The sequence below is a fragment of the Paenibacillus sp. BK033 genome (assembly GCF_004345425.1).
Taxonomy (GTDB): domain Bacteria; phylum Bacillota; class Bacilli; order Paenibacillales; family Paenibacillaceae; genus Pristimantibacillus.
Genome location: NZ_SLVP01000001.1, coordinates 1,153,430 through 1,266,915, shown reverse-complemented (window position 1 = coordinate 1,266,915; position 113,486 = coordinate 1,153,430). Strand labels below are relative to the sequence as shown.

General features: G+C 51.4%; 126 protein-coding genes, 1 other RNA gene and 1 riboswitch (1 of these 128 cut by a window edge). Of the genes, 21 read left to right on the top strand and 106 right to left on the bottom strand.

What is annotated here, in order from left to right:
* Positions 1–65: 65 nt before the first annotated feature.
* From ytfJ to EV294_RS05605, 16 genes are all read right to left on the bottom strand, one after another.
* Entirely contained in the window at positions 66–539 is a 474-nt protein-coding gene (ytfJ, locus tag EV294_RS05680) for a GerW family sporulation protein (protein ID WP_132304614.1), read from the bottom strand.
* 130 nt (positions 540–669) lie between these two features.
* Positions 670–1,359 (bottom strand): DUF2953 domain-containing protein, encoded by a 690-nt coding sequence (locus EV294_RS05675; RefSeq protein ID WP_132304612.1) that lies wholly within the window; start codon positions 1,357–1,359, stop codon positions 670–672.
* Between the two features lie 181 nt (positions 1,360–1,540).
* Positions 1,541–2,389 (bottom strand): MetQ/NlpA family ABC transporter substrate-binding protein, encoded by an 849-nt coding sequence (locus EV294_RS05670; protein ID WP_132304610.1) that lies wholly within the window; start codon positions 2,387–2,389, stop codon positions 1,541–1,543.
* A gap of 45 nt (positions 2,390–2,434) precedes the next feature.
* Positions 2,435–3,112: a methionine ABC transporter permease gene (locus tag EV294_RS05665; protein WP_132304608.1), complete on the bottom strand. Its 678-nt coding sequence runs from the start codon at positions 3,110–3,112 to the stop codon at positions 2,435–2,437.
* On the bottom strand, positions 3,109–4,104 hold the full coding sequence (locus tag EV294_RS05660) for a methionine ABC transporter ATP-binding protein (RefSeq protein ID WP_132304606.1): 996 nt from the start codon (positions 4,102–4,104) through the stop codon (positions 3,109–3,111). Before EV294_RS05660 ends, EV294_RS05665 begins: the two co-directional genes overlap by 4 nt.
* A gap of 224 nt (positions 4,105–4,328) precedes the next feature.
* Complete coding sequence (gene scpB / locus EV294_RS05655) at positions 4,329–4,949, bottom strand: SMC-Scp complex subunit ScpB (RefSeq protein ID WP_132304604.1); 621 nt, start codon at positions 4,947–4,949, stop codon at positions 4,329–4,331.
* Positions 4,918–5,697 (bottom strand): segregation and condensation protein A, encoded by a 780-nt coding sequence (locus EV294_RS05650; RefSeq protein WP_132304602.1) that lies wholly within the window; start codon positions 5,695–5,697, stop codon positions 4,918–4,920. Before EV294_RS05650 ends, scpB begins: the two co-directional genes overlap by 32 nt.
* A gap of 76 nt (positions 5,698–5,773) precedes the next feature.
* Positions 5,774–6,244: a 6,7-dimethyl-8-ribityllumazine synthase gene (gene ribH / locus EV294_RS05645; protein ID WP_015843951.1), complete on the bottom strand. Its 471-nt coding sequence runs from the start codon at positions 6,242–6,244 to the stop codon at positions 5,774–5,776.
* A 45-nt stretch (positions 6,245–6,289) separates the two neighbouring features.
* Positions 6,290–7,447, bottom strand: a complete 1,158-nt coding sequence (gene ribB / locus EV294_RS05640; protein WP_132304600.1) for a 3,4-dihydroxy-2-butanone-4-phosphate synthase — start codon at positions 7,445–7,447, stop codon at positions 6,290–6,292.
* A 34-nt stretch (positions 7,448–7,481) separates the two neighbouring features.
* On the bottom strand, positions 7,482–8,153 hold the full coding sequence (gene ribE / locus EV294_RS05635; protein ID WP_132304598.1) for a riboflavin synthase: 672 nt from the start codon (positions 8,151–8,153) through the stop codon (positions 7,482–7,484).
* Between the two features lie 15 nt (positions 8,154–8,168).
* On the bottom strand, positions 8,169–9,275 hold the full coding sequence (gene ribD, locus EV294_RS05630; protein ID WP_132304596.1) for a bifunctional diaminohydroxyphosphoribosylaminopyrimidine deaminase/5-amino-6-(5-phosphoribosylamino)uracil reductase RibD: 1,107 nt from the start codon (positions 9,273–9,275) through the stop codon (positions 8,169–8,171).
* A gap of 266 nt (positions 9,276–9,541) precedes the next feature.
* A riboswitch (FMN riboswitch) is annotated at positions 9,542–9,749 on the bottom strand.
* 31 nt (positions 9,750–9,780) lie between these two features.
* A complete protein-coding gene (locus EV294_RS05625; RefSeq protein ID WP_127494281.1) occupies positions 9,781–10,212 on the bottom strand; it encodes a peptidylprolyl isomerase in 432 nt (143 codons plus the stop codon).
* A 54-nt stretch (positions 10,213–10,266) separates the two neighbouring features.
* The gene (gene lysA / locus EV294_RS05620) at positions 10,267–11,595 is read right to left on the bottom strand and encodes a diaminopimelate decarboxylase (RefSeq protein ID WP_132304594.1); all 1,329 of its coding nucleotides are present in this window, start codon (positions 11,593–11,595) and stop codon (positions 10,267–10,269) included.
* Between the two features lie 137 nt (positions 11,596–11,732).
* Complete coding sequence (locus EV294_RS05615) at positions 11,733–13,373, bottom strand: spore germination protein (RefSeq protein WP_132304592.1); 1,641 nt, start codon at positions 13,371–13,373, stop codon at positions 11,733–11,735.
* A 31-nt stretch (positions 13,374–13,404) separates the two neighbouring features.
* On the bottom strand, positions 13,405–13,839 hold the full coding sequence (locus tag EV294_RS05610) for a stage V sporulation protein AB (RefSeq protein WP_132304590.1): 435 nt from the start codon (positions 13,837–13,839) through the stop codon (positions 13,405–13,407).
* Positions 13,826–14,476, bottom strand: coding sequence for a stage V sporulation protein AA (locus EV294_RS05605; RefSeq protein WP_132304588.1), 651 nt, complete (start codon positions 14,474–14,476; stop codon positions 13,826–13,828). Before EV294_RS05605 ends, EV294_RS05610 begins: the two co-directional genes overlap by 14 nt.
* Before the next feature lie 166 nt (positions 14,477–14,642).
* Here EV294_RS05605 and EV294_RS05600 point away from each other — a divergent pair, with 166 nt between their 5' ends.
* Together EV294_RS05600 and EV294_RS05595 are read left to right on the top strand one after the other, a co-directional pair.
* Positions 14,643–15,161, top strand: coding sequence for a DNA topology modulation protein (locus EV294_RS05600; protein WP_132304586.1), 519 nt, complete (start codon positions 14,643–14,645; stop codon positions 15,159–15,161).
* Positions 15,158–15,661: a P-loop NTPase family protein gene (locus EV294_RS05595; protein WP_132304584.1), complete on the top strand. Its 504-nt coding sequence runs from the start codon at positions 15,158–15,160 to the stop codon at positions 15,659–15,661. Before EV294_RS05600 ends, EV294_RS05595 begins: the two co-directional genes overlap by 4 nt.
* Before the next feature lie 96 nt (positions 15,662–15,757).
* Here the strand turns inward: EV294_RS05595 and sigF are convergent, their stop codons facing one another.
* The 11 genes from sigF to ald all read right to left on the bottom strand — a co-directional run bounded on the left by sigF (position 15,758) and on the right by ald (position 25,244).
* Positions 15,758–16,513, bottom strand: a complete 756-nt coding sequence (sigF, locus tag EV294_RS05590) for an RNA polymerase sporulation sigma factor SigF (protein WP_132304582.1) — start codon at positions 16,511–16,513, stop codon at positions 15,758–15,760.
* 19 nt (positions 16,514–16,532) lie between these two features.
* A complete protein-coding gene (spoIIAB, locus tag EV294_RS05585; RefSeq protein ID WP_132304580.1) occupies positions 16,533–16,976 on the bottom strand; it encodes an anti-sigma F factor in 444 nt (147 codons plus the stop codon).
* The gene (gene spoIIAA, locus EV294_RS05580; RefSeq protein ID WP_132304578.1) at positions 16,976–17,329 is read right to left on the bottom strand and encodes an anti-sigma F factor antagonist; all 354 of its coding nucleotides are present in this window, start codon (positions 17,327–17,329) and stop codon (positions 16,976–16,978) included. Before spoIIAA ends, spoIIAB begins: the two co-directional genes overlap by 1 nt.
* Before the next feature lie 121 nt (positions 17,330–17,450).
* Positions 17,451–18,665, bottom strand: coding sequence for a D-alanyl-D-alanine carboxypeptidase family protein (locus EV294_RS05575; protein WP_132304576.1), 1,215 nt, complete (start codon positions 18,663–18,665; stop codon positions 17,451–17,453).
* 245 nt (positions 18,666–18,910) lie between these two features.
* A complete protein-coding gene (locus EV294_RS05570) occupies positions 18,911–20,239 on the bottom strand; it encodes a pyrimidine-nucleoside phosphorylase (RefSeq protein ID WP_132304574.1) in 1,329 nt (442 codons plus the stop codon).
* A 27-nt stretch (positions 20,240–20,266) separates the two neighbouring features.
* Positions 20,267–20,431 carry an aspartyl-phosphate phosphatase Spo0E family protein gene (locus EV294_RS05565; RefSeq protein ID WP_015843935.1) on the bottom strand — a complete coding sequence of 55 codons (165 nt, stop codon included), beginning with the start codon at positions 20,429–20,431 and terminating at the stop codon, positions 20,267–20,269.
* 109 nt (positions 20,432–20,540) lie between these two features.
* A complete protein-coding gene (locus tag EV294_RS05560; RefSeq protein ID WP_207918102.1) occupies positions 20,541–21,371 on the bottom strand; it encodes a purine-nucleoside phosphorylase in 831 nt (276 codons plus the stop codon).
* 25 nt (positions 21,372–21,396) lie between these two features.
* Positions 21,397–22,581: a phosphopentomutase gene (gene deoB / locus EV294_RS05555; RefSeq protein ID WP_132304572.1), complete on the bottom strand. Its 1,185-nt coding sequence runs from the start codon at positions 22,579–22,581 to the stop codon at positions 21,397–21,399.
* 166 nt (positions 22,582–22,747) lie between these two features.
* Entirely contained in the window at positions 22,748–23,638 is an 891-nt protein-coding gene (gene xerD / locus EV294_RS05550) for a site-specific tyrosine recombinase XerD (RefSeq protein WP_132304570.1), read from the bottom strand.
* 141 nt (positions 23,639–23,779) lie between these two features.
* A complete protein-coding gene (locus EV294_RS05545) occupies positions 23,780–24,004 on the bottom strand; it encodes a YqzK family protein (RefSeq protein ID WP_132304568.1) in 225 nt (74 codons plus the stop codon).
* A 97-nt stretch (positions 24,005–24,101) separates the two neighbouring features.
* Positions 24,102–25,244: an alanine dehydrogenase gene (gene ald, locus EV294_RS05540; RefSeq protein WP_132304566.1), complete on the bottom strand. Its 1,143-nt coding sequence runs from the start codon at positions 25,242–25,244 to the stop codon at positions 24,102–24,104.
* A 344-nt stretch (positions 25,245–25,588) separates the two neighbouring features.
* Between ald and EV294_RS05535 the strand changes: the two genes are divergently transcribed.
* Positions 25,589–26,608: a S8 family peptidase gene (locus EV294_RS05535; RefSeq protein ID WP_165930581.1), complete on the top strand. Its 1,020-nt coding sequence runs from the start codon at positions 25,589–25,591 to the stop codon at positions 26,606–26,608.
* Positions 26,609–26,679: 71 nt separating this feature from the next.
* Here the strand turns inward: EV294_RS05535 and fur are convergent, their stop codons facing one another.
* The 3 genes from fur to EV294_RS05520 form a co-directional block, all read right to left on the bottom strand.
* Positions 26,680–27,138, bottom strand: a complete 459-nt coding sequence (gene fur, locus EV294_RS05530; protein WP_132304562.1) for a ferric iron uptake transcriptional regulator — start codon at positions 27,136–27,138, stop codon at positions 26,680–26,682.
* A gap of 92 nt (positions 27,139–27,230) precedes the next feature.
* Positions 27,231–27,875 (bottom strand): stage II sporulation protein M, encoded by a 645-nt coding sequence (gene spoIIM, locus EV294_RS05525; RefSeq protein ID WP_132304560.1) that lies wholly within the window; start codon positions 27,873–27,875, stop codon positions 27,231–27,233.
* 87 nt (positions 27,876–27,962) lie between these two features.
* Positions 27,963–28,520, bottom strand: a complete 558-nt coding sequence (locus tag EV294_RS05520; protein ID WP_132304558.1) for an NUDIX domain-containing protein — start codon at positions 28,518–28,520, stop codon at positions 27,963–27,965.
* A gap of 101 nt (positions 28,521–28,621) precedes the next feature.
* On the opposite strand from EV294_RS05520, the gene mciZ reads away from it, so the two are divergent.
* Complete coding sequence (gene mciZ / locus EV294_RS05515; protein WP_132304556.1) at positions 28,622–28,753, top strand: Z-ring formation inhibitor MciZ; 132 nt, start codon at positions 28,622–28,624, stop codon at positions 28,751–28,753.
* A gap of 43 nt (positions 28,754–28,796) precedes the next feature.
* Here the strand turns inward: mciZ and EV294_RS05510 are convergent, their stop codons facing one another.
* The 6 genes from EV294_RS05510 to lpdA form a co-directional block, all read right to left on the bottom strand.
* Positions 28,797–29,924, bottom strand: coding sequence for a M20/M25/M40 family metallo-hydrolase (locus EV294_RS05510; protein ID WP_132304554.1), 1,128 nt, complete (start codon positions 29,922–29,924; stop codon positions 28,797–28,799).
* A gap of 150 nt (positions 29,925–30,074) precedes the next feature.
* The gene (gene lipB, locus EV294_RS05505) at positions 30,075–30,794 is read right to left on the bottom strand and encodes a lipoyl(octanoyl) transferase LipB (RefSeq protein ID WP_132304552.1); all 720 of its coding nucleotides are present in this window, start codon (positions 30,792–30,794) and stop codon (positions 30,075–30,077) included.
* A 21-nt stretch (positions 30,795–30,815) separates the two neighbouring features.
* Positions 30,816–32,120 (bottom strand): dihydrolipoamide acetyltransferase family protein, encoded by a 1,305-nt coding sequence (locus EV294_RS05500; RefSeq protein ID WP_132304550.1) that lies wholly within the window; start codon positions 32,118–32,120, stop codon positions 30,816–30,818.
* 37 nt (positions 32,121–32,157) lie between these two features.
* Positions 32,158–33,141, bottom strand: a complete 984-nt coding sequence (locus EV294_RS05495; RefSeq protein ID WP_132304548.1) for an alpha-ketoacid dehydrogenase subunit beta — start codon at positions 33,139–33,141, stop codon at positions 32,158–32,160.
* 1 nt (position 33,142) lies between these two features.
* Positions 33,143–34,156, bottom strand: a complete 1,014-nt coding sequence (locus EV294_RS05490) for a thiamine pyrophosphate-dependent dehydrogenase E1 component subunit alpha (protein WP_132304546.1) — start codon at positions 34,154–34,156, stop codon at positions 33,143–33,145.
* Positions 34,157–34,252: 96 nt separating this feature from the next.
* Positions 34,253–35,680 carry a dihydrolipoyl dehydrogenase gene (gene lpdA / locus EV294_RS05485; protein WP_132304544.1) on the bottom strand — a complete coding sequence of 476 codons (1,428 nt, stop codon included), beginning with the start codon at positions 35,678–35,680 and terminating at the stop codon, positions 34,253–34,255.
* A gap of 219 nt (positions 35,681–35,899) precedes the next feature.
* Between lpdA and EV294_RS05480 the strand changes: the two genes are divergently transcribed.
* Positions 35,900–36,193 carry a DUF2627 domain-containing protein gene (locus tag EV294_RS05480; RefSeq protein WP_132304542.1) on the top strand — a complete coding sequence of 98 codons (294 nt, stop codon included), beginning with the start codon at positions 35,900–35,902 and terminating at the stop codon, positions 36,191–36,193.
* A 119-nt stretch (positions 36,194–36,312) separates the two neighbouring features.
* Here the strand turns inward: EV294_RS05480 and spo0A are convergent, their stop codons facing one another.
* The 26 genes from spo0A to EV294_RS05350 all read right to left on the bottom strand — a co-directional run bounded on the left by spo0A (position 36,313) and on the right by EV294_RS05350 (position 58,193).
* Positions 36,313–37,131, bottom strand: a complete 819-nt coding sequence (spo0A, locus tag EV294_RS05475) for a sporulation transcription factor Spo0A (protein ID WP_132304540.1) — start codon at positions 37,129–37,131, stop codon at positions 36,313–36,315.
* A gap of 264 nt (positions 37,132–37,395) precedes the next feature.
* The gene (spoIVB, locus tag EV294_RS05470) at positions 37,396–38,721 is read right to left on the bottom strand and encodes a SpoIVB peptidase (RefSeq protein ID WP_207918101.1); all 1,326 of its coding nucleotides are present in this window, start codon (positions 38,719–38,721) and stop codon (positions 37,396–37,398) included.
* Positions 38,722–38,844: 123 nt separating this feature from the next.
* Positions 38,845–40,554, bottom strand: coding sequence for a DNA repair protein RecN (gene recN / locus EV294_RS05465; protein WP_132304536.1), 1,710 nt, complete (start codon positions 40,552–40,554; stop codon positions 38,845–38,847).
* Between the two features lie 22 nt (positions 40,555–40,576).
* Positions 40,577–41,029: a transcriptional regulator AhrC/ArgR gene (gene ahrC, locus EV294_RS05460; RefSeq protein ID WP_015843915.1), complete on the bottom strand. Its 453-nt coding sequence runs from the start codon at positions 41,027–41,029 to the stop codon at positions 40,577–40,579.
* Between the two features lie 20 nt (positions 41,030–41,049).
* The gene (locus tag EV294_RS05455; RefSeq protein WP_132304534.1) at positions 41,050–41,508 is read right to left on the bottom strand and encodes a hypothetical protein; all 459 of its coding nucleotides are present in this window, start codon (positions 41,506–41,508) and stop codon (positions 41,050–41,052) included.
* Between the two features lie 242 nt (positions 41,509–41,750).
* A complete protein-coding gene (locus EV294_RS05450; RefSeq protein ID WP_132304532.1) occupies positions 41,751–42,590 on the bottom strand; it encodes a TlyA family RNA methyltransferase in 840 nt (279 codons plus the stop codon).
* Between the two features lie 12 nt (positions 42,591–42,602).
* A complete protein-coding gene (dxs, locus tag EV294_RS05445) occupies positions 42,603–44,498 on the bottom strand; it encodes a 1-deoxy-D-xylulose-5-phosphate synthase (RefSeq protein WP_132304530.1) in 1,896 nt (631 codons plus the stop codon).
* Positions 44,499–44,627: 129 nt separating this feature from the next.
* Positions 44,628–45,536, bottom strand: coding sequence for a polyprenyl synthetase family protein (locus EV294_RS05440; RefSeq protein ID WP_132304528.1), 909 nt, complete (start codon positions 45,534–45,536; stop codon positions 44,628–44,630).
* Between the two features lie 2 nt (positions 45,537–45,538).
* Positions 45,539–45,799: an exodeoxyribonuclease VII small subunit gene (gene xseB / locus EV294_RS05435; protein WP_132304526.1), complete on the bottom strand. Its 261-nt coding sequence runs from the start codon at positions 45,797–45,799 to the stop codon at positions 45,539–45,541.
* Positions 45,774–47,147, bottom strand: a complete 1,374-nt coding sequence (gene xseA, locus EV294_RS05430) for an exodeoxyribonuclease VII large subunit (RefSeq protein WP_132304524.1) — start codon at positions 47,145–47,147, stop codon at positions 45,774–45,776. The genes xseB and xseA overlap by 26 nt, the downstream gene beginning before the upstream one ends.
* Before the next feature lie 10 nt (positions 47,148–47,157).
* Entirely contained in the window at positions 47,158–48,018 is an 861-nt protein-coding gene (folD, locus tag EV294_RS05425) for a bifunctional methylenetetrahydrofolate dehydrogenase/methenyltetrahydrofolate cyclohydrolase FolD (RefSeq protein ID WP_132304522.1), read from the bottom strand.
* Positions 48,019–48,058: 40 nt separating this feature from the next.
* Positions 48,059–48,520 carry a transcription antitermination factor NusB gene (gene nusB, locus EV294_RS05420; protein WP_132304520.1) on the bottom strand — a complete coding sequence of 154 codons (462 nt, stop codon included), beginning with the start codon at positions 48,518–48,520 and terminating at the stop codon, positions 48,059–48,061.
* 121 nt (positions 48,521–48,641) lie between these two features.
* Positions 48,642–48,872, bottom strand: coding sequence for a DUF2273 domain-containing protein (locus EV294_RS05415; protein ID WP_015843906.1), 231 nt, complete (start codon positions 48,870–48,872; stop codon positions 48,642–48,644).
* Positions 48,873–48,886: 14 nt separating this feature from the next.
* Entirely contained in the window at positions 48,887–49,444 is a 558-nt protein-coding gene (gene amaP, locus EV294_RS05410; protein ID WP_132304518.1) for an alkaline shock response membrane anchor protein AmaP, read from the bottom strand.
* 102 nt (positions 49,445–49,546) lie between these two features.
* Complete coding sequence (locus EV294_RS05405) at positions 49,547–49,954, bottom strand: Asp23/Gls24 family envelope stress response protein (RefSeq protein WP_132304516.1); 408 nt, start codon at positions 49,952–49,954, stop codon at positions 49,547–49,549.
* A gap of 134 nt (positions 49,955–50,088) precedes the next feature.
* Positions 50,089–51,453, bottom strand: a complete 1,365-nt coding sequence (accC, locus tag EV294_RS05400) for an acetyl-CoA carboxylase biotin carboxylase subunit (RefSeq protein ID WP_132304514.1) — start codon at positions 51,451–51,453, stop codon at positions 50,089–50,091.
* Between the two features lie 48 nt (positions 51,454–51,501).
* Positions 51,502–51,999, bottom strand: a complete 498-nt coding sequence (gene accB / locus EV294_RS05395; RefSeq protein WP_127494363.1) for an acetyl-CoA carboxylase biotin carboxyl carrier protein — start codon at positions 51,997–51,999, stop codon at positions 51,502–51,504.
* Positions 52,000–52,295: 296 nt separating this feature from the next.
* Positions 52,296–52,922 (bottom strand): SpoIIIAH-like family protein, encoded by a 627-nt coding sequence (locus tag EV294_RS05390; protein ID WP_132304512.1) that lies wholly within the window; start codon positions 52,920–52,922, stop codon positions 52,296–52,298.
* A 29-nt stretch (positions 52,923–52,951) separates the two neighbouring features.
* Positions 52,952–53,584 (bottom strand): stage III sporulation protein AG, encoded by a 633-nt coding sequence (gene spoIIIAG, locus EV294_RS05385; RefSeq protein WP_132304510.1) that lies wholly within the window; start codon positions 53,582–53,584, stop codon positions 52,952–52,954.
* Positions 53,585–53,606: 22 nt separating this feature from the next.
* A complete protein-coding gene (gene spoIIIAF / locus EV294_RS05380; protein WP_132304508.1) occupies positions 53,607–54,335 on the bottom strand; it encodes a stage III sporulation protein AF in 729 nt (242 codons plus the stop codon).
* A gap of 34 nt (positions 54,336–54,369) precedes the next feature.
* On the bottom strand, positions 54,370–55,608 hold the full coding sequence (gene spoIIIAE / locus EV294_RS05375) for a stage III sporulation protein AE (RefSeq protein WP_132304506.1): 1,239 nt from the start codon (positions 55,606–55,608) through the stop codon (positions 54,370–54,372).
* 4 nt (positions 55,609–55,612) lie between these two features.
* Positions 55,613–56,008 (bottom strand): stage III sporulation protein AD, encoded by a 396-nt coding sequence (gene spoIIIAD / locus EV294_RS05370; protein WP_015843897.1) that lies wholly within the window; start codon positions 56,006–56,008, stop codon positions 55,613–55,615.
* Between the two features lie 34 nt (positions 56,009–56,042).
* The gene (gene spoIIIAC / locus EV294_RS05365; protein ID WP_015843896.1) at positions 56,043–56,246 is read right to left on the bottom strand and encodes a stage III sporulation protein AC; all 204 of its coding nucleotides are present in this window, start codon (positions 56,244–56,246) and stop codon (positions 56,043–56,045) included.
* Between the two features lie 15 nt (positions 56,247–56,261).
* On the bottom strand, positions 56,262–56,780 hold the full coding sequence (spoIIIAB, locus tag EV294_RS05360) for a stage III sporulation protein SpoIIIAB (protein ID WP_132304504.1): 519 nt from the start codon (positions 56,778–56,780) through the stop codon (positions 56,262–56,264).
* The gene (gene spoIIIAA, locus EV294_RS05355; RefSeq protein ID WP_132304502.1) at positions 56,777–57,829 is read right to left on the bottom strand and encodes a stage III sporulation protein AA; all 1,053 of its coding nucleotides are present in this window, start codon (positions 57,827–57,829) and stop codon (positions 56,777–56,779) included. The genes spoIIIAB and spoIIIAA overlap by 4 nt, the downstream gene beginning before the upstream one ends.
* A gap of 97 nt (positions 57,830–57,926) precedes the next feature.
* Positions 57,927–58,193 carry a YqhV family protein gene (locus tag EV294_RS05350; protein WP_132304500.1) on the bottom strand — a complete coding sequence of 89 codons (267 nt, stop codon included), beginning with the start codon at positions 58,191–58,193 and terminating at the stop codon, positions 57,927–57,929.
* Between the two features lie 197 nt (positions 58,194–58,390).
* On the opposite strand from EV294_RS05350, the gene comA reads away from it, so the two are divergent.
* The 3 genes from comA to EV294_RS05335 all read left to right on the top strand — a co-directional run bounded on the left by comA (position 58,391) and on the right by EV294_RS05335 (position 60,491).
* Positions 58,391–59,212, top strand: a complete 822-nt coding sequence (gene comA, locus EV294_RS05345) for a phosphosulfolactate synthase (protein ID WP_132304498.1) — start codon at positions 58,391–58,393, stop codon at positions 59,210–59,212.
* Between the two features lie 28 nt (positions 59,213–59,240).
* Complete coding sequence (locus tag EV294_RS05340; protein ID WP_132304496.1) at positions 59,241–59,957, top strand: 2-phosphosulfolactate phosphatase; 717 nt, start codon at positions 59,241–59,243, stop codon at positions 59,955–59,957.
* A 75-nt stretch (positions 59,958–60,032) separates the two neighbouring features.
* Complete coding sequence (locus EV294_RS05335) at positions 60,033–60,491, top strand: DUF441 domain-containing protein (RefSeq protein ID WP_132305300.1); 459 nt, start codon at positions 60,033–60,035, stop codon at positions 60,489–60,491.
* A 230-nt stretch (positions 60,492–60,721) separates the two neighbouring features.
* Here EV294_RS05335 and EV294_RS05330 read toward each other — a convergent pair whose 3' ends face one another.
* The 5 genes from EV294_RS05330 to EV294_RS05310 all read right to left on the bottom strand — a co-directional run bounded on the left by EV294_RS05330 (position 60,722) and on the right by EV294_RS05310 (position 64,883).
* Positions 60,722–61,975 (bottom strand): aspartate kinase, encoded by a 1,254-nt coding sequence (locus EV294_RS05330; RefSeq protein WP_132304494.1) that lies wholly within the window; start codon positions 61,973–61,975, stop codon positions 60,722–60,724.
* A gap of 146 nt (positions 61,976–62,121) precedes the next feature.
* Entirely contained in the window at positions 62,122–62,682 is a 561-nt protein-coding gene (efp, locus tag EV294_RS05325; protein ID WP_132304492.1) for an elongation factor P, read from the bottom strand.
* 37 nt (positions 62,683–62,719) lie between these two features.
* Complete coding sequence (locus EV294_RS05320; RefSeq protein WP_132304490.1) at positions 62,720–63,793, bottom strand: M24 family metallopeptidase; 1,074 nt, start codon at positions 63,791–63,793, stop codon at positions 62,720–62,722.
* A gap of 14 nt (positions 63,794–63,807) precedes the next feature.
* Entirely contained in the window at positions 63,808–64,254 is a 447-nt protein-coding gene (aroQ, locus tag EV294_RS05315) for a type II 3-dehydroquinate dehydratase (protein WP_127494392.1), read from the bottom strand.
* Positions 64,255–64,349: 95 nt separating this feature from the next.
* A complete protein-coding gene (locus EV294_RS05310) occupies positions 64,350–64,883 on the bottom strand; it encodes a YqhR family membrane protein (protein ID WP_132304488.1) in 534 nt (177 codons plus the stop codon).
* Positions 64,884–65,109: 226 nt separating this feature from the next.
* Between EV294_RS05310 and EV294_RS05305 the strand changes: the two genes are divergently transcribed.
* Both EV294_RS05305 and EV294_RS05300 read left to right on the top strand, forming a co-directional pair.
* Complete coding sequence (locus EV294_RS05305) at positions 65,110–66,015, top strand: DUF1385 domain-containing protein (protein ID WP_132305298.1); 906 nt, start codon at positions 65,110–65,112, stop codon at positions 66,013–66,015.
* Between the two features lie 31 nt (positions 66,016–66,046).
* Positions 66,047–66,343: a hypothetical protein gene (locus tag EV294_RS05300; protein WP_132304486.1), complete on the top strand. Its 297-nt coding sequence runs from the start codon at positions 66,047–66,049 to the stop codon at positions 66,341–66,343.
* Here the strand turns inward: EV294_RS05300 and EV294_RS05295 are convergent.
* Positions 66,337–67,266: a patatin-like phospholipase family protein gene (locus EV294_RS05295; protein ID WP_132304484.1), complete on the bottom strand. Its 930-nt coding sequence runs from the start codon at positions 67,264–67,266 to the stop codon at positions 66,337–66,339. The two genes, EV294_RS05300 and EV294_RS05295, sit on opposite strands and share 7 nt — an antisense overlap.
* A 146-nt stretch (positions 67,267–67,412) precedes the next feature.
* On the opposite strand from EV294_RS05295, the gene EV294_RS05290 reads away from it, so the two are divergent.
* Both EV294_RS05290 and EV294_RS05285 read left to right on the top strand, forming a co-directional pair.
* Entirely contained in the window at positions 67,413–68,039 is a 627-nt protein-coding gene (locus EV294_RS05290) for a hypothetical protein (protein ID WP_132304482.1), read from the top strand.
* A gap of 18 nt (positions 68,040–68,057) precedes the next feature.
* Positions 68,058–68,642, top strand: a complete 585-nt coding sequence (locus EV294_RS05285) for a uracil-DNA glycosylase family protein (protein ID WP_132304480.1) — start codon at positions 68,058–68,060, stop codon at positions 68,640–68,642.
* A 243-nt stretch (positions 68,643–68,885) separates the two neighbouring features.
* Here the strand turns inward: EV294_RS05285 and mntR are convergent, their stop codons facing one another.
* The 10 genes from mntR to EV294_RS05230 form a co-directional block, all read right to left on the bottom strand.
* Entirely contained in the window at positions 68,886–69,308 is a 423-nt protein-coding gene (gene mntR / locus EV294_RS05280) for a transcriptional regulator MntR (protein WP_132304478.1), read from the bottom strand.
* A gap of 108 nt (positions 69,309–69,416) precedes the next feature.
* Positions 69,417–70,133 (bottom strand): cytochrome c biogenesis CcdA family protein, encoded by a 717-nt coding sequence (locus EV294_RS05275; RefSeq protein WP_132304476.1) that lies wholly within the window; start codon positions 70,131–70,133, stop codon positions 69,417–69,419.
* A gap of 21 nt (positions 70,134–70,154) precedes the next feature.
* On the bottom strand, positions 70,155–70,964 hold the full coding sequence (locus tag EV294_RS05270; protein ID WP_132304474.1) for a metal ABC transporter permease: 810 nt from the start codon (positions 70,962–70,964) through the stop codon (positions 70,155–70,157).
* Complete coding sequence (locus tag EV294_RS05265) at positions 70,948–71,748, bottom strand: metal ABC transporter ATP-binding protein (protein WP_132304472.1); 801 nt, start codon at positions 71,746–71,748, stop codon at positions 70,948–70,950. The genes EV294_RS05270 and EV294_RS05265 overlap by 17 nt, the downstream gene beginning before the upstream one ends.
* A gap of 30 nt (positions 71,749–71,778) precedes the next feature.
* Positions 71,779–72,735 carry a metal ABC transporter solute-binding protein, Zn/Mn family gene (locus EV294_RS05260; protein WP_132304470.1) on the bottom strand — a complete coding sequence of 319 codons (957 nt, stop codon included), beginning with the start codon at positions 72,733–72,735 and terminating at the stop codon, positions 71,779–71,781.
* Positions 72,736–72,923: 188 nt separating this feature from the next.
* On the bottom strand, positions 72,924–74,915 hold the full coding sequence (metG, locus tag EV294_RS05255) for a methionine--tRNA ligase (RefSeq protein WP_132304468.1): 1,992 nt from the start codon (positions 74,913–74,915) through the stop codon (positions 72,924–72,926).
* A gap of 378 nt (positions 74,916–75,293) precedes the next feature.
* Entirely contained in the window at positions 75,294–75,569 is a 276-nt protein-coding gene (gene yidD / locus EV294_RS05250; protein ID WP_132304466.1) for a membrane protein insertion efficiency factor YidD, read from the bottom strand.
* Positions 75,569–76,006, bottom strand: a complete 438-nt coding sequence (locus EV294_RS05245) for a Fur family transcriptional regulator (RefSeq protein ID WP_132304464.1) — start codon at positions 76,004–76,006, stop codon at positions 75,569–75,571. Before EV294_RS05245 ends, yidD begins: the two co-directional genes overlap by 1 nt.
* Before the next feature lie 94 nt (positions 76,007–76,100).
* Positions 76,101–76,325 (bottom strand): hypothetical protein, encoded by a 225-nt coding sequence (locus EV294_RS05240; RefSeq protein WP_132304462.1) that lies wholly within the window; start codon positions 76,323–76,325, stop codon positions 76,101–76,103.
* Between the two features lie 409 nt (positions 76,326–76,734).
* Complete coding sequence (locus tag EV294_RS05230) at positions 76,735–77,196, bottom strand: Hsp20/alpha crystallin family protein (RefSeq protein WP_243711585.1); 462 nt, start codon at positions 77,194–77,196, stop codon at positions 76,735–76,737.
* 155 nt (positions 77,197–77,351) lie between these two features.
* Between EV294_RS05230 and EV294_RS05225 the strand changes: the two genes are divergently transcribed.
* The 6 genes from EV294_RS05225 (at position 77,352) to EV294_RS05200 (ending at position 79,392) form a co-directional block, all read left to right on the top strand.
* Positions 77,352–77,582: a spore germination protein gene (locus EV294_RS05225; protein WP_132304458.1), complete on the top strand. Its 231-nt coding sequence runs from the start codon at positions 77,352–77,354 to the stop codon at positions 77,580–77,582.
* Positions 77,583–77,585: 3 nt separating this feature from the next.
* Positions 77,586–77,789, top strand: coding sequence for a spore germination protein GerPB (locus EV294_RS05220; RefSeq protein ID WP_132304456.1), 204 nt, complete (start codon positions 77,586–77,588; stop codon positions 77,787–77,789).
* 20 nt (positions 77,790–77,809) lie between these two features.
* Positions 77,810–78,484: a spore germination protein GerPC gene (locus tag EV294_RS05215; RefSeq protein WP_132304454.1), complete on the top strand. Its 675-nt coding sequence runs from the start codon at positions 77,810–77,812 to the stop codon at positions 78,482–78,484.
* Between the two features lie 15 nt (positions 78,485–78,499).
* Positions 78,500–78,721, top strand: a complete 222-nt coding sequence (locus EV294_RS05210; protein WP_132304452.1) for a hypothetical protein — start codon at positions 78,500–78,502, stop codon at positions 78,719–78,721.
* A 14-nt stretch (positions 78,722–78,735) separates the two neighbouring features.
* Entirely contained in the window at positions 78,736–79,146 is a 411-nt protein-coding gene (locus tag EV294_RS05205; RefSeq protein WP_132304450.1) for a spore germination protein GerPE, read from the top strand.
* A gap of 114 nt (positions 79,147–79,260) precedes the next feature.
* A complete protein-coding gene (locus tag EV294_RS05200; protein WP_132304448.1) occupies positions 79,261–79,392 on the top strand; it encodes a sporulation protein YjcZ in 132 nt (43 codons plus the stop codon).
* Positions 79,393–79,455: 63 nt separating this feature from the next.
* Here EV294_RS05200 and EV294_RS05195 read toward each other — a convergent pair whose 3' ends face one another.
* Genes EV294_RS05195 through glgB form a run of 5 tightly spaced genes read right to left on the bottom strand, consistent with a single transcriptional unit; the run spans position 79,456 to position 87,112 of the window.
* On the bottom strand, positions 79,456–81,426 hold the full coding sequence (locus EV294_RS05195) for a glycoside hydrolase family 15 protein (RefSeq protein ID WP_132304446.1): 1,971 nt from the start codon (positions 81,424–81,426) through the stop codon (positions 79,456–79,458).
* Positions 81,408–82,871 (bottom strand): glycogen synthase GlgA, encoded by a 1,464-nt coding sequence (gene glgA / locus EV294_RS05190; protein ID WP_132304444.1) that lies wholly within the window; start codon positions 82,869–82,871, stop codon positions 81,408–81,410. Before glgA ends, EV294_RS05195 begins: the two co-directional genes overlap by 19 nt.
* A gap of 40 nt (positions 82,872–82,911) precedes the next feature.
* Positions 82,912–84,024: a glucose-1-phosphate adenylyltransferase subunit GlgD gene (glgD, locus tag EV294_RS05185; RefSeq protein ID WP_132304442.1), complete on the bottom strand. Its 1,113-nt coding sequence runs from the start codon at positions 84,022–84,024 to the stop codon at positions 82,912–82,914.
* Positions 84,021–85,190, bottom strand: coding sequence for a glucose-1-phosphate adenylyltransferase (locus EV294_RS05180; RefSeq protein ID WP_132304440.1), 1,170 nt, complete (start codon positions 85,188–85,190; stop codon positions 84,021–84,023). The genes glgD and EV294_RS05180 overlap by 4 nt, the downstream gene beginning before the upstream one ends.
* Positions 85,169–87,112, bottom strand: a complete 1,944-nt coding sequence (gene glgB, locus EV294_RS05175; RefSeq protein WP_132304438.1) for a 1,4-alpha-glucan branching protein GlgB — start codon at positions 87,110–87,112, stop codon at positions 85,169–85,171. The genes EV294_RS05180 and glgB overlap by 22 nt, the downstream gene beginning before the upstream one ends.
* A gap of 665 nt (positions 87,113–87,777) precedes the next feature.
* On the opposite strand from glgB, the gene EV294_RS05165 reads away from it, so the two are divergent.
* Positions 87,778–88,356, top strand: coding sequence for a helix-turn-helix domain-containing protein (locus EV294_RS05165; protein ID WP_132304434.1), 579 nt, complete (start codon positions 87,778–87,780; stop codon positions 88,354–88,356).
* Positions 88,357–88,364: 8 nt separating this feature from the next.
* On the opposite strand, the gene helD is transcribed toward EV294_RS05165, so the two are convergent.
* On the bottom strand, positions 88,365–90,689 hold the full coding sequence (gene helD / locus EV294_RS05160) for an RNA polymerase recycling motor HelD (RefSeq protein WP_132304432.1): 2,325 nt from the start codon (positions 90,687–90,689) through the stop codon (positions 88,365–88,367).
* 338 nt (positions 90,690–91,027) lie between these two features.
* On the opposite strand from helD, the gene EV294_RS05155 reads away from it, so the two are divergent.
* Entirely contained in the window at positions 91,028–91,720 is a 693-nt protein-coding gene (locus tag EV294_RS05155) for a queuosine precursor transporter (RefSeq protein ID WP_132304430.1), read from the top strand.
* A 42-nt stretch (positions 91,721–91,762) separates the two neighbouring features.
* On the opposite strand, the gene EV294_RS05150 is transcribed toward EV294_RS05155, so the two are convergent.
* The 5 genes from EV294_RS05150 to EV294_RS05130 all read right to left on the bottom strand — a co-directional run bounded on the left by EV294_RS05150 (position 91,763) and on the right by EV294_RS05130 (position 96,174).
* Positions 91,763–94,030 carry an alpha/beta hydrolase family protein gene (locus tag EV294_RS05150; RefSeq protein WP_132304428.1) on the bottom strand — a complete coding sequence of 756 codons (2,268 nt, stop codon included), beginning with the start codon at positions 94,028–94,030 and terminating at the stop codon, positions 91,763–91,765.
* On the bottom strand, positions 94,015–94,809 hold the full coding sequence (locus EV294_RS05145; RefSeq protein WP_132304426.1) for an ABC transporter ATP-binding protein: 795 nt from the start codon (positions 94,807–94,809) through the stop codon (positions 94,015–94,017). Before EV294_RS05145 ends, EV294_RS05150 begins: the two co-directional genes overlap by 16 nt.
* A gap of 150 nt (positions 94,810–94,959) precedes the next feature.
* Positions 94,960–95,406 (bottom strand): DUF4190 domain-containing protein, encoded by a 447-nt coding sequence (locus tag EV294_RS05140; RefSeq protein ID WP_132304424.1) that lies wholly within the window; start codon positions 95,404–95,406, stop codon positions 94,960–94,962.
* Positions 95,407–95,412: 6 nt separating this feature from the next.
* Positions 95,413–95,619: a DUF1540 domain-containing protein gene (locus EV294_RS05135; RefSeq protein ID WP_132304422.1), complete on the bottom strand. Its 207-nt coding sequence runs from the start codon at positions 95,617–95,619 to the stop codon at positions 95,413–95,415.
* 54 nt (positions 95,620–95,673) lie between these two features.
* A complete protein-coding gene (locus EV294_RS05130; RefSeq protein WP_132304420.1) occupies positions 95,674–96,174 on the bottom strand; it encodes a YpuI family protein in 501 nt (166 codons plus the stop codon).
* 189 nt (positions 96,175–96,363) lie between these two features.
* Between EV294_RS05130 and EV294_RS05125 the strand changes: the two genes are divergently transcribed.
* The gene (locus EV294_RS05125) at positions 96,364–98,226 is read left to right on the top strand and encodes a S8 family peptidase (RefSeq protein WP_132304418.1); all 1,863 of its coding nucleotides are present in this window, start codon (positions 96,364–96,366) and stop codon (positions 98,224–98,226) included.
* A 549-nt stretch (positions 98,227–98,775) separates the two neighbouring features.
* On the opposite strand, the gene rnpB is transcribed toward EV294_RS05125, so the two are convergent.
* From rnpB to EV294_RS05040, 17 genes are all read right to left on the bottom strand, one after another.
* Positions 98,776–99,180: RNase P RNA component class A (gene rnpB, locus EV294_RS05120), an RNA gene on the bottom strand.
* A gap of 64 nt (positions 99,181–99,244) precedes the next feature.
* Positions 99,245–100,366: a Nif3-like dinuclear metal center hexameric protein gene (locus tag EV294_RS05115; protein ID WP_132304416.1), complete on the bottom strand. Its 1,122-nt coding sequence runs from the start codon at positions 100,364–100,366 to the stop codon at positions 99,245–99,247.
* Entirely contained in the window at positions 100,333–101,121 is a 789-nt protein-coding gene (locus EV294_RS05110) for a tRNA (adenine(22)-N(1))-methyltransferase (RefSeq protein ID WP_132304414.1), read from the bottom strand. Before EV294_RS05110 ends, EV294_RS05115 begins: the two co-directional genes overlap by 34 nt.
* Positions 101,121–101,960, bottom strand: a complete 840-nt coding sequence (locus EV294_RS05105) for a hypothetical protein (protein ID WP_132304412.1) — start codon at positions 101,958–101,960, stop codon at positions 101,121–101,123. The genes EV294_RS05110 and EV294_RS05105 overlap by 1 nt, the downstream gene beginning before the upstream one ends.
* A gap of 99 nt (positions 101,961–102,059) precedes the next feature.
* Positions 102,060–103,190 carry an RNA polymerase sigma factor RpoD gene (gene rpoD, locus EV294_RS05100; RefSeq protein WP_132304410.1) on the bottom strand — a complete coding sequence of 377 codons (1,131 nt, stop codon included), beginning with the start codon at positions 103,188–103,190 and terminating at the stop codon, positions 102,060–102,062.
* A 31-nt stretch (positions 103,191–103,221) separates the two neighbouring features.
* Positions 103,222–105,060, bottom strand: coding sequence for a DNA primase (dnaG, locus tag EV294_RS05095; protein WP_132304408.1), 1,839 nt, complete (start codon positions 105,058–105,060; stop codon positions 103,222–103,224).
* Between the two features lie 41 nt (positions 105,061–105,101).
* Positions 105,102–105,572 carry a YaiI/YqxD family protein gene (locus EV294_RS05090; RefSeq protein ID WP_132304406.1) on the bottom strand — a complete coding sequence of 157 codons (471 nt, stop codon included), beginning with the start codon at positions 105,570–105,572 and terminating at the stop codon, positions 105,102–105,104.
* An 84-nt stretch (positions 105,573–105,656) separates the two neighbouring features.
* On the bottom strand, positions 105,657–106,475 hold the full coding sequence (locus tag EV294_RS05085) for a pyruvate, water dikinase regulatory protein (RefSeq protein WP_132305294.1): 819 nt from the start codon (positions 106,473–106,475) through the stop codon (positions 105,657–105,659).
* Between the two features lie 55 nt (positions 106,476–106,530).
* Positions 106,531–108,612 (bottom strand): glycine--tRNA ligase subunit beta, encoded by a 2,082-nt coding sequence (glyS, locus tag EV294_RS05080; protein ID WP_132304404.1) that lies wholly within the window; start codon positions 108,610–108,612, stop codon positions 106,531–106,533.
* Positions 108,605–109,492: a glycine--tRNA ligase subunit alpha gene (gene glyQ / locus EV294_RS05075; protein WP_127496388.1), complete on the bottom strand. Its 888-nt coding sequence runs from the start codon at positions 109,490–109,492 to the stop codon at positions 108,605–108,607. Before glyQ ends, glyS begins: the two co-directional genes overlap by 8 nt.
* A 408-nt stretch (positions 109,493–109,900) precedes the next feature.
* Positions 109,901–110,650, bottom strand: a complete 750-nt coding sequence (gene recO / locus EV294_RS05070; protein WP_132304402.1) for a DNA repair protein RecO — start codon at positions 110,648–110,650, stop codon at positions 109,901–109,903.
* A 49-nt stretch (positions 110,651–110,699) separates the two neighbouring features.
* Entirely contained in the window at positions 110,700–110,861 is a 162-nt protein-coding gene (locus EV294_RS05065) for a YqzL family protein (RefSeq protein WP_132304400.1), read from the bottom strand.
* Between the two features lie 100 nt (positions 110,862–110,961).
* Positions 110,962–111,861 (bottom strand): GTPase Era, encoded by a 900-nt coding sequence (gene era, locus EV294_RS05060; protein ID WP_132304398.1) that lies wholly within the window; start codon positions 111,859–111,861, stop codon positions 110,962–110,964.
* An 8-nt stretch (positions 111,862–111,869) separates the two neighbouring features.
* A complete protein-coding gene (gene cdd / locus EV294_RS05055) occupies positions 111,870–112,301 on the bottom strand; it encodes a cytidine deaminase (RefSeq protein WP_132304396.1) in 432 nt (143 codons plus the stop codon).
* A gap of 24 nt (positions 112,302–112,325) precedes the next feature.
* Complete coding sequence (locus tag EV294_RS05050) at positions 112,326–112,688, bottom strand: diacylglycerol kinase family protein (protein WP_132304394.1); 363 nt, start codon at positions 112,686–112,688, stop codon at positions 112,326–112,328.
* Positions 112,688–113,185: an rRNA maturation RNase YbeY gene (ybeY, locus tag EV294_RS05045; RefSeq protein WP_132304392.1), complete on the bottom strand. Its 498-nt coding sequence runs from the start codon at positions 113,183–113,185 to the stop codon at positions 112,688–112,690. The genes EV294_RS05050 and ybeY overlap by 1 nt, the downstream gene beginning before the upstream one ends.
* Positions 113,186–113,191: 6 nt before the next feature.
* Positions 113,192–113,486 carry the end of an HD family phosphohydrolase gene (locus EV294_RS05040; protein WP_132304390.1) on the bottom strand. The gene runs 1,946 nt beyond the window's last position, so the window shows 295 of its 2,241 coding nt (coding positions 1,947–2,241); its start codon lies beyond the right edge, outside the window — the gene reads right to left on this strand; its stop codon occupies positions 113,192–113,194.

Below are 113,486 nucleotides of genomic sequence, written 5' to 3'. Positions count from 1 at the left end.
TATGCTCGGAATGGGCAAATTAAGACATGCCCCAAAACGAAAAACTGCCCTTGCGGGCAGTTTCCCTAGATGAGGGTGTCGTTACCGTCTGTGATATAGTCATGGTCATGCTTGGCGGCTGATGTCCTGAACATATGCTGCACTTTATCGAATACGACAGGAGCCGAATCGATGATGCGCTCCATCAGATGCGTTTGGTTGTCAAGCGGCACAATCTTCACGCCATGCGTACCAACGACCAGAAATGCGATTGGAGTAATCGAAACGCCGCCGCCGCTGCCGCCGCCAAACGGCCCCGCAGCTCCGGCATTATGATGGTTATGGCCGTCCGACGACGAAGTGTGATCATGCGTGGCAGAACCGTCGTAGCGTATATCGCTGCCGCCCGCCACGAAGCCGAAGCCGACTTTGGAGATCGGCATAATGATGCTGCCGTCCGGCGTTTGAACGGGATCTCCGACGATCGTGTTGACATCGACCATCTCTTTGATATTTTCCATTGCGGTCTGCATAAGGCCTTGAATCGGATGTTCTGGCATTGTGACTCCTCCTGAAGTTAAATTGTGTTTGTGCGTTAAGGATGAGGACTCGCCTACACTTTTGGTATTGTGCTCATCCCAGGTACGGACTATGTACGAAACGAACCGCAGCCTCAAATTACACAAGCGTTTATGCCTTAAAAAGCAAGTTTCTCCAAGCCTGTACGCCCTCTTTTGCATTTCTCAGGCGCACAAGCAGGTGCAAGCCGGCCATGACGGCATTGCCTAGTCCAATCTTGGCGATACAGGTCCATTCCGTTCGGAAGCAAGCTTGCGCGTATACAGGCTGCACATCCACTCTCGGCTCGGCCCTCAGCTTCACGAATTGGGACAGCACGCCTAAGGTCGTTGTTTTTACCGACCACAGCGCGCCCGTAGCCATTGCCGTCCACATCGCATCACCCGTGCCTACGGCACTGGTCCATTTCCACTCCTCCAGCCTGACCTTCGCCAGCGTTTGTTTTGCCCAATGAGAGAGGTTGTACGTCAATGCCGCGGCGCGCTTATATTTCTCGATTCCAGCCATTACGCGGTGAGTGTCGATTTCATCCTTCTTCTCGTCCTTGCTGCTCATGCCAATGCTTGTACCCATTAAATGCTCTTGCAGACGGATCGCTTTGCCGCTGAAATCAATTGAGCGAATCTTGAACTTATAGCGCAGTAATCCGAAGAGCGCTTTGAAATTGATCTCGATGTCGTCATTTTCCCCATCGCGTCTCATCTCTCCTTGGATCACGACAGGCGATACCAAGGCAATGAGAAGGAAAAGCACAATAATGAGACCGGCCGCGAGTACCCAAATATACGGATAACCGATCATTCCATGCTTCCTCCAGCTTTATGAAAAATAGGTTACTTGTAGTATGGCTTGGCTAGCGAAATTCATGCAAAAAAACGGGATGCAAGGATCCTTAGGGACAGTCGGGGAAGTCGGTAATCTACTAGATTGATAGACAAAAAAACCGTACAGATTAATCTGCACGGTTTTTTGGCGGTCTGGATTATTTAAACGCAGGAACAATTGCGCCTTCGTATTTGTCTTCGATAAATTTCTTCACATCCGGCGATTGCAGGGCCGCAGCCAGCTTCTTGATCGCGTCGGAATCCTTGTTGTCCGGACGGGCAACCAGAATATTCACGTAAGGCGAGTCGCTGCCTTCGATAAAGATTGCGTCCTTCGTAGGTACAAGATCCGCCTCAAGCGCGAAGTTGGAGTTGATCAAAGCAAGATCGACTTCACCCAAAACGCGCGGAAGAGTTGCTGCTTCTACTTCCGTAATTTTCAGGTTTTTCGGATTTTCGGTAATATCGTGTACGGTTGCGGATACGCCTACACCGTCTTTCAGCTTGATCACATTGTTAGCGGCAAGCAGTTGGAGAGCGCGGCCTCCGTTTGTCGGGTCGTTTGGAATAACCACTTTTGCGCCGTCTTTCAGTTCATCCGCGCTTTTGATTTTTTTGGAATAGGCGCCCATTGGCTCAATGTGAACGCCCGCAACGCTTACAAGGTCGTAACCCTTGTCTTTGTTGAATTGATCAAGGTACGGCGTATGCTGGAAGAAGTTTGCGTCCAGTTCTTTCTCGTACAATTGCGTATTCGGCTGAACATAGTCGTTGAATTCCATGACTTCAAGGTTAATGCCTTGTTCCTTCAAGGCAGGCTTGATGAAATTAAGAATTTCCGCGTGCGGCACCGGCGTTGCGCCAACCTTCAAGGTGACTTCTTTTACTTCGTTGCCGCCGCTCCCTGCCGAAGTATTGTTCGCGTTGTTCTCTTCCTTCTTAGCGCCGCATGCGGATAACGCAATGACAAGCGTAAGGGCAAGCAGGATAAAACCAAATTTCTTCATTTCCCTTTCCTCCATCTTCTGTATGTTGCTTCTATGATGTCCACCTTACTTCCGGCTAAACCGGCGAACCAAATGGTCGCCTGCCATCTGCAGGAGTTGAACCAAAATAATAAGCATTAAAACCGTAACGATCATAACGCTCAGCTGGAATCTTTGATAACCATAACGCAAGGCCAGGTCACCTAGACCGCCGCCGCCAATCACGCCTGCCATCGCCGTATAAGATACAAGCGTAACCGCCGTAATCGTAATTCCGGCCAGCAAGCCCGGTCTTGCTTCAAGCAGCAGGACGCGTCTGACGATATCCCATCTGGAAGCGCCCATAGCCTGCGCGGCCTCGATAACGCCCTTATCCACCTCGCGGAGAGATGTTTCCACCAATCTGGCGAAAAACGGCGCTGCCGCAACGACAAGCGGCGGAATCGTGCCCTGTACGCCTAGCGTCGTACCGGTCAGCACCTTCGTAAACGGCATGATCAGAATCATCAGGATAACAAACGGTACCGACCGCAGGATATTAACAACAAGCGATAGCAAGCCGTACACGACAGGCTGTTCAAGCAGCTGCTTTCGGGAGGTCAGGAAAAGGATAATCCCGATTAACAAACCGAGAATGACGGTGAATAACAGCGAAGCGCCAATCATCGTCAAAGTATCCTTGGTTGCGGGCCAAATATCCTCCCAGCGCACTTGGCTCCAGTCTATGTTCTGCTTCAGCATCATTTCAAATCACCTACTTCCAGCCCTTTCGCCCGCAGCTCGTCAAGCACCCTGTCAATCTCTCCGTTATCGCCGATAAACTCGATAACCAGCTGTCCGTAAGGCGTATTCTTCATGCGGGAGACGGTTCCTTGCAGGATCGTAAATTCAACGGAGGTAGATTTGACCGCGTTAAACAGCAGCGGCTCGTACGTAATCTGGCCAACGTAATTGATTTTGATAAGACGCCCGCTTCTCGTGTTGATAAGCTCCCGCGGATCGAAGGAATCCGCGATTTGGCTGACAAAATCCTTCGTAATCGGATGCTGCGGCTTCAGGAAGACATCCAAGACATCCCCCATCTCGACGATCTCGCCGCCGTCGATAACGGCAACGCGGTCGCAAATCGCGCGGATAACGTGCATCTCGTGCGTAATCAGCAGAATCGTAATGCCCAGCTTTTGATTAATGTCCATCAGAAGCGACAGAATCGCGTTTGTCGTCTGCGGATCAAGCGCCGAGGTAGCCTCGTCGCATAGCAGCACATCCGGATTGTTCGCCAGCGCTCTGGCGATCCCCACGCGCTGCTTCTGACCGCCGGAAAGCTGCGCCGGATATTTATCCGCGTGCTGCTCCAGCCCGACCAGCTTCAGCAGCTCGTCGACCCGTTCCTTGACTGCCGCCCTCGGCATCTTCGCAAGCTCTAGCGGGAACGCGACATTATCGCGTACCGTCGCCATCGTCAAGAGATTAAAATGCTGAAAAATCATTCCGATTCTACGGCGTTCCTTCTGCAGCTGCGTGGACGACAGCCGGGTCAGCTCCACGTCGCCTACCTTCACCGTCCCCGAAGTCGGGCGCTCCAGCAAATTCACGCAGCGGAGCAAGGTGCTTTTACCTGCCCCGGAATGTCCGATAATGCCGAATATTTCACCTTTATGAATGGTCAGGCTTATATTTTTAACTGCTTCAATGCTATTCCCGTAAGTTTTTCTTATGTCCAGAAGCTCAATCAGTGGTATTACCTCCTGCTATCCATCGTATGACGTTACAGCTAGAATCCCCTGAACAAACAGGTTCATCCTATTCATAAAAAAAGAACAACCGTCATTATAACCAACTTTCAACGGAATTGTCACTAGATAAAAAAGTAAAAAGGTCCGTTATCCCGCTTCTGCGGGAAATAACGGACCAATTGTTCAACACTTAGACCATTCTTTAGAAAAATCGGAATGTCGAGTTATTCCTGATCGTCATGAACCGGAATAAACTCGTCAATCGTCGTCTGGCGTTCGCCCAAACGCTCGAACAGCATTTGCGTCTGTTCCTCGAGCGCCTCTTCGATATCGACTTGTTTAGGCTCAGGCAAAGCTTTGATATTCGGCAAACCAAAATAATCGAGGAATGATTTCGTTGTTCCGTACAAAATCGGTCTGCCGATCGCTTCGGCCCGTCCGACCTCTTCAATTAAGTCCTTTGACACAAGCGATTGAATCGCCCGGTCGCTCTTGACGCCCCGAATCTCCTCAATGTCGATGCGGGTAATCGGTTGGCGGTATGCCACAATGGACAAGGTCTCGAGGGCAGCCTGCGACAGCTGGGAACGCGTCGGCGTATACGCCATCCGTTCAAAGTAAGCGGCGTGATCCGGATTGGTGGTCATCCGGTAAGCTCCGGCTACCTCCGTTACCTGCACCCCGCGCTGCTCGCGAGCCAAATCCCTGTGAAGGTCATACACAAGATCGGCCGCCAGATCGGCGTCAAGCTGCAAAATATCGGCCAGCTGCCGTTTGTTTAGTCCTTCGTCGCCTGCCATAAACAACAGGCCTTCAATAATCGATTTCAACTTCGGATAATCCATGGTCCGCCGCTTCTCCTCTCCAATGAATGACGATGTCATCAAACAGCTGATGCTGGAAGCAGCGAATATGTTTCATCTTCATCAGCTCCAGAATGGCAAGGAACGTCACAACAACCTCATGCTTGTTCATATTCTCGCGGATCAGACGGGAAAACCGTACGGTCTCGAACTGCTTCAGAACCTCAACAATGTCCCGAATCCGGTCCTTAACCGAGATTTCGTCCCTCTGCACGGTTGCCACAATGTTGCGTCGCGCGGCTCGGCGCAGCGCCCGCTGGAATGCGGCAATCAGATCGGAGATATGCAGCCCCTCGAGCGGATTGACGATCTCTTCTTTCATATACGGCGTCATATCGTCCGGCTCGCGGGAATAGATAAGGCTGCGCTCCAGCTCCTTCTCCCGAAGCTGCTCTGCAATTTGCTTGAATTTACGATATTCGACCAGCTTCTGAATAAGCTCGTCCCTCGGATCAAGGCCGTCATCCGGCCATTCTTCATAGAAGTCCTCGAATACGGGAGGTTTGGGCAGCAGCTGATTGCTCTTGATGGCCAGCAGCGTTGCCGCCATAACAAGGAACTCGCTTGTCAGCTCCAGCTCCAATTCCTTCATCGCATTCAAGTAATCCATGTATTGATCCGTTATTTCACTAATCGAAACCTCATGGATGTCGATTTCTGACTTATCGATAAGATGAAGCAGCAAATCGAGCGGTCCCTCAAAGGATTCCAACTTGTAGTGCATCGTCACTTCTTACGATCCCCCTGCCATGCGCAAATGGCTGACGTCCTATAACAAGTAACGCAGCATAATTTGAGCGATTACTCTAATTATGCAGTAATTTCGACAAATTTGCCATCTCTATTGCAGAAACAGCCGCTTCATAGCCTTTATTTCCCGCTTTTGTGCCCGCGCGCTCAATGGCTTGCTCGATCGAATCCACCGTCAGAACGCCAAAAATCGTTGGCACGCCTGTTTTCAGAGCGATTGCGGCTACGCCTTTTGCCGCTTCGTTGCACACGTAGTCAAAGTGCGGAGTTGATCCCCGGATAACGGCGCCAAGCGTAATAACGGCGTCGTACTTTCCGCTTTCCGCCATTTTTTGCGCGATAAGCGGAATTTCAAAGGCGCCTGGCACCCAAGCGATATCCACATCGTTGTCTTGCGCGCCGTGGCGTTTGAAGCCGTCAAGCGCACCGCTCAGCAGCTTCCCCGAAATAAACTCGTTAAAACGTCCTACAACTACTCCAAATCGAAGTCCTTCCGATACTACGCTTGCTTCAAATACGTTTGGCATGTTAAGCCCTCCTGGTTTGTAAGGTCAAATTTTTATTTGGCTTGATTACTTCTTGCCGCCTTCGCGAATTTCAATCGGTACCCGTTCCACGATTTCGATTCCATGGCCCTCGAGGCCTCTGATCTTGCGGGGGTTATTCGTAAGCAATCGCATCTGGCGGACGCCAAGGTCTCGCAAAATTTGCGCTCCTACGCCGTAATCGCGAAGATCCATCTTTGGCTTGGCCTCTTCCTTGTCCGCCCCTTGATCGAGCTGGGCGTAAGTCTTCAGCTTGTTAACAAGCCCTTGACTGTCCTGACGCATATAGAGAAGAATGCCGCTGCCTTCCTCATTGATTCGCTCAAGCGCCGATTGCAGCTGCGGACCGCATTGACAGCGATGCGAATGGAAAACATCCCCGGTCAGGCATTCCGAATGCACGCGAACCAGAACCGGCTTCTCCCCGTCTATCTTACCTTTAACGAACGCGATATGCTCTTTGCCGTCAGCCTGGTTCGAGAAGGCAATCGCCCGGAAGTGACCGAAGTCCGTCGGCATGTCGACCTCCACGATGCGGTCAACAAGCTTCTCCATGGCGTTGCGGTAAGCAATCATTCCTTGGATCGTGATCAGCTTCAGGTTATGCTTTTCCTTGAAAGCGATCAGATCGGGAAGGCGGGCCATCGTCCCGTCCTCTTTAATAATCTCGCAAATGACTGCCGCAGGCTCCGATCCGCACATGCGGGCAAGGTCGATGCCGGCTTCCGTATGACCGGCGCGGCGAATGACGCCGCCATCCTTCGCAACCAGCGGGAAAATATGCCCCGGCTTGCGGAAATCCGTTGCCTTGGTCGCCGGATCAATCAATGCCTTGACTGTCTGCGAGCGTTCATAGGCCGAGATCCCCGTCGTCGTGGACACGTGATCCACCGATACCGTAAAAGCCGTTCCGTGATAGTCCGTGTTGTGCTGAACCATCGGCGGCAGATCAAGCTGCTCGGCGCGCTCCCGCGTGATCGGGACGCACACCAGGCCGCGGGCTTCGGTTATCATGAAATTGATAACTTCGGGTGACGCGGTCTCCGCCAGGGCGATCAAGTCCCCCTCGTTCTCGCGGTCCTCGTCATCCACCACGATAATCGGCTTGCCGGCCTTCAAATCCTCCAGCGCGGCCGCCATCGAGTCAAACACATTTTCTTGCAGTTCCAGCTCTTGTCTATTCATCAATTTCCCTCCCTGCTATCCGGTTACCCTTGTATTATAAAAAACCGTTCTCGCTCAAAAAGGCTGCGCTAAGCTTAGACTCTGTATGCCCGGCAGAGCCTGATCTGCCCGCAGGCTTGTAATGCAGCAGATGATCGACGTATTTGCCGATGACGTCGCATTCGATATTGACAGAATCGCCGGCTTTCTTGTTCATCAGCGCGGTTTCCCCCAACGTATGCGGGATGACCGATACCGAAAAGCCAGCGGCATGGGTGCCAACCACCGTTAAGCTGATCCCGTCAATCGTTATAGAGCCCTTCGGAATGACATAACGCATCATTTCGTCGTCAGACAGCCGAATGGCGAAAACAACCGCATTCGCATCCGTCTCGCGTCCGGTGATGATGCCAACTCCGTCGACATGCCCCTGCACGATGTGTCCGCCGAACCGGCCGCCGGCCATCATCGCGCGCTCCAGATTCACGTCCTGACCCGGCCGGAGCTGATGCAGATTGGACTTCCGGTAGGTCTCCGGCATGACATCCGCATCAAACGACGTGCGGTCGAAGGCGATCACGGTTAAGCATACGCCGTTAACGGAAATGCTGTCGCCGAGGGCAACCCCTTCCGTAATCTTTGATGCTTCCACCGTCAGAACCATCGCCTCGCCTTGTTTCTTAACCCGTCTTAAAGTGCCAACTTCCTCAATCAGGCCGGTAAACACGGGCACTCCCCCAATCTATTCATTACCGTATACCGGATATCCCGATATGCAAATATCTTCTCCCGCCATCTCTACCTTAACATGGTCAAGTTCAATGGCTTGCGACATTTTCTCGAACCCGGCGAACGTAAAGGTGCCGGGGGAGTCAAAGCCGCCGATAATCTTGGTTGCCATGTAGATCATTATCTTATCGATTAATCCGGCCTCCAGCATGGCACCGTTCAGCTTGCCGCCGCCTTCCAGGAGAATCGAACCAATCTCCAGCTCGCCAAGCTTGCGCATCGCTTCAGCCAGGTCAACCTGCTTCCCGTCGCCGCAGCGGATGACTTCAACGCCGGCTTCGGTCAGCACCTTCTCGCGAGCCGGATCGGCCTTCGCGGAAGCGAGTACGATCGTGCGGGACAAGCCGTCCGTCACGACTCTAGCGTCCAGCGGCAGGCGAAGCTGACTGTCCACGATAATCCGAACCGGATGAATCGCGGGAACGGCCGCTCGGGTCGTCAGCTGAGGATCATCCGCCAGCAACGTACCGATGCCCACCATGATCGCCTCATGCTGATGGCGCAGCGTATGCACTTGTTCGCGGGCGGCCGACCCGGTAATCCAGCGGCTGTCTCCGGTATGGGAGGCGATTTTTCCATCCAGCGTGCTAGCCGTCTTCAGCGTGACGAAAGGCAGCCGGGTCGTAATGTACTTGTTGAATTTCTCGTTCATGCTCCGGGATTGCTCTTCAAGCAAACCAACCTCGACCTCGATGCCTTCCTCCCGGAGACGAGCAATCCCTCTGCCCGCAACCTGCGGATTCGGATCCGTGGTTGCCACCACGACGCGGGCGGCCTTCGCATTGATAATGCGTTCGCAGCATGGCGGCGTTTTGCCGTAATGGCTGCACGGCTCAAGCGTGACGTACACCGTCGCCCCTTCCGCATCGTCGCCGGCCATCTGAAGCGCGTGCACCTCTGCGTGACCCGTTCCCCGTTTAAGATGGGTGCCAACGCCAATAATTCGTCCATCCTTCACGACTACGCAGCCCACAACCGGATTAATGCCGGTCTGCCCGGAGGCTTTAGCCGCGAGCTCAAGAGCAAGACTCATATAATACGAATCGTTTAAAATTTCCATAAATGCAAAAACACCCCCATTAGCCAGCTTAGCCAACGGGGGTGGGAAAAATAACCATTCCATGCCTGCAAAAAGAAACTGTTCACACGCAAACGGCATTGCGGCCCCCATAGAGAACCGCAAGCGTTTCGCGGATGAAATACAAGTCCAGTATAAAAAATATAAACAACCTATACTTTTCTTATATTTCAAACAAACCCATTCAACTTGTGAAAATAAGCACAAGAAAAATAAGCATGAACGCTTATGCGCAAACGCATCGAATGTGTCCCCTTCTCCCATCCAGACTATACTGTCGGTCCCGGAATTGCACCAGGTCCACCGTTCCTTCCCTCGCAATGCGATGAATCGCTCTTGCGCGGGACGGCCCGGGTCACGGACTGACGAGTAAGCGCCGCACGCAGGTGATTCCTGTTGTGCTAGCGCCGCTCGATCACCGCCGGTTGGGATTTTCACCCTGCCCCGAAGGTAAGCCACAAACTATAAATTTGTTAGTATCTTAACATTAAACTTCGTAAACTTCAACCTTTTGCATTTTATCGCGTCCTTTGAACGCGTCAACATGCTCCATGCCTTTAGCAACTTTGCCAAATACGGTATGTTGGCCGTCAAGATGCGGCTGTGGTTGATAGCAGATGTAGAACTGGCTTCCGCCTGTGTTGCGGCCTGCGTGTGCCATTGCGAGCGTACCGCGTTCATGCTTGTTCGGGTTGATCTCGCAATTGATGGTGTAGCCGGGACCGCCAGTGCCTGTGCCGTTAGGGCAGCCGCCTTGCGCAACGAAACCTGGAATAACGCGGTGGAATACCACGCCGTTATAGAAGCCTTCGTTTGCAAGCTTTTCGAAGTTTGCTACCGTATTTGGAGCATCTTGGTCGAACAGATCGAGAATAACCTCTGCGCCGTTCTCAAGTGTGATTTTTGCTTGTTTAGCCATGTCTAACATCTACCTTTCTATGTCCGAATAAGACTACGTTACCAAAAATCTCCCTCACTTAGCAAGCGATTTGAGAAGTCTAGCCGGAATTACGTCGTTGCCGACGATATTTTCGAGCGATTCGCGCTGCACAACGAGGTCGGATTGGCCGTCTTTCACGAAGACAACGGCAGGACGGCGGAAACGGTTGTAGTTGCTCGCCATCGAGTAGTTATAAGCGCCCGTGCAGGAGACGGCGAGCAAGTCGCCCGTTTCCGCTTTCGGCAGCTCAAGGTCGATAATAAGCTTGTCGCCGCTTTCGCATGCTTTGCCTGCGATCGTAACGGTTTCCGTAGCCGCTTCGTTCGCGCGGTTCGCCAAAATCGCTTCGTAACGCGATTGATACAGCGCCGGACGAGGGTTATCCATCATGCCGCCGTCCACCGCGATATATTTGCGTACGCCCGGAATATCTTTCATTGTGCCAACGGTGTACAGCGTTGTGCCTGCGTCGCCGACGATGCTGCGGCCCGGCTCAACCCAAATTTCGGGCAGCGGGAAGTTAGCGGCCGAGAAATTCGAAATCACCGCGTCGGTAATGGCAGCCACGTATTGGGCTACCGGAAGCGGAGTGTCGCCTTCCACATAACGGATGCCGAAGCCGCCGCCAAGGTTAATGACCTTGAAGGTAAGCCCAAGCTCGTCGCGGATTTGAACGGCGAAAGCCACAACTTTATCCACTGCCATGCGGAAGCCGTCAACTTCGAAAATTTGGGAGCCAATATGGGAATGCACGCCCAAAATTTCGAGATTCGAGAGCTCGAGCGCTTCACGGATGGCCTGCTTCGCGGCACCGTTGCCAAGGTCAAAGCCAAACTTCGAGTCTTCCTGGCCGGTCGAAATATATTCATGCGTATGAGCTTCCACGCCCGGCGTAATCCGGAACAGAATTTTAACTTTTTTGCCCTTGTTTGCGGCTAGCGCATTTAACAGGTGCAGCTCGACAAAGTTGTCTACGACGAAGCATCCGATATTGGCATCAAGCGCCATGTTGATTTCGTCCGGCGTTTTGTTGTTGCCGTGGAAATGGATGCGGGCTGCCGGAAATCCTGCCTGCAAAGCCGTATACAGCTCCCCGTCGGACACAACGTCGAGCGACAAGCCCTCTTGATCGGCAATCGCGCACATGGCCATAACCGAGAATGCTTTGCTTGCGTAGGCAACCTGGAATTTCAGGCCGGATTCCTTAAATGCGTTTACGTATTCATTTGCCCGTTGACGAATAAGCGTCTCGTCGACGATGTAGAGCGGCGTGCCGTATTCCTTCGCCAGATCCGTTACATCAACTCCGCCAATCTCCAAATGTCCTCGGGCATTAATTTTGCTTGTGCCATGTAAGTACACGAATGATGTTCCCCCTCAGATATCTACTACAGGACGTAATAGAAGTTGATTGCGATTTGTACCAATAGCCACAGTATATCGCAATCTAACCTTGAGAGAAATGGATAAATTCACATTTGATTTGTATTTCTTGGCCTCTAATCGGTACGCGGCATTTTGTCGCTTTGCTGCGGGCGGAGAAGGTTGGGACGAGTCCGGTTTTTGAGCACCGGCTTCCTTACGATGATGTTCCACATCGCTCTGTAATCAAACGGAATAAACGGCCACATATACGGACGGTTGAACGAACGCTGCATGCACAGCATCATCAGAATCGCGGTTGTTGCGATAATAAACCCCGGAGCGTTAAACAGGGTGACAGCAATGATCAGCACAAGCCTGACAATCCGGTTGGCAAGCCCAAGCTCATAGCTTGGCGTAGCGAACATCCCCACGGCGGCAATAGCCATGTAGAGAATAACTTCATTGATGAACAGCCCGGTTTTGACCGCTATATCGCCAACCATGATGGCCGCAACGAGGGAGACGGCGGTTGCCAGCGTTGACGGCGTATGCACCGAAGCGAGCCTCATGAGATCAACGCCGACCTCCACGATCAGAAACTGCACGATCAGCGGCAGCTTGCCGACTTTTTCCGGCCCCAGGAAGGTTAGAGCCTGAGGCTTCAGCTCGGGATGAACCACGAACAGGAGCCATAAAGGCAGCAGGAACAACGAGGAGAAAATCCCGAGAAAACGAACCCACCGCAGGTAGGTTCCGATAAACGGAGTCTGCCGGTTCTCCTCCGCGTGCTGGATTAGATCAAAAAAGGTAGTCGGCAATATCATGGCGCTTGGCGAAGTGTCCACAAACACGACCACGGAGCCTTCCAGCAGATGGGCGGCGACTACATCGGGACGTTCCGAGTATCTCACAAGCGGAAAGGGATTCCAACCCCTTTGCACGGTCGCTTCTTCCAACTGCTTATCCGCTAGCGGCAGCCCGTCTATATGCACGAGTTCGATTTTGTCCTTGATCGATTTGACCAGCTCCGGATCGGCCAGATCATTGATATAGGCAATGCAAATATCGGATTGCGTGCGTTCCCCGACCCTGACAAGCTCATAACGGAGCTGCGGATCGCGGAGGCGTCTGCGGACAAGCGAGACGTTCATCATCATGGTTTCCACAAAGCCGTCGCGGCTGCCGCGCACAACGCGTTCAAGCGTCGGTTCCTCCGGATTGCGCGCCGGGAAAGCCTTCGCATCGATAATGATCGCATGCGGTTCTTTGTCAATAAACATCGCTGTGGCGCCGGATAAGACGAAGGTCAGCATCTCATTCCATTTATCCTTCTTTTCCACCTGCGCGGCAGGCACATACAAATGAAGGAAATTATGAAAGGCGTCGCCCGAAACGTCGTCTGGCTGCAAATATGTGAGCCGTTTGAGAACTTCGGTCAGGATTGTATCCTTGGCGAGGCCATTCATGTAGAAAAAAGCGGCGCGCCTTTCCCCAAACGTCATTTCGCGCACCACGATATCGAAGCTTACCTTATACCCCACTTCGTTCTCCAGCCGCTCGAAAACCTCGTCCAGACTTGCAGGAATCGCATCATCCTTGCCGTCGGCTTTCTCATGTCCCGCGAGAGTCTGGCCATGCTTGACCGTGCGACCCGTTAATTCAAAAGGAGGAGTCGGGATTGCCATTCCCTGCTCCTCTTTTTTTTGCGCTTCCGGTATGTACATAAACGGGGGCTTCCCGTTATTTTGTTCCCGGTCCTTCTCCCGATCCGTCATCGTCATCGTCCTTTCGTGTCTGTTTTACTTGCTACCACTGGAAATACAGCCAATCGAACAAAGAGCCCAGTGTTTTGCCAAGCACCATTGCCATTACAAGACCCACCAGATAATCGGACAGATTCATTCGCTTCGCAAGAATCGGCAGCACGTTCATAACCTCCGTCAATGCTCCTGCCAGCATGCCGACGAACATACCGGTCATCAGACCGGAAACGGTCAGAATAAAAGCCTTCGGCAGCGTCAATCGCCAATCCATGAAATCGGCAAAGGTCCAGTACATTGAACCGCAAATGACAGCCGTCTCGAACCATATGGACACGCGATAGGCGTAAGCGATCTGGGCAAGCCTAGGGATCAGATCGAGAATGATCAGAAACGCGACAAGTCCGCTGCCGACGGCAAGACCTCCTGAGAGTCCGAGCAGCATCACGAACAAGTGCATCAGCCAATCACGCATCGTCATCGCCCCGCTCTCCGTGCTGCCGGTTTTTTTTGCGCATTTCGTCCGCAATAACGTAGGCATTTACATTTTCCTGATACGTATACAGCTCCACCTCGAGAGGGTTGGGCTCTTCGTTGAACCGCTTCTTGAAGAGATGGTTAAAGAACAGAATCATGCCTAGGCCGATTCCGATCGAATACGGGATCTGGAACCATAAAGGATGATCGGTCCGCTTGCCGGTCAGGAGCTCGACAATCCGGATATGAACCTCCTTCATGCTGACATCCGTGTGGAAATTCATAATCGCAAGTCCCGCTCCGAAAAAGAGCAAAAGCCATGCGAACACAAGCACAACAATACGCGGCTTCTGGGGTTTGGGGGATATCATGATAAGTACCTGCGGATCGCCGTAGGCTTCCACGGACAGTCCCGGCGCCGCTTCCCTCACAACCCGCACGATCTGAAGCAGGTCAATGACAACCCGGTTCCCGTCCCCTTTATGATGGCGGTACAGCACAAGCTCGTTAAGCTCTTGCTCCAGCTTCTCGTTGGGCGCCAGCAGCCTGGACACCTGTCCCAGCGTTACGCTGCGCTCCGGCCGTATACTTACTTTCTTCTTAAGTCGCAGATAGAGGGCGGATGGCTCAGTTGCGTCCATCTGTCATCATTCCTTTGTTCCCGTTAAGGGTTTACTTCCCTGTTAGTATGAGAAAAGGAGATAGCGGATAGTCATGCTTATAAAGGTAATAAATTGAAACTGCCGCAAGGAATAACCTTCGCCGGATGGAATTAGTAAAGAGCATAAACAACTTCGGGAGGACGCAATGAAACGGATTGCCATCATAGGATCGGGCGGAGCGGGCAAGTCCACCATGGCCCGAAAGCTTGGCCAAGCGCTTAACCGGGAGGTAACTCACCTGGATGCGTTATTCTGGAAGCCCAATTGGGTAGGCGTACCGCGGCAGGAGCAAATGATCGTCCAAAACGAGCTGGTCAAACGTGAGGATTGGATCATCGACGGAAATTACGGAGGAACGCTCGATATCCGGCTAAATGCCGCCGATACGATCATTTTTCTCGATTTCCCGAGACTGTTATGCCTATACCGCGCAATCAAAAGATCCATTCGATACCGGAACAAAACCAGGCCGGATATGGGACCCGGATGCAAGGAAAAAATCGATTTGCCATTTTTGAAGTGGATATGGGAATACCCGAATACAAGGAGACCTGAAATCATGAGCAAACTTCAGCAATTGTCCGGGGAAAAGAAAGTCGTGATCCTCAAATCGCCGGGCGAGGCTAAACGTTTTCTGAACAGCTTGGGGAAAAACAAGGAATGAACAAAATATTTATTGTCGGCATCGTAGCCAGCGGCAAAACGACGCTTGCCAAGCAATTGTCCGAGCAGCTTCATATTCCCTGGTATGAGCTTGATGCTATTGTTCATCAACATACTGAAACGGGAAGAGCAAAGCGGACGGCAGAAGAGCAGCTTGAGGTGATTATGGACATCGACCGTAACGGAGCATGGATATTGGAGGGAACGGACCGGGATTCCTACCAATACCTGTACAGGTTGGCAGAGACGATTATTTTTGTGGATACACCGATTTTGGTGCGCCTATGGAGGATATTTTCCCGCTTCGCTAAACAAAAGCTTGGCCTGGAGACTAGTCATTACAAGCCTGATTTTTATATGCTCCGAATGATGCTCAAGTGGACGAGCGATTTTGAACGGAATAAAACCGCGTTTGAAGGCAAGCTTCAGAAGCATGGAGACAAAGTTGTCCGCTTGAGCGATACAAAAAAGAAAAAACCAAATGGCTTCGCGGCACCTTGAAAAGGCGGCGGCCATTTGGTCTTTATGCGCTCCTCAGCAAAATGAGGAGCGCATTGGGCAATTTGTTCGCGTATTTACGACGAACAAATTTCCATTTCATTGGGCAATTTGTTCGCGTATGGACTGCAAAATTTTCTTCTCCAACCTCGACACCTGAACCTGCGATATCCCCAAGCGGCTGGCGACTTCGGATTGGGTTTTATCCCTATAGTAACGTAAGTATACGATCAGGCGCTCGCGTTCGCTTAAGCCCTCAATCGCCTCGATCAAGGCAAGCTTGTCGAACCAGCGCTCCTGAGAGTCGTCCGCAATTTGATCCATGAGAGTAATGGGATCGCCGTCGTTCTCGAATACGGTTTCGTGAATGGAAGTCGGCGGCTTGTTCGCTTCCTGCGCGAAGACCACATCCTCCGGCGTAATGCCAAGCCGATCCGCCACTTCGCTGACCGTCGGCAGACGGCCAAGCGTCTTGGACAGCTCATCCTTCATTTTCCGAACTTTATTCGCCGTCTCCTTGAGTGAACGACTGACCTTCAGCGTACCGTCATCACGCAAAAAGCGCTGAATCTCGCCGATAATCATCGGCACCGCATAGGTAGAGAACTTCACGTCATAGGACAGGTCGAATTTATCGACGGACTTCAGCAGCCCGATACACCCGATTTGGAACAAATCCTCCGGCTCGTATCCGCGGTTGATAAACCGCTGTACGACTGACCAAACCAATCTTATGTTACATTGAACAAGCGTATCCCGGGCGAGCGTATCGCCGGATTGACTTAACGCTATCAAGCGCTTGACTTCCGCATCATCCAAATACGGCTGAGCCGTTTGCTTCAAATCGACATCCATGAGGTTCAACCCCTATACGCTAGTTATACAGCGCTTTTTTCGATTCAATACGCTTAAGCATCGATACCCGCGTACCTTGGCCCAATTCACTCGTCACATCAAAACGGTCCATGAAATTTTCCATAATCGTAAAGCCCATGCCCGAACGTTCCATTTCCGGCTTGGAGGTAAAAAGCGGCTGACGCGCCAGTTCCAAATCCTCGATCCCCTTGCCATTATCCCAAATCGCAATCGATACTACGTCCCCGTCGATAGACGCTTCGATGTTTACCTTGCCGGCAGGGTCGCTGTCGTATCCGTGAATAATCGAATTCGTAACCGCTTCAGATACAGCCGTCTTCAAATCGTTCAGCTCTTCAAGCGTCGGGTCCAGCTGCGATACGAAAGATGCCACCGCAATACGGGCAAAAGCCTCATTTTCCGACCGGGCGCTAAAGGATAAGGTCATTTCGTTGCGTCCCATTACGAGACCACCTCCAGACTAGAAATCGCCATTCTTTCATTGTCGTAAATGCTCATTATCTTAAACAAGCCCGACATTTCAAACAGGCGGTAGACACTCGGGTTCACGTCGCATACGACCATCTTGCCGCCTTTGCTGCGAATCTGCTTGTATCTGCCCAAAATGACGCCTAATCCGGAGCTGTCCATAAACTGCAGATCCTTCAGGCTTAGAATAATGTGGTGGCTTTCCCCTCTTATGATCTCCGCCTCCATCTTATTGCGGACAATATCCGCCGTATGATGGTCAAGTTCTCCGCGGAGACGCACGATCAATACATTACGGTAATGCTCCAGTTCTGCTTGCAGACTCATTGTCGCCGTTCAACTCCTTTGGGCTTCGCTATTGGATCGCACTACGATTTCTCCGCGAATCCCCAGGTTTCCTGCACGGCGACAAAACTAGAAGAGAAGCGCTAGAAGCTGACAAAATGCGCTAAGAGAAAAGCCCGCCGAAGGAACGTTTAAGCAGCTTGAACCAACCCGCTTTATCAATCGACTGCGGCGCGTCTACCGGGAACTCCTTCACAACCTGGTCGCCCTGGTATACGACTAGCTTGCCGATGGATTGTCCGATCGCAACCGGCGCTTTAAGCGGTTGATCGATCTGCAGCTCGTAACGGATATCCTGAGTAGCCGCTCCTTTTTTGAGCAGAATGCTGTAAGGATGCTTCGCAACGAGCGGCATTTCCCGTACTGCGCCCTTCTCGACCTTGATCGTTCCCATCGTATCCCCTTCTTTGAAGATCGGATGGGTCGTGTATTGCGCGAACGTGAAGTCCAGCATCTGCGATACTTCGGCATTTCTCGTTTTGGTGTTTGGCTCGCCCATCACGACCGCGATCACTCGCAGGTTGTCGCGTTTGGCCGTTGCCGTTAAGCAGAACTTCGCTTCATTCGTGAAGCCTGTCTTAAGACCGTCGGCTCCGCTGTAGAACCGTACAAGCTTGTTCGTGTTCACGAGCCAGAACGGTTTCTCCGATGACTTGCGCAAATAATCCTGGTAGGACCCGGTATATTTCGTAATCTCGGAATGCTTCAGCAGCTCGCGCGACATCACGGCGATATCATGAGCGGAAGTATAGTGATCAGCCGCAGGCAGCCCGTTGCAGTTGGCAAAATGCGTGTTTTTCAAGCCAAGCTGCTGCGCTTTCTCGTTCATCATCACTACAAATTGCTGCTCGGTTCCCGCAAGCTTTTCCGCCATGGCGACAGAGGCATCGTTGCCCGAAGCCATCGCGATTCCTTTCAGCATCTCGTCAACCGTCATTTCTTCACCGGGTTCTAGGAATATTTGGGAACCGCCCATGGATGCCGCGTACTCGCTAGTTGGCACCTTGTCGGTCAGTTTGATTTTCCCGTCGTCCAATGCTTCCATGATCAGCAGCATCGTCATGACCTTCGTAATGCTCGCCGGAGGAAGCTTGACGTTGCTGTCCTTCTCGTAAATGACGGTTCCGCTGTCAGCGTCCATCAGGACCGCGGAACGCGCGAAAGGTGCTAGATCGAGCGATGCGGTTTGCTGCTGGCCTTGAGCGCCGGGAACGGGCTCTTTCGCGCTGGATACGGCATTGGCGTTAGCAGCAGCTGGCATTGCGGTTAGGGCAAATGCAGCGAATAGGATGAACAGCTTCGTACAAACTTTTTTCATGTGCAGGTCTCCTTCAAAGATGATGCGGTTCTTGTCGAAACGTTTTAACACCGCAATTGGGCTATATTGTCTTCTCCAGTCTTGACCTCTTTCATGAAAATTATTCCACGCAAAAACAAGGAGCCAAAACGACAAAAAAGCGATGCAGGGATAAGCCGCTGCACCGCTTTTTTCATCAATTTTACCTAACCAGCCGTTCTTCATTCAGCTAACTCTCTTTTGAGACGGCCCCTTTAAGAACGGAACTAATAACGCTGCGTTCCTTCCGCCGTAACAACGGACAAAAGAAGCGGTCGCTCATCGGGCTTCCCTGCCGCTACCGCGTAAGCTTCGCGGACTTTAGCTATGACTTCTTCCACGGCAGAATCCTGGGCGCGCACGTGAAGCACGGCGAGCGTGTCGCCTTCGCTTACCGCATCTCCAACCTTCTTGCGGATGGTAATCCCAACAGAATAATCGATGGTCGCTTCCTTCGTTGCCCGTCCGGCTCCCAGCAGCATCGCGGCGATTCCAAGCTCTTCCGCATCAATCGCGGCGATAAACCCTGCGGAAGCGGCTTTTACCTCTACTTGCACCGCAGCTTGCGGCAACCGATTAACATCATCCACGACCGAAACGTCTCCGCCCTGCGCTTCAACAAACTGCTTGAACTTGGCTAAGGCTTCGCCATTATCCAGCTGCTTTTGCAGCAGGTCTTTCGCTTCGGCAACCGTCGAAGCTTTTCCGCCAAGGACAACCATATGCGCGCCCAAAGTTAGACATAATTCGGTAAGGTCCGCCGGTCCATTGCCCCGCAGCGTTTCAATAGCTTCCCGGACTTCCAGCGCATTGCCGATAGCGAAGCCAAGCGGCTGATCCATGTCGCTGATGACTGCCGCCGTCTGACGGCCGACCTGGGTGCCGATCTCCACCATGGCTTGGGCCAGCTTCTCGGAATCCTCAACGGTCTTCATAAAAGCGCCGCTTCCCGTCTTCACGTCCAGCACGATGGCATCCGCGCCGGCCGCGATCTTCTTGCTCATGACAGAGCTCGCGATTAACGGAATGGATTCGACGGTAGCCGTCACATCCCGCAGCGCATACAGCTTTTTGTCTGCTGGTGCCAGATTTCCGCTTTGTCCGATCACCGACAAGCCAAGCTCATTCACTTGTTCGAGGAATTTCTCCCTCGTCAGCTCCGTCTGGAAGCCTGCAATCGATTCCAATTTGTCGATCGTTCCTCCCGTATGGCCAAGTCCCCTGCCGGACATTTTGGCAACCGGGACGCCAACGGAGGCAACTAGCGGGGCAATAATCAGCGTTGTCTTGTCGCCTACTCCGCCCGTGCTGTGCTTGTCCACCTTCACTCCCGCGATCGGAGCCAGGTCTACCTGGTCTCCCGAATTCGCCATGGCAAGCGTAAGTGCCGCTGTCTCGGCCGGCGTCATTCCCCGAAAGAGTACCGCCATCGCCCAAGCCGACATCTGATAATCCGGAATGTCTCCATCGCAATAGCCGTCCACCAGAAACGTCAATTCTTTTGCAGTCAGCTCTCCGCCGTCCCGCTTCTTTTGTATTAGATCTACTGCTCGCATGTTATTCACTCCGTTTCTGCCGCGCAGTCATTTATGAGAATGCGCTCGCAGCATTTGTTGCCGAACGATCAGTTCGTCCAGCATTTGACTCAGCTGGAGCACCTCACGATGTACAAATGTTTTCTTTTTCATTGCTTTTTCAACCATTTTCCCTCTAAGCTGCTCAATTTCGACGAGTAATAGCTTGTCCACGTTTCTCCACTCCATCATCCCATAATCATGGACATTATACGACGACCCCGCCATCAGATACTGTCATATTCCGTCGAGCCAATTGTTACATTTTTATTACAAAGATCTACTAAAAAAGTCGGATAACTTCTTTTACCAGCGCCAAAAATTCAGCTTTTACGCGCTCCGTCGTTTCCATGACTTCGTCATGCGACAATGGCTGATCCAGCACCCCTGCCGCCATATTGCTGATACAGGAAATACCGAGCACTTCAATGCCGGAATGGCGGGCGGCAATGACTTCGGCAACAGTCGACATGCCGACGGCATCTGCACCCAATACGCGCAGCATGCGAATCTCGGCAGGCGTCTCGTATGTTGGACCAAGCAAACCGGCATAGACGCCTTCCTGCAGCTTGAGGCCTTGCTTGGCCGCCGTTTCGCGGGCAATGGCGCGCAGACGCTTGCTGTATGCCTCGGACATATCCGGGAATCTTACGCCAAGCTCATTGTCGTTTGGACCGATCAACGGGTTTTTGCCCGTCATGTTCAGATGATCGGAAATCAGCATCAGGTTGCCGGCCTCGTAATCGAGATTCACGCCGCCTGCGGCATTTGTGACGAGCAGGGCCGTAACGCCAAGCGCCTTCATGACACGTACAGGGAATGCCGTCAGCTCCGGTCCGTAACCTTCGTACATATGGAATCTGCCGCGCATAAGCACTACCGCTCTGCCGGATAAGGTGCCTACTACAAGCTCTCCCGCATGGCCTTCAACCGTAGATACCGGGAAATGCGGAATGTCGCTGTAATCGATCGTAACCGGGTTTTCGATATGGTCGCCAAGCACGCCAAGGCCGGATCCCATAATAAGGCCAATCTCCGGTTGAACCTGTACTTTGCCGGCGATATAGGAAGCGGCCTCTTTAATCTGTGCTGCTGTCATTGTAGTTGAACTCATCGTTTGTTCCTCCTCTGTATCCTTGTTACTCTTTTGTCTTCAGCAAGCTTAAGAAGCTTGCGCCGTTTGGCGGTGTCGGCACGCCGAAATTGTCGGCGATTGTCGCGCCAAGATCCGAGAAGGTGGCTCTTGTGTCAAGCCGCTCCGGAGTTGCAAATGCCGGGCTGTACAGCAGAATCGGTACGTATTCGCGCGTATGGTCGGTTCCCGGATGGACCGGGTCATTGCCGTGATCGGCCGTTACGATGAGAAGATCGCGTTCCCCAAGCGTGCTCTCGAGCTCCGGAACCACCAGGTCAAACTCCTCCAGCGCTTTCGCGTAACCCTCCGGATCGCGCCGGTGTCCATAGAGGGAATCAAAATCAACAAGATTGGTGAAGAGCAGGCCTTTGAACGGTTGTTTCAACGCTTCAATCGTACGCGCAATCCCGTCGGCGTTGCTTTTCGTCGACGTAGTCGCCGTAATGCCTTCGCCGTCAAAAATATCGTTAATCTTGCCGATGGCGATAGTATCTAGTCCGTTATCCTTCAACAGGTTCAGAACGGTTGCCTCGGGCGGTTTTACCGCATAATCGTGACGGTTCGGCGTACGCTTGAAAGCGCCGGGGGATCCGACATAAGGCCGCGCTATAACGCGTCCCACGGCAAACCGCTCGTCCATTGTCAGTTCTCGGGCGATTTCGCAGCCGCGGTACAGCTCCTCTAACGGAATAATTTCCTCGTGAGCCGCAATCTGGAACACGCTGTCGGCGGACGTATAAACGATCCATGCCCCAGTCTCCATCTGCTCCGCGCCCAGCTCATCCAAGATCTCGGTGCCGCTTGCCGGCTTGTTGCCGATCACCTTGCGGCCGGTGCGTTCCTCGAACGCCTGGATCAGTTCGGCCGGAAAGCCTTCAGGGAATGTCTGGAACGGAACGGTAATCTTAAGCCCCATCAGCTCCCAATGGCCGGTCATGGTGTCCTTGCCAACCGAGACCTCGGCCATTTTGCCGTAATAAGCTGCCGCTTCCCCTTCCGGCTTCCAATCCGCCAGATCCGCGATCCGGTCAAGTCCCCAGCGACGCAGGTTCGGAAGCTCGATCGACGGCACGCGTTCAATGATGTGGCCAAGCGTATGGGACCCGCTGTCCCCAAAGGACGGCGCATCCGGCAATTCGCCGATGCCGACGCTGTCTAATACAATTACTGCAATACGATCAAATTTCATTGGGATCCTCCTAAAAGAATTGCAACATGCTTTTGGTTGCAATTCTTACTTCGTAAGCGTAAGCCTAAGAATTGCAACATGCTTTTGGTTGCAATTCTTACTTCGTAAGCGTAAGCCTAAGAATTGCAACGCGCTTTTTGGTTGCAATTCTTACTCTTGGTTGCAGCTATGCCCGGGGATGGGCATTCGAATATACATCCTTCATTTTTACCTTGGAGACCTTCGTATACCGCTGGGTGGTCGAAATATCCGCATGACCGAGCAGCTCCTGGACGGCCCGGAGATCAGCCCCGTTCTCCAGCAGATGCGCCGCAAACGAATGCCGCAGCGTATGCGGTGTAATCTCTTCGGAGATTCCCGCTTCCTTCGCGTACTTTTTGACCATCTTCCAGAAGCCCTGGCGAGTCATCCGCGTGCCAAGCTGATTGAGGAACAAAGCAGGCTCGTCCTCCGACTGCCTAAGCAGCTCCGCTCTGCCATTCTGCAAATAATCGTCAAGGGCGGATGCGGCCATTCTTCCAAACGGGATGATCCGCTCCTTCATCCCGCTGCCCACGCAACGAATGATGTTTAACTGCGAATTCACGCTGTCCACGTTTAACGAAATCAGCTCGGACACCCGAATCCCTGTGGCATACAGAAGCTCCAGCATCGCTTTGTCCCGCTTCCCGGCAGCCGTAACCGGCTGAGGAGTCTCAAGAAGCTGGCCTGCGTTCTCGATCGACAGCACGCTAGGTTCTTTCTTTTCCTGCTTGGGGGACTCTATGTAGATGGCGGGATTAAGCTGTATATAACCGTTTACCGCCAAATAATGAAAAAAAGCGCGAATGGACGCAATATGCCGGGATACCGTCGAAGTCTTGCGTCCGCTCTCTTTCAGACGCAGTAAATAATGCGACAAATGGTGACGGTGAACGTCGGCCACATTCGCGATCGATTGCTGTTCCAGATAGTCGAGCAAGCCTTGCAAGTCGCGTCCGTAAGACTCCAGCGTACTGCTGGATAAGGCGCGCTCGTTCATTAAATATTGAATAAAGGATTCTACTTGAGCTTTCATGCCGGTTCCTTTCGTCCAGAAGGATGATCAGGGCCATAGGGCTATGGACCTTGTCTGCGGGCAAGTTATCCTGCTATTCCACTATTCCACAACCGGCCGTTCAAATCCTGCTTTACCACTTTTATTTTATACCAGGTTATATCATTCCCCATACCAATAAAACCACCTCAGCCGATCCGCGATGCTTCCCTTTTCCGCATCGGCCTGGAAAACTTTCAACGCAGCGCCTTTAGGCTCTCTATAAGGGTGGACGGGCGCAATCACGTCAACCAGCCAGCGATAGCTGCCCGTCACGATCAGAAGCAACAAGGTGAATATCACAACAAACAAGATTCGGCTTATCCATCTGCGCAGGGAGAGGACCATCTGCCTTCCTCCTTTATTTTTACGGTTGTCCATCCGTAACAATCTATGAGAGAGGCCTAATGGTTATACCTTGAATAACGCCCAGATTCGCCTAAAGTTAAGGCTCAAGATTGTCGAAAGCGATACTGTCCAGCCATCGTTGAAGCGGAGTGTAAGGAAGTCCTGATGCCGCTGCGACCGGTTCATAAGTGACAGTTCCCCGGTAGGTGTTAACCCCTTTCTGCAGAGGCACGCTGGCTCTAATGGCCTCCCACCCTCGACTTGCAAGATCAAGGGCATACGGCATCGTAACATTCGTTAAAGCAAAAGTAGACGTACGCGGAACGGCACCCGGTATATTGGCGACCGCGTAATGGACCACGCCATGCTTCATATAAATGGGATCCTTGTGCGTGGTTGGACGGTCAACGGTTGCAATCGACCCGCCCTGGTCAACAGCCACATCCACAATTACCGAGCCTTTTTTCATGGATTGCACCATCGTTTCCGTAACCAGATGCGGCGCTTTTGCTCCCGGTATCAGTACCGCTCCAATGAGTAAATCCGCTTTTCCGACGGCATCCGCAATATTATAGGGACTCGACATAAGCGTACGAAGCCGGCCTCCAAACACATCATCCAGGTATCTCATGCGGTCGGTGCTTTTCTCCAAGACAACAACGTTCGCGCCCATGCCGAGTGCTATCTTCGCTGCGTTTGTACCTACGATTCCGCCGCCGATAATAACAACCTCGGCTGGCGGCACCCCGGGTACGCCTCCCAACAACACACCTCTGCCGCCATTAAACGCTTCAAGAAACTGCGAGCCCACCTGTACGGCCATGCGTCCCGCCACTTCGCTCATTGGCGTCAACAGGGGCAGGCTTCCGTTTGCGAGTTGGATCGTCTCGTATGCAATCCCCGTTACCCCGCTGTCCATCAATGCACGGGTAAGCTCGGGAGCCGCGGCAAGATGCAAATACGTAAATAAGATCAGTCCTTCGCGGAAGTAGGAAAACTCCTCCTTAAGCGGCTCTTTGACCTTCATGATCATATCCGCTTCTTTCCATACCTCCGATGCCTCTCCTCGAATCTCCGCGCCTTCCAACTCGTAATCCCGATCCTCGAATCCGCTTCCTTCGCCGGCTCTCGTCTCCACAATCACCTTATGGCCTGCCGCCTTCAGCATGGTTACGCCCGCCGGAGTAAGCGCAACACGGTACTCGCTCGATTTGATTTCCTTCGGAACGCCGATAATCATTAGCTTCCCCTCCTGGAATATGGCGCACTATCTACTATGTTGTATGAAACTTTAGGGACAAATGTTAGCCCATAAGCGTACCTTTTCCAGCCCGATCGAAAAATATGTGCTGTTATTCCGTACAGGTGACCATAACGAACTTGGCTGGCGCTCCATACAATGAACAAGCACGTTTTCATTGGCTTTGACGGTCTATATATAGAACGAATAGGAGAATGTATATGCCAAAGCTGGAAAAGCTGCTGTTTACAAGCTCAAAGCGTGTCCCATCCAGAAATACCGTTCGCAAACTAATTACCTTCAAAACGGGTCGCTCCTATAAAAAATGTCTCAGAAGATTACAAATGAAAGGGATAAAGCCTTACAAACGGATGCCGGCCCTCCGAACGATCGGCTGCCATTTCGACAAGCGCCGCCCTTGGAAGCCCATTGCGAGACACCCGGAAGTAAAAAGGGTCGAGAGCGATGTCCGAATCCGGGTACATCTATTCAAGAAGCATAAGGCAGCGGGGAGAAGCAAAACAACGGTCCATGCGATGGCGGCCTGCCCGCCCGAGCTGACATGGAATATATGCCGCGTCAAAGCCCATGAAGCTTGGCCGCGGACAACCGGCGGAAAGATAAAGGTCGCCATTATTGATACGGGAATTGCAGCGCATCCCAATTTGCAAATTGCCGGGGGAGTCAATACGATTCGGGGCGGAAGCTACGCGGATGATAACGGCCACGGCACCCATGTTGCCGGAATAACCGCGGCCAGAGGCCTGGACGGGATCAAAGGAGTGGCCCCCGATGTCGAGCTCTATGCCGTTAAAGCCTTGGACAGCCGGGGCGGCGGATTCGTATCCAGCATCATAGCCGGCGTTGACTGGTGCATCCGCAATAAGATGGATGTGATCAACATGAGCTTTGGCCTGGTTGGTTCAACCGTCAGCCGCGCGCTCAGGGATGTTATTGCAAAAGCCTATAAGCAAGGTATTGTTATTGTCGCCTCTGCCGGCAACTCCGGAACGGAGGATAACGGCATGATTGACGCCCCCGCCTCTTTTCCCGAGACGATGGCTATCGCCGCTACCGATATGTCGGATAAAGTAACGGGCTTTAGCAGCCGCGGTTCGGGCATCGATCTGGCTGCGCCAGGCGAGCAGATCAAATCCACATGGTTGAATGGCGGATACATGACCCTGTCCGGAACCAGCATGTCCGCCCCGCATGCTGCCGGCGGCGTTGCTCTCCTGTTATCCAAGCAGGCGGGACTTAGCCCAGCCCAGGTGTCGGAGAAGCTTAAGAGCCGGGCGATGCCGCTGCCTTCCGAGTCCGAGAACGAGCAGGGCGCGGGACTCCTGCAGCTGGATCGAATTTGACGGTAATAAGATCGCCCCAATAAAACGCCAAAACGGCTTTGCCGTCCAGATACGCTGGGCAGCAAAGCCGTTTATTCATTTGTTTTGTCATTATTCGCATTGCAACGGTGACATACGCCCTGGAAGTCAAGACGATGGTCGATAACGGTAAAGCCGTATTCCTGCTCTAACCGTTCCTCCAGCGGAAGAAGCCAGTCTTCCTTAATCTCGTCCATTGCGCCGCACTGTACGCAAATCAGATGATGATGGTGGTGCTTGCTGCTGTCCGTACGAAGGTCGTAACGGGCAACGCCGTCACCAAAATTAAGTTTCTCGACTACATGCATTTCGCTCAGCAATTCGAGCGTACGGTATACCGTAGCGAGTCCGATTTCCGGGGCCTTGTCCTTTACGAGCATGAATACATCCTCGGCGCTTAAGTGATCGTCTTCGTTCTCAAGCAATACACGAACGGTTGCTTCACGCTGCGGGGTTAATTTGTAGCCCTGCGACTGCAACTGTTGTTTTATCTTTTCAATCCGGGCTTCCATGATTTCCCCCCTACCACATGTCTGCGCCAACATCAGGAAACGTTTGCTTTCATTATAGGGGTTAACCATTCATAAAGTCAAACATTTTGCCGTTAGACGGCTGTTTCAGCCCCTGTCAGATAAGGAGCCGCCCATTGCATGAAGTAAGGCGAAAGATACGCTTCCAGCAGGGATGCTCCGGCCAAAAGCAGCAGCATAAGCAAGGCGGTAGACGTAAACGACGCAACTTGCGGGGCTAAAGTCCCTTTTTGCTGGAGCAGGCGATTCTTGATGACATAGGTTGAAAAGGTAATGGCCGCAACGCTGGTGATCATTATGGCCGGCACTACGATCAGATTCGGCGGAGCAACGGAGGCGAGCGAGAACAATACGCCTTTCCAGGCATGCTGGGAGATTAAGGAGCCTACCGCAAAGCCGACCAGCGCTCCTTTCAAGAAATCCAGCGCCAGCACAAAAGGAATCCCCACCACCGATATGCCTAGAAACCATAACAAAAACAGCCATTTGCCATGAAATATAAAGCTGTCCCAGAACGACTGCGACGCATCGGGCGACACGCCGTCATTCACCAGCCTGATATATTGATTCACATCCGCCGCCAAATCCTGCTGCTGCTCCAATGTCAAAGCGCTGACCATCAGCCCGCCGAATATGGCTCCTACCACAAACAATACGGCGACAAATACATACAAGGTCAGCTGGTTTTTAACCGCGTCTTGAAAAGCTGGCGAACGCATGGAACACTCTCCCTTCTTGTCCAGTTGATAAAGTGTATGTTCCCTTTATTCACCGTATGACGTCCAAGAGAGCGGTCCGGACAAGTTTTAGATCGTACCCGTCAGCTGATAAAGCTTCCACGCGTACACGGCCAGAATCGTCTTAGCGTCGCTGATTCGGCCTTCCGCAATATAAGCCTCCGCCTGCTCCAGCGTAATCGCCTCAACCTGCAAATATTCATCTTCATCCGTGTGCTGCGTGCCTGACGTCACATTTTCCGCGAAATACAGATACAGCTTCTCGTCGGCAAAGCCGGGCGAAGTGAAAAAGGCGCTTACAAGCTTCAGGCTGTCGGACTTGTAGCCGGTTTCCTCCTCCAGCTCGCGTGCCGCGGCTTCCATCGGATCTTCTCCGGCATCCAGCTTCCCGGCGGGAATTTCGATCTGGAATTTCTCGAGCGGCTTGCGGAACTGTTCGACAACGAGCAGCTTTCCGTCAAGAAGCGCCATAACGGCAGCCGCGCCCGGATGCTTAACAATTTCGCGCGTAGCCGTGCGGCCATCCGGCATCGCGACGGTATCCACCTGGAGCGTGATCATTTTCCCTTCGAAAATAGGCTGCGTGCTGATTGTTTCTTCCCGCCAAAGCTCGTTGTTCTGACTCATCCTGAATCTCCCCTGTTCTTCGAATGATGAATTATGGAATAACCTGTCCCCTTTTTGCATATCCATTGCCTATAAGAGATACGCAAAGGAGCGTGTGAAGGATGAAACAATATCTAACGCATAATGAATTGAGACTCGTAGGCAAAGCTTGGGAAATTCAAAGCCAGCTGCGGAAGCTATCCCGAATGGATATCCCGCTTCAAAAGCTGCTCTCCCCGCAAAAATCGAAATAAACGGCTTATCCTTGCTTGGACAAGCCGTTTTTTTCTCCGAAGTTTAAGCTTTTGCCGCTTGTTTGATAATCTCGATGACGAGCTCCGTGATTTTCACGAGGTCAGCGACCTTGATTTGTTCCTTGGTTGTATGAATATGCTCGTAACCGACAGCCAGATTGACCGTAGGCACGCCAAGTCCATTGAAAATATTCGCGTCGCTGCCGCCTCCGGAATGGAAAGTGCGCGGCGTAAGCCCAATTGCCGTCGCTGCCGATTTGGCCAGCTGGACGACCGGCGAATGATCGTCGTGGACATAAGCCGGGTAGATCAATTGGCTTTCGAATTCCGCTTTCGCCCCAAACTCCTCCGCCGCGCTCTCCAGCGCCTCGCGCATCGCGTCCACCTGACGGTCCAGCTTCTCCTGCACGATACTGCGGGCTTCCGCTACCAGCTTGACGAAATCGCAGACGACATTGGTTGCGCCGCCGCCTTCGAAGCTGCCGATATTAGCCGTTGTCTCTTTGTCGATACGTCCAAGCGGCATACGGGAGATCGCTTTTGCGGCAACTTGAATCGCGCTGATGCCATCTTCCGGGTTGACGCCGGCATGCGCCGATTTGCCATGCAGCTTCATGATGATCTTTGCTTGGGTAGGAGCAGCTACGGCCATATCCCCAATCGAACCATTGGAATCAATCGCATAGCCAAACGATGCTTTCAGCTTGGAGGCATCCATGTTCCGCGCGCCAAGAAGTCCGGATTCTTCGCCGACCGTAATGACAAATTGGATCGGACCATGGGGGATATTGTTTTCCTTAAGCACGCGGATCGCTTCCAGCATCGCGGCAAGTCCTGCTTTATCGTCGCTGCCCAGTATCGTTGTGCCATCGCTTCTTATGTAGCCGTCACTGTCAATTTGCGGCTTGATGCCGTTGCCCGGCGCTACGGTGTCCATATGGGAAGTAAACAAAATCGTAGGCGCTCCCGCATCTCCCGTGCCTTCCAGCAAAGCGAACAAATTGTTTGCGCCATGCCCCGTTTTTTCCATCGCATCGTCTTCCTCGACGGAAAGACCCAGCTCCGAAAACTTCGCCTTCAGCACTTTGCTTATTTCCTGCTCGAATCTTGTCTCGCTGTCTATCTTGACAAGTTCAATAAATTCGCTGACGATCCGTTCCTGATTAACCATAACTATTTCCTCCGCTCTCTGTTTTCGATTACAATAGACGGGAGCTTGTTTTAAAAAAGAAAGGAGTTTTTACCCTTGAAGATGCAAAAACTTATACGTCTAGTTGCTATTCTTGTTGTTACTGCCCTTGTCGTTACGACGCTTGTTGCTTCAATCAGCTCGCTGCTCTAGCAGCTCGGGATTGGCAAACCCGAATACGCGGCAGAAATGCGGCAGCAGCTGCCGCGCTGCCTCTTCCACGGTCAGCGCAACGCCGGACAGGTCGTTAAAGGATGTGACCCCGTACTCCTGAATGCCGCATGGAATAATGCCGCTGAAGCCTTCGCTACCTATCCCCGCCTCGATATTCAAGGCAAAGCCATGGCTTGTTACAAAACCGCCGCGATCACGGGCCCGATTGAATTTCACGCCGATTGCGGCGATTTTCTCATTGCCGACCCATACTCCAGTATATTCCGGCTTTCTTCCCGCTTCTATACCATATTCGGCCAGCCAATTGATTATTGCCTGTTCTACATTGCGAAGATACGCATGCAGATCCAATCCTTCCATCGGCAGGAACAGCATCGGATAGCCCACCAGTTGTCCCGGCCCATGATAAGTAATATCCCCTCCGCGGTCGATTTCGAAGACCGATATTCCGCGCTCGATCAGTTCATCCTCGCTAAGCAGCAGATGCTCGTGATGACGGTCTGTGCCAAGCGTATAAGTAGGCGGATGCTGAAGAAGGAGAAGCGTCTCCTGACGCTCCTCCTGGCTGATCTGCCGCACGATCGATTTCTGCATTTCCCATGCTTCCGCATAACCGATCATCGGTATATATCGGGCTTCCAAATGCCGCTCCACGTGTTTAAATGCCGTGTCAGTCATGCTCGGATTACCCCGTTTCTTCTAGTACAATTTCGTATCTACGTTGAAGCCTTCCAAATTGTCTTTCACGCGCTGCAGGAAACGGCCGCAGATAACGCCATCCAGTACGCGGTGATCAAGCGACAAGCACATATTCGCCATCGAACGGATCGCGATCATGTCGTTAATGACGACAGGCCTCTTCACAATCGATTCAAAGGTCAGAATGGCGGCCTGCGGATAGTTAATAATCGGGTTCGTAATAATCGAACCGAAGGAACCCGTGTTATTGACGGTAAAGGTACCGCCCTGCATATCGCTGAGCGTCAGTTTTCCTTCGCGTCCGCGGCGTGCCAGATCATCGATTTCCCGCGCAAGGCCGGCAATCGTTTTATGATCGGCATTTTTGATAACCGGCGTCGCAACGGACTCTTCCGTACCGACTGCCAGAGAGATATTAATATCCCGCTTCACGATAATTTTATCGACGGCCCACATCGAGTTCATGATCGGGAAGTCTTTCAAAGCATTAACGACAGCCTTCAGAACAAAAGCAAGATAAGTCAGGTTAATGCCTTCGCGCTTCATGAATTCATCCTTCACTTTATTGCGGAGCTGTACCAGATTGGTAACGTCGACTTCAATCATCATCCAGCCATGCGGAATTTCATTCACGCTTAGCATGGTATTGCGGGCAATTGCGCTTCGAATCGGCGATACGTCGATGAAGTCTTCCCCCCGGCCCGTTATCGAGGCGCTTTGGCTAGGGACGGTTGGCGTACGAGGCGTCTCCGTTAAATGCAAGCCGGACGAACGCACTTCCGATACGTTTGTGCTCGGCGGAGGCGTAACCAGTCTCGCTGCTGCAGGCGCTTGTCCCGCTCCCGAAGCTACGTAAGCCAGAATATCCTTCCTGGTGATCCTTCCGCCAAGTCCCGTTCCCTGTACATCGGCCAGACGGACGCCATGCTCAGCCGCAAGCTGCTGAACAGCCGGCGAGAAGCGGTTGCGCATCGATTTGTCGCCTTCATCCGTCGATTCCGCGTTTACGTCAGATTTTGTGGATTCCACAACTGTTACAGCTTCCGATGAGGACGAAACAGCTTCCGTCTCAACGCGGCATACCGGCGTCCCGACCGGTACCGTCTCGCCATTGCCAACCAGAATCTCGACCAGCGTGCCTGCAATCGTGGATGGCAGCTCCGCGCTTACTTTGTCCGTGATAAGCTCGCAGATCGGTTCATACATCTCAATCCGGTCACCCGGCTGCTTCAGCCATTTATCAATAGTCGCCGAGACCAGTGATTCCGCCAACTGAGGAATGACGATCTCCTTCACTGATTTCATTAATTATCCATCTCCCTACCTGACACGTACTTGTCGCTTAGTATAGCGCCAAATTGCGCATTGCTTCTTTTACTTTGTCTTTGTTGAGCAAGAAGAACTTCTCGCCCGGCGGGTTAATCGGCATTGCCGGTACATCCGGACCACAAAGTCTTTGGATAGGAGCATCCAGCTCATACAGCAGTTCTTCCGCTATAATGGCCGATACCTCCGCACCTACGCCGCCAGTCTTATTGTCTTCATGAATAATCAATACTTTTCCCGTCTTGCGGACTGCCGCAAGAATCGCATCCTTGTCGAGCGGCTGCAGCGTTCTTAGGTCAAGTATATGAGTGCTGATTCCTTCTTGCGCAAGCTCTGCAGCTGCCTGCTCAACGAATATGAGCGGCATGCTGTAACCGATAACGGTAATGTCGTCGCCTTCGCGAAGCACATTGGCTTTTCCGATCTCGACAACGTAATCATCCTCAGGCACATCGCCGTTTATAAGCTTATAGCATTTTTTATTCTCGAAGAAGATAACCGGATCCGGATCGCGCACTGCCGCTTTTAATAACCCTTTTGCATCGTAAGCCGTGTAAGGAGCTACAATCTTGAGACCCGGCGTTCCGAAAAACACCGACTCCGGACATTGCGAGTGGTACAAGCCGCCAAAAATACCGCCGCCGATTGGCGCACGGATAACAATCGGACAACTCCAGTCGTTATTGGAGCGGTAACGGATTTTTGCCGCTTCGCTAATAATTTGGTTAGTCGCCGGGAACATGAAGTCCGAATATTGCATTTCCGCAATCGGCTTCATGCCGTACATAGCCGCGCCAATAGCAACCCCTGCAATAGCCGACTCGGCAAGCGGCGTATCAAGCGCGCGCATTTCGCCAAATTGCTCAAGAAGTCCTTTGGTCGTCGTAAATACGCCGCCCTTTAAGCCAACGTCCTCGCCAAGCACGAATACGTCGTCGTCGCGCTCCATCTCTTCTTTCATTGCCAGACGTATCGCATCGATATAATCCATTTTTGCCATCTTAGCGTCCCTCCTCCGCATACACGTGCAACAGTACGGATTCCGGCGCCGGGAATGGCGCGTTGTCGCCGTATTCCGTTGCTTCATCGACCGTCTTGCGGATGCGCGCGTGAAGCTCGGCCTCAAGCTCTTCATTCCAGAGGCCGCATTCTTCTAAGTACGTTTTAAATTTCGGGATGCCGTCCTTCGCCCGGTTTTCGTCTACTTCTTCCTTCGTGCGGTACGCAAGATCGTTATCGGAAGTAGAATGCGGGGACAGGCGGTACATCATCGCTTCGATGAGCGTCGGGCCTTCGCCGGCGATCGCGCGTTCGCGCGCTTCCTTGACCACCCGGAAGACTTCAAGAGCGTCATTGCCGTCAACCTGGTAACCCGGGAAGCCGTAACCAAGGGCACGGTCAGCTACTCGTCCGCCAAGCTGCTTGCGCACCGGCACCGAGATCGCGTATTGGTTGTTTTCGCACATCAAAATAACGGGGAGCTTATGAACTCCGGCAAAGTTGCAGCCTTCATGGAAATCGCCCTGGTTGCTCGAGCCTTCTCCGAAGGTAACAAAGCTGACGATCGGTTTATTTTTCATTTTCGCGGCCAAAGCAATGCCAACCGCATGCGGTACCTGCGTGGTAACCGGGCTGGAGCCCGTTACGATCCGGAGACGCTTGCTTCCGAAGTGGCCTGGCATCTGGCGGCCTCCGCTGTTCGGGTCTTCAGCCTTGGCAAAGACAGACAGCATTAATTCTTTTACCGTCATGCCGACGGCGAGGACAAATCCGTAATCGCGATAATAAGGCAGGAAATAATCATTCTCCCGGTCGAGCGCAAAGGCAGCGGCAACTTGCGCAACCTCCTGTCCGATGCCGGAAACGTGGAAATTAATTTTACCCGCTCTTTGCAGCAGCAAATTGCGCTCGTCGAATTTACGGGCGAGCACCATCATTGCGTACATTTCAAGAGCCTGTTCGTTCGTTAAGCCTAATTCGTTATGACGAAAGGTTTGTTCGGTTGATTGACTCATGAGGTTGTGCCTCCTTTAACCTGATTTTAAAACCAGGTACTAAGACTTGATATTACCTATTATAACCGCATTTGCCCGAAAAAGAAAATCCAACGCTTAGAGAGCGAGCGATTTGCCGTCAATGGCAAGCATAGCTTCCCCAAGAGCTTCGGATAAGGTTGGATGCGGATGAATAAGCTGACCGACTTCCCAAGGCGTTGCGTTTAGCAATCCGGCTAGCGAAGCCTCGGAGATCAAATCTGTCGCATGCGGACCAATCATGTGGACACCTATGATGTCATTGGTCTTCCGGTCGGCAATCACCTTCACGAATCCGTCTGCTTCTCCAAGTACAAGAGCTTTGCCAATTGCGGCAAACGGTATTTTACCTGTCTTGATATCATGCCCTTTCGTCCGGGCCCCATCTTCCGTCAGACCGTAAGACGCCACTTCCGGGCGGGAATAGATGCACCGCGGGATAAGATTCGGATCAACCGCTTCTTTCTTGTAACCCGCAATATGCTCGGCTGCAGCCACGCCTTCGTGGGATGCAGCATGCGCAAGCTGTACGCCCCCGATAACATCGCCAATCGCATAAATATGCGGCTCGGTTGTTTGACCGAATTCGTTGACGTAAATAACGCCGTTTTTGGTCTGAATATCCGTATTCTCAAGACCGATGTTTTCGATGTTCGCCTGACGACCGACGGACAGCAGAAGCTTGCTTGCCGTAAGCAGAATATTCCCTTCGGAAGTATCGGCTGTAATGGACACCTCGTCTCCGTTAATCGATAGCTCTTCGGTTTTGAGCTGGACATTGGTGAGTACCCGCACGCCGCGGCGACGGAGCAGTCTCGTCAGCTCAGCCGACACTTCAGAATCTTCCCCCGGAAGAAGTCTAGCGCCAACCTCAACCAAGGTTACCTGTACGCCAAAATCCTGCAGCATCGAGGCCCATTCCACCCCGATGACGCCGCCGCCAACGATCAGCATCGATTCCGGAAGCTTCTCGAGCCGTAGAGCATCGTCGCTGGACAAGATATGCACGCCGTCCGGTTTTAGCCCCGGCAGATGACGAGGGCGAGAGCCCGTTGCGATAATCAGATTCGTCGATACGACCGACTCCATCTCCCCGTCGGCCAGTTCAACGGCTAATGAACCGCTGCGAGGCGAAAAGATGGAAGGGCCTATGATACGGCCTTTGCCATTTATAATTTGGATATCATATTTTTTCATCAAGCCTTTCAGGCCTCTATGCAATTGCTCGACTGTCTTTTCTTTACGGTCCTGAACCTTATTGAAATCCAGTGACAGAGCACCCTCCGTAACCGAAACTCCGTATTTGTCCGCTTCAAGCAAAGTCGCATACACTTCTGCGCTGCGAAGCAGCGATTTGCTTGGTATACATCCTCTATGTAAGCAAGTGCCGCCCAGCTTATCGAGCTCCACGATAGCTACGCTTTTGCCCAGCTGAGCAGCTCTGATCGCTGCTGTATATCCGCCCGGGCCACCGCCAAGCACAGCTACATCCACTTGGATTGTCATTATGTATTATACCTCCTAAAAAAATGGTTCCCTAGTGAGCCTATTTGCGTATGCATTCGTGATAATTACTTCTTAGTAAACATCCGATTACCACTCGTCCTATTGTACCTTTTTTCAAATCGATTTACATCGTTAAATTTCCGAAATAGACACTGCCTGCAGAAAAAGGTATCATAGGAAGGAATGTTTAATTACGGATACAAGGAGAACATCATACATATGAGATTAGTTGCTGCCCGTCTAATTGCCGTTCTGCTGCTCGTCATACCCGGTATTGCGGCCTGTATCGGTTTTCTCAAGATGAAAAATGCCTTATTCAATTACTTTTCCGATTTCGGAAACGATGCCATTCATCCGGATTTTGCATGGCTAAGCTTCTTATTTGGACTTGTTCTCTTTGCAATCGGCGTTGGTTTTATTGGCGGTTGGATTTTTTTCCGCGATCGCAAACGCAATTACGTCGCCCCAAGATTCCGTCCGAAACGTCCCAGACCGCCAAAACCGCAAGCTTAAGCAAAAAGACATAGAACACCCCGCTGCTACTCCTCGAGTATGGCGGGGTGTTTTTTGCCTTGAAAAGAAAAACCGCCTTCATATTGGGTGGAACCAATAATAAATAGCGGTTTTATTCTTTAGCTTACTTTGTGCTCGATGCGGAGCTTATCAGCTACCATTGCAATAAACTCGGAGTTTGTTGGCTTGGATTTACTGATGTTGATCGTATAGCCGAACAGGTGTGAGATGCTGTCGATATTGCCGCGTGTCCAAGCTACTTCAATAGCGTGGCGAATAGCGCGTTCAACGCGGGATGGCGTTGTTTTGAATTTTTCTGCAATCGCAGGATAGAGCGTTTTCGTAATGGCTCCCAGAATTTCGATGTTGTTGTATACCATCGTAATCGCTTCGCGCAAGTACTGATAGCCTTTGATATGGGCAGGAACTCCAATTTCGTGAATGATGCTTGTAATGTTGGCGTCTAGATTCTTGCCTTTGGCAAGCGGCACGACATTTGATTTGATCGTCGTTGTTGCTGCAGAGCTGCTAAACGATGCCGAGGAAGTAAACGTGGAATTGCCCACCAATTGACGAATCCGATTTGCAAGTATCTCCATATCGAACGGTTTCAAGATATAATAAGATGCCCCAAGCTGAACGGCTTTTTGTGTGATATTCTCTTGACCAAATGCGGTCAGCATGATGATTTTAGGCATTGGCGTGATATTTAATTCCTTAATGCGTTCCAGTACGCCCAGGCCGTCCAGGTGAGGCATTATAATATCAAGGATTAGAACATCTGGTACTTTTCTGCCTTCTTCGAAATAAGACAATACTTCTTCACCGTTATAAGCCACTCCGCTTACGTTCATATCATTTTGTTCCGATATGTATTCGGATAATAAATTGGTGAATTCACGATTGTCATCTGCCAGCAATACTTCGATCTTGTGCAAGGTCTGGTCCTCCCTTAAATGGTATTCACTGCGCGATTACCTTTCCCTAGTTGTCTTGGAATAAAGTTTTCGACATGCCGGTTTAAATTCCTTCTGTCGAAAATTTTTTTCCTTTGATTTTTTAATCTTTTTCGTTATAATTAATAATTTATTACATTTTATGATGCTGTTCGTAAATTTTCGACAAATCCAACCATTATAGCCGTCTTCATGAAGAAACCGCTGAAGGGTTTAATCAAGCCCAATCAGCGGTTATTTTATTGGTTATGCAGCTGTACCTTGCGTCGATTTCTCTCTCATCAAGATGCCTGCATCCTGCAGCATCCATTCAATAAAGCAGCCATAGCCCGAAGCTGGATCGTTAACAAATACATGGGTAACGGCTCCAACCAGCTTCCCATCCTGGATAATCGGCGAACCAGACATTCCTTGAACGATACCTCCTGTTTTATCAAGAAGTCGTTTGTCGGTAATCTTGATTACCATACCTTTGGTCGCTGGGGCAGGCTGTTTCGTAACATGAGCGATTTCGATATCAAACCGCTCGACTTTTTGCCCGTTAACAACAGTCAAAATTTGAGCCGGACCTTCTTTAACTTCTTCGGCGAACGTTACGGGAATCGCTTTGTCGTTAAAGCTGTGATTCGGGTTTTCGCTCATTTTGCCAAAAATACCGAATGGCGTGTTGCGTTCGATATTGCCTAAGATCTTGCCTTCCTTGACAAAATGGGCACGTTTCTCTCCCGGCTCTCCCGTTTGGCTCTTGTTAATGGACGTCACGCTGGACTGCAGGATCTGCCCTTCGCCAACTTCTATAGGTGTTTGGGTATCCATGTCGGTAATGACATGCCCAAGCGCGCCGTAGACACCTTGATCAGGAGCATAAAACGTTAATGTGCCCACACCGGCTGCTGAATCGCGAATATAAAGACCAAGCTTCCAATTACGCTCTTCCGCATCGCGGACTGGATACAGCTTTGTTTCTCCGATGGTACCGTTGCGCTTGTAAGTAATCGCGAGTGGACGCTGCTGCCTGCCCGCTTGCTCCACCAGATTTGCTACCTTGCTGACCTCATTAATATTGTGCCCATCGATCCTGATAATAAGATCGCCTAAGCGGAGACCTGCTTTTTCCCCAGGAGACTCCTTCGTTCCGTTATTTGCACGGACCTGATGGTGGCCAACGACAAGAATACCGGCGGATTTCACTTTCACGCCAATTGTTTGACCTCCCGGGATAACCCTTAAATCAGGCATGACATTTACTTTGACGGTCTTGAACGGAATTTTACCAAATAATTTCACTTTCATGCTCGTCTGACCGCTCTGATGCGGCTGTAACGAAATGGGGTCATTCAAATTGACTGATAATGACTGACGGGTTGAGCCATTAATCTGAAGCATTCGTGGATCCACGGTAACTTCTGCATGTACGGGAACTCCATATTGTAATCGTTTCAGTTGGCCGGAGAATAAACGAAGTTCATTCGGGAATGCGGCAAAATGTTGAAACGGCGCGGAGAGTCCGATCATGCAGACGCAGATAACGAGAACTAGGCCAAACCATTTCTTCCTTGGGCTGGAGTTCAATGATTTCACGCTCCCTGTTAATCCATCGCATGACGAGAAAGGACATTTCGCCATTGGCGTACCTTTAAGTTACCCCGCACTGTTTGTTTTATGACCACAAAAACATTCCCTGAATACCTTCCTTTAGGCTCCCTTCTGGCGATCCGCCAAAACAAGCATTTCTTGAGCATGATGACGGGTTTTTTCCGTTACTTCAACACCGCCCAGCATGCGGGCGAGTTCTTCAATACGCGAGTGCTCCACCAGCTTCGTGACGTTTGTGGAAGTACGTTGTTCAATAATATGCTTCTTAATTTCGTAATGGTGATCCGCCATGCAAGCAACCTGAGGCAAATGCGTAATAGAGAAAATCTGGCATTTCGCCGAGAGCTGTGACATTTTCTCCGCAATGGCTTGTGCCGCTCTGCCGCTCACGCCAGTATCCACCTCATCAAAGACCAGAACAGGCACTTGGTCAATTTCGGCGAAAATCGCCTTCAGCGCAAGCATGATTCGGGACATTTCACCGCCGGAGGCAATTTTATTGAGCGGTTTAAGCGGCTCGCCCGGATTCGTTGACAGCATAAAGATGGCTTCATCGATGCCGTTAGCGTTAAGAGCCGCCATTTCGGATGTTTCTGCCGCAGTTGGATGGTCGAGCTGCACGCGGAAAATCGTATTGCCCATTTGAAGCTGCTTAAGCTCCAGCTCGATGGCGGCTGCGAGACGTTCGGATGCATGGGAACGAAGCTCGGACAACTCCTGCGCTAATTCATGTGCCTGCAAATAAAGGCGCAGCTCATCTTTGCGCAGCTTATCCAAATACTCGTCACGATTCTCAATCTTGTCGCGCTCTTCCGTAATGCGCTCCAAATATTGAAGAATATCCGGAATACTCTCTCCGTATTTGCGCTTCAGTCCGTTGATCAAGTCCAGCCTGTCTTCAATCATGGACAGCTGCTCCGGATCGGAATCAATGCCGTCCCGATAATCGCGAAGCTGGAATACAGCATCCTCGGCTTGATAAAAAGCAGACTGAAGCTGTTCGAGCATAGGTGTCAGCACTGCGGGATCGTAAGACTGGATATCGGTCAGCTTGCCGATCGCTTTACTAATGGCGTCAAGCCCTTTACCGCTGTAGAGCAAAGCGTAGGCTTCTGATACGGAGTCCATCCGCTTGCCTGCATATTGCAGCTTGCGGCGTTCCTCCAATAATTGCTCATCCTCGCCGGCCTTCAGCTTGGCATTCGTGATCTCTTCGATCTGGTAGCGGTACAAATCAAGCATCTGTACATTATGACGGGTTGTCTCTTCCAGCTCTCGAACGGATGCACGCGCTTGCTGAAGCTGCTGATACACTGCCCGGTAAGCAGTCTTCCGCTCAATGAGCAAATCGCCGGCAAACAAGTCCAGCCATTCCAGATGCTGTTCGGTACGCAGGAGTGATTGATGCTCATGCTGCCCGTGAATATTGACAAGGCATTCGCCGACCTCCCTCAGCATCGTCATCGTGACAAGCTGCCCGTTAACCCGGCTGCTGCTCTTGCCGTGGGAAGTGAGCTCCCGCCGTATAACCAGCATCTCTTCTCTTGAAGCCTGTACGCCAAGCCGCTCCATTACCGCCCATACCGGATGATGGGAAGGCAGGTCGAACATGGCCTCCATCTCGGCTTTGTCGCAGCCATACCTGACCATATCTGCGGAGCCCCGTCCACCAACAATTAAGCTAAGTGCGTCGATAAGTATGGATTTCCCCGCACCTGTCTCACCTGTCAATACATGAAATCCATGATGAAACGAAACGTTTACTTCTTCAATAACGGCTAAATTCCGAATGGATAGCTCGCGCAGCATGGCCAATGACCTCCAACAATGTTTAATTCAGAAGGTCGAGCAGCTTCTCAACAAGCTCACCGCTCTTCTCCTTCGTTCTGCAAATGATAAGAATCGTATCATCGCCGCATATCGTCCCCATAACCTCGGGCCATTCCATATTGTCAATCAGCGCGCCAATCGCATTGGCCGTGCCCGGCAAGCATTTCATGACCACCAGATTTTCGGTAAAGTCGATATGGGTGAAATGATCGATAAGCGCCCGCTTCAGCTTATTAATCGGATTCTGACGCTGCTGGTCCTGCGGCAGCGAATATTTGTAACGTCCATCGCCAGCGGGTACTTTAATGAGCATAAGCTCTTTCATATCTCTGGATACGGTAGCTTGAGTCACCTGGAGCCCGGCATCCCTCAGGGCATCCACCAGTTCCTCTTGCGTCTCGATCGTATTCTTCGTAATTAATTCCTTGATTTTGTATTGTCTGATGCCTTTCATAACTTTCCTCCCCAAACATGCTAGTCGCTTATGTCAAAAATAATTCGCCGAATAATCTGCTCCTTCACGTCCACGAACAATACCCCCGCGCATTCAGGCAACAGGAGGGAATAGACAAGAAGACGGTCTCGAACACCGCTGCCTGTCCAATCCATGGGCATACGTTCCCGGGCAGCTTTTACAATATACATTTTGCCATCTTGTTCGGCAATATAATCAATGTACAATCGGCTGTTAAGTGATTGTCCGTCCAATTCGATTCCGATCGGAACCCTGTGCTTACCGGAAATAACTTCGTATCCTGATCGTTCCAGAAACTGAATATTCTCGTCATCTTCTGCAAGCTCGCCACCTTTGCCAAGCGTCAATCGATTGACGTTCGCAGGCTGGTGAAGCCAGCGGTAGAAGCCCCGATACGCCCAGAATAACAAAAACGCGCCAGCGACCAGCATTATAAACCAGTCACCGTACATTCCCATACGCAGCCCTCCATTCCTTAAGAACCTCTCTTAATTGGTTCGTGATGAAGGGAGCATTTTCCTCTTGCAAACAAATGGACGAACGCATGTTTGGTTGCTTTCAGTTTAGCAAAACGAACACATGTTTGTAAAGAGGAAAAACAAAAGGGAACGCTGGCCGCTATTCAATACGGTCGAAGCATTCCCTTGTTTACTTGTGCCTCCAAAACGAGCGATAACGCCAATTGCGCAATTCACGGCTGCTACGGTTGTTTCTGTTTTACGGTAAAGGTCTCGCCAGCCTGACGGACAACGTCCTTGATGGCCTCTTCGTCAGGGATCGCGGCGTTTGGCTCATTTTCCCACGTCCAGTAGGCAAGGAACTCGATGTTGCCCTCTCCGCCCGTAATAGGTGAGAACGTCAGGTTTTGCAGTTTGTAGCCAAGCTCCGACGCAGCCTTCAGCACCGTATCAAGCACTTCCTTATGGACGCTTGGCTCCCGGACTACGCCCGATTTGCCAACCTTCTCCCGCCCTGCCTCGAATTGCGGCTTGATAAGGGCGACAATTCCGGAGCCTACGCTCAGCAGACCGCTGAGTGCCGGCAAAATCAGCTTGAGCGATATAAAGGATACGTCAATCGAGGCAAAGGTTGGCGGCGGACCGTCCAGATCGGCCGGCTGCGTATATCGGAAGTTGGTACGCTCCATCACTCGGACCCGTTCATCCTGTCTGAGCGACCAATCCAGCTGGTTATAGCCAACGTCAATGGCATATACGAACGAAGCGCCGTGCTGCAAGGCACAATCGGTAAAACCGCCGGTTGATGCGCCGATGTCAAGCATAACCCTCCCGGCCAAATCGATACCGAAGGATCGGATCGCTTTTTCCAGCTTAAGCCCGCCGCGGCTGACATAAGGATGGATGGCGCCTTTCACTTTGATCTCGGCTTCCCGCGGAACCTTCATGCCGCCTTTATCCACCGGCTCGTTATTGACCAGCACCAGACCGGCCATAACAGCCGCTTTCGCTTTTTCCCTGCTCTCGTAGAACCCGCGTTCCACTAGCAATACATCTATTCTTTCCTTGGGTGTCGTCGTCATGATTCTCCTTCGTTACTGTCCGGTTGCGCGTTTCTGGAGGCTTGGCAGCAGGTTCTTGATTTCCATCGCCGCTCTTTCTCCCGTCAAGCCGACTTCCACGCGCTGCTCCTTGATGGAACCATGCTCCACGAAAATGTCGGGGACGCCCATAATCCGAATCGGCATGCCGTAAATACCGCGAAGAGAGTAGAATTCCATTACCGCACTGCCAAATCCGCCAAGCTCGGAGCTTTCTTCGATGACAAGAATATGCTTGCCTTCCGATGCAAACGACAGCAGCATCTCTTCATCAAGCGGCTTAATGAATCTGGCATTGACGATTTGAACATTAAGGCCGTCTCTTTTCAGAAGATCAGCAGCTTCTTCGGCAACCTGAATCATAGGACCCATCGCCAGAATAACGGCGGAATCGCCTTCGCGAAGCGTCTCCCATTTCCCGATCGGAAGCGGATGCATTACTTCGTCCATCTTCACGCCGAGGCCGTTGATCCGCGGATAACGGACCGCAATCGGACCTTCATTGTAATCGATTGCCGTCTTCATCATACGGCGAAGCTCGTTTTCGTCTTTCGGCATCATAATGACAAGGTTTGGCACATGACGCAGGAACGCGATATCATATACGCCTTGATGCGTCTCGCCATCCGGTCCTACGAAGCCCGCACGGTCGATCGCAAATACCACGTTCGCATTTTGCCGGCAAATATCATGCACAACCTGGTCATAGGCACGCTGCAGGAAGGTTGAATATACCGCATAGACCGGCTTCATGCCTTCCATGGCGAGAGCCGCCGACATCGTTGCGGCATGCTGCTCGGCAATACCGACGTCAATCATGCGTTTAGGGAAACGTTCAGCGAACTGGAGCAAGCCGGACCCGCCCGGCATTGCCGGAGTTACGGCAACAATGCGCTCATCCTTCTCAGCCAGCTCGATAAGGGCGCTGCCGAACACTTCCGTGTACATTGGCGGACCAACCGCCTTTACCACTTGACCCGATTCAATCTTGTACGGTGATATGCCATGCCACTTGAAGGAATCTACTTCAGCTGGAGAATAGCCTTTACCCTTTACCGTAATGACGTGCACGAGAACCGGCCCCGGAATGGAATCGGCCTGCTTGAAAAGTTCAATCATCTGCTCCATGTCGTGGCCGTCTACCGGTCCAAGATACGTAAAGCCGAACTGTTCAAATAAAATGCCGCTGACAAGCAAATACTTCAAGCTGTCCTTGAATCTCTCGGCCGTCTTCGCCAGTTTGCCGCCGATGGCCGGAATTTTGTTCAGCAGATGCTGAAGCTCATCCTTAGCCTTCTGGTAATGGCGGTCGGTGCGGATTTTGCTCAAATAATGATGCATGGCGCCAACGTTTGGCGCAATCGACATTTCATTGTCATTCAGGACGACAATCAGCTTTCTCTTCTCGTCGCCGATATGATTCAAGGCTTCCAGTGCCATACCGCCCGTCAGGGCACCGTCGCCGATGACGGCTACAACACGGTTATTCTCGCCTTTCAGGTCGCGGGCCAATGCCATGCCCATCGCAGCCGACAGGGATGTACTGCTGTGGCCGGCTTCCCAAACGTCATGCTCGCTTTCGGAGCGCTTGACAAAGCCGCACAGCCCTTTATATTTACGCAATGTATCAAACCGGTCTTTGCGACCGGTCAAAACTTTGTGAACATACGATTGATGACCTACGTCAAAAAGAAACTTATCCTTCGGACTGTCAAACAGATAATGGAGGACGAGAGTCAACTCCACAACCCCAAGGTTAGGTGCGAGATGACCACCTGTAACGGAAAGCTTTTCAATAAGAAACTGGCGAATTTCATCAGCTAACCGCTCCAGCTCTCCCATTGATAAATCTTTCAGGTCTTGAGGTCCGTTAATTTGATCAAGCAGCACGTTACTTCCTCGCTTTCTGGAATACGACATTTAGAGCAAGGTCTTATTCCACAATAAACGTCAAAATATTTCAATCATTATAGCACAATTGCTGAACATTTCCCAATGTACCCAATTGCACGATCCTAATCAATAGTCCCGTTGTACGAGGTAATCGGCGATGAGCAGCAATTTATCCGGCGCATCCAGCCGCGCTTCGAGAATGGCAGCCTTCGCTTCGCGGGTTAACCGTTTGACTTGGGCTTTGCTCTCTTCGATCCCAATCAGATAAGGATACGTAACCTTTTGCTGTTCCACATCGCTGTTCGTTTTCTTGCCGAGCTTTTTCTCGTCGCCAATCAGATCGAGAATATCGTCTTGAATCTGGAAGGCAAGACCGATATTGCGGCCGTAATGGCGCAGCGCTTCAAGCTGCTCTGCGGATGCGCCGCCGATGCGTCCGCCCGCCGATACCGAGAAAACAATCAAATCGCTCGTTTTGTGAAGATGGATGTATTCAAGCTCCTCTATCGAGGTAATTCCCTGCTCTCCCTTCATATCGGCCGCTTGACCGCCAACCATGCCCCTTGCTCCGGCAAGCATAGCCAAATCTTCCACGATATCAAGAGCTACTTCGGCGCTGATTCCGCCAAGGCGCGCTGCTTTCGGAATAAGGTGAAACGCGTGCGTGAGCAGGGCGTCGCCCGCCAGAATCGCCATTGCTTCCCCGAACACCTTATGATTCGTCAGTTTCCCGCGGCGGTAATCATCATTGTCCATGGCCGGCAAGTCGTCATGGATCAACGAATAGGTATGGATATATTCAATTGCGCATGCAACCGGAAGCGCGTTGCGGGCAGCCGCAGCCTGACCGTGAACGGCTTCCGCGGCAGCCAGAACAAGTGCCGGACGCAAACGTTTCCCTCCTGCTTGAAGGGAATACAGCATGGATTCCCTGAGCTGGGGCGGGATATTCCATTCGGCAGGCAATGCTTCGGGAAGCGACTTTTCAACAAGCGCAGCACATTCATGCAAGTAGGTCTTGATATCAGTAATCAACGTTATTCCCCTTTTTCCTCATTCATTGGAGCGAATGCCTTCTTCTGAAAACCTTGCTCTGTTTCAATCAGCACTTCAATCTTGCGCTCAACCTGCTCCAGCTTGCCTCCGCAAAGCTGCGACAGCTTCATGCCCTCCTGGAACAGCTCAATCGCCGTTTCGAGCGGTACATCCCCGCTTTCCAACCGTTCGACGATTCTCTCCAACTGTTCCATTGCTTCCTCAAAACTCAATTCATTATTCGCCGCTGCTTTCAACGCCATCTTCTCCTTTCATTGACCAGACATGACAATCCAGCTGCCCGTCGGCTACCTTCACCCTAACAAGATCACCCGGCTGAACATCTGCAATGGATTTAATCAGTCGCTTCTCCTGTTCGTCGTAGACCAAGCTGTAGCCTCTTGCCATTACTTTGAGAGGACTAAGCGCATCCAGCTGCCTAATTGCGCCGTGGAGCTGCAAACGCCGCTCTTTCAGAGAGGACACCATCGCCTGCTCAAGCCGCTTTACATCCCCTTGCAGACGCTTAGCCGCAAATGCGGCCTGCTCTCCCGGATGATGTCCGGCTAATTGACTTTGAAGTCTTTCAAGTCTTGCTTTCCCGCGCTCGGTTAAACGCAGAGTCCGATGCTGCAGGCGTTCCTGCAGGCGGTCCAGCCGCTGTGCCTGATCCAGCAAATATTTGCGCGGATGCACGAAAAACGGCGACCGTCTAACGCGCTGCAGCTGCTCTTTCCGGCCTTGCACCATCATCCGGAGCGATTGCTCCAACCTCTGCCGTTGTCTTGCCAGCTGCTGCTGCAGCTCAGCCACATGCGGTACCGCAAGCTCCGCGGCCGCGGTTGGCGTTGCCGCGCGAAGATCGGCGACAAAATCCGCAATCGTAAAATCCGTCTCGTGCCCAACCGCGCTAATGACGGGAATTTGCGATGCGGCAATGCTTCTTGCGACAGGTTCTTCGTTAAATGCCCAAAGTTCTTCCAAAGAACCGCCGCCCCTGCCTACAATTAATACGTCGACTTCGCCAAAACGATTCATCGATTCAATCGCTTTTACAATGGAAGGTGCCGCCTGCGTCCCCTGGACCAGCACCGGAAACACGTATACAGGTATGGAAGGATGCCTGCGCTGCAACGTAATGATAATATCCCGGACCGCCGCGCCAGTAGGAGAAGTAATGATGCCTATAGCTCGGGGAAAACGCGGAATGGGCCGTTTGCGCGATTCGGCAAACAACCCTTCTGTCTCCAGCTTTGATTTCAGCTGCTCATAAGCAAGATACAAGCTGCCAATTCCGTCCGGCTGCATGGCCGTCACGTAAAACTGGTAGTTGCCGTCACGCTCGTAGACCGATACATTCCCGCGCGCCATGACTTTTGCGCCTTCGCGCGGAATAAACGGAAGCCGCTGATTATGCGAAGCAAACATAATGCATTTCAACCGGCTGTCCTTGTCCTTGAGCGTAAAATACATATGGCCGCTGGAGTGGTGAGTAAAATTGGAAATCTCGCCTCTCAACCAAACATCGCTGAGTAAGGCATCCGACTCTAGCTTCATCCGAATGTAGCGGTTAATATCTTTTATCGAATAAATCCGAGGTTGATCTGCCATAGGACATCAATCACTCCCCGATTTTGTGTGCTCGCTTCGCAGCCGTAATCGTGTTGTTCATAAGCATGGTAATCGTCATCGGGCCAACGCCGCCAGGCACGGGAGTAATAAAGCCTGCCGTTTCCAGACAATCATCATAATCCACGTCCCCGCAAAGCTTGCCGTCAGGCAGACGGTTAATGCCTACATCGATGACAACCGCACCGGGCTTAACATATTTGCTGTCGATCGCTTTTGCTTTGCCGATGGCCACAACGAGGATATCGGCTTGCTTGGCGATTTCCTCCATGTTGGCCGTACGGGAGTGACAGATGGTTACGGTCGCGTTTTCGCGGAGAAGCAGCATGGCAACCGGCTTGCCTACAATGTTGCTGCGGCCGATTACGACGGCATGTTTGCCCGAAATATCCACGCCGCTGCGTTTGATAAGCTCAATACAGCCGGCAGGCGTGCATGGCAGCAGGCTGTCATCGCCGATAACCAGATTGCCGACGCTTTCCGGATGGAAGCCGTCAACGTCCTTCTCGACGCGAATCGCATCGATAACGGCCTTTTCGTTGATATGTTTAGGCAGCGGAAGCTGTACGAGAATACCGTTGATTTTGTCATCGTTATTCAATTGATCAATAAGCGCAAGCAATTGCTCTTCCGAAGTAGACTCTTCCAAACGGTGAACCTCGGAATGGAAACCAAGCTGCTGACATGCTTTCTCTTTCGAGCCGACGTAAACCTTCGAAGCCGGGTCCTCGCCCACGAGTACAACCGCAAGGCCTGGTATAACGCCCTTTTCTCTCAGATCAGCCGTTTCCTTCTGAATTTCTTCCCGGATCATATCGGAAATCTTTTTCCCTGCAATAATTTGTGCGCTCATCATCATCTCTCCCTATGTACACGGCCGTAGGGCCGCTCCTCTAATTTGTCGATTCCGAATTTGCCGTCTCGCCTTCACGCTCTTTTAGCAATTTGCCCAGAACGCCGTTAACGAATTTGCCGGATTCCTCCGTGCCGAAATGCTTGGCCAGCTCAATCGCTTCGTTGATTGCGGCTTTAGGCGGAACATCGCTGCGGTATGCGATTTCATAGCAGGCAAGGCGCAAAATTTGACGGTCAACGCGGGACAACCGGTCAACCTGCCAACCGGTTAAATAGTGCTGAAGCATCTCGTCAATCGCCGCTTTGTTATCCGCTACGCCGTTAACCAGCTCTCGGACATATTTGTCCGTCTGGTCGTTTTCCACGAATTCCGCTTCGATCTCGTTCTCGGAACGGGCTTCCTCCATAAGCATGTCCACGGCTTCCATGGGGGTAACTTCGTTCATTTCCAATTGATACAAGCTTGATACTGCAATCTCGCGAGCTAATCTACGTTTCATGAATTCCTCCTCGGCAGCCTTTCTGCCGATCTACTCTTATTTTTATAAAAAAACCTATGATCTCCTCCCTGCCCGGAACTGGCGGCAATCCATCTTCCGGCGTACGGAGGAGACCACAGGATTATCTAAACGGCCGATACCTTTCCATGAGCCATGACCAAAGCCTCTGCCAAGGCAGGATAGAACCGTTTTGCAAGTCCTTTTGTTTGCCAATCCAATAACCAACCGAGACGAGCAGTATGAAAAACAGCATGTCCCAAAAACCGGCAAACAAGTACACGAATCCAAAAAACAGACCGGCGGCAGCCCCGACCGTCCGCTTCCCATAGACTGCCCAGTACTCCCTCCACATCGGCATTCTCCCCTTTACTCGACGCGACTTTTATTCGGTGCGGATTGAATGACGTTAGCAATATAAACGGCTACGTTCGAAACCGGAATTCCGGCGATTTCCTCAACGTGATCCTTTACGGCCTTCTGGATTTCCTCCGTAAGACTAGGAATGGAGTTTTCCCCGTCTACTACCGCGCGCAAAATAATGTTGAGCCCCGAATCGGATGCCTGTATCCGCGCCTTCAGATCCTTAACGCCGCGTTGCTTTCCGGCTGCCTTAAGAGCCAGATTCTCAATTGTCTCGATCGAAATACGAATATCGCCAAAATCGGTGCGTTGATCGATCGAAGGTGCCGAAGAGGAGGAACGCTTCAGCGATACAATGAAGAAGCGCAAGCTGAGCACGAGCAGAACCAGACCAACAACAATGGCGGTTATGAGGAATGAGTCATTACCATACAGCTCGCTGACCATATTATTTAAATCGTCTTCCCGTATCCACTCAAACCCGATACAGGCAATAAAGACGGATATAACGCCGATGACTATACTGTAAATAAACAAGAACAGCTTGTCTATAATTCTGATCAACGTGACGCCTCCTCGCATTTGAGCGAATGAAAACCCCCTGGCGCGAAGCGGCATAACCATCACGAGGGGGTTATATGAATTCAATTCATTTGCGTGTGTATGTTATTTCACGCGGAAATTCGTATCTTCTTCTTCCGGCTTGCTCTCCGTCTTAAAATGGACATCGTGAATATGTACGTTCACTTCAATAACGTTCAATCCCGTCATCATTTCAATGGAGCGCTTGACATTCAGTTGAATCTCCGAGGCGATCTCCGGAATCCGGTTGCCGTACTCCACGATAATCGACACATCGACCGCGGCTTCCCGCTGGCCAACTTCAACCTTTACACCCTTGGATAAATTTTTGCGGCCAAGCAGCTCGGCGATACCGCCTGCAAAACCTCCGCTCATACCCGCTACGCCCTTCACTTCGACAGCAGCTAGTCCGGCGATAACTTCAATGACTTCAGGGGCAATTTGAATCGTGCCAATGTCCGTTCTCTCATAATCTGCAGCAATCGTACTCATGATGGTTGTACACCTCCTTAAAGTTGCGCGCTCCGGGTATTTACCTGGAGGAAAATACCGGAGTGTTGCCTTCGCATCTTATTTCTATACTATAGCATTCGACGTGAAATATGACAAACCAGGAGCAGATTGTACTATTCGGCCAATTCCGGCTGGTTCACGTCGTATTCCTCGAGGAATTTAATATCAAAATTACCCTTCACAAAAACCGGGTGATTCAGAAGCTTCTGGTGGAACGGAATCGTCGTCTTGATTCCGTCGATGGCGAATTCGGAGAGGGCGCGCTTCATGCGCGCAATCGCCTCCTCCCTCGTTCTGCCCCAAACAATCAGCTTCGCGATCATCGAATCGTAATGCGGGGAGATGGTATAACCCGGATATACCGCGCTGTCCACCCGTACGCCGGTGCCGCCTGGCGGCAGGTAGAACGGAATCGGTCCCGGGGACGGCATAAAGTTGCGCTCCGAATCTTCCGCGTTAATGCGGCATTCAATGGCCCAGCCGTTAATCTGAAGATCTTCTTGCTTGAACGACAGCGGGTTGCCTTCGGCTACGGAGATCATCTCTTTGATCAGATCGACATTGGTAATCATCTCGGTTACCGGATGCTCAACCTGAATACGCGTGTTCATCTCCATAAAATAGAAGTTTCCGTCCGGACCAAGCAGGAATTCCAGCGTTCCGGCACCGGAATATTGCACGGCAAGCGCCGCACGCACCGCTGCGCGGCCCATACGCTCGCGCATGGCCGGCGTCAGAACCGGACATGGCGCTTCTTCAACAAGCTTCTGGCGGCGGCGCTGCACGGAGCAGTCGCGCTCGAACAGATGGACAGCGTTGCCGTGCTTGTCGGCCATAATTTGAATTTCGACGTGCTTCATGCCCGTCAGGTATTTCTCCAGGTACACGCCGGCATTGCCGAACGCCTTCTGCGCTTCCTGCTGGGCGGTTGTAATTTGCTGAACAAGCGACTCCTCGTCATCGGCAATACGGATCCCTTTACCGCCTCCGCCGGCCGTTGCCTTAATGATAACCGGATAACCGATGCCGCGGGCAACGCGGATGGCCTCCTCCATATTTTCAATCAGGCCGTCAGAGCCCGGAATAACCGGAACGTCCGCTTCCTTCATGGTCTGCTTGGCAACCGCCTTGTCGCCCATCTTGCTGATGGCTTCGGGGGAAGGACCGATAAACGTAATGTTGCAGGATTCGCAGATTTCGGCGAAATCCGCGTTCTCAGCCAGGAATCCGTAGCCCGGATGCACGGCGTCGCAGCCTGTGATCGTAGCCACGCTCATCAGATTGGTCAGGTTCAGGTAACTGTCCTTGGATGCGGTTGGCCCGATGCAGTACGCTTCGTCGGCAAGGCGTACATGCAGGGAATCGCGGTCAGCCTCGGAATAGACGGCGACAGTCGAAATACCGAGCTCGCGGCATGCGCGGATGATGCGTACCGCAATTTCTCCTCGGTTTGCGATTAATACTTTTTGGAATTTCACGTTTGTACTCCTCTCAGGCAACAATTTCTCCAAATTCGGAGCTTGTTATTATTCCGGCTTAACAAGGAAGAGCGGCTGGCCGTATTCAACCAGTTGACCGTTCGACACCAGAATCTCAACGATTTCACCGCGAACCTCCGCTTCGAGCTCGTTCATCAGCTTCATTGCTTCAAGGATGCATACAACGCTCTTCTCGTTTACGCGGTCGCCTTCTTTCACGAATGCCGCAGCGTCCGGAGACGGGGAGCTGTAGAAGGTGCCAACCATCGGCGATACAATCTGATGCAGGTTGTCCGTGTTGGGACGTGCTGCAGGCGTGCTGGTTTGTACGGCTGCTGCAGGAGCTTCTTGTACCGGCTGCGGTGCAAGTACAGGCGCCTGCGTATATGTATGCGTAATTGGGGCTGCAGCTTGTACATTCACCACTTCGGTTTTGCCAGGCTTGCGAATGAATAAGCGTGCTCCTTCGTTTTCGATCTCCAGCTCATGAACGGAAGTCTGATCAACCAGTTTGATCAATTCCTTAATCTCGCTCAATTTGAACATGAATAGTTTTCACTCCTTAAAAGTTTCCGAAGCCTTCTGCTTCGTATGCGTTTTCTCAGATGCAAATAGCATTATTCAGTTTCGATGGATAATCCTAGTTATCCTTTACATAACGTCTAACATTATATCATAAACGAGGCAGAACACGAATCAATTTTTTAACATGGCCTGCCGCAAACGGCTGCGGCATCCCTCGGAGAAGAAGAAATCCTGCGTTCCGAACCGAATAATAGGAGGCGGCGGCACAAATAAAAAAAGCCGGCCAGGGCTTGAAACCCTGCCGGCCTCTTCCATGCTTATTTGATAAATTGAACGGAAACTTGGTCTGCTTCCACGCCCAATGTTTTCATAACGAGGTCGATAATGTTAGCCGCCTGGCTCTTGTCGAGCTTCTCGCTTTCCACCAGAACCTTGTAGCCGTTGCCTTCTTCGTTAACGATAGCCTGTTGGAAAGTCTTCATCAGCTCGTTCTCGATGCTTGTCAATTTGGAATTTTTCTCTTCCAGTTGATCAAGCTGCTCCATTGCCGCTTTGCTGTCGTCAGGGTTTTGCAGGTTCGTGATATCGGACAAAAGCTTATCCTGCTGCGTGCTGTTCAGCTCGCTGCGTTTCTCTTCAGCCTGGGCAAATACGCTGCTGTCGACTCCGCCTTGCGATTCCAGCTGGTCAAGCACCTGCTTGTCGGCATCCGATATGCTGACGTCGTCCGATGCGGACGCGTTGCCGGCAGGATCCACTTGGTCCGCAACGATCTGGCTGTTGCCCGCCGCCGCTTCCGTCGCTCCCGCCTTCTGCTCCTGCTGCGTGCCGTCAGAGAGCATGTCAGGCGATTTGGTATCTTGCGTAAACAGGTAATACGCGGACAATACGACCATCAAGCTGAGCATCGATACGAGCCAAATTGTTTGTCTTTTCGTGTTCATGGGAACACCCTCCTAATATTGGTTTATTGTCATTGCTTGCTTGGCGCTACGGAAATGCGGTTGGCCGGTACGTTAACGCCCTTCTCCACCGCGTCTATGATAAGGCGTCTCACGGTCAGATTCTCGGCGCCTTTGGCGACGATCAGCACACCGCGAATGCTCGGATTAATCGTCTTGGTCACGATCGGCTTCTGATCGCCCGCTACTTCGGCTATAACGACCTGGCCATCTTTATTGATCGCCGTAATATGCCGCTTGCCTCCGTTGCGGTCGGTTTCGTCCGTGATGGACTGCGACTCCTGATCCGTTCTGGCGACTTCAATCTCTTCCGTGGAATCGATCGTCACCAGCACGTCCACCGAGCCGACGCCAACGATTTTCTCCAATATCTCTTTCAGCCTGTTCTCCAGCGGTCCTTCGATTGCCGCGAACGGCGACGTGTCCGTTGACAATGAATTCGACGATGCTGCCGTATCCTGGGGAGGCGGGTTAGGCCCCTGGGTCAAGGTATCGACCTTGTCGAATTTGAGGAAGGAGTTCAGCAGCATGAGGGCCGCTCCAATACAACCGATAACGAGAAGCAGCCTAAATGTCTTAACCCGCTTCGGACCACCCGGACCGCCGCCCACCATCGATTCCAGACCACTCAGCCATTTGGCCACTGCGCTTCCTCTCCTTTTTCCTTTATTCGCTATTCCCTGCCCGCTGCCTCACCTGGACGTTTGCTGGATTGATCCCCCAGCCTTCGGCTAATAAACCCCTGATCTCCTTGCTTTCGGAAGGATTGGCCTGTACCCAGCCATTACTAGCCTCTGACCTGCCTGCTTCCGCCTGCTGCTTCCCCGTTTCGTCCGTTTCCGTCCGTACGTCCACGTCTACCGAAATAGCGGAAACCTCTTTGACGTCTTCCTCGTCAGGCTCGGCCGTTCCGGCAGGTTCCTCTTTGTCCGCCGGCAAGGTCAGAAGCACCGAAGCTATCGTTGGCGTTAGCTTCTGCCCCTGCTTTTCCCAGTTCAAGGATACGTCCACCGCCTCCACCGCCAGCTTCATTTGCTTGACTACCGCATCCTTCATCGCCGCTTCCAGCGTCTGCTCCATCAATGCCGCCGCGTCATTGTTTTGCTGTTGGTTAAGCTCATCGGCTTTTTTCTGGATATCGCTCAGGGTCGGCATCTTCACCTCATGCTGCGGCTCTAGCTGGTCCCAATGAGTGATTCCGTCCTTCAGCTTGGCATTGAAGTCTCCTTGCAGCAGCCGCAGGATTGGCGACATGATCGTAAGCAGAATGAGAAGACCGATGACCAGCCTTGCGTAACGAAGCATCGCTTTGTTCGGAAGGAGCAGTTCGACGAATGCCGCCAGCATGATAACCGCGATAATATCCTTCAGCCAATCGCTGAGCCAAGCAATCACGAATCCTCGCTCCCTTCGGAATGCTGCAGAGTCATCATCGGACCATAAGAGCGGCGTTGCCCGCCGTGAGCACGATGGTAACGGCCAGGAAGAACATCAGACTGACGGCAGCAAGAGCGGCGAATACGTAGATCATCGTTTTGCCTATCGTCTGCAGGCAAGTGACGATGGGAGAATCGCCGAGCGGCTGCATCGCTGCTGCGGAGACATTGTAGATAAGCGCAAGCGTCAGTATTTTGATTGCCGGGAATGCGCAGAGAAACAATAGAATAATAACGCCGGCAAGGCCTATCGCATTCTTGGCAAGCAAGGAAGCCGAGATCACCGTATCCGCCGCGTCCGTGAACATCCGGCCGACCACCGGAACGAAATTGCCGGTGACGAACTTGGCCGTCCTCATCGTAATTCCGTCGGTTACCGCTCCTTTTGCCCCCTGCACCGAAAGCACGCCGAGAAACACCGTAACCAGCACGCCCATGATCCCAACGCCGATATTCCGAAGAAGATTCGCAAGCTGGGTCACTTTGAACTTGTCTGACATAGCGCTAACGATGTGAAGGACGGCCGAGAAGAACAGCAGCGGGAACACGATGGTGTAAATGACGGTTCCAACCGTATGGATCATGAAAATGATCAGCGGATGCAAAATCGAGACGGTTAGGACATTGCCCATCGCGGCGAGCAGGGTGAGAAGCAGCGGCATCATGGCAAGCATGAACTGGATCATGGTGCCGATCGCGTCCTTGGCATAGCCGATCGCGACATGGAAGCTGTTGACGGCAATGATGATGAGCACCATGTAGGTGATGGAGTACGCTACTTTGCTGACGGCATTGCGTTCGAAAGCGTTCTGCAGCGTTTCCAGGACCATGCTGAATACCGTGAGCATAACGATGGTGACCAGCAGCTTGCCGTTATAGAGAACTTCATGAAAGAAGTAACCAAGCAATCCCTTGAATACGGTCGATAGCTTAAGCCCTTCGCCGCCGGGCTTCAGCATCTCGAAGAAGCTCGGCATTTTCTCGTCGGGAAAGTAACCGCCGTATTGCTCCTTCAGCTGGTTCCAGTAATTCTCGACGGTCCCCGTGTCCAACCCCTTCAACTGGCTTTCCGTCAGCTGGTCCGTCATCGCCTCTTCGCTTGGCTGCTGAGCAGCTCCGTCATCCGGAGCGATCCCGGCAGCCGTTACCGGCGATGCCAGAAGCATGCTGACCAGCCAGGCGATGCATACAAACGCTAGCAAACGGACGGTATACTTACAGAGCTTGTTCATCCGTTCAACTCCCCGCCGGCAGCAGCCCGATTACGGTCTCGACAATGACGCTGATAATCGGAACCGCCATGACGAGGATAAGCACTTTACCGGCGAACTCAATTCTGGAAGCAATGCTTTCCTGACCGGCATCCCGTACAATCTGTGCGCCAAATTCAACGATGTAGGCGATACCGATAATTTTCAGAATCGTCTTCAAGTAGATGGATGGTATGCCGGAGCGGTTAGCCAGATCCTCAAGAACCTTGATGACCGAATCGATTTTACCGATAAGAAAAATGAAGATGAATAGCCCGGTAAAAGCCGCAAGCAGAAAGGCGAACAACGGCTTCTGCTCCCGGACGACAATGATGAGAATGGTGGCGATCAGCCCGAGGCCGACGATCTGAATAATCTCCAACTCTATTCACCTACTTGCGGCATCTCTAGACGACTCATTGAAACAGGAAGATCGTCTTGATTTCTTGAAATAAATCGTTCAGCAGCCGAATGACCATAAATAGTACAACGACAAAGCCGATCAAGGTTACCCATTGCGCCATATCCTCTTTCCCCATCTGCTTCAGTACCGTATGAATCATGCCAATGATAATTCCGATACCCGCAATTTGGAAAATAGCGCTCACATCCATGTTCATTTATGCGGCACCCCACTAAACCATCAATATCACGACGAGTACGGCGATCAATACACCTAGGCTTTTCCACATTTTTTCATAGCGCGATTGATCCTCTCTTGCTGTGTCTTCCTCCGCCTTCAACTGGAGCAGCGCCAGGTGGATATGCTTCAGCTGATCCTCCTTATCGCTGATGCCAAGGGTAGAACCAAGCCGCATCATGACCGATTGCTCCGTCTGCCGCAGCGCCGTTAAGCCCCATCCGCTTGTCATCGCTTGCTCCCAGCTCTCGCGAAAGGTAAGCCCCTCAGGCCCCCGCACCCGGTCAGCGGTATCCCGAAACAGTTCAGCGAGCGGTTCCGGCACAGCTTCCGCGGTTCTCTCCAGCGCTTCCGGGAGCGGAGTATGGCCATAGCCGATCTCCGTCTCGAGCCTCTGCAGCGCATGGGCCAGCTGGCGAAGCTGCCGCGGCCTTGCAGCGAGTCTGGCAGCCTGTTGAAAGCCGATCATCGTACCCGCGAAAAGGATGAGTACAGCGCCCAGCAGTTTGATCAAGGGGCATCTCCCCTTTGCATTCCGGCGTATGACCGCCCCTGCTCGCCTTTGGATACTGCGGCAGTAGGCTCCCTGGCGGCGGGAGGCAGCTTGTCTTTCCAGTCTGCGGCAACAACCCGATGCATAAACCCTTCCGCCGTTCGCTTCAACTCGGCGACGTAAGTAAAGGTACCGTCCTCGAGCAGCTGCTTCAGAATCGGTCTGCCTCTAGCATCCTGAAGATCGTAAGCGTGAGCCGTAGCGATAACGCTGATTCCGGCATGACTGGCTTCGCGGATCGCTTCTCCATCCTCGGGCCGGCCGATCTCGTCTGCGACAACCACTTCAGGGGACATGGATCTCAGCAGCATCATCAAGCCTTCCGCTTTCGGACACGCATCCATAATGTCGGTGCGCGGTCCAACGTCAAAGGTCGGAATTCCCCTGACGCAAGCGGCGATCTCCGACCGTTCGTCCACGATGCCAACCTTGCGCCCGGCCCAGCCTGCCGCATTCTCGAACAGCCCCCAATGTCCGTAGCTGATAGAGCGGGCAATGTCTCGGACGATAGTCGTTTTGCCCTGCTGGGGAGGGGCGAGGATCAGCGTCGAATGAACCGTCTTGCGGTTCTTGTCCAACAGCTTGGGCAGCAGGTTTCGCGCCGAGCCGACTACTTCCCGGGCAATCCGGATGTTGAATCCGCCGATATCGCGTATCCCTCGTACATGGCCGCCATCCAGAATCGTCCTGCCGGCAAGCCCTATCCGATGACCGCCCGCTACCGTAATAAATCCCCTCTTTAATTCCTCTTCCATAGCGTATAGCGAATGATTGGTTATTTTCTCCAGAAGCTTACGGCATATATCGGCAGTTGGCTTGTACGCTCCGTCGCTGCCTGCACGCAGAGTGCCGTCGCTTGCGGCGAAGCGGGACTGCCCCCGGATACCGAGCTCGAGCGGCCGGCCCTCCCGAATCCGGATTTCCTCCAAATGCTCCATTGCCGATTCAGGCAGCCTCTCCAGCACCGCCTTTAGCTCCGGCGGAAGCAGATGCATGACACGGTCCAGCATGAGTTATCACTCCCGGATGAAAAGTCCTTCGTACGTACTCTTATTTGTATGCTTGACCCTCATAAATATGTCCAACTTCTTGCAGATTGCTAGATTGCTATTTTTTTAAGATTCCTATAAGCAAACAAAGCACTCCCGCCGCAACCCAAGCCAGTTTTCCGAAAGAAAGCTTGTCTGTCATGCCTATGAGTCCAATTGTTGTTGTTGCTATTAATATAAAAGGTCCTACTAACGCGAGCGACGAATTGACGACCAGCGCTTTGTCGATCTGGTTTAACCGAAGCATAAGCAGCGCCGCGCAAATTTCGATTGTCCCCGAGGTTATCCGCAGAGACGCCATGGTGAGGACGATTTTATTCAACATAACCGTTCACCTCCTTGTCCATTCGTAACGAATCTGGCCTTATTCCAACAGGTATGACAACATTCCATCTTTACATCCTATGCAGGCTCGTCTCCTATTCATGCTTGCCGTTCGGGCACACGCCCAGCAGTTGCTGCATATATTGGCTCCATGCCCCGCCTCATGCGGGTATCATCCTATGTTAGGAGTCAACTCCCATGACAAAAGCAAGCTTCTGGCACCGCACTCTGCATGATCCGAGCGGATATCGCGATTACAGCCCTGCAAGACATAAAGGTAAAACGATGGTAATCGACAAAGGAATCGGATTAAACGCTTTCGCCGATCTCATTCAGGTGGCGGGTCCGTATACGGATGTGATCAAGCTTGGCTTCGGCACCGCCGTACTCTATGAACCGGAGTTCCTGCAGCGCAAAATCGAGCTTGCCCGCAAGCACGGGCTTATCATCATGCCAGGCGGAACGCTATTGGAAACGGCAGTCCAGCAGCACTTGACCGGATCGTTTTTTGATTCCATCTGCGAGCTTGGCTTTAATGGAATCGAGGTTTCGGACGGCACAATCGAAATGAGCAGGAAACAGCGGACAGAGCTTATTAAAGAGGGCAAGCAAAGGGGGCTTCTGGTTATTACCGAATACGGCAAAAAAACGGCAGGCTCCCTGATTGATCCGGAGCAATTGGCGGTTACAGCCGATTACGACCTTGCGGCTGGCGCCGCATGGATTACGGTAGAAGCCAGGGAATCCGGCATCGATGTTGGCCTATTTGACGAAAAGGGCAATTGCCGCGAGCAGACGATTGAGCAAATTCTGGCCGAAATGACGAACCAGGACTGTTTGATGTGGGAAGCGCCGCTGAAGCAGCAGCAGGCTTATTTGCTCCAGCAGTTTGGTCCAAACGTTCATCTTGGCAACATTCAGCCAAGCGATGCCTTGGCGCTTGAAGCCATGCGCCGCGGACTCCGTTCCGACACCTTCGAGTTCGGAATGAGGGAGGAGCCCGCTCATTACATGATTTAAGCAACAACAGAAAGGAAGAGCGATTGCTATGCAGGTGCAAGTCATTTCAAGCGTGAATGAAGCCAGCTCCGCGCAATTCGTCCACAAAACGGCTATTATTATCGACGTGCTTCGGGCTACGAGCTCTATTGTTACCGCGCTGGCTGCAGGCTCCACTGGCGTTGTTCCGGTAGAGACCGTGATGGAGGCACGGGCTGCGCAGCAGGCAGGCGATCTTTTATGCGGGGAACGCTTCTGCAAGAAAATCGCCGGCTTCGATCTCGGAAATTCGCCTGACGAGTTGCTGCTCAATTCGATTAAGGACCGCCGTGTCATCTTAACGACAACGAACGGCACCCGGGCCATTCATAAATCAACCCGGGCGGATTATGTACTGGTAGCTGCTTTGCTGAATGCCTCCGCATGCGCGAAAGCAGCGGTTGATCTTCGGCGTGACGTTGTTATTTTGTGTGCGGGAAGCCATGATGAATTTGCCATTGAGGATGGTTTATGCGCAGGATTGCTTCTTGCCAGAATGCAGGAACTGGGTTCCGGTCCGCTCGAGATGGATGACTTCGGACTCGCCATGCTATCACTCTATCAAGAACGCGCCAATGATATAAAAGAAACGCTCCGGCAAGGTGCAACCGGCAAACGGCTTATTAAGCTGGGCATGGCGAGGGATATCGACCTCTGCTCGGAGGTTGACACCTTTACGGGAGTTCCCCGGCTGCAGGCACGCGGAGATACGTTGATCTGTTCCTGATGCTGACATATTCGCCAGTGTCTGTCCATATAATGAAGCAAGCAGTTTATCCGCTTCATGACTGGGGTACGAATGATGACTGGTGAATTGATATTAGTAGGTTTGATTGTGATTGGTCTGATCGGCCGTTCGCCTATTATTGCGACAGCGGCTTGCGTGCTTCTGGCCGTCAAGCTGCTTCATCTCAGCCGGTTCCTGCCTTCGATTGAGCGTCGGGGGCTGGAGCTCGGTTTATTATTCCTTACGTTAAGCGTCCTTGTCCCGTTTGCCTCCGGCAAAGTGCAGATGAAGGAGCTGATTGCCGCCTTCAATACTTGGCCGGGCTGGCTTGCCTTGATCGGCGGGGCCGCGGCCGCCTATATGAATGCCAAGGGACTTGATTTGCTTAAGCTTGATCCGCAAATGGTCGTTGGGCTTGTCATCGGCTCGATATTCGGCATTATTTTTCTGCGGGGCATTCCGGTTGGCCCTTTGATGGCTGCGGGGATTACGGCGATTTTGTATAAGTTGTTTAAGCTAATGAGCGGCGGATAGACGATTGGTAAAATAGCAAACTGCGCATTTGAATGTTCTTCCGATCGCCATTGCTCGGGGATTCCTTCCATTTAGACTAAACAAGGTTGGAATCCCCTCACAAAAGCGAACGCTACGCTTCTCCAGAATCATTCAAAATGCTTCGTTTGTATTTAACCAATTTAATGGGGACAAAAAAACGGCCGTGAGGGTTAAATCCTGCACGGCCGTTTTCTATGGGAAGTTACTTATTAACGGCGGTCTTGAGGTCCGCCGACGAATACTTGCTCAGCCGTGTCCAGGCCGTAAGCCGTATGAAGCGAGCGAACAACCTCTTGCAGAGGCTCGGCTGCGATAATGCAGGATACTTTGATTTCGGAAGTGCTGACCATCTTGATGCTGACGCCAAGCGACGAAATCGCCTTAAACATCGTTGCGGCAACGCCAGGGTTGCTGACCATACCCGCGCCAACGATCGAGACTTTCACTAGGGCCGATTCGGAAGTAACTTCGCTGAACGGAACTTCCGAGCGAATGCCGTTGATGACGTCAACCGCACGAGCTTCGTCATCGCCGGATACCGTAAAGGAGAAATCCGCTTTGCCGTTTTTCACTCCGCTTTGCACGATAACGTCTACGTCGATTCCGCTAGTTGCCAGCGAACCGAATACATTAGCGAGTACGCCTGGCTCATCCTCAACGCCGAGGATGCTGATTCTTGCTACATTTTTGTCAAAAGCGATGCCGCGTACGACTACGCCTTGCTCCATGATCGCTTCCTCCTTCACACTAGTACCTTCGTTTTGCGTAAAGCTGGAACGCACGACAAGCTTCACATTGTTATGCTTTGCGTATTCCACCGCGCGAGGGTGAAGAACGGCTGCGCCCAAATGTGCAAGCTCCAGCATTTCGTCATACGAAATTTCATTCAATTTGCGCGCGCATTTCACTACGCGCGGGTCCGTCGAATAAACGCCGTCCACGTCCGTATAAATTTCGCACACATCCGCATTGATGGCTGCGGCAAGCGCCACGGCTGTCGTATCCGATCCGCCGCGTCCAAGCGTTGTAATATCTCCGTCTTCCGTCATGCCTTGGAAGCCCGCGACAATAACAACATTGCCCGCATCCAATTCCTTGAACAAACGATCAGGACGAATATCCGTAATCTTCGCCTTGCTGTGTACTGCTTCCGTCCGAATGCCAGCCTGCCAGCCTGTAAGCGATACGGCTTGATGGCCCAGCTGATGAATCGTCATCGACAATAATGCAACCGATATTTGTTCACCCGTCGTAAGCAGCATATCCATCTCCCGCGCCGGCGGGTTCGGATTAAGCAGCTTCGACTGATCGATTAAATCATCCGTTGTATCTCCCATTGCGGAAACGACAACAACGACGCGGTTACCCGCCAGCTGACTGTCCACAATCCGCTTCGCAACACGCTGCATCCGCTCCGGCGATCCTACCGAGCTTCCGCCAAACTTCATCACAATCAACGACAAAGCTGATTCACTCCCAACCTTGACATATAACATACAAGTCAATAGTATAGCACATCCCCGGCTTGTCTGGGTATATCCGCCCACGGATTTTGTCGAAAAAGAAAAAGCCGCCCGAATCGGAGGATTCGGACGGCTTGTCTTCCATGCTATGCGCGGGAGATGTATTTGCCTTCACGGGTATCGATCAGGAGTACATCGCCTTCGTTGATGAACAGAGGAACTTGAACGTTCAGGCCTGTTTCGACTTTAGCATTCTTAGTCGCGCCTTGCGCGGTATTGCCTTTAACGGCTGCATCTGTCTCAACGACTTTCAGCTCAACGCTGTTCGGCATTTGGATACCGATGATTTCGCCTTGGTAGCTCGAGATGTTTACGTTCATGTTCTCTTTAAGGAAGTTCAGTTCCCACTCGAGCTGCTTTTTGTCCAGGCCGAATTGGTCGTAAGTTTCGTTATCCATGAACGTATACTCTTCGCCGGAGTTGTACAAGTATTGTACTTCGCGGTTCTCGATGATTGCGCGGCCGATTGTCTCGCCCGCACGGAAAGTTTTCTCTACAACGTTGCCGTTGCGGAGATTTCTCAGCTTGGAGCGAACGAACGCCGCGCCTTTACCTGGTTTTACGTGCTGGAACTCGGTAACCGAGAAAATGTCGCCGTCCACTTCGACGGTCAAGCCTGTTTTGAAATCGTTAACTGAAACTGTCACTTCAAATTCCCTCCTGAATTAGCTGCTTTAATAGTCCTTAACCCAGAGTAATCAATTGTTTCGGGGATGAGGTTAATATTTTAATACCGGATTCCGTGATGACGATATCGTCCTCGATCCGCACTCCGCCAAAGCCGGGGAGATAGATGCCGGGTTCAACCGTCACAGTCATTCCGGGGGTTAAAATCGTATCGCTGTTTCTTGCAAGGCGCGGATACTCGTGAATTTCCATGCCGAGTCCGTGGCCTGTGCTATGGCCGAACTTATCGCCGTAACCGTGCTTCGTGATGATATCGCGGGCAAGCGCGTCGGCCTCGTGGCCGGTCATGCCCGGCCGGATGTGCTCGAGAGCATGAAGCTGGGCTTCCAGCACAATGTCATAGATTTCGCGATGCTTATCGGTAGGCGTTCCAACGACAACCGTACGGGTGAGGTCGGAACAGTATCCTTTATAATAGGCGCCGAAATCAAGCTTTACAAACTCATTATTGCCAATAACCCGCTCGCTAGCCACGCCATGCGGCAATGCGGAGCGTTCGCCGGACGCTACGATCGTGTCGAAGGAGGATGAAGTCGCCCCATGGCTCCTCATGTACATCTCCATCTCGAGCGCGATGTCGCTTTCCTTCACGCCGGGTCTGATGATGTTCTGCACGTGACGGAACGTGGCATCGGCCAGATCGGCCGCTTCCTGCATAATTTGCAGCTCCGCATCGTCTTTAATCATCCGCAGATCCTCGACAAGACCGGATACCGGCGTCAGCTTGATCTCGCCTAATGCTTCGCTCCAGGCTGCATATTGGCTGTATACGACCTGATCCTGCTCGAAGGCTGCGCTGCGAATTCCTTTGCCTGCCAACAGATCGCGGATATCCCCGATGACTTTCGATCCATGCTCGATCACCTGGAAAGAAGGCGCCTGCTGCGGTGCCTGTGTCATGTAACGGAAGTCCGTAAACAGGAACTGCTCCTGCTCGGTAATAACAACCGTTCCGGACGATCCCGTAAATCCGCTGAGATAACGACGGTTATGCTCGCTTCCGATAATGATCGCTTCAAGGTTTTTCTCGGCCATCGCATGTCTCAGCCGGTTAACTCTTTCGAGTGTCATGTTAAGCTCCCCTTTCACGCTGCACCATTTTGAAGCTTTGCAACAAGCGCTGCAAGTCCAAGCTCATAGCTTTGACCGCCAAAGCCTGCGATTTGGCCAATCGCCACCGGCGCAATGACCGATACATGACGGAACGATTCGCGTTTATGTATATTGGACAGATGCACCTCGACAACCGGCAGAGCCACCGTGCTTAACGCGTCTCTGAGCGCATAGCTGTAATGCGTTAATGCACCCGGATTTATGAGTATACCATCCGCCTGCCCAAATGCGCTATGTATCCGGTCAATAAGGGCGCCCTCGTGATTGGATTGGAAAAAATCCAGCTCCACGTCAAGCTGCAAAGCTTGTTCGCGCAATTTCGCTTCGATCTGGGCCAGCGTCTCTGTGCCGTAAACGCCCGGCTCCCGTACGCCAAGCATATTTAAGTTAGGCCCGTTCAAAACAACAATTCTAAGCAATTCCGCACCTCCCAATCAGCGAAAGTCTTGCATCTAGCCAAAGATCATTAGCCATTTTACCACATATGACCGCTTCTTGAGAAGTCGCAACCTGCTTAATGCGCGCCTAGCGGTTCCCGCGATGCTTCGTCGGTAAATTCGAAAGCGATCGAATAGCCGATAAATAGCCCCCATAAGAGGAAAATGCACAACTCGGAGAACAACGTGTTCCAGCCGGCAACCGTAATTTGACGGGACATGCCAAGTACCGGACCCAGCAGCAGAAAAATGACCGCCCACCACGCAAGTCCGTACAATACGCCCGGCCAAGGCCCTCTCAGCCTGCCTAGCAGCACTTTATATAGCAGCGCAGCCAGAACGGAAAATAGGATATAGCTCGCAATGCCAACGACGATCCCCCAGCCTGTCCTTAAATAAGAAGACTGAAAGAACGGGTCTGCAAACAAACCCGGCAGCTCGGTCGTAAATTTCATTTCGTAAAAGAGCCATCGGAGGATTCCCCAGATCAAGCCCGCAAAGAATCCGATCATACTGCTGAACAGCCATGGATTCGTATGATGTTGACCGCCGTACTCGCTTTTCTGACGCTCGCCGCCATTGCTTTTGCTGCTTTCATTCGTTACCGCCATGCGTATGCCCCTCCATTTTTTTATCCGCTTGAAGTCTTCTCCTAGTATGCGACTTTAGCTCCACGGATAACCAACATGATGGCGTTGGCAAATCCGTTAACGATCAAGTACAATAGACGTATACCTTTCGTCACCTGATCGGGACGATACTATTAAGGAAGGTGACAAGCTCTTGTCTCAGAACACTACAAGCATTTACGGCGGACAAGCGGTAATCGAAGGCGTCATGTTCGCAGGCAAGCATGTAAATGTAACCGCTGTACGCAGAAAAAACGATGAGATCGTTTTTTACGAGGTGCCCCGCACGACGCAGCGGTGGATCCAAATTCTTAAGAAAATCCCTCTCGTCCGTGGTTTCGTAGGAATTATTGATTCCAGCGCCAAGGGCTCCCAGCATTTGAATTTCTCCATGGAGGCTTATGCGGAGGACGAGACCTCGGATATGTCCGAGGCGGATAAAGCCGCAGCCCTGAAGAAGGAAAAGTCCGGCTGGAGCCTGGGCATGATTGTGGGCGTTGCCGCGGCGGGGGTTATTTCCTTTATATTCGGCAAGCTGCTGCTGACCGCAGCGCCGGCAGCGATTGAAAGTTTGCTGTTCGAGAATGTATTCGAGAACAAAGTTGGTCATAACCTGTTAGAAGGACTTATTAAACTCATTATGCTTCTTGCCTATTTGTATCTCATGTCGATGACGCCGATCATCAAACGGCTGTTCCAATACCATGGCGCCGAGCACAAGGTCATCAGCGCATACGAAGCCGGCGAGGAGTTAACCGTCGCCAATGTTCAGAAGTACAGCAGGCTTCATTACCGCTGCGGCAGCAGCTTTATCATTTTCACCGTTATCGTAGGGGTTATCATCTACTCCCTTCCGATCTTCGAGTGGCACAGCATTTGGGAACGCGTCTACATCCGGATTTTGCTTCTGCCGGTTACCTTGGGTATCTCTTACGAAGTGCTCCGCTGGACAAACGCCCTGCGCGATGTGCCGGTATTGCGCTACCTGGGTTATCCGGGACTGTGGCTTCAGCTTCTTACGACTAAAGAGCCCAAGGATGATCAAGTCGCCGTATCGATCGCTTCCTTCAACCGGATGCGCGAGCTCGATAAGGAAATGGGCATCAAAGCTTAAATCCATTCCAACTTAAAGGACAGGTGATATTATGCCGCGGAGATGGAACGCATCGTCAATTATCGTGCTGACGCTACTGGCCATCGGGATTTTGTACGGAATCGGACAGCATCTTACTTCGTTTCTAATTCCCATCATTGTGCTGGGCGGCATTTTCCTGCTGTATAAATATCCGCCCAACACATGGGGCACCCGTGTCCGGGTCAGACAGCAGCCTTACGTGAAACAAACAAAAACGACACCTCGGCAAAAACCGAAGTCCCGCCGCGCGCCGTTCCGGGTAATCGATGGCGGCAAAGATGACGATGACCTGCCGAAGTATCATTGACGAAAGCCCTCGAAAAACTGCGTTGCGGCCTTGAAGCCGGATTGGAACAGCTTTTCCGCCATCCCTTCGGGCAGATGGAATTGTGTAGTCCGGACACCTAGAGTAGGAATTTTCACCGTCCGGTCGCGCGCATATTTCTTAATGTAGCGCTCGTCATGGGCTTGCATCATCGTCTCGAATATCGCTTCAAGCATTGTCAACGGACCGCGTATTTCATGCGGTTCGTTGTCGTTTTTACCGACCATTTGGAAGCCTACCGTCGGAACGGGATTCGTTCTTCCCGCCTGCTCCTTATCGAACAGCCATAACGGAAAATTGCTTAACAAGCCTCCGTCCACGATATAAGCCTGATGAAGCTTCGCTTTCTCTTTACCGTTATCCGTTAAGGAAAGAAGCTTCGAGTAACGGATGACGACCGGGTCGAAGAAGTAGGGAATGCTGGCGCTCATCCGGACTGCCCGCGCAACGCTCAGCTTCTGCGGATCCATGCCGTAAATCCTTACATCCTCCGGCAGCACAAGCAATCTCCCGTTCGTAATATCCGAAGCTACGATGCGAAGCTTGCATTCCGGCAAATCCCCAAACGTTTTTATCCCCTTTGCCTCCAGCAGGCATGACATCCAATACTCCAGCGCTTCGCCGCTATAAAGCCCCTTTTTGATAAGCACCCTTAAAGCCGGACTGATTACCTTCAGGTTAAAGATAAACGATCTCTTCAGAAACGACGAGAAAGGCGTATTCTCCACGATCCGCTTGATGTCCAGACCGCTGTAATTCGCCGCAATCAGCGCAGAAATGATAGCCCCGCTTGACGTACCCGCCACCTGGTTGAATTGAATCCCCTGCATCTCCGCGGCTCTGACCGCACCTGCCAGCGATATCCCCTTCACTCCTCCGCCTTCGAACACTGCGTTAATCTTCACTTCCGCATCCTCCGGACAACGGAAGCAGTGTCAAATCCGGCTTCCATCAGAATTATATATGCGAAGAAGAATTGTCTACATGTTAGCGTTGTGAGAAAATATAGCGAAGAACCATTTTACCCTGCAAGGCTGACAGGAGTTGTCACATGGCAAAAATACATGCGGTCATCACAAATCCATTCTGCAAGCAGCCCCCTTGGCTGCCGGAAGTTAATTATAAAGATACGGTTATCCTATCGAAAAATTCCACAACGGAAGACGCCGTACTCTTTCTGACGTTGTTATGCTGGTATAACGATATAGATATTGAACAAAAACCGGATAAGGTTTTCAAGAAGCTAATAAAAAAGGATAAAGTCGCCATAAGCGGCGGAATCGCTTTTGCGGACGAGGAACGCGTAATAACTCCAAGCTGCTGCTGCGGACTGGAAGATTGGCAGGAGGTATACAAGTCGGTACGAGGCGGAACAAGTCCATGGCTTGGTCATGATCCTTACCCATCCCTTCAATACGAAGAGAATAACGTTAAGGTTTGGTCCGATGATTTTTCAGGGAAATGGAATAAAGAAATGTCTGAGGAAAAGAGAAAAGCCATGTTCTGCATTTCGTATAAACACGATGAACTCATCTCAATGTTAAGGTCCGTACGGACGGATCTATTGGATTTTTACAACTATTCCTTCGAGCAGACTTTTCCTATGGTTGGGGATAAACTTAAACGGAAGTTATTCTCTCAATACGGCAAATGGTTCAAACTAGAAGATACTATATAGATATTCGGAGAGTAGACAATGAGCTTTCATGAAATAAAAGAACAAATTATAAGCTGTATGGATTGCAAACAGAAATTTGGATTTACGCCCCATCCCGTCTTCCACGGAAAAGCGCAGTCGAAGATCATGCAGATCGGTCAAGCTCCCTCCAAAAAGGTGCACGAGAGCGGCCTGCCGTTTAATGACCCTTCGGGGGCAAAGCTGAAGTATCAGTGGTATCAAATTACGGACGACATTTTTTACAATGAAGATAACTTCTATATGACGGGTCTCGCCCATTGCTTTCCCGGCAAGCACCCTAAAGGCGGAGACAACCCTCCGCCGCTTGCCTGCGCGAATAAATGGCTCGCCAAAGAGATGGAGATGGTGGACAATCAGATCTATATCATCATCGGTGCCCGAGCGGCGAAATATTTGTTTCCAAAGGAAAATTTCGAAGACTTGGTCCTCGAAAATGCTCAGATTAACGGGAAACCGGCCATTGTCCTCCCCCACCCTTCTCCACTGAATGTAAGGTGGTTCAAAACCCATCCGTCGTTCGAGGAGAAAAGAGTGCCGGAGATTAGAGAAATAGTCTGGGATGTTCTTGGCCTTAAAGGATAGATATACTACGCCCGCCGATTTTACGGCGGGCTTTTTTACGTTGTCTGCGGCGGCGCCGGGGCTAAGGGGTATCTCCTGGAGGAGCGTAGCGTCCGCCTTTGTCCGGGTATTGCAGCCATGGCTGCATATTGTTCAAGCCATACCCGGACAACAGATGCCGAAGGAGATACCCCGTGCCCCAAGCCCGATTCCGGCCGCCTCCCACAGGACAACTAAAAAAGCCCGCCGCAAGCGGCGAGCCTTTCATTCCGTATCCAGTTCAGTCCGGATCCCTCTCAGCTCGTCCAAGCGAGATGGCTCACGGTTAAAGAATTCAACCAAGGTCTCGATGCAAGTGATTGAATCCCAGCTCAAATGATGCTCGATGCCTTCCACATCGCGGTAAATGTTCTCTTCCTGCACGCCGATAATCGTCAGGAACGACTCGAGTAAATGATGACGGTCAACTAGCCGTTTCCCCATCTTTTTCCCTTTGCTTGTCAGAACAAGCCCGCGGTATTTCTCATAAATCAAGTAGTTGTCTTTGTCCAGCTTCTGAATCATCTTGGTGACAGATGAAGGATGCACCTCAAGCCCTTCGGCTATATCCGATACGCGCGCATAGCCCTTTTCATCAATAAGCTTATAAATACGTTCCAAGTAGTCTTCCATGCTCGGAGTCGGCAATGAAGAACCCCCTAACCCTGCATTCTACACCTTGTCTCATGGCGTTACTCTTAGTATCATACAACGATTTTTAATGCTACTGCAAGCCGATTCGCTTACGCGTCTCCATTAAAACTTCATGAAAGCAGGCGTTACCTGATTCAGCCAAATCGTAATTTTGGTCATCTGATCCGTAAACAGAAGGATCCCCATCAGCACCATGACGCCCCCGCCGATTCGCATGACGACGGACGAATATTTAAGCAGCCAACGAGCCGATCCAAGGAAAAAGGCCAACAGGAAAAACGGAATGGCGAAGCCTAAAGCATACGCGGTCGTCAGCTCGAACCATGTTCCCGGCTTCGACGCCGCCAGGGCCAGAATCGCGGTCAATGCCGGACCGATGCAAGGCGTCCAGCCTGCCGAGAAGCCGACGCCAAAAATAAACGAACCGAGATATCCGGTTTTTTTGGTCGGGTCAAAATGGAAACGGCGTTCCTTCATAAGCGCCTGGGGCTGGAAAATACCCGCGAGGAATAAGCCCATGAGCACGATCAGAATAGCCGAAAGCTTCCGGATCAAATCCTCGTATTGGCTGAAAAATTCAGCGAATACGTTGGAGCCGTAGCCAAGCGTGTAATACACCGTGCAAAATCCAAGTATAAAAAACAAGGTATGCGACATCGTCCTCATTCTCATCTGGGAAGTCTGATTGTTATTCTTCAAATCACTAACGGAAATGCCGGTTATGTAGGATAAATACGAAGGATATAAAGGCAGGCAGCAAGGCGAGATAAATGAAGCAAAGCCGGCGCCAAACGCCAGCCATACGTTAATGTTATCCAAAGTTAAACACCTCAGTCGAAGTTAACTTCCCATCTTCAAACCGCGCTTCAGCAGCAGAAGAACAAGCATAATCGCAATCAATAACAAAACGATCGTACCGCCCGGCGCAAGATTCCATACGCCTGCCAGCATCAGTCCGGCCACAACGGCCAGCTCCCCGATCACGACAACCGTAATGACGCTTTGGCGAAAGCTGCGGGCTATAATCAGGCTGCAGGCAGCCGGAATAGTAAGCAGTGCCGAAACAAGCAACGCTCCCACGATTTTAATAGACGCGCTAATGACAAGTGCAGTAAGCACGCTAATCATAACATTATAGAACCGAACGGGCAAGCCGCTAACAGCTGCCGCATCCTCGTCGAACGTAAGCAGGAACAGCTCCTTCAGCTGCGTGCGGATGGCTACCAATACCACAACCGTAACGACCGCAATCGTAATGAGGTCCACATTGTCGAGGGTAAAAATACTGCCGAACAAATAACCGTTCACATTAATATTAAAGCCCCTGCCCATCGTGAACAATATCGAAGCCAGCGCAACGCCGCCGGACATGATAATGGCAATGGACAATTCCGCGTATGTTTTGTACGTTTTCCGCAGCTTCTCGATAAAGAAGGAAGCAATAATCGCGAACACCAGGCCAACCGCTACCGGATATACGCCAATCAGGAATCCTAGGGCAACCCCCGCAATCGATACGTGGGACAATGTGTCGCCAATCATCGATAAGCGGCGCAGCACGAGAAAAATACCCATAAGCGGTGCCGTGATCCCGATCAGTACGCCTCCGATTAACGCCCGCTGAAAAAACTCACTAGCCAAGATCTCCAACCGTAACGACCTCTCTCCTGCTCTCCATTTGTTGACGAAGCTCCTTCAAGCTATGCGTCAAATCGTTCTCTACGCAATTCTGCAGATCATGCGAATGCTTCTTGTAAAATTTCAGCTTGCCGCTTTCCGCCGCAGGCTGCTGGCCTAGATAAGACCGGATCATTTCCATGTCGTGCGATACCATTAGAAACGTAATGTTATGATGCTGGTGCATATGCTTGATCATATGGAAAAAGCCTTCCTGCGTCTCCGAATCGATGCCAACCGTTGGTTCATCCAAAATCAGAAGCGACGGATTGTTAATCAGGGCTCTTGCGAGAAACACCCGCTGCTGCTGTCCGCCGGACAGCTCTCCGATCCGCTTCATTGCCAGATCCTCTATATTCATCGCGTGAAGGGCATCCTCGCATTTCTTCTGATCGGCTTTCGTGATTTTGCGGAAAAGCTTATTCCGGCTGTACAGCCCCGACAATACAACCTCTCGCACGGTTGCCGGGAACAGCGGATTAAACGAATTTTTCTGCGGCACGTAACCGATCCGATCCCAGTCCTTGAACTGGGACACCGGCTGGCCGAACAGGCGAATCGTTCCGCTCTCCGGCTTCAGCAGCCCGACAATCATGCGAAGCAAGGTTGTTTTGCCAGCGCCGTTTGAGCCGATCAAACCTATGAAATCCCGTTCTTTTACCGAAAAATTAAGCCCTTTGTGAACCGCCTGGCTCTGATAGGAAAAAGATACGTTCTCCAGCGTTATTATATCTTGGTGACAACTCGCGTTTTGCATCGTTGCCCTCCTCTCTCCATAACCCTTGTATTATTCCTGTAATCCGGTCAATAAATTTTGCAGATTCTTCTGCATCAAGCTGAGATAATCCTCGCCGGCTTTTTCCTGCTTTGGCGTAAGACCCTCGATCGGATTAAGCACGAGCAGCTTCGTATGCGTTTCGCTTGCGATCGTTTTTGCCAGATCCGGCGATACCATCTCTTCGAAATAAATATATTTGATGCCCTCCGACTTCACAAACTTCGCAACCTTAAGCAAATCCTGGGCGCGCGGCTCGGCATCGGGGGACAGACCTGTTATCGCGATCTGCGTCAACCCATAGTCTCTGGCTAAATAACCAAAAGCCTGATGGGAGACTACAATCGATTTATGGGGTGCTGCCGCTAACTTAGACTCAAATTCCTCGTTCAGCGCTTCCAGCTTGCCTGCAAGCTCATCATAATTCGCCTCGAAATCTTCCTTGTGGGCAGGATCGGCCTGAATCAAGCTGTCCTTCACATTGGCCGCCATCACCATAGCAGACTTCGGACTCACCCAGGTATGCGGATCGACATCAAGCCCGTGGTCATGATCATGCTCGCCATGATCGTGGTCTTCCTCTTCTTCTTCGGGATTTCCATGTATAAGTTCAATTCCCTTGCTCATCTCGGCCGTGATCAGGCCGGTGTTCTTGGGCAGACCATTCAAAAAATCATCCGTCCAGCCTTCAAGGCCGGCCCCGTTATACAAGAACAGCTGCGCCTTCGAAGCGATGGTCAAATCTTGGCTCTTGGGCGTCCAGTCATGAGGCTCTACGCCGGCGGGAATAAGATTGACGACATTTACGCGGTCTCCGCCAATTTCCGATGCCAAATAATAGAGGGGATAAAAGCTGGTAACGACATTGGTCTTGCCTTCAACCAGCGTTTTATCCGAATTAGTCCCGCAAGCTGCCAAAAATACGATCATGGCCGACAGCAGCAAACTCATATGTTTTATAGAGCGCATTCGTATAATCTCCATTTCGAAACTCTTTTTAGTAATCGTTACTATTACGTTCTAGATTATACGAGCGGGATTACACCCTGTCAACCAAAAACTATTAACTACTATTTACAAGCCGGTACCCGTGCATACGTGATGACGAAAGAGAACCGCCTCGGACTGGATATCCGGGCGGTTCTCGATATTACGATTTACTTCACGACTGCGCCGTTTGGCATGTCATCCGGCACCGTTGCAAGCGTTAAATGATCGCCATGCGAAGCCGCGAGGATCATCCCTTGCGACAGCTCGCCGCGAAGCTTCACCGGCTTCAGGTTGGTTACGCAAATGACTTTGCGGCCAACCATCTGCTCCGGCGTGTAAAACTTAGCGATACCGGATACCACCTGGCGCTGCTCATAGCCAAGATCAAGCTGCAGCTTGAGCAGCTTGTCGGCTTTTTGCACCGGCTCGGCTGCAATGACTTGAGCGACGCGAAGCTCAACCTTGCCGAAATCCTCAATGCCGATTTCTTCCTTCGCTTCAACCGCCGGCACGGCCGCTTGCGGCGCGTTGTCTGCCGCCGGCGCAGCCGCTTCGGTCTTAGCCGCGGCTCCGCCGCCCATGGCAGCAGCGATATAGGCTACTTCTTCGGCCGCATCCAGACGAGGGAAGACAGGCGCTCCCTTGCTTACGCGCGTGCCGCCAGGCAGCTGTCCGAAGCGCTTGGTGCTGTCCCAAGCGGTCAATTCGCCTTCTTCCAGGCCAAGCTGGCGCCACAGCTCGCGAGGAGCGTGCGTCAGGTAAGGCTGAAGCAGGATCGAGATGATGCGGAGCGATTCCGCCAGATGATACATGACGGAAGCCAGTTCGTTCTTCTTCGCTTCGTCCTTCGCAAGCGCCCATGGAGACGTCTCGTCAATATATTTATTCGTACGGCTGACAAACTGCCAGATCGCCGACAGAGCAACGGAGAATTCCATCGTTTCCATAGACGCTTCAACCTGGCGTACGGTTTCTGCCGCAAGCACTTGCAGAGACTCGTCAAATGCCGTTACATTGCCGCCGTAAGCGGGAATTTCGCCATCGAAATATTTATCGATCATCGCTACCGTACGGTTGAGCAGGTTGCCAAGGTCGTTTGCCAGATCGAAGTTGATTCGGTCAACAAAATTTTCCGGAGTGAATGTACCGTCGGAACCAAACGGCACCTCGCGGAGCAGGTAGTAACGAACCGCATCCAGGCCGTAACGGTCGATCAAGGTCACCGGGTCAACAACGTTCCCTTTCGACTTCGACATTTTGCCATCCTTCATCAACAGCCAGCCATGCGCAAACACCTTCTTCGGAAGCGGCAGTCCAAGGGCCATCAGCATGATTGGCCAATAGATCGTATGGAAACGCACGATTTCCTTGCCGACCAGATGAACGTCTGCGGGCCAGAAGCGGTCATACAAATCGCTGCTTCCTTCTTTGCCATAACCGAGAGCTGTGATGTAGTTCGACAACGCATCGATCCAGACATAGATGACATGCTTTGGATCTCCAGGGACTTTGATGCCCCAGTCGAAGGTTGTACGGGATACCGCAAGATCTTCCAGACCCGGCTTAATGAAGTTGTTGATCATTTCGTTCTTGCGCGATTCCGGTTGAATGAAATCCGGGTTCTCTTCGTAATGCTTCAGAAGGCGATCGGCGTATTTGCTCATCCGGAAGAAATAGCTTTCTTCCTTCACCAGCTCTACCGGACGTCCGCAGTCCGGACAGTTGCCGTTCACCAGCTGGCGCTCAAGGAAGAACGATTCGCATGGCGTACAATACCAGCCCTCGTATTCGCCTTTGTAAATATCGTCCTGCTTCAGCAATTGGGCGAAAATCTTCTCAACCGCTTCCTTATGGCGCGGCTCCGTCGTGCGAATAAAATCGTCGTTCGAAATTTCCAGCTTTGACCAGAGCTCTTTGATGCCAACCACGATATCATCGACAAACTGCTGCGGCGATTTGTTTTTGTCCTTGGCGTTGCGTTCGATTTTCTGGCCATGCTCGTCCGTGCCGGTCAAATACCAGACATCGTACCCCCGAAGACGTTTATAGCGCGCCATGGCATCGCCTGCTACCGTCGTATACGCATGTCCGATATGAAGCTTATCGCTCGGATAATAGATCGGCGTCGTCAGATAGAAGGTTTTTTTATCGTTACCCATTTGTCATTCCTCCGTTATGATCGTAATGAAGCGAGAGAACGCAAAAAACTCCCGTCCAACATGGGACGAGAGTTCAAGTTCACTCACGCGGTACCACCCAAATTCCCGCTGCGCTTTTATGATTCAACCACCGCACAGCAGCTTCGTGTTGCCGCCATTCTGAGCGGCAGAGCCGTTAACGCCGGCTTTACGCGATTCCCTTACCTCTCATGCAGGCTCGGAAACAGATTCTCCGGGACCATCTTCCGATGTGTATCCATACCGGCTTCCAGCGTGTCGCCCGGCTCTCTGTCATGGCATCTTCATCGTACTTATCCGTTCATCGAATATAGGAAATATGCTTATATGACAAAATATAACCAATGGAGTGCTCCATTGTCAAGGAGCAGCCGTTCCGTCCGCATCGTTCTTCTGCTCGCCCGGGACAGGCGGAACGGGATCGTACCCCCCGGGATGGAACGGATGGCATCTGGCGATCCGTTTGGCGGCAAGCCATGAGCCCTTAACAGCTCCGTGCTTCTCAAGCGCCTCGAGGGCATACGCCGAACAAGTGGGATAATAACGGCAGGTCGGCGGCGTAAGCGGCGATATAACCTTCCGGTAAAAAAGGACCGGCGCCTTCATCACCCTTACGGCCGTTCGGCTGTGCGCCATCAGTTTGCCCCGGCTTCCGACTCTTCTTGAATGCAGTCTTTGCAGTAGCCGAATACTTCGAATTTATGCTTCACCACTCGGAAATCATCCGGCACGACCGTCTGCTCCATCGGACAGAACGTAATCGGGTACGTATGGCCGCATTGCAGACAAATCATATGATGGTGATGGTCGTTTTCCCTGCAATGAAGCTTGAATTTAACGCCATCCTCAAAGATAACCTGCTCGATAACCCCAAGCTCCTCCATCACGCGCAAATTGCGGTATACGGTATCAAAGCTCAGGCCCGAGTAGGACTTGCCCATATATTCGTAAACTTCCTTGGGTGCCAGGTAGCCCGGAGTCTCCGCAAATAATTTGGCCAGCGATTTGCGCTGGTCCGTAATGCGAAGTCCTTGTCCGGTCATTCTTTGTATAATTTCATCTATGGTATGCAATGGAAGGACCTCCGACAATAAAGTGTCTTTCTATTCATAATGCCGAAAAAAAAGACTCTCGTCAATGAGAGCCTCTCTTAGGACGCGGCTTGATTCATCCGTTCAGCCGCATGTTTATCAGAAAACTTGCACACATAGCCAGGAATAACACAATGCTTATGATCGACACCCATTTGCGTCTTGTTTTCGCCGCCGCGAGTCGTTCCCCGCCTGCGGGATCCAGGGCCGCTTCCGTAACGGATCGATGCATGAACAGCAAGGTAATGACCGATGCCACAAAAAACATATTAATAACAAACCAGATCGCCGTCCACATCATAACGGAAACCCTCCCTACTTATCTGCAGAAACCCGCTATACATACCATTTGTTCAATATAATCATTAAAACGATAAAGCTGACGACCGCTCCCGCAAAACAAACCCATCCGTAACGAAAGCGCTGCTGGAACATACGAAGAATGCCAAGACTCAATAATCCGAAAATGAGCAATAAGAAGACGACCCCGATAATAAATAATGATCTAGAGATGTCACTGACATCGACTAAAGTCACTGCATACACTCCCCTATGTAATAATGCAAGCACACAATTAGCATTATAAGGGATTGTCCCTTCATTCGCCAGCCGCAATCCGCAAGAAAAGGCGACAAGGTGAAACGGCTTTCACCGCTTAGCCATAATATCGTTTTCTCCCCAAAAGAAAACGACGGCCGCAAGGCCCTGGATTAGCGGCCTTTCAACCATCGTATATCCGTTTCATAATAAGTACCGGCCTTGGGTCTTTTGCGCAGCTTGACTTGCAAAATATAATTTTTCACAACCGCCTGGCAGATGGTCGGCTTCACAAGCTTAGGCAGTTTGATGATTTCCTTCTGCTGATTTGGAAGTCCTTCAATCCTTAATCGGTCATCGCGCACGTACAATCGAAGATTTTCCCGGCTTACCTCACGCGGAAGGTGGAACTTCACAAGTAAGTCCTGATGAGTTTCAAAGAATGAAAGCCCCTCGTTTTCATCCGCCTGATCCAAGATGGAATTTGCTGCCGATGGCAGTGATTTGGTCATCATCTTGCGGACGAATTTCTCCACCCAATCCGGCTCCTTCATCACATCGAAGCCCTTTGGAAGCCGCTGGCCGTCAAGCCATCTCTCGAGCTCATCCCATTTGTTCTCCACGATCCCGTTCACCTCCAAGCCGTTCCCTCTTAGCATATGCGAAGCTGGGTGGAGCGGCTACTTCCTTCCATGCGCTGGGCACTTATCCAGCGCGGGCGGCGGAACCTCTGGGCGTATGCCGCATACGATAATATACGAGACGCTTTAAGGGAAAAGGGTGAGTACGAATGCCTTCTATCGTTGGATTTGTAAAAGTCGTCAGCGTCGGCTCCAGTGCCGTCGTTCATTTCGGAGACGCGGTTCAAGTATCGCCCTCCAGTCAGACGAAAACCTATGCTGGCTCCGGCTCGTTCCTGACGGGAAGCCTGGCAAATTCAAACAATGCGGTCAGCGCAACCAACACGCTTGATCCGGACGTTCAAGACAACTCCCAGAACAATCTGGAAACCGTGGTGTAACGCATGAACTGGACCATTTATCAGACGATCACCATACAGCAGCTTCGGGTAAACAGCGTATCGAACAGCTCCGTCTTGCAGGTAGGAAGCGCGGGATCGATCCGATCTTTATCCCAAATGTACAATTCGGGCGGATTTACTGGACCCGCTCCGCAGCTAGGGGAAGAAAGCCCGCTGTCGCTGGTCCCGCTTCCCGATCCCGCTTAATATGAGAGGAGGCTTATATCATGCAGCAGCAGCCGCCCGGCAATGGGCTGTCTCCATGGCAAGCCTGGTCGCTTGAGCTACAAGCCAAGCTAAGAGCGCAGCAGAGCCAGATCTATTCATTGGAGCAGCAACTCGCTGTTCTAAACGAGCAGCTGAAGCAACTGGAGAACAAGCCAACCTATAATATCGAGAAGCTGGAATATCATTTTGACCAATTAAAGGTCGAGAAGCTTGAAGGTACGTTAAATATCGGAATGACGCCGCCCGGAATAACAGGCGGAGACGGGGATATCGATCAGCTGGCGGTTCCGCATAAGCCAAACGTTTATCCGGCGGCAGCCTCCGGCTTGACTCCGCCGTCCGAGCCTTATGCAGACATACGGGCCGAGGTGGACCGTTTTTTAAGCCAGCACGGTGCGCAAAGGCTTATCGCGCTCGAGACGGAATACGGAGTAGATCTTGATCCTTATCATCGCCGCATGGTTCTGGAGGATATCCGCAAGCAGCTCCCTTCCCGCATCCATTTCTATATGCAGCTGAAGCCGGGTGAGGCCGAGGCAGGAGCTGCAGGACAAGGACAAAATCCGCAAACCGAGCAGGAGAAGAAAGACATGATATTATCCAAAACAATCAGAGACGCGGATGCCGCCATGCAAAAATATGTCCAGTCGCTAAAAAGCGGCAATGGCGCCTGACAGGAGAGGTAAGCGATGGTGAATTTCACGGTGCACAATTGCGGCTTGACCGTTGGGAACATTGAAATATTGGGTGTATCGGCGGCCTCGATGTTCCAGATCGGCGACTCCGACTATGTCACCTTGTATTCGATGTTTGATACGCCTCCCGAATCCGTCATTGCCGGCCCGCTAGCTCCGCTCCCCACACCGGAGGGCGAAGAGGAAGCGGTTGGCGAATCTCCGATGGCCGGCTAGGAGGAACCGTTCGAATGGAAGCGTCTTATCCCATAAGGGTATCCCAGATTGGACTGGTGTCCGTCGTTGACGTTTCAATAGGTGCGATTATTCAGTTCGGGGACCGCGCCGTAGGCTCGCCTAAGCTGAATGCCCTTGCCGTTCAACGGGCAATCGATCACACGAGGGCGGGAAGCGTGTACTTCGAATCTTATCCGATATTCAACCGCCCGCTTCCCAAGCTAATCGACCCGGTAGCGGACTCCGGAGAGGATGTTCGCATCAACCGGGTAAACCACTGCCCGCGGATTAATGTAGGCTGCGTAAGCGTGGTCGGCGTGGGCTCCACTTCAAGCCTGCTCGCGGGCAACGCGATGCGGACAACCGCGGAATCCAGGATCAAGCATATCCGGCAGTACGAAAAAACGCTGATTTCTATTCCCTAGGCGAATTCATCAAAACCATCTGCACAGGTACAAATGTCCAATTCCTCCCCCTTTCACGCTCATATATTGGTCTTGTGATCGGTAATCACAACAACGACTCGGGAGGAATGAACAATGGGTTACCCTGTAGCAGGAGCTAATATGGGCTATGGACCGGTTCAAGGAGTCTGGAACAATAGCGCTGCCTATATTCTTGTTTTATTCATATTGCTGGTTATCATTATCCGTACCTGCAGCTTCTTTTAAATAGCCGCTTCGGATCGCAACAAAGCCGCTTAGCTATATGCTAAGCGGCTTTTCTTCATGGCTTTACGGCTTTGCCCCCTGAAGCTCTTTGTATTTCGCGGCGTATTTGCTTACGCTTTGAACAAAGGTTGCATGAGACCAGGTCAGCGGCGCCACGGACAGCGGCGAACCGTCGAAAGGGTTAAGCTGCTCCGGCAGCAGCCCGCTCGATAATGCGTGGTCGACAACCCATTCCAGCGTCCTGAGCGGACCTTCCAGATCTGCCAGCGTAAGCGCGGATTCAATCTCGTAATTGGCCACCCACAGCGTACAGATGATCCACGGATTGCCCGGAACCTGGTCGATTTCTCCGGATTGCTGGAAGTAATAATCATTGGTATATCGGGCAATGCCGCCAATATGAGTCTTGACCCGGAGACCTTCCTTTATGGCATTCATCGTCTTCTGCACGCGTTCATCATGAACGGACAAGACGCCAAACTCCCATAATCCGAAGATACTGCTCTCCAGCGTCATATCCTTCACCCACCGGTTATCCCGTTGCACAAGCCCGCGGGCGAAACGTCCGGACTCTTCATCCCAGAGATGCGTTAATATTCCGGTCTTGACCGTATGGGCCATATTGCGGTAATGGTCGCTCCGCTCATAATCCCCAAACAGCTCGGTGAAGAAGGCGCCTGCCATTAGACCGGCATACACGGAAGCAGCCGTATAAGTCCAGATCCCGTACCGCTCCTCCCAAAGATCATAGCTTGGCTTCGGCAGCGACAGCTCCGGCTCGATGTATTCACTTAGGAAGGAGGCTGCCTTCCGGATCAAGCTGCTGTAGAGCGATTGGGGCAGCTCGATAACCTGATTACGCGAATAGTCCTGCCATAACGCGAACAGGACAAGCGCGGTTTCGTCTTCCTGGATCGGAATTCTCTGGCTCCCCTTCACAATATACGGATGCCAGCTGGAGCCTACCGTTCCGTCCGGATTGTACTTGTGATACAAATAGCCTTCCGGAGACAACGCGTTCGCGCAGAAATAAAAAAACGGAGTAATGACGCTCTGATATCCTGCCAGCGACATCGCCTCGGCGATTAGCGCGCCGTCACGCGGCCACATATAACTGTAATGATCCCGGTTATACTGCAAAATATCCGTATCATTCGCAGCCAAAATCGCACCGCGCTCATCGACCTGCGTACGGACAAGCAGCAGACTATGCTTAAACATCCGGGTGACCTCTTTGGGCAAATCCCCTAAATTGTCCTCGGAACGCTGCAGCCAATGCTTCCAGTAAATGACGATCCGGCTGAGCAGCTTCTCTGGATGATTATCCTTCACGTATTTATGAAGGGTTTTGACTTCCTCGAGATTTTTGCCGACGGACATCCAGTAATACAGCGTCTTCTCGCCGTTGCCAGGAACCATTGTGCGCAGACCAATCGTACTGTCAACCGAGCCTTGGGCAATCGTATTGCCCATCAGCACGCCGTCTTCCGCGTCGCGCCAGGTTCCCTCCGCGGAGTGAAACCTTTTAATGCCCGTTGAGTACTGCATAATGCCGCCTTCATCCGTACAGCCGCTAAACATGAAGTAATTCGAGCGCTTATAGTGAAACATCGTATTGTTTTCCGGATAGTAAGCGGCCGTATCTCCTACTTCCGAGCCTTCGATCATCAGATCCTGATGGAAGAAAAGCCGGGCTTCCCGGCTTTCGTTCCTCCTGTTGCGTACAACAACCCGTTTAATGTAGATGCATTCGCGCTGATGAATGCCATCGTTCATTTGCAGCTCTACGCCCAGTCCCTCATGCCTCGCGATAATGTTCGTCACAAGGGAATCCTCGATATAGTTCAGCTCGAATGTCCATTCCTTCTCATCCAGCCAAGAAAATGCGCCTCCGATCCAGATCCCGAACCGGCAATAGTGACCGCCCACATGGTTTAGCTGTCCGACATACGGAAAATAAATATCCCGAATAAAACAATGTTGATCCAAATTGAGCAGCAGCTTACCATTGCCGATTACAAGGTGACGGGCCATCTTTCAGTCCCCTTTCGAGAAGCAAGAAGTTGATCGTACAAGGCTATATAAGCTTTTGCCGAGCGGCTCCAGCTGTAATCTTCCTTGCCGGCGTTTTCTACGATGCGGCGCCATACGGCATCATCGCGGTAGAAGTGAAGCGCCCTTCTCACCGTATACATGAAATCGTCCGCGTTATAATGCGTGAAGCTGAAGCCGTTGCCTTCCCCGGTCTCTTCATTATAGGAGAAGACCGTATCCTTTAGACCGCCGGTTTCCCGGACAACCGGAATGGAGCGGTAACGAAGAGCGAGCAGCTGGCTTAAGCCGCAAGGCTCAAAACGTGATGGCATGAGGAAAATATCCGAGCCTGCATAGATCCTTCTAGCCAGGCGGTCATTGTAACCAAGCCATACCGCGGCTTTATTCGGATAACGGGCGACCAGCTGATTCATGGCATTCTCGTAATGCCAATCTCCCGCTCCCAGAACTACAAGCTGTACATCCTCCTGCATAAGCTCGTCAAGCTTCCAGGTAATGAGGTCCATCCCCTTCGACTCCACGAGACGGCTGATTATTCCGATCAGCGGGATATCTTCCGACTCGGGAAGGCCAAGCTCCGCCTGCAAGCTCAGCTTGTTCTTCCGCTTGCGGGAAGTAGAGGAACGGTAAGGCGTATGTAGGGCATCATCGTTCATCGGGTCGTATAAATCGGTATCAATCCCGTTAATAATGCCTGCCAGATCGCCGGAGCGGCTGCGCAGCAGCCCGTCAAGCTTCTCGCCATGCTCCCAGCTCTGAATTTCCCGGGCGTAGGTTTCGCTGACCGTCGTAAGCTTGTCCGCATAGACAAGCCCCCCTTTCAGGCAGCTTGCGGCACCGTGGAACTCCAGCTTGTCGGCGGTGAACATCTCGTCTCCCGCTCCCAGAAGCTCCTTTAAGAGGTCAATGCCGAACAACCCTTGATACATCAGGTTATGGATCGTGAATACCGACTTCACGCCGTCCCAGGCTGGGTCATTCGCGTAACGGGTGCGGAGCAGGAACGGAATAAGTCCGGCCTGCCAATCATGGCAATGTACGATATCCGGCGTGTAATCCAGGTACCGCACAGCCTCCATAACCGCCACGGAATAGAAGACGAATCGCTCGGCATCGTCGTTATAGCCGTACAGGCCTCTGCGCCCGAAGTAGTATTCATTATCAAGCAAATAGAAAATCACACCGTCGATTTCCGCCCGGAACAATCCGCAATATTGGCTTCTCCAGCCAAAATTTACATAAAATTCAGCAATTCGCTCAAAATTCTGAATATAATAATCTGGGATCTCTTCATACTTGGGCATAATAATACGAACATCGGCTCCACGCTGCTTGAGCGCCTTCGGCAAAGCTCCTGCAACGTCAGCCAGTCCGCCCGATTTGGCGAGCGGAGTTGCTTCGGAAGCGGCCATTAATATATTCACGCCTGATCACCTCATACCCTATCCATAATTTAATTGCTATTTATATAATCTTACGCTTGCCTGCCAGAAACGGATTTTCGGAAGAACCGCGGATATCGCGGTCATACTGTACGCGCACATCCTTATCCAGAATGCAGTGCTGGACCAGACTGTTCTCGCCGATGTCGCCGTTTTGCATAATGATGCTGTTGCGGACAACGGCACCCTTGCGGACATGGACTCCGCGGAACAGAATGCTGTTTTCGACCGTTCCTTCTATACGGCAGCCATTAGCAATAAGGGAGTCGGTCACCTTGGATGTTCCCAGATAGCGGGCTGGAGGCTCATCTTTGCCTTTCGTGAAGACCGTCCCCGGCTGGAAGAACAACTCACGCCATACTTGGGGGCGAAGCAGGCTCATGTTGCTCTGGTAGAAGCTCGACAGAGTATTTACGATTGCCAGATAACCCTCATGCAAATAGCCGTAGACGCGAAGTTTATCGATTCTCGAGAAAATGGCGTGGCGGACCAGATGGTCCTGCCCTTGGGCAAGGGAAGTTTCGACAAGCTCCATTAGGAAATCCTTGCGCATCACGTACATTTCCATGGAACAGATATCGCTGTTCAATCTTCCGTAATGGTCCTGCATGGCCGTTATGCGGCCATCCCCATCCATCTTCATTTTGCGGGCCTTGCCTCCCATCAGATCGGCATCCCGCTTGCATACGATCGTAATATCCGCTTCGCGCTCCTTATGCGCTTCGATAATCGGTTCGAAATCAATATTGCAAACCATATGACTGCGGGCAATCACGACATATTCCAGCGTAGAACGGTTGAAATAATCGCGGTGCTGGTAGAAATGATATAAGTCCCCGCGGCTGATTTCCTGAATGTCGTCCGTTGCCGGAGGAAGCAGGAACAAGCCGCTCTGACGGTTATTTAAGTCCCAATGGTCGCCGGAACCAACGTGATCCATTAGGGAACGGTATTTCGTATGTGCGAATACGGCTACTTTATTGATTCCGGAGTTCACCATGCTTGACAGGATGAAATCGATAAGCCGGTATCTTGCGCCAAACGGCACGGTTGCCAGGCAGCGGTTCTGCGTCAGCCGCTCCATATCATCGTTTTCGTGAATCAGATTTATGACGCCCATAACTTGATGTTTCATGACGGCTCCACCTCCAGCAGCATCGGTTCATTGGATACAAACTCGCCTACGGCAACAACGGTAATCGCATCATCATCTGGACTGCCGATGCATACGCCGTCTTCAATTACAGCACCTTCACCAATTATCGCCCGGTAGATGCGGGCTCCTTCGCCAATTTTCACATTCGGCATAATGACCGATTGGCTAACGATACTGTTTTTGCCCGTCGTAACGCCAAAGAACAAAACGGAACGTTCGACATCGCCTTCCACAATGCAGCCTTCAGTCACCATGGAGGAGGATACGCTCGCCCCGCAAGCGACGTATTGGGCAGGACGATTCGGACTGACGGAGAAAATGCGCCAATCTCTATCGGCCAGATCCAGCGAAGGCTTATCGTCGAGCAAATCCATATTGGCTTCCCATAAGCTTTCGATCGTGCCGACATCCTTCCAGTAACCGCGGAAAGCGTACGCGCTCAGATGCAATCCGTCTCTCATCATCGACGGAATAACGTCCTTGCCGAAGTCGTGACTGGAATTGCGGCTGGCTTCATCGTAAATCAAATACTTCTTCAAAACCGACCAGGTGAAAATGTACACGCCCATCGAAGCGATATTGCTGGTCGGGTTTTTAGGCTTTTCCTCGAAAGCCGTAATCCGGTCTTCGTCATCGACGTGCATAACGCCAAAACGGCTTGCTTCCTTCCACGGCACCTCAATGCCGGCAATCGTAATATCCGCCCCGCTTTTCTTGTGATGCTGCAGCATCAAATCGTAATCCATTTTATAAATATGGTCACCCGAGATGACCAGAACATAGGTTGGGTCGTAGCGTTCAATAAACGCCATGTTTTGATAAATCGCATTTGCCGTGCCTTTATACCAGACTCCGCCTTTTTGTTTCACGTATGGAGGCAGAATGGCCATGCCGCCATCCCTGCGGTCCAGCCCCCATGGGCTTCCGATGCCCAAATACCGGTTCAATTCAAGCGGCTGGTATTGCGTAAGAACGCCAACCGTGTCGATGCCAGAATGCGTGCAGTTGCTCAAAGTAAAATCAATAATGCGGTACTTTCCCCCGAAATAGACCGCCGGCTTCGCCAAATCCTTTGTGAGAACCCCCAGTCGCTTGCCTTCTCCTCCCGCAAGCAGCATTGCAATCATTTCCTTTTTTCGACCCATGACACCAACCCCTTCTTAATGTGGTCTCCGCCCGCAAAGCTGAATAATTGGAAGGATAATGGGGGGAGATTGATGGAAATGCTTTGGTTATAGCCGTGCCAGCTCACTTTCTCGCTGTCATGCTTCTGAATACACTGTGAATCGGAACCTCCGAACTGTACCTCATTGCTGTTTAGGATCATGCGATAACAGCCCGGCTGCGGCACGCCTAATCGATAATGGGTATAACCGTTTCTGGAGAAGTTGGCAACCGTAACAGTGAAGCCCTGCTTGCCATAACGAATGAAAGATATGATCGATTGTTCGGCATTATTCACATCAATCCATTGAAAAGCGTAAGCGTCTTGATCTCTTTCCCATAGGGACGGTTCATGGGTATAAACATGGTTCAAAGCCTTGACATAGTCGTGCATTTTTCCGTGCAGCTCGTAATCGAGCAGCATCCAGTCAAGCGGTTCGCGGTCCTTCCATTCGTCGAATTGTCCCCATTCGCTGCCCATAAACAGCAGCTTCTTGCCCGGATGAGCGATCCAATAGCCGTATAACAAACGCAATTGAGCAAATTTCTCCTCATAGGAGCCCGGCATTTTGTTCAGCAAGGAACGCTTGCCGTGTACAACCTCGTCATGCGAGAACGGTAAAACGTAATTTTCAGAGAAAGCGTACAAAAGTGAGAAAGTAAGTAAGTGGTGGTGGTGTGTGCGGTCGGCAGGATCCATCGACATGTATTTGAGCACGTCGTTCATCCAGCCCATATTCCATTTAAAGTTAAATCCCAGCCCGCCTAAGTATGTAGGTGAGGTGACTGCAGGCCAAGCGGAAGAATCTTCTGCGATCATTAGTGCGTCTGGGTAGTAGTGAAATACGGTTTCGTTAAGCCGTTTCATGAAGCGGAGAGCGTCTAGATTGTCAGTTCCGCCATACTCGTTCCAGGTGAAGAGCTCGGGCGGTTTATCCATGTGGAGATTGATCATGCTGGCGACGGCATCAATCCGAAGACCGTCGAAGTGGAACATTTCCATCCAGTAGATGGCATTGGAGACGAGGAAGCTGATCACTTCGTTTCGTTTGAAGTCGAAGGCCAGTGTTCCCCATAAAGGCTTTTCGGCAAGCCGCTCATCGTTTCCTTCAAAGATCGGAGTACCGTCAAAGCTTCGCAATCCGTGATCATCCTTGCAAAAATGTCCGGGAACCCAGTCCAGAATAACGCCAATGCCGTACGCGTGGCAGCGGTCAATAAATTTCATTAGCTGCTTCGGCTTGCCGTAACGGCTGGAAGGCGCATAATAACCGGTGACCTGATAACCCCAGGATTGGTCAAAAGGATGTTCGTTGATTGGCATCAGCTCGATGTGGGTATATCCCATCTTGGCAACGTAAGGAACAAGCTGATCGGCAAGTTCTTCATAGGTGAGGAAGTTCTCCTCCCCTTTCAGCTGCCAGGAGCCGGCGTGCACTTCATAAAGCATTAGCGGATTGGAGTATGCCGGCCGCTTGTGCCGAGATTCCATCCATTTCTTATCCCGCCATGGGAATCCGTATAGATCAGACACTACGGAGGCGGTTTGAGGACGCCTTTCGGCGAGGAAAGCGTAAGGATCCGCCTTGAGCAGCCGCTGTCCTGTTGAGGTCACGATCTCGTACTTGTAAACAGCGCCTTCGCCAAGTCCCGGTACGAAGTGAACCCAGACTCCTGTCGAAGACACGCGCTCCATTAACGAACCGGAACCATCCCAGTTGTTATGCTGGCCAACAAGCCGAACCTCCCTGGCGTGCGGAGCCCACACTGCAAACCTGACGCCATCTTTACCGTCCCAGTCCATGACATGCGCTCCCATGAACCGGTAACTGTGGTGAGAGCAGCCTTTGTTGAACAGATACAAATCGCTCAGCAGAAGGCCGTATGGTGCCGTTTGAATCATTTCCGACAATCGCCTCCATTTGGTTAGAATGGTACCGTAGCGTTAAAGGATTCATTTTCTGGTAAATAGGGAGTTACCTTCATTATACATATTTTCATGAAAATAAACACCCCATTTTCAGAAAATGGATGTGACATTACCTTACATCATTTTGTTCATTTTTCTTTAAAACGCGATTGATGTAATAATGCTTGACACAAAGTCCTTTCGATACGGCTTGACTTGTACAATTGATCCAGCTGCAATTGACCAGTTTCTTTGTCCTGCGGGGCATGACGGTATTAGGATCGCCATGCCTCATCAGTCGTTGATGATGCATGGAGCACAGGTCTCTTGCCTTGATCGGTTTGGAGCAATTATCGATCCCGCATGTTTTCATGTTGACTGTTTTCCCCCTATGTTTCAAACCTGCGTTTTCTTATATTACCCGAGAACATAGATTCATACAAAACTCGCTGTTAGCTTAACACTCTACCTTTTTGTCATAGAAATGCCAGCTTCCGCATGATTGAACCGTTTCATGCCAGCAAGTTTAATTTATTAAACCAAACTGCATTTATTCTTGACGATTTTGTTAAATATAGTAAAGCTATTGTATAGTACAAGCGTAAAGCTTATACTCGATTTTGTGCATTGGCGCGCTTGGAATTAAGGGAGGAGCAGCTTTGACAGCATTTTATCAAATCTTCCAAATACTTGATCAGCCTATGACGCTTGTCCGAGTATCGAAGGCAGAAACAACGATTCACGAAACGAATGAAGCCTTCTGCAGGCTTTCCGGATATACACAAGAGCAGCTGAAGGGAATGTCCCTTGAGCTGCTAATTGCGAACTATTTGCCATGCGACATCAGCCTGCATTTTACGCAGGAGACCGTCCTGACATCCGCCAAGCAAGAAGAAATTGCGGTGCATCTGGAATTCCGGGCTTTAACCGTATCCGATCAGGATGACGCCAGATATGCGCTGATCATCTACGAGGATAAGAGCGGATACGCGCACGAAGAGCCTTTAACGGCAATTAAGCAAGTCTACGACTCTTCCAAACGGCTTAAGATGTGGATGGCCAAACGGGATATCAGCGCCAACCAGATGGCTGCCGCAACGAACATTTCCTTGCAGACCATCTCCAAGCTGCGAAATGGACATATACAAAAGCCCAACCGGTTAACGGCTGAGCTTATCGCAGGAGAGCTGCAGGTTGCAGTCAGCGATATCTGGCCGGAAGTCCGCAACGGCCGGTAATCGCTGACTTATTTTTTAAGCAAAGCTTGCGTCAAGAATGGCGTCGGTTCCGAGAGGTAGTAGAGATGCAGCTCATGCATGGCTCGCGTGCATGCCGTATAGAATAGCTTGCGCTCGCTCTCTCTGCCGTAAACGCTGCTTGAAGCGTTGTACAGAATAACGGCATCAAACTCCACGCCTTTAGCCAAATAAGACGGAATAACGACGGTACCGTTCTCGAAGGTTACCGTCTCTTTTTCGATCAGCCGCATTCCGGGACAATTCGGTTCCAATGCCTCGTAAGCCATCCTGCTTTCCCCTGCCGTCTTGCAAATGACCGCAATCGAATTCGCGCCTTCTTCTCGCAGAAGTCGGATACGCTCCGAAATCATCCCGTGCAGCTCCGATTCGTCCGAAGCAACCGATACCGTCGGCTCATCGCCGTTGCGATTAAACGGCACGATTCGACTTCCGCCTTCAATCATCCTGCTCGTAAATTCGACAATCGGCTTTGTCGAACGATAGCTGCGGGTCAGTACTATGGTCTCAGTCTCTTCCTTGCTGTACAGCTCTCCAAGCGGATCAAATCCGTTCCCCAAAGCGGCATGCGCAAAGATTGACTGGTTCAGGTCGCCAAGCGCCGTCATTTTCGCCATGGGGAAAACTCTTTTTAAATAGTAGAACTGGAACGGCGAGTAGTCCTGCGCTTCATCGATAAACAGATGCCTTACCGATGTATTGGTTTGGAAGCCTTCAATTAAATCCTTCATATATAAGTAAGGCGTTGCGTCTTCGTAGGTAAGTATTCCACGGTTAAGCGTGTCTACGGTAAGCTTGCGGATCGCTTCCCAATCATTCCGACTTTCTTCGACAAGCCAAGGAGCGTGCTCGCTCTCATACATTCGCAGGTATAAAGTCTGCGTGTCGACAAATCTTAGCTTCTTCACGCGGCTCCGCAAACGTTTGAATCTTTCCTGGACGATCATGGTAGCCAGTACGTCTTTTTCGCGGTCAAAATCATCAAAGGAGTCCGAGGTATAACGTTCCTTGCGGCTCAATTCGTTAAACGCATGGATGTAGGCCTCTTTGTCCAGCAGCTCCATTTCGTCTTCCACCCACTGCTTCTTCCGTTCCGCCTTGCTTAGCCGGGTCAGCTCCTTCAGCAGCCAGTCAGCCGTCATCTTGAACCGGTTCGGAATCGTGAAACTTTTGTCCAAGCTGTAAAAATGCTCTTCAATAGCTTCCGCGGCAATCAGCTTCCGTCCCCGGAATTTGATGGCTTTAAAAAATAAACCGGATTCTCCAAGCGTATCTACATAACGCTCAATCACCTTCATAAAGGATGCGCCCGACTTATGCCGAATGGAGGCGATCCGCGTCTCGTAATCCGGATCATCCATGCTTCCAAGCGTATATTCCATCTGAGCAAACGGGTCCTCTAGCGCAAACGATTGCCCAATACGGTGTTCGAGGTATTGCTGGTAGGTTGTCTGCTGCATATTCTGTTCGCCAAGCTCGGGAAGAACCGTGGCGACATAACTATTAAACATCGGATTCGGGGAAAACAAGACGATTTGATCCGCTTGCAGCGATCCCCGGTAACGGTATAACAGGTAGGCTACGCGCTGAAGCGCCGCCGAGGTTTTGCCGCTTCCGGCTGCCCCTTGAACGATCAGCAGTCTTGCCCGTTCATTGCGGATGATCTGATTTTGTTCCCGTTGAATCGTGGCTACAATACTTTTCATCTGGGCATCCGAATGCTTGCCGAGCACCTCCTGCAGCAGCTCGTCTCCAATGGTTACGCCGGTATCGAACATTCCGGAAATTTGCCCGCGGCGAATGACATATTGGCGTTTAAGCGTCATCCGGCCCTCTATCGATCCGGCAGGCGTAACATATTGGGCCGGACCCGGAGAATAATCATAGTAGAGACTCGAAACCGGCGCACGCCAGTCGTAAATCAAATAATTCGAACCGCTCTCATCCAGCAGGGAGCCTACGCCAAGGTAAATTTGCTCTTCCTCCGCACTGCCATTCTCTATAAAATCGACCCGCCCGAAGTAAGGGCTCTGCTCCAGCTTTCTAAGCAGCTTAACCTGCTCCGATGCATGTCTATGGCTATGCTCCCGCTCCGCAAGAACCTCTGCCTGCTGCTTCAGGCTCGCGGCGGATTCGGCCGCTTCAGCCGCATCCTCGAAATTCAGCGTAACGTCGTCCCAGAAATTTTTGCGGATATCCACGATATCTTCCCGCATACCGCTGGAGCTTTGCAGCAGCTTGCCTAGCTGCCCGCGAATCAGCCGCATCACGCGGTCTATCCGCATCTGCTCCTCTATGCGCTGCTCGTCCTGCATGATTAATCCTCTCCTTCAAGCGTAGTTACGCGAATAACGGTAAAAAGTTCGTTTATCATTGTAGCAAAATCTGCCTGTCAAGGTGAAGCGGCTGTTCCATCCTTAGGCGGGAGAGCGCGTTTCAATCCGGAGAATTCAAGCCCTGTTTATAAGAAAAAACTTATAAACGCTTGAATTCAAGGTGAAGCGGCTGTCCATCCTTCGGTCAGACCGTATTGATCCCTTGATAACAAGCGATTATAATATCAAAGGCAGAAAATCCATCATACACCTTGCGATGCCCTGCTGCAAGTACCGTGCATCGCATACTTTCATATGAAGACCTACAGGGAGGCAATATGTTTAATTTGTGGTTTGGCGCGCTATTTATGCTCGTCCATTTTACCTTATTTCTGATCTCTTACCGGTTGTTCGGCCGCGTGGGAGTCTACGCCTGGATCGGCATGGCAACCGTACTGGCGAATGTGCAAGTCGTCAAAACCGTCGAAATGCCCTTCGATATCGTCATTACGCTTGGCAACACGATGTACGGCACCATCTACCTGGCATCCGATCTGCTCAACGAGAAATATGGCGAGCGTGCCGCCAAAAGAGCAGTATGGTTCGGCTTCTTTACGCTGATTGCCTCAACCATCATTATGCAGATGGCGCTTGTCTTTAACCCGGACAGCTCCGAGCTTGCCCATGACACCAATGATGCCCTGCACATGATATTTGGGCTAATGCCGCAAATTGCGCTCGGAAGCTTATGCGCGTATTTCGTCAGCCAATTTCTCGACGTGAAGATCTATTCCGTACTAAAACGGGTATTCCCTGCTCCGGGACAGCTTTGGATCCGCAATAACGGCAGTACGGTGATCAGCCAATTCGTTGATACCCTTATCTTCTGCACCATTGCATTTGCCGGAACGCTGGAAGGAAGCGTATGGCTTTCGGTCTTCCTCTCGACCTATGTCATTAAATTTATCGTATCTCTTTTCTCCACTCCTTTCCTTTACGCAGCAAGGCGGCTTACTTTCAAAGAAGATTAACTTGTTAAAAAGGCTCCCCGGCGGGAGCCTTTTCTCGTGAATTCAATTGGACAAACCGATATCATCAAGCATGATTTTTCCAGGACCGCCAATAAAGCGGAATGTGATCCGGCTGATCGATAAGTCCTTGCGATCCACGGCTTCAGCAAAGTCGCCGAGCGGCATGCGGAATGTCTGGAATACCGATTCCGTGTCATGCTTGTACTTCCCGCCTTTAATTGTCTTCTCAAGTAAGGGAATGATGGTGTACGTCGTAACGAATGGCTGCTGAACCGGCATATACGCATTCAGAGGAAGAATAATCGTATCTCCTTCCGTTGACATCAACTGAATCTGAATCTGCGGAATGGAATCCTGATGGTCCGGGTCAAGCTGCGAAGCCAGATTGGCTAGAGAGAAGGTGAACATCTGATTATTGTCGGCCGCGCTTCCAAGCGGGAATGGCTCCGCTAAGGATAAGGTATAAGAGCTGTCCTCCAGCCATTCGACCTGCGCACCCACCGTTCCTTTATTATTGTGATCCCGATCCTTCACGTCCAGCTCATCCCAGGACTTCAGGTTATACCCTTCCAGCTTGCCGCCTTTCGGCAGCGTTGTTTTGTTTCGGTCCTCGTCGTACCGGGCAATCCTATCAAAGCTCGAGTCCTCGTACCTGGATACGTAAGCCGTGGAATCCGGCAGCCAATCGAGGCCCGTGCGGTAGTCCTGCAGCAACGGGATATATTCTTCCCGATGGTTCAGCGTCGACTCCAAGAACGCGGATACATAGACCTTGGCAGCCTGCTGCTGCTCCGCCGGCTCCATCATTCCTCGCTGGCTTAGAATTAAGCCGCCAGGCGGACGCTCGTCCATCGTTCCCCACTCGGTATTAAACCGGCTGTGATTCGCTTCGGACAAATACACGGACGCTTTCATGTAACCGGAACCCTTTGTAAAGCTAGTCCGGATATATTGCCGGTCTCCGTAAAAGTCGTTCACGTCTCCGTCACGCGCCCCTTGCAAGACCAGATAATTGACGTCGGTCAGATTAGCCGACTTGTTATCGATGGCTTTATCCGTTGGGGCTAGAGCAATTACCGTCCGGATGTGAACCTGCTGCTTATCGAGACTGTCAAGCGTCCGGTCGCCCGCGAACCAGGCATCCCGGTCGGCTGCCATTGCTACAGCCTGGCCGCCGCGGGAATGTCCGATAAGCGCGATATTCGTGAAATCCACTTTATTGTAAAAAGCGCTATCCGATTTCTCGCTAAACGTTTGAATTTGTTGAATATGCTTAAGCAGCATCCATGCTCTGACTTTAAAATCATTATCCGGGATACCCGACCAAGTCGAGTAATTCAAGAAATTCTCGTCTACCGAGACGGCGATATACCCGCGGCTGGCAAGCAGCTTGCCCAAATAATCATAGCCTGCATCCGAGAAATCCTCCATCAGGTGATTGCCATGAACCATCAGCACGAGAGGAAAAGGACCCTCCCCGTCGGGCATCCATACCCGCCCGTTCAGCGGCAGCTTCTCCTCGTCAAAGCCCCAGAACCTTTCCTTCATCCAATACCAGTTTTTGATGTACTCGGAAGCATCCACGGATGAGGAGATCAGCTCAGCGCTTTTACCATACTCCTTGCGCTTCTTGTCGGTTCCGCTGCCGTAAGTAAAGAAACGATAGCCGAAGCTGCCAGGCTCACCAGGGTTATCGGCGTCGATAACCGCCACGCCGGAACCTCCCGTCTCCTCCGCTCCCGCGAATACGGCAGCCGCATGCCCGCCGCCAAAAGGCTCCTTAATCCATATAAATACGCCGGAAACCGTAACAGCGGCAATCACAATGCCGGAGATCAGCCGTATGCGGCTTCGGCTGAACCAGCCAAGCAGTATTCCGACAACAGCGCCTATTACGGTATAGATTCCGGCGCAAACGATCGAATTTATTATTTCAAAATCCGAATAATACAAAATATAATAACACTCGAAGCCGACATAAAGCAGAAAACCGGCGAATAAACGCGGTACCGGCACATACATCAGCGACAAGATAATGGCTATAAGCTGAGAAGCGATCAACAGAGCCAATGCATTGGCAAGCACAAATGCCCCAATGTCGATTGCCGCGCCAAAGCCGGTCGGCATGCCTAAAGCGACGGTTATAATTGCCGCGGAGCCAAACATCAGAAGACCTGCTGCACCGGAACGCCAAAGCGAACTATCGTATTCAAGCCGGATCCCTATTCGTGCACGAAGCCAGTTCAGAAACCTTTTTCTTCGCGGTTCGGGATTCGGCAGGAACTGCGGCTGAACTAATTCGAGTTCCATAGCGACTCCGATTGTTTGACGAACAGCCAGTTCCGGCCGTCACGGCGTTCGATTTCTACCGGAACATCAAAGAAACGGCTCATTCGCTCTGAGGTTAAAACCTCGTTGGTAACCCCCGCGGCAAATACTTCGCCTTGCTTAATCAACAGCGTGTGAGTGAAGCAAGGCAGAATTTCTTCCACATGATGCGTGACATATATAATAGTGGGTCCGTCTTTTGCCACCTTATGAATCATCGACAAAAGCTGCTCTCTCGCAAAAACGTCAAGACCCGTGCATGGCTCGTCAAGGATAAGAAGCTTAGGCTTTGCCATTAACGCTCTTGCAATCAAGACGCGCTGCCGTTCGCCTTGCGACATCGTATCATAGGTGCGTTCGGCCAAATAGGCACAGCCTAGACTCGTCAGCAGGGCAAGCGCCTGATCTCGGTCCTCTTCATTGGTATGATCGTAAAGACCAATCGTAGCAAACTTGCCGCTTAATACGATATTGATGGCATTCTCGCTGCCGTACAGCTTTTGCTGAAGCGAGGTGCTTACCCAACCGATGCTTTTGCGCAGCTCGCGCAAGTCGTAATCCCCGAATTTTTTGCCAAGGACCGAAAGCTGTCCGCTGGTTGGCCAAATATACCCGTTTATCATATTGAGCAGCGTTGTTTTCCCGGATCCGTTCAAGCCAAGCAAACACCAATGCTCATTAGGCTGAACTTTCCAATTGATATCATGAAGGACCTGCTTGTCCCCGCGTTCCCAGTTAGCGTGCTGAATATCAATAATCATTGGTTGTTCCCCTCCCATACATCTATAAATTATAGGTAAAATCGGGCAGAGCGGCAATCCAAACTTATTGACAGTCCATTAATACTTTTCCGTATGTAACATGGATATTCATGAAAAAGCCCCGGCCAGTTGCTGGCCGAGGCTTTTTCTTCAAGTAACCGCGTAATAAAAAGGAACAATAACTAATGAAAGCAATACAGCGATTAGACCAATCGCCATCGCCCAGCCGCCGAGCGCCCTTGCTCCCTGACGGTAAGCAATAAAGCCCAGCACGGCAGAAGTGATTCCCAGCACCACCGGCCACAGGAACCAGGATGCTGCCGCAAATACAAGCGCTACCCATCCAAGGGCTGTTCCCCCGGATTCCACCGCATCCGCCGCTTCTTCGATTTTTTGTTCCCTCGGTACATAGGAGACTGGGCTGTCAACAGCGAAATCCGCTGCCATTTCTTCGTGGACGTTGCCCACGTTATTTTCATTCGCCCATTCTTCCACTTTACCGCCATTTAAATCCGGCATTGCGTTAGGGGCAGAGACTTCGTATTGCGGATAATCGTTTTTGTGACGATCCGTGATTTTTACGCCTCGTTGATCCATTTCCCATCACTCCTTCGGCTTAAAAGTGTGACAGCAAGTAGCAGGTGATGTAGTTGCTTGATCCTGATGATAAAGCCCAAGATCGTCAGCTCCGAATTCTTCGTTAAAGTCGGCATGCTGGTCGATTTCAACGGAAATGGCATCAGCGCCGCAATTGTTGCCTTCTTTCCAGAAGGTACAATTGGATACGCTGCAGGTTACACCTTTCGGCATAAAAAAATCACCTCCGATATCAAGTTTCCCTGATCGAAAGTGATTCATTCCGTCCTATTTTTGCCCCTGCATACGGCGCTGGGTCATGTAATCATTCTCGTAGTACGCCAGCTCGTCGCGGAGCTCTTCGTAAATTTTGGATACGCTGAGAACGATGTCGCGTGCTTCGCGCACCGGCTTGAAGCGGAAGCGGATGGCATCTTGTCCGGTATAAGCATAACGGCCGTCTTCCGAATAACATTCATTCTTCGGATAGAAGAAGGCGTTCACGCACTGATGGTAAACATCGTATAAGGCGCGTTCAGCAAAATCGTTATCGAAATTTGGCCGTCTGAGCAGTACTCCGAGTTTCTCGACAGAGACTTCAGAGAAGACCAACAGATGTCTCAAATCGGACAAGAGGCCTTTGTAAAACGTTTGTGCTTCATCTCCGGTTTCTTCGCCGATTAATTGGTTCAGCGAATACTGGTTAAGAAACGTTTCCAATTGATTAATTGCATCTTTTAACTTTGTACGCGATGTTTCACTAAGCGATTTCGCATTGGTCGATGGCATAGGTAGTTCCCCTTTCTTCTACTACAACAAAAAAAACTTAGGCATCAACAACATGATACCACAAATTACATTGGTTTGGTACTGGCGGTTCAGACATTGTCCGGCGCATATTTTCAGGCATGCGATGCGCAACCTAACCATTAGTGTTGCAACTACGCTGGCATAAGCGACGAAGGGACGAAAGAAACAATGAATGCGAAAAAATGGGTTGGTCTTTGCGCCATTATAGCACTGGTAGCTATTGTTGTACCCGGTACGCGATATATATTTCATGACCGGAAAGCACCTGAGTCCGAGGTAAGAAATTTCTCGGCACATCAGGAAAAGGCACTGAAAGTCAAAACCTTAAACAAAGATATGGACGCAACCGCTTTGCTCTGCACAACCGAGTGCAGCAAGGAATTCCGCAAGCTGATGACCGGAGATACCAATAAAGGCGCAATGAAAGCTCAGTCCGATAAAGTAGCCCATATGATGAGCATGCATAAGCATATGGTCTACATCAGCTGGATCAACGGTGACCGGAGCGTTGAGCGCGGCGCGCTTCCGGACAAAACGGCTTCGCAATACGTGGCCGATGCAAAAGCGCAAGTAAAAGCAGGCCAGCACTATCATTCCAAGCCATTCATGAGCGACACCGGCAGCCGGTACATGGTGCTTGGCGTTCCTAGCGGCAAAAATAACGGCATTGGCGTCGTTGGTGTCATTAACCAAGATATCGTTATGCAGGTCGAACGTCATCAAAAACGGAATTTGCGGCTTGTGCCTTACCCGGCCGAAGGCAACTACCGGATTGAATCGGTAGAACCCAATACCAACCGCGAGACGACGGTTCGTAATGGCGAAGACAACGGTAATGCCAGTCATTATCACGTCAAGGATGTGGTTGTACATTTTCAGGATAAGCTGACCAACAAGCAATTAGAACAAATCAAGCAAAAAATCAATGCCGAGAAAATTCAGCGTATTGGCGATACCTACGTATTCCGTTCGAAGAACATGGATGCGGATAAAATGGTTCATTATTTCCAGAAATCCTGGAAAACCGAATACGTTGAGCCTCACTATCTCTACCTGACAAACGAAACAGCTGGTGACTCGGCGGATATTATTACCCCTAACGATGCCCTGTACTCCCAATACCAGTGGAACCTGCCTTCCATCGAAACCGAAAAGGGCTGGGGCTTATCGAAAGGCAACGACAAGGTTATCGTAGCGATTCTGGATACCGGGGTCCAAGCCGATCATCCCGATTTGAAGGGCAAGCTGCTTAACGGCACAAATATCGTGGATTCAAACGCCGCTCCAAATGACGACGTTGGTCACGGCACCCATGTGGCGGGCATCATTGGCGCTACCGTCAACAATGGCGAGGGTGTAGCAGGCATCTCCTGGTATAACAAAATTATGCCGGTTAAAGTGCTCGATAGCAGCGGCGCAGGCTCGACCTATTCCGTAGCGCAAGGCATTATCTGGGCCACGGATCACGGCGCCAAAGTCATTAACATGAGTTTAGGCAACTATGCGCAAGCCGAGTTTCTTCACGATGCGATTAAGTATGCTTACGATCATGACGTCGTGATGGTTGCGGCAAGCGGCAATGATAATACGGACCGTCCTGGATACCCGGCTGCATATCCGGAAGTGTTTGCAGTCGCGGCAACGGACGCGGGTAAAAATAAAGCCTCGTTCTCGAACTATGGCGATTACATTGACGTAGCGGCGCCTGGCGACAGCATCGCCAGCACGTATCCGGGCAGCCAGTACGCGGCGTTGTCGGGCACTTCAATGGCGAGCCCTCATGTTGCGGCATTAGCCGGATTGATTCGCTCGATTAACCCTGACCTCAACAATGAAGAGGTTATGGACATCATGCGCAAATCCGCCATTGATCTTGGCGACAAAGGCAAAGATAACTATTACGGCTACGGCCTGATCGACGTAGACAAAGCTCTGAAGTCGGCATCGAACTATACGACCGCCCTTCAGAACTTTCCAAGCCAAACCGAACGCCGCCTGGAGGCGATTAGCCGGCGCTATAAAGCGGATTAAGACCAATGTTTGCGTAGCAGATGGCTCGTTACGGACAGTATCTTCTTCCAGCCGCTGTGGACTCCCGCCGTTCAATTCTACAAAAACGGAAAGCATCCTCTGCCATTTCGCCGAGGATGCTTTTCTTTTCGGGTGACGACAATCTGCTCACCTTGCACGAAATACAGTATAATAAGCTCTCTTGAACCTGGAATCGGACTTATGCTGTATGAAATGCAGTATATTTCGCCAAGCATGCATATTTGAAGCCTTCCCGGGCGAGATATCCTGCATTTTCTGCAATATATCTCCCTCCTTTTGCTGCTACCTTGAAATATCGTGCATTTCGTACAACATCGCAGATCCGCCAATACGAACGAATCTTTACCGAGCGGCAAGCGGCAAAGCCTTATGAGGCGACCTCGGTTGTTCGATTGAGGAAGGGAAAGGGTATCTCTTGCGAAGCGGAGAGACACTCCGTCCCCGACGAGCCAACCACCTAATATTTCCGCAAGCAAGCAACAAAAAAGCCTCCCGGCGAATGCCAGGAGGCGTAATTTGTTGTCCGTTGCGGAAAGTTTGCCGTAAGCCGGGTTCTGTACTTCAAGTGGTATTAACGGGAACGACCCTCCCACAGCGAAGCGACAATCATCTATCTAGGCTGTTCATTGCTAAACAGCTCAAGCAACCAACCCGAACGAGCCTCGGGCTAAGGCTGCAGCTCTAGGCTGCTACGTTCTCTCGGTCTTGCTCCAAGTGGGGTTTACCAGGAATATAGTCACCCATACTCCTCGTGGTCTCTTACACCACGGTTCCACCCTTGCCTGTGCCGGCGTAAGCCGGCCATCGGCGGTCCATTTCTGTGGCACTATCCTTCAGCTCGCGCTGACTGGACGTTATCCAGCACCCTGCCCTGTGGAGCCCGGACTTTCCTCTCGCGGCAACAAGGCCGCCAGCGATTGTCTGTCAAACTTTCCGATGCACGAATAAGTATACAGGGTATTTTACAAAACCTCAACCTGTTTTATAGTCCCAATTGCTACACAAACCGGAAAGGTTCCGTATTAATGGTTGAAGGAACAGCCTTTGTTTCGTATTTCCGTTCGGCAAGCTGCTGATTAAGCCAATCGGCTACGCGCTGCTTCATAATCTTCTCGACATTATGGCCAGGATCTATGATCGAAAGACCGTCTGCAAGCGCATCGTGAGCGGAATGGTAATCGACGTCCCCCGTGATAAGAACATCCGCACCGGCAAATTGCGCATGACGGGCATAACGCCCCCCTGAGCCGCCTAATACGGCTGCTTTCTTAATAACTCTGTTCGGATCGCCAACCACGCGAACATAAGGAACCTCGAATACTTCCTTTACCTTCAGGGCCAGTTCTCCTAGGGTAACTGGCTGCTCAAGCTTGCCGCTGCGTCCAAGGCCAAAGGATCTGCCCTTCAGATCAACCGAATACAGGTCATAGGCGACTTCTTCGTAAGGATGAGCCTTCAGCATAGCCTGAACAACCTTGCGGTGAACGCTGTGCGGAACAATCGTTTCAATGCGGATTTCCTTCGCTTTTTCCAATTGCCCCGGCTTGCCGATAAACGGATTCGTGCCTTCCCCAGGCAAGAAGGTTCCGGTTCCTTCGATATTAAAGCTGCAGTGGCTGTAGTCGCCGATATGGCCTGCGCCGGCATTAAACATCGCTTGAAGCACCTTTTCATGCTGATCCTCCGGGACAAATACAACCAGCTTATACAGCTTATCCGTATGCACCTCTTCAAGACATTGGCGGCCTTCCGCCTTAATGCCAACCAGATCGGCCATCCAGTCGTTGATGCCGCCGTCAGCCACATCCAGATTGGTATGCGATATATAGACCGCGATTTCATTCTTAATTAGCTTCTCGTAAAGCCTGCCTGCCGGAGTAGACGTATCCAGCTTCGCCAAAGGCCGGTAGATGATGGCATGATGCGCGATGATTAGCTCCGCTCCGGCGGCAATGGCTTCATCGACGACTTCGTCCGTCACATCCAGAGCTACAACGATTTTCCGGATCTCCTTATTTAACGTCCCAAGCTGCAGCCCGATTTTGTCATTCTCGACCGCATAATGCTTTGGTGCCAGCTGCTCCATTATTTGGACGACGGTCTGCCCGTTTGCAAACATTGAAGCACCTCCTCGATTACACTCATTTCTTCTAGGAACTGCTGTTTCTTCTGCTCTGCCTGCTCCAGATCGGATTGGGACATCTGAGCTACAATCTTGCGAAGCTTATCAAGCTCCAAGCGCCATTTCTTGAAAAAGACCTCCTGCGGAGCACGAAGGAGATGCGGTCCCATCTTCTCCAAAATCGCTGCCCCCTTCTCCTGATAAGCCGGGAGCGTAAGAAAAGAGGCATCATATATCTCCGTATTTCGTTTCTTCCATTCCGCCTCATCATACTTGAAGGCATGCAGCACTTCGTAAATTTTATCGTCTTCTTCCAAAATGGATTCTTCCGCAAGGAACCATCCTCGCTTGAGCAGCCAGCCTCGCACAAATTCCTCGCCGATATTAGGCTGAAGAACAAGCTCCTTGACGCCGTCCAGCTTCCCGGCGGAATAACCCTCTTCCAGAATGCCGCTCATCAAGCTGCCGCCCATTCCCGCAATCGTTACCGTGTCGGCTTCGCCCGGTTGCAGAACGGATAAACCGTCCCCGCGCCTTACCTGCAGCTTGCCGGTAAGGCCGGCATCCGCCGCTTGCTTGCGTGCCGCTTCGAACGGACCGGGATTCAGTTCGCCTGCAATAGCAGACGGCACTCGTCCCGACTGAATCAAATAGACCGGAAGCAGCGCATGATCGGAACCGATGTCCGCTACGCGCGAGCCCGGCGTTACAAAGTCTGCGATTCTTTGCAGACGTCTCGATAATTTCAACATTAAGCAACCCACACCATCCATTGTTTTCGCATAAAGAACAACAACCCGCCGCCAGCGGCAATCTTCAGCAGCAATTGAAGCTGCAGCTGCAGCATAACCGGCTCGTTCCATGCAATCATTTCGTATAACTCCGGCATAAACCATAAGATCGCGCATGCCGCAAATAAAACCAAGGCTGCTTGCTTGGACCAACGGTGAACAAACCAGCATGCCCAGCCGAACAGAATCGAGAGCGGCATCCAGTAAAGCTGCGATTCATACCACTCCGGAGCGCTGGTAAACTTGGCCAGCAGCCATGCATATACCATTATTCCCGCAAGCCAGCCGCAAAGATGCAGCAGCTGGATTCTTGCCGCAATTCCGTACACCACCCAGAACAGCGCGCATAAACCAAGCATCCCTGCCTTCCAGCCCCAATCCGTCATCTCATGCTGATCCAATATGTATAGGCCTGCACCAAGCATCAATAGCATGCCTGCACCGGTTACGGCAAGACCTGCGGGCTCGTGGCGGCGCCTCAAACGCGCGCCAAACCCTAACAATCCAATGACGCCAACGGCCGAAACCCCAATTTGCAATAGGGGGTGAAAAACGTTAAAATAAAGCACAACAAAGGAAATTAAGGTAAAAAAACCAAATGTAAGGAGCCAATGCTTGCCGGAAGCTCGTTGTACGGCCATTACCGCTTTGGCGATCGAATGATTGGATTCTCGCTTTGTTTCCTGATCATGATCCATATACAAGTTAAGCAGAAAATCACAGTATTGATCCGGCAGCAATTTGCTTCTGCTCCAATGCTCAATCTCTCTGACGATAATCTGGCGTCGCTCTTCATTCATATGCCTTATGTTGTCCTCTCCGGTAGAATGACGATAGGGTCAATTGGAAAAAAAGACCTTGCTGCAAGAGCAGAAAGGTCCTTATCGGTTAAAGCTATCTTATTCTAGGAAATCTTTAAGACGTTTGCTGCGGCTTGGATGACGGAGCTTGCGGAGCGCTTTCGCTTCGATCTGACGAATCCGTTCGCGGGTAACGCCGAATACCTTGCCAACCTCTTCGAGGGTGCGAGTACGGCCATCGTCAAGGCCAAAACGCAGACGGAGTACATTTTCCTCACGCTCCGTCAACGTATCAAGAACATCTTCCAGTTGCTCCTTGAGCAGCTCATAAGCCGCTGCGTCAGCAGGAGCCAGTGCTTCCTGATCTTCAATGAAGTCGCCAAGATGCGAATCGTCTTCTTCGCCAATCGGCGTTTCGAGCGATACTGGCTCTTGAGCAATCTTCATGATTTCCCTTACTTTATCGGTGCTGAGTTCCATCTCCGCGGCGATTTCTTCCGGGGTCGGTTCGCGCCCAAGCTCTTGAAGGAGCTGTCTCGAGACCCGGATCAGCTTATTGATCGTTTCGACCATATGAACCGGAATCCGAATGGTACGCGCTTGGTCCGCTATGGCGCGCGTAATCGCCTGACGAATCCACCATGTCGCGTACGTACTGAACTTAAAGCCTTTTTGATGGTCAAACTTCTCTACCGCTTTAATCAGACCCATGTTGCCTTCCTGAATCAAGTCCAGGAACAGCATGCCGCGGCCTACATAACGTTTCGCGATACTGACAACGAGACGAAGGTTCGCTTCCGCAAGTCTGCGCTTCGCTTCCTCATCCCCGTTCTCAATTCGTCTTGCCAGTTCGATTTCATCATCCGCCGACAGGAGCGGAACACGGCCTATTTCCTTCAAATACATGCGTACAGGGTCATTAATCTTGATTCCCGGAGGCAGAGCCAGGTCATCGTCGAAATTGAAATCATCATTTTCGCGATCCGAATCTTCTCCGCGGTTAAGCGGATCACGATCCTCATCCCTCTCGTTCAATACCTCAATACCTAAATCATCGAGCTGTTCGAAAAACTCATCGATTTGTTCCGGATCCTGATCAAACGGCGATAATTTCTCCATAATCTCTTTATAAGTTAAGGAGGCTCTTTTCTTCCCCTGTTCAATCAATTGTTCCTTCACTAAATCCAATTTTTGTTCGGCTTCTAGTTCAGTATGCTGATCATTCGCCATATTCCGACTCCCTCCTCCCTAGAACCGATCGTCAAGTCGTTCCTTTTAGCTGTCTCTCTAGGGTTATAATCTCACTTAACATTTGCGCGGCGAGCAGATGATCTCCGGCGCGTTCCGCCTGCATCATTTCCTCTTTTTTTCGGTCGATCTCCCGGAACCTAGGTACTTTGATAATGTCCTGAATATCGGCTTCCAAAATTGCATCGTCAAAAGGAAAATCTCCGTCCATCATCAGAATGGCTGCAGCCGTTCTCTCCAGACGTTCGTCTTGGAGCGAGGCGATAAACCTCCCGGCATCCGGATCATAGCCCTGCGCATAAAAAGCGTATAAATAAGCAGCAAGCGCTGCGTGATCCTCAATATTGAACGCGTCTCCCAGCTTTTCATGCACGGTTTGCGCCACATCCCTGTCGCGCATCATCACATGAAGCAGCCTCCGCTCCACATACGTATAAGCGGGCATTAGCACGGGAGGCCCCGATCTTCGGCGATTTTCATTCCTACCATTATTCCACGAATTGTCGTTATTATCCCTTCCGGGTTTCTTTTTTTGCAATTCTTGATGCTTAATGTGACAATCCTGCTTTAATACCTCTAATGGGAAATTAAATTCGCGCGAAAGCTCCTGCAGGTATACTTCGCGTTCAATAGCCGAATCAAGCTCTGCCACAATTCCGGCGGCTTCAAGCAAGTAATTTTTCCGACCTTCTTCTTTTAGCAGTATATGGTTTTTTCTTGAATATATAAGCTTAAATTTTGTAGTTGTGACAGGCTGATCAATGACTTCCCGAAGATAATCGTCGGGACCGTATTCGGTAATATATTCATCCGGATCCTTACCTTTCGGAAGCATGGCCACCATTACTCTAAGCCCCGCTCCTTCGAGCATCGGAATAGACTTCATAGCGGCAGCTTGTCCGGCGTCATCACCGTCATAACAGACCACGATTTCCTCAGCCTGCCTTGCAAGAATGCTGCAATGCTCCTCCGTCAAGGCCGTTCCCATTGTGGCAATCCCGTTCTTTACGCCGGCACTCCAAGATTTAATTACATCCATATACCCTTCGAATAAAACAACTTGCTTGCTCTTGCGGATGGCAGGTCGCGCATGATGCAGATTGTAAATCGTGCGGCTTTTCGTAAACAGCATCGTTTCCGGTGAGTTCAAATATTTCGGCTGACCGTCGCCGATTATTCGTCCCGCAAACGCCGTTACCTTGCCGTCCCGATCCCAAATCGGAAACATGATTCGTCCCCGAAACCGGTCTACATATCCGCTTCCGTCTGATTTCGCGGATAGCAGCCCGCCTTTCTCCATCAAGGCGGGATCGAAATTTCTCGCTGTTAAGAACCGGCTTAGCGTATCCCACTGTTCGGGCGCATAACCGATCATAAATTGATTGATCAGCTTGTCGCCAAACCCGCGCCCGCGCAAATATTCTTTTGCCTCGGTGCCGTACTGCGTATTGTTCAGCAAATAATGGTAAAATTTCGCAGTCAGCTCATGGGCTTCAAGAACAGCGCTTCGTTCCGTGTCGGCTGCCGTTGGCTTCGAGCCGTCCGGATTAGCCCAGGTAACAGGGATGCCCGCCTCTTCGGCAAGCACTCGGACCGCTTCTGGAAAGGTATAGCTTTCGATCTCTTCCACGAACCGGATAACGTTGCCGGTCTTCCCGCAGCCGTAGCAGTGGAATATCTGCAGCTCCGGCGTGACGGTGAAGGAAGGCGTCTTCTCCGAGTGGAAGGGACAAAGCCCTTTCATGTACTTGCCGTTCTTAGAGAGATGAACGTATTTGCTCACCGTATCTACGATGTCATGATGACGGCGTACCGCCTCAATAACGTCATCCGGTATTTTACCGTAGGTCATTATCCATCACCTTCATCCTAATGACACGTAAATAATATTCGCTAAATGTCATGTTTCTCCTGCAAGTTTGATAAAACTTTTGTCAACTTTTGTTGAAAACGCTCCCGATCCTCATGATTCATTGCTTTTGGGCCTTTCGTTTTCCCCCCTGCGCGCCTTCTTTTCGCGGATTCATGACGCCGTTCCATCAAATAATCGATGTTCTCGTCCGAATACTCTTCGCCGCGCGGAGACAAAACGACAGCCCCTTTTCCGATTGCAATGCATGCCAGACCAAAATCCTGCGTAATCACGATATCGCCTTTGGCTATATGATTGACGATATACAAGTCGACCGATTGGCTGCTCCGGTCGACTTGCACAACCGAAACACCTTCCTGCGGCTCAAGCCGATGGTCATAGGAGGATACCATGACGACCGGGACGCGGAAGCTGCGTGCGGTCCGGGCAATTTCCGTCTTAACGGGACAAGCGTCGCCGTCGACGACGACTGTCGGTTGTTTAAGCTCCATCACGCATCCCCGCTTATTGTTGTATATTTCAATTACCGTACTATTATATACGGCAATACTTCAAAAAAATCCTGCATTTCAAGCTTAAACGCCGCGAAAATGCTCCATAATCAGACTCGCCGTTTCTTCCACCGCGCGATGCGACACATCGATGATGACGCATCCGATTTGTTTCATAATCGCTTCCGCGTATTCCAGCTCCTTCAGGATCCTGTCCTCCGCCGCATACGAAGCGCTGTCCGGCAGTCCAAGCGCCTTGAGCCTTTCCTTCCGGATCGTGTTCAAGTACGGCACGCCTATCGTTAGGCCGATAATCCGATCAACCGGGACGGTAAACAGTTCCTTGGGCGGCTTGATTTCCGGGACGAGCGGAATATTGGCTACCTTATATTTTTGATGCGCCAGATACATGGACAGCGGGGTTTTCGACGTGCGCGATACACCGATCAGCACGATATCCGCTTTAAGGACGCCGGAAGGGTCCTTGGCGTCATCGTAACGGACCGCGAATTCCACGGCATCCACCTTGCGGAAGTAATCCGCATCCAGAACGTGATTGAGACCCGGCTCTTGACGGGAATGACGGCCGGTCTGCCGTTCAAGGCTTTCGATCAACGATCCGAGAAGATCGATGGCTTCCACTTCATGCTCCTTGGCAAGATTCTTCATTGCTTCGCGCAAGTGCGGAATAACAAGCGTGTAGAGCATGATAGCTCCGGAAAGCTTGGCCTGCAAAACGAACCTCTCCAAGGTGGGCACATCCATGACGAACGGTGCGCGGCGGATGTCCGTCTGCACCGGATGGAACTGCGCTACCGCCGCCCTCACGACCAGTTCTCCGGTATCGCCCGCAGCGTCGGATACGACGTAAATAATCACTTCAGCTGAACCTGCCACAATCATCATCCCTTCCTTCTATGGATTGACGACAATGATACTTTGACGAGTGCAACCTGTATTACCAGACCAGCTTCGAGAAGTCGGCAATAGCCGTAATGTCGTCCGCGATAAGCGCAAGAGTCGCCAGACGGTTGCTGCGCACGGCGTCATCCTTGGCCATAACCATTACCGAATCGAAATACGCGTTAATCGCCTGCTTAAGCGAAGACAAATTGGCAAGCGCGGAAGCGATATCCCCCTCGGCGATAGCGTCCGCGACCGCTGGATGGGCTTTTTGCCACTGCTCGTAAAGCGCGCCTTCCGCCGCTTCTTCGAAGAGGGCTGAATCCACCGTGCGCGATTCCGCTTTGGAAGCAAGATTGCATACCCGGTTAAAGGCATCGATCGTCAGCTTGAATTCGCTTCTCTCGCTGCCGGAAGCCAATTCGTTAATCAACGCGGCGCGCTCGACGGTAATACGCAAATCGTTAAAGCCGGTTGCCATAACTGCGTCAACGACGTCATAACGATTAGCTTGCTCCGACAAAACGTTCTTCACGCGAAGCGCAAAGAAGTCGTTCATGTCTTTGCGAATCTCGTCCGCGCCGCGTTTCATTCCGCGTGCTTCATGCACCTGGAGAGCCGCGTCAAACAGGTCTGTCAGCTTCAGATCAAGGCCTTGAGCCAGAATAATCTGAACGATACCCGATGCTTGACGGCGCAGGGCGTACGGATCCTGCGAACCTGTCGGAATAATGCCGATCGAGAAGCAGCCCGCGATCGTGTCCATTTTGTCGGCAAGGCTGACAATGGCGCCTACGAGGGATGCCGGCGCGCGATCGCCAGCAAAGCGAGGCTGATAGTGCTCATTGATCGCTTTTGCTACCGTTTCGCTTTCTCCTGCTTTGCGGGCGTAATCCTCGCCCATAATGCCTTGCAGTTCAGGGAATTCGTATACCATTTGCGTAACCAGGTCAAATTTGGAAATATCAGCCGCGCGGCTTGCCGCCGAAGCTGTGTCCGCATCGACGCCCAGCTTCGAGGCAATCAGATCGGTTGTCGCGCGGATTCTTCTAACCTTATCGGCAACCGTACCCAGCTCTTCGTGGTAAACGATATTTTCAAGCTTCGCAAGCGCATCGTTAATCTCAAGCTTCTGGTCTTCCTCGTAGAAGAATTTCGCGTCGGACAGACGAGCGCGAAGAACCTTCTCGTTGCCTTTCGCAACATTCTCGATCGAAGTCCGGTCGCCGTTACGCACGGTTACGAAGAACGGCTGCAGCTGGCCTTCCGCGTTTAATACCGGGAAATAGCGCTGATGCTCGCGCATCGACGTTATAAGAACCTCTTGCGGAATGTTGAGGAAAGCCGGATCAAACGTTCCATATAATACGTTCGGATACTCGACCAGGAATAAGACCTCTTCGAGCAAATCTTCCTTGATCGCGATTTCCCAGCTCTTCTCCTTGGCAAGCTCCTCGATTTGAGTCACGATCAGCTGCTCGCGTTCTTCCACGTCAACAATAACATGCTGCTCGCGCAGACGCTCTTTATAATCCGCCGGAGATGCAACAACCGTCTCCTGGCCCAGGAAGCGATGGCCGCGGGATACATTGCCGCTCTTTACGTTCGTGATTTCAATCGGAATAATGTCTTGCCCAAACAAAGCGATAATCCATTTGATCGGACGCACGAACTTCAGTTCATAACTGCCCCAACGCATGTTTTTCGGGAAGGACATCGATGTGATCAGGTTTGTCAGCCCTTCCGGCAATACGGAAGCCGTTTCCGTGCCTACGCTGCTTTTGTTCGCATACACGTACTCAACGCCGGCAAGCTCCTGGAAAAAGAATTGCTCCGGATCAACGCCTTGGCTGCGCGCGAAACCAAGCGCCGCTTTGCTCCAGTTGCCTTGATCGTCAAGGGCGATTTTACGCGAAGGACCTTTAACCTGCTCGTTGACGTCTTCCTGTTTCTCGGCTACGCCTTTTACATACAGGGCAAGACGGCGAGGCGTAGCGAACACCTCAACCGATTCGTACGGAATGCGCGAATCGTCGAACCATTTGACCGCCTTGTCCTTCAATTGGTTCATGGCGCCGCGCACAAAACGCGCCGGTACTTCCTCAAGTCCAATCTCCAGCAATAAATCCTTAGCCATTGTTCTCCACTCCTTTCTTCAGCAGAGGGAAGCCGAGACGTTCCCGCTCCTCCAGATAAGTCGCTGCGCAAGCGCGCGCCAAGTTGCGGACGCGCATAATATAGCCCGTGCGTTCCGTTACGCTTATAGCGCCGCGTGCGTCCAGCAGGTTAAACGTATGGGAGCATTTCAACACGTAATCGTAAGCCGGAAATACGAGGTTATGCTCCATCGTTTTTTTGGCTTCTTCCTCATACATGTTGAACAGCTGGAACAACATCGCTGAATCGGAAGTCTCAAACGTATATTTCGAATGCTCGAATTCCGGCTGCAGGAAGACGTCACCGTAAGTTACGCCGTCTACCCACTCCAAATCAAACACATTCTCTTTTTCCTGAATGTATGAAGCGAGGCGCTCCATGCCGTACGTAATTTCGACCGCAACCGGGTTGGCATCGATGCCGCCGACTTGCTGGAAGTACGTAAATTGGGTAATTTCCATGCCGTTCAGCCATACTTCCCAGCCAAGGCCCCATGCGCCAAGAGTGGGGGATTCCCAGTTGTCTTCGACAAAGCGGATATCGTGATGCTTTGGATCGATTCCAAGACGCTTCAAGCTTTCCAGGTACAGCTCCTGAATGTTGTCGGGGGAAGGCTTCAGGATGACCTGAAATTGATGATGCTGATACAATCGGTTCGGATTCTCCCCGTAACGGCCGTCGGCAGGACGGCGGGAAGGCTCCACATAAGCTACGTTCCATGGCTCCGGGCCAATCGTGCGGAGGAAGGTCATCGGGTTCATCGTTCCCGCGCCCTTCTCGACATCGTACGGCTGTACGAGGATACAGTTTTGCTCTGCCCAGAACTGCTGCAGAGTCAATATCATGTTTTGAAAATTCATGACCTCTTAGCTCCTTTATCGTTTAGTATGGCGAAGGCGGGGACACAAAAAGCTCCCGTCTCTACGCCTGCTCCCAGACGTAGGGACGAGAGCTGCTGACTCCCGCGGTTCCACCCTACTTGACCTCCGCTTGTCGCTGCTCATTCCAGCAGCGTGCGAAAATCCTCTTTTCGTTAACTGACTCCGGAGTGCCTTTCGCAAATTTAGCCTGACCGGGCTCCCACTATCCCCGGATCGCTAATTCAAGGCATCAACTGCTACTTTCTCCATCACTGTCCATCTTCATATTCAAATATATTAAACACTTTTCATGCAGTTGTCAAACCAGTTATTAGGTACTAATGCCCAAGATCAATCATACGGAATAATAAAAAACGGCATGCTCGGTCAACGGACTGAGCATGCCGCTTATTCGAAGGAATACTTATCCATTTGATCAAGAAACGTTCTCGATTTCAATTGAATGCCGATATGGACATCCATAAGCTCCCGCATCAGCTTCTTGAGCTCTTTCTTGGTCTCCGGCTTCACCTGAATGGCGCCAAGACGCCTCAGGTCCATCCGGCTGAACAACCGCAGAAGCTTATAAGCCCCATCCCCCATCGCAATTGCCTGGGCATCGTTTCTTGCGCAGCTCGGGCATAGCACTCCGCCTGCGTGCGGACTTAAGCGGAAAGGTCCCTGCTCGCTGCCGCAATTGACGCAGGCCTCCAATTCCGGAGCATAACCTGAAGCCTCTAATATTCGCATCTCGAACAAATGCGAGACGATTTGCGGATCTTTCCCTTCCTCCATTGCGGCAAGCCCGGCCTTAAGCTGTTCAAACAGCATCGCGCCGGATTCGTCTTCCTGGAGCATCTTGTCCGTAAGCTCAGCCAAATAAGAAGCGTAAGCCGCCAAATCAAGCTTCTCACGTAAAAGATGGTGAGATTGGAGAATCTCACCAGCATTGAGCGTGCCTAAACCTTTATTTCGGAAAAATACGAACTCGCCGTATGTAAATGGCTGCGCGAGAGAAGCATGCCTGCTCTTCACCTTCTTCGCGCCGCGCACCATTACGCCAAGCTTTCCGTTTGTTTTCGTCAGCAGCGTAATTATTTTATTGCCTTCCCCATAGTCCATGCTGCGGATGACAATGCCCTCCACACGATATAGCATACTACCTTCTCCCCCATGCTTGATTCAAGGCAGCCTGCAACGTAATCAATTAAAGGGCAGACGACTCCTCGAACTCAGCAGCAAGCTCTTCATTGTCTCCCGGCAAATGTTGAGGATGATTCTCTGGACCAAGTTGATCCATTTCCTTGTAGAGCATGTACGACTCCACATCACCGGTCAATGTAAAATACTTCCACGAAAAATTTCGCATTCGTATTCATCCCTTTCCGCCATGGAAATGAAGCCCCAGACGGTAATTAGGATACGGTAATTTGCCGAATGCTATCCTTAACAAAATTCGTCAAATCGGCTTAATCGTGACGGAAGCCGAAATCCTTCAATACGCGCTCCTGATTGCGCCAATCCTTCTTCACCTTGACCCAAAGCTCCAGGAATGTGCGCGATCCAAGCAGCGCTTCGATATCGCGGCGGGCCTGCTTGCCGACTTCCTTCAGCAAGGCCCCCTTCTTGCCGATAATAATGCCTTTCTGGGAATCCCGTTCCACGAAGATAACCGCGCCGATGTATACAACGCCGTTCTCCTGCACTCTCATATCCTCGATGCCAACCGCAATCGAATGCGGAATTTCTTCACGGGTCATATGCAGGATCTTCTCGCGGATCAGCTCCGCGCAGACGAATTGCTCCGGATGGTCGGTGACCTGATCGGCCGGATAATATTGCGGTCCCTCCGGCAAATATTTCTGGATTTGCGCAAGCAATGTTTCGACGTTATTGCCTTGAAGCGCCGAGATCGGCACAATCTCCGCAAACGGATACAAATCCTTGTATTGGGTGATAATTTCCAGAAGCTTTTCCGGCTGAACCTTGTCAATCTTGTTCATCACAAGAAATACGGGCGTATCCACCTTTTTCAGCTGTTCGATGATAAAGCGGTCGCCGCCGCCCAGTCCATCGGCAACGTCAATCAGGAAAAGTACGGCCTCGACCTCTTTTAAAGCGCCTTCCGCGGTTTTCATCATATAGTCGCCTAGCTTGGATTGCGGTTTATGAATGCCGGGCGTATCGAGGAAAACGATCTGCGACGTTTCCGTCGTGTACACGCCGTGGATTTTATTTCGGGTGGTCTGCGGCTTGTCCGACATAATGGCAATTTTCTGCCCGATTAAATGATTCATAAGCGTAGATTTGCCGACATTCGGACGACCGATAATCGCCACGAATCCGGAACGGAATTTCGTTTCAGTCATATGAATAATTAACTTCCTTTCTCTAATGAAGCCGGAGTAAATGCACCCGGCAGCAGCTCGCTAACCGTCATAATGTTCCAGTCCCCGCGCAGATTGCCCATAACGACCGGCATATCCGGCTTGCATAGCTCTACCAGTACCTGGCGGCATACGCCGCATGGGGCAATCGGTCCGTCCGTATCCCCCATGACGGCAATAACCTGAAATTCTCCCGGACGTTTGCCGTCGGCGATTGCGCGGAACAGCGCGGTTCTCTCGGCGCAATTGCAAGGGCTGTACGCGGCATTTTCCACGTTGCAGCCGTAATGGACATGGCCGCTTTCGTCCAGCAGCGCGGCGCCAACGCGGAAATTGGAGTAAGGCACGTATGCCCGCGACATGGCCTCCTTCGCTGCTTCAAGCAGGTTCGAATACCGCTCCGATAATCCCTCGAATGCCATGAGCCCCAACTCCTATTCTTCGTATTAATCCAATATAAAATGCCATAAGGGCGGCCCAAGAATGAGCAGCCCAATAATAATCGCGCAGCATGCCGCGACCAGCACGGCACCGGCAGCAATATCCTTAGCCGCTTTCGCAAGCGGGTGAATGCCGGGACTCGCAAGGTCAACGGTTTTTTCGATCGCCGTATTAACCATCTCCAGGGTGAACACAATCGCCATCGTTAACAACAGCACCGCCCATTCCAGCCGGGTCAGGGGCAGGAACGCCCCTAACAGACACACCATAACGGCAGCCGCCGTATGAATTTTCATATGACGCTGAGACCGGACAGCCAAGGCAATTCCCGAACAAGCAAAAGACAGGCTGCGGATAAACTTCAGCATTAACGCGACAGACCTGCCTTCTGAAGAACGGCTTCCTGTTTTGCCGTCATTTCGGCTTCGCCCGCATCGTCCATATGGTCATAACCGAGCAAATGGAGGAAGCCGTGCACGAACAGGAACCCGATCTCCCTTTCCAGGGAATGGCCGTAATCCTCGCTCTGCTCCTGGGCTTTCTCAATCGAGATTACGATATCGCCAAGCATGCCGGAGATTGGATCCATCTCATCCTCGCTCTCCACTTCGAAAATAATATCGAGCTCTTCCGTCCCGTCATCCTGCATGGCGAACGATAAGACATCAGTAGGACGGTCGATATTGCGGTATTCGCGGTTAAGCTGGTGAATCTGCTCGTTATCCGTAAAGGTCAGAGTCACTTCGCCGTCCGTAAGTCCTTCCATCTCGCCGGCGATCTGAAGAAGCTGCTCCAGTCTCGCCACCCATTGATCGGGAATCTCCATTTTGTCTTGTTCGTTGCTCCAGTCTAATTGCAAGCTCATGCTTTGTTAACGCTCCTTTGGTTTTACGTCTTCCGGGTATTCAATCCGCGAGTGGAATATGCCGATAACGCTTTCTTTCAAAGAATGGGCAATCTTGTCGAGCTCCTTCATCGTCAGATCGCACTCATTATATTGATTGTCATCCACGCGGCTTTTAATAATCTTCTGAATCATCGCCTCTACCTGCTCCACCGTAGGGCTGCGCAGGCTGCGGACGGCCGCTTCCACGCAATCGGCCAGACCAACGATCGCCGCTTCCTTCGATTGCGCTTTTGGACCCGGATAACGGTAGTCATCCTCC

What these genes read in the sequence shown, in the direction of transcription:
- ytfJ (WP_132304614.1), bottom strand. Translation starts at nt 539, where the DNA reads ATGCCAGAACATCCGATTCAAGGCCTTATGCAGACCGCAATGGAAAAT.
- EV294_RS05675 (WP_132304612.1), bottom strand. Translation starts at nt 1,359, where the DNA reads ATGATCGGTTATCCGTATATTTGGGTACTCGCGGCCGGTCTCATTATT.
- EV294_RS05670 (WP_132304610.1), bottom strand. Translation starts at nt 2,389, where the DNA reads ATGAAGAAATTTGGTTTTATCCTGCTTGCCCTTACGCTTGTCATTGCG.
- EV294_RS05665 (WP_132304608.1), bottom strand. Translation starts at nt 3,112, where the DNA reads ATGATGCTGAAGCAGAACATAGACTGGAGCCAAGTGCGCTGGGAGGAT.
- scpB (WP_132304604.1), bottom strand. Translation starts at nt 4,949, where the DNA reads ATGGATTATCCGAAGTTGAAATCGATTATTGAAGGCCTGTTGTTTATG.
- ribH (WP_015843951.1), bottom strand. Translation starts at nt 6,244, where the DNA reads ATGCCAAACGTATTTGAAGCAAGCGTAGTATCGGAAGGACTTCGATTT.
- ribB (WP_132304600.1), bottom strand. Translation starts at nt 7,447, where the DNA reads ATGAATAGACAAGAGCTGGAACTGCAAGAAAATGTGTTTGACTCGATG.
- ribD (WP_132304596.1), bottom strand. Translation starts at nt 9,275, where the DNA reads ATGGAAATTTTAAACGATTCGTATTATATGAGTCTTGCTCTTGAGCTC.
- EV294_RS05625 (WP_127494281.1), bottom strand. Translation starts at nt 10,212, where the DNA reads ATGGCTAAACAAGCAAAAATCACACTTGAGAACGGCGCAGAGGTTATT.
- EV294_RS05615 (WP_132304592.1), bottom strand. Translation starts at nt 13,373, where the DNA reads ATGACGGATCGGGAGAAGGACCGGGAACAAAATAACGGGAAGCCCCCG.
- EV294_RS05610 (WP_132304590.1), bottom strand. Translation starts at nt 13,839, where the DNA reads ATGACGATGCGTGATTGGCTGATGCACTTGTTCGTGATGCTGCTCGGA.
- EV294_RS05605 (WP_132304588.1), bottom strand. Translation starts at nt 14,476, where the DNA reads ATGGACGCAACTGAGCCATCCGCCCTCTATCTGCGACTTAAGAAGAAA.
- EV294_RS05600 (WP_132304586.1), top strand. Translation starts at nt 14,643, where the DNA reads ATGAAACGGATTGCCATCATAGGATCGGGCGGAGCGGGCAAGTCCACC.
- EV294_RS05595 (WP_132304584.1), top strand. Translation starts at nt 15,158, where the DNA reads ATGAACAAAATATTTATTGTCGGCATCGTAGCCAGCGGCAAAACGACG.
- sigF (WP_132304582.1), bottom strand. Translation starts at nt 16,513, where the DNA reads ATGGATGTCGATTTGAAGCAAACGGCTCAGCCGTATTTGGATGATGCG.
- spoIIAB (WP_132304580.1), bottom strand. Translation starts at nt 16,976, where the DNA reads ATGGGACGCAACGAAATGACCTTATCCTTTAGCGCCCGGTCGGAAAAT.
- spoIIAA (WP_132304578.1), bottom strand. Translation starts at nt 17,329, where the DNA reads ATGAGTCTGCAAGCAGAACTGGAGCATTACCGTAATGTATTGATCGTG.
- EV294_RS05575 (WP_132304576.1), bottom strand. Translation starts at nt 18,665, where the DNA reads ATGAAAAAAGTTTGTACGAAGCTGTTCATCCTATTCGCTGCATTTGCC.
- EV294_RS05570 (WP_132304574.1), bottom strand. Translation starts at nt 20,239, where the DNA reads ATGCGAGCAGTAGATCTAATACAAAAGAAGCGGGACGGCGGAGAGCTG.
- EV294_RS05560 (WP_207918102.1), bottom strand. Translation starts at nt 21,371, where the DNA reads ATGAGTTCAACTACAATGACAGCAGCACAGATTAAAGAGGCCGCTTCC.
- deoB (WP_132304572.1), bottom strand. Translation starts at nt 22,581, where the DNA reads ATGAAATTTGATCGTATTGCAGTAATTGTATTAGACAGCGTCGGCATC.
- xerD (WP_132304570.1), bottom strand. Translation starts at nt 23,638, where the DNA reads ATGAAAGCTCAAGTAGAATCCTTTATTCAATATTTAATGAACGAGCGC.
- EV294_RS05545 (WP_132304568.1), bottom strand. Translation starts at nt 24,004, where the DNA reads ATGGTCCTCTCCCTGCGCAGATGGATAAGCCGAATCTTGTTTGTTGTG.
- ald (WP_132304566.1), bottom strand. Translation starts at nt 25,244, where the DNA reads ATGATTATCGGCGTTCCGAAGGAAATCAAATCGAGCGAGTACCGTGTT.
- EV294_RS05535 (WP_165930581.1), top strand. Translation starts at nt 25,589, where the DNA reads ATGAAAGGGATAAAGCCTTACAAACGGATGCCGGCCCTCCGAACGATC.
- fur (WP_132304562.1), bottom strand. Translation starts at nt 27,138, where the DNA reads ATGGAAGCCCGGATTGAAAAGATAAAACAACAGTTGCAGTCGCAGGGC.
- spoIIM (WP_132304560.1), bottom strand. Translation starts at nt 27,875, where the DNA reads ATGCGTTCGCCAGCTTTTCAAGACGCGGTTAAAAACCAGCTGACCTTG.
- EV294_RS05520 (WP_132304558.1), bottom strand. Translation starts at nt 28,520, where the DNA reads ATGAGTCAGAACAACGAGCTTTGGCGGGAAGAAACAATCAGCACGCAG.
- mciZ (WP_132304556.1), top strand. Translation starts at nt 28,622, where the DNA reads ATGAAACAATATCTAACGCATAATGAATTGAGACTCGTAGGCAAAGCT.
- EV294_RS05510 (WP_132304554.1), bottom strand. Translation starts at nt 29,924, where the DNA reads ATGGTTAATCAGGAACGGATCGTCAGCGAATTTATTGAACTTGTCAAG.
- lipB (WP_132304552.1), bottom strand. Translation starts at nt 30,794, where the DNA reads ATGACTGACACGGCATTTAAACACGTGGAGCGGCATTTGGAAGCCCGA.
- EV294_RS05500 (WP_132304550.1), bottom strand. Translation starts at nt 32,120, where the DNA reads ATGAAATCAGTGAAGGAGATCGTCATTCCTCAGTTGGCGGAATCACTG.
- EV294_RS05495 (WP_132304548.1), bottom strand. Translation starts at nt 33,141, where the DNA reads ATGGCAAAAATGGATTATATCGATGCGATACGTCTGGCAATGAAAGAA.
- EV294_RS05490 (WP_132304546.1), bottom strand. Translation starts at nt 34,156, where the DNA reads ATGAGTCAATCAACCGAACAAACCTTTCGTCATAACGAATTAGGCTTA.
- lpdA (WP_132304544.1), bottom strand. Translation starts at nt 35,680, where the DNA reads ATGACAATCCAAGTGGATGTAGCTGTGCTTGGCGGTGGCCCGGGCGGA.
- EV294_RS05480 (WP_132304542.1), top strand. Translation starts at nt 35,900, where the DNA reads ATGAGATTAGTTGCTGCCCGTCTAATTGCCGTTCTGCTGCTCGTCATA.
- recN (WP_132304536.1), bottom strand. Translation starts at nt 40,554, where the DNA reads ATGCTGCGCGAGCTATCCATTCGGAATTTAGCCGTTATTGAAGAAGTA.
- ahrC (WP_015843915.1), bottom strand. Translation starts at nt 41,029, where the DNA reads ATGAAAGGCATCAGACAATACAAAATCAAGGAATTAATTACGAAGAAT.
- EV294_RS05455 (WP_132304534.1), bottom strand. Translation starts at nt 41,508, where the DNA reads ATGGGAATGTACGGTGACTGGTTTATAATGCTGGTCGCTGGCGCGTTT.
- EV294_RS05450 (WP_132304532.1), bottom strand. Translation starts at nt 42,590, where the DNA reads ATGACGACGACACCCAAGGAAAGAATAGATGTATTGCTAGTGGAACGC.
- xseB (WP_132304526.1), bottom strand. Translation starts at nt 45,799, where the DNA reads ATGGCGTTGAAAGCAGCGGCGAATAATGAATTGAGTTTTGAGGAAGCA.
- xseA (WP_132304524.1), bottom strand. Translation starts at nt 47,147, where the DNA reads ATGGCAGATCAACCTCGGATTTATTCGATAAAAGATATTAACCGCTAC.
- folD (WP_132304522.1), bottom strand. Translation starts at nt 48,018, where the DNA reads ATGAGCGCACAAATTATTGCAGGGAAAAAGATTTCCGATATGATCCGG.
- nusB (WP_132304520.1), bottom strand. Translation starts at nt 48,520, where the DNA reads ATGAAACGTAGATTAGCTCGCGAGATTGCAGTATCAAGCTTGTATCAA.
- EV294_RS05415 (WP_015843906.1), bottom strand. Translation starts at nt 48,872, where the DNA reads ATGTGGAGGGAGTACTGGGCAGTCTATGGGAAGCGGACGGTCGGGGCT.
- EV294_RS05405 (WP_132304516.1), bottom strand. Translation starts at nt 49,954, where the DNA reads ATGAGTACGATTGCTGCAGATTATGAGAGAACGGACATTGGCACGATT.
- accB (WP_127494363.1), bottom strand. Translation starts at nt 51,999, where the DNA reads ATGTTCAAATTGAGCGAGATTAAGGAATTGATCAAACTGGTTGATCAG.
- EV294_RS05390 (WP_132304512.1), bottom strand. Translation starts at nt 52,922, where the DNA reads ATGAACACGAAAAGACAAACAATTTGGCTCGTATCGATGCTCAGCTTG.
- spoIIIAE (WP_132304506.1), bottom strand. Translation starts at nt 55,608, where the DNA reads ATGAACAAGCTCTGTAAGTATACCGTCCGTTTGCTAGCGTTTGTATGC.
- spoIIIAC (WP_015843896.1), bottom strand. Translation starts at nt 56,246, where the DNA reads ATGAACATGGATGTGAGCGCTATTTTCCAAATTGCGGGTATCGGAATT.
- spoIIIAA (WP_132304502.1), bottom strand. Translation starts at nt 57,829, where the DNA reads ATGCTGGACCGTGTCATGCATCTGCTTCCGCCGGAGCTAAAGGCGGTG.
- EV294_RS05350 (WP_132304500.1), bottom strand. Translation starts at nt 58,193, where the DNA reads ATGTTGAATAAAATCGTCCTCACCATGGCGTCTCTGCGGATAACCTCG.
- comA (WP_132304498.1), top strand. Translation starts at nt 58,391, where the DNA reads ATGACAAAAGCAAGCTTCTGGCACCGCACTCTGCATGATCCGAGCGGA.
- EV294_RS05340 (WP_132304496.1), top strand. Translation starts at nt 59,241, where the DNA reads ATGCAGGTGCAAGTCATTTCAAGCGTGAATGAAGCCAGCTCCGCGCAA.
- EV294_RS05335 (WP_132305300.1), top strand. Translation starts at nt 60,033, where the DNA reads ATGACTGGTGAATTGATATTAGTAGGTTTGATTGTGATTGGTCTGATC.
- EV294_RS05320 (WP_132304490.1), bottom strand. Translation starts at nt 63,793, where the DNA reads ATGACACTCGAAAGAGTTAACCGGCTGAGACATGCGATGGCCGAGAAA.
- EV294_RS05310 (WP_132304488.1), bottom strand. Translation starts at nt 64,883, where the DNA reads ATGGCGGTAACGAATGAAAGCAGCAAAAGCAATGGCGGCGAGCGTCAG.
- EV294_RS05305 (WP_132305298.1), top strand. Translation starts at nt 65,110, where the DNA reads ATGTTCGCAGGCAAGCATGTAAATGTAACCGCTGTACGCAGAAAAAAC.
- EV294_RS05300 (WP_132304486.1), top strand. Translation starts at nt 66,047, where the DNA reads ATGCCGCGGAGATGGAACGCATCGTCAATTATCGTGCTGACGCTACTG.
- EV294_RS05290 (WP_132304482.1), top strand. Translation starts at nt 67,413, where the DNA reads ATGGCAAAAATACATGCGGTCATCACAAATCCATTCTGCAAGCAGCCC.
- EV294_RS05285 (WP_132304480.1), top strand. Translation starts at nt 68,058, where the DNA reads ATGAGCTTTCATGAAATAAAAGAACAAATTATAAGCTGTATGGATTGC.
- EV294_RS05265 (WP_132304472.1), bottom strand. Translation starts at nt 71,748, where the DNA reads ATGCAAAACGCGAGTTGTCACCAAGATATAATAACGCTGGAGAACGTA.
- EV294_RS05260 (WP_132304470.1), bottom strand. Translation starts at nt 72,735, where the DNA reads ATGCGCTCTATAAAACATATGAGTTTGCTGCTGTCGGCCATGATCGTA.
- metG (WP_132304468.1), bottom strand. Translation starts at nt 74,915, where the DNA reads ATGGGTAACGATAAAAAAACCTTCTATCTGACGACGCCGATCTATTAT.
- yidD (WP_132304466.1), bottom strand. Translation starts at nt 75,569, where the DNA reads ATGGCGCACAGCCGAACGGCCGTAAGGGTGATGAAGGCGCCGGTCCTT.
- EV294_RS05240 (WP_132304462.1), bottom strand. Translation starts at nt 76,325, where the DNA reads ATGATGTGGACGGCGATCTGGTTTGTTATTAATATGTTTTTTGTGGCA.
- EV294_RS05225 (WP_132304458.1), top strand. Translation starts at nt 77,352, where the DNA reads ATGCCTTCTATCGTTGGATTTGTAAAAGTCGTCAGCGTCGGCTCCAGT.
- EV294_RS05220 (WP_132304456.1), top strand. Translation starts at nt 77,586, where the DNA reads ATGAACTGGACCATTTATCAGACGATCACCATACAGCAGCTTCGGGTA.
- EV294_RS05215 (WP_132304454.1), top strand. Translation starts at nt 77,810, where the DNA reads ATGCAGCAGCAGCCGCCCGGCAATGGGCTGTCTCCATGGCAAGCCTGG.
- EV294_RS05210 (WP_132304452.1), top strand. Translation starts at nt 78,500, where the DNA reads ATGGTGAATTTCACGGTGCACAATTGCGGCTTGACCGTTGGGAACATT.
- EV294_RS05205 (WP_132304450.1), top strand. Translation starts at nt 78,736, where the DNA reads ATGGAAGCGTCTTATCCCATAAGGGTATCCCAGATTGGACTGGTGTCC.
- EV294_RS05200 (WP_132304448.1), top strand. Translation starts at nt 79,261, where the DNA reads ATGGGTTACCCTGTAGCAGGAGCTAATATGGGCTATGGACCGGTTCAA.
- EV294_RS05195 (WP_132304446.1), bottom strand. Translation starts at nt 81,426, where the DNA reads ATGGCCCGTCACCTTGTAATCGGCAATGGTAAGCTGCTGCTCAATTTG.
- glgD (WP_132304442.1), bottom strand. Translation starts at nt 84,024, where the DNA reads ATGAAACATCAAGTTATGGGCGTCATAAATCTGATTCACGAAAACGAT.
- EV294_RS05180 (WP_132304440.1), bottom strand. Translation starts at nt 85,190, where the DNA reads ATGGGTCGAAAAAAGGAAATGATTGCAATGCTGCTTGCGGGAGGAGAA.
- glgB (WP_132304438.1), bottom strand. Translation starts at nt 87,112, where the DNA reads ATGATTCAAACGGCACCATACGGCCTTCTGCTGAGCGATTTGTATCTG.
- helD (WP_132304432.1), bottom strand. Translation starts at nt 90,689, where the DNA reads ATGCAGGACGAGCAGCGCATAGAGGAGCAGATGCGGATAGACCGCGTG.
- EV294_RS05155 (WP_132304430.1), top strand. Translation starts at nt 91,028, where the DNA reads ATGTTTAATTTGTGGTTTGGCGCGCTATTTATGCTCGTCCATTTTACC.
- EV294_RS05150 (WP_132304428.1), bottom strand. Translation starts at nt 94,030, where the DNA reads ATGGAACTCGAATTAGTTCAGCCGCAGTTCCTGCCGAATCCCGAACCG.
- EV294_RS05145 (WP_132304426.1), bottom strand. Translation starts at nt 94,809, where the DNA reads ATGATTATTGATATTCAGCACGCTAACTGGGAACGCGGGGACAAGCAG.
- EV294_RS05140 (WP_132304424.1), bottom strand. Translation starts at nt 95,406, where the DNA reads ATGGATCAACGAGGCGTAAAAATCACGGATCGTCACAAAAACGATTAT.
- EV294_RS05135 (WP_132304422.1), bottom strand. Translation starts at nt 95,619, where the DNA reads ATGCCGAAAGGTGTAACCTGCAGCGTATCCAATTGTACCTTCTGGAAA.
- EV294_RS05130 (WP_132304420.1), bottom strand. Translation starts at nt 96,174, where the DNA reads ATGCCATCGACCAATGCGAAATCGCTTAGTGAAACATCGCGTACAAAG.
- EV294_RS05125 (WP_132304418.1), top strand. Translation starts at nt 96,364, where the DNA reads ATGAATGCGAAAAAATGGGTTGGTCTTTGCGCCATTATAGCACTGGTA.
- EV294_RS05115 (WP_132304416.1), bottom strand. Translation starts at nt 100,366, where the DNA reads ATGTTTGCAAACGGGCAGACCGTCGTCCAAATAATGGAGCAGCTGGCA.
- EV294_RS05110 (WP_132304414.1), bottom strand. Translation starts at nt 101,121, where the DNA reads ATGTTGAAATTATCGAGACGTCTGCAAAGAATCGCAGACTTTGTAACG.
- EV294_RS05105 (WP_132304412.1), bottom strand. Translation starts at nt 101,960, where the DNA reads ATGAATGAAGAGCGACGCCAGATTATCGTCAGAGAGATTGAGCATTGG.
- rpoD (WP_132304410.1), bottom strand. Translation starts at nt 103,190, where the DNA reads ATGGCGAATGATCAGCATACTGAACTAGAAGCCGAACAAAAATTGGAT.
- dnaG (WP_132304408.1), bottom strand. Translation starts at nt 105,060, where the DNA reads ATGACCTACGGTAAAATACCGGATGACGTTATTGAGGCGGTACGCCGT.
- EV294_RS05090 (WP_132304406.1), bottom strand. Translation starts at nt 105,572, where the DNA reads ATGGAGCTTAAACAACCGACAGTCGTCGTCGACGGCGACGCTTGTCCC.
- EV294_RS05085 (WP_132305294.1), bottom strand. Translation starts at nt 106,475, where the DNA reads ATGATTGTGGCAGGTTCAGCTGAAGTGATTATTTACGTCGTATCCGAC.
- glyS (WP_132304404.1), bottom strand. Translation starts at nt 108,612, where the DNA reads ATGGCTAAGGATTTATTGCTGGAGATTGGACTTGAGGAAGTACCGGCG.
- glyQ (WP_127496388.1), bottom strand. Translation starts at nt 109,492, where the DNA reads ATGAATTTTCAAAACATGATATTGACTCTGCAGCAGTTCTGGGCAGAG.
- recO (WP_132304402.1), bottom strand. Translation starts at nt 110,650, where the DNA reads ATGCTATATCGTGTGGAGGGCATTGTCATCCGCAGCATGGACTATGGG.
- EV294_RS05065 (WP_132304400.1), bottom strand. Translation starts at nt 110,861, where the DNA reads ATGCGAAATTTTTCGTGGAAGTATTTTACATTGACCGGTGATGTGGAG.
- era (WP_132304398.1), bottom strand. Translation starts at nt 111,861, where the DNA reads ATGACTGAAACGAAATTCCGTTCCGGATTCGTGGCGATTATCGGTCGT.
- cdd (WP_132304396.1), bottom strand. Translation starts at nt 112,301, where the DNA reads ATGGCATTCGAGGGATTATCGGAGCGGTATTCGAACCTGCTTGAAGCA.
- EV294_RS05050 (WP_132304394.1), bottom strand. Translation starts at nt 112,688, where the DNA reads ATGCTGAAGTTTATCCGCAGCCTGTCTTTTGCTTGTTCGGGAATTGCC.
- ybeY (WP_132304392.1), bottom strand. Translation starts at nt 113,185, where the DNA reads ATGAGCTTGCAATTAGACTGGAGCAACGAACAAGACAAAATGGAGATT.